The 91,322-nt window shown below is 46.1% G+C and carries 91 protein-coding genes, 1 tRNA gene, 2 rRNA genes and 7 pseudogenes (2 of these 101 cut by a window edge); 60 read left to right on the top strand and 41 right to left on the bottom strand.

The window, feature by feature from the left end; all coding sequences use genetic code 11:
* The 5 genes from FM037_RS28010 to FM037_RS27990 all read left to right on the top strand — a co-directional run.
* Window positions 1-2,748, top strand: a 23S ribosomal RNA gene (locus FM037_RS28010); it begins 155 nt to the left of the window's first position.
* A 203-nt stretch (window positions 2,749-2,951) separates the two neighbouring features.
* Window positions 2,952-3,067, top strand: a 5S ribosomal RNA gene (gene rrf, locus FM037_RS28005).
* 95 nt (window positions 3,068-3,162) lie between these two features.
* Window positions 3,163-3,239 (top strand) — tRNA-Asp (locus FM037_RS28000).
* A 646-nt stretch (window positions 3,240-3,885) separates the two neighbouring features.
* The gene (locus FM037_RS27995; RefSeq protein WP_144048700.1) at window positions 3,886-4,137 is read left to right on the top strand and encodes a YkgJ family cysteine cluster protein; all 252 of its coding nucleotides are present in this window, start codon (window positions 3,886-3,888) and stop codon (window positions 4,135-4,137) included.
* Between the two features lie 21 nt (window positions 4,138-4,158).
* The gene (locus FM037_RS27990; RefSeq protein ID WP_144048699.1) at window positions 4,159-4,617 is read left to right on the top strand and encodes an Rrf2 family transcriptional regulator; all 459 of its coding nucleotides are present in this window, start codon (window positions 4,159-4,161) and stop codon (window positions 4,615-4,617) included.
* A gap of 27 nt (window positions 4,618-4,644) precedes the next feature.
* Here the strand turns inward: FM037_RS27990 and FM037_RS27985 are convergent, their stop codons facing one another.
* The 4 genes and pseudogenes from FM037_RS27985 to gpmM all read right to left on the bottom strand — a co-directional run bounded on the left by FM037_RS27985 (window position 4,645) and on the right by gpmM (window position 9,401).
* The gene (locus tag FM037_RS27985) at window positions 4,645-5,415 is read right to left on the bottom strand and encodes a divergent polysaccharide deacetylase family protein (RefSeq protein ID WP_144048698.1); all 771 of its coding nucleotides are present in this window, start codon (window positions 5,413-5,415) and stop codon (window positions 4,645-4,647) included.
* A 45-nt stretch (window positions 5,416-5,460) separates the two neighbouring features.
* Window positions 5,461-6,680: pseudogene (locus FM037_RS27980) on the bottom strand (S41 family peptidase).
* A gap of 32 nt (window positions 6,681-6,712) precedes the next feature.
* Window positions 6,713-7,846 (bottom strand): murein hydrolase activator EnvC family protein, encoded by a 1,134-nt coding sequence (locus FM037_RS27975; protein ID WP_144048697.1) that lies wholly within the window; start codon window positions 7,844-7,846, stop codon window positions 6,713-6,715.
* 10 nt (window positions 7,847-7,856) lie between these two features.
* Complete coding sequence (gene gpmM / locus FM037_RS27970) at window positions 7,857-9,401, bottom strand: 2,3-bisphosphoglycerate-independent phosphoglycerate mutase (protein ID WP_144048696.1); 1,545 nt, start codon at window positions 9,399-9,401, stop codon at window positions 7,857-7,859.
* A 241-nt stretch (window positions 9,402-9,642) separates the two neighbouring features.
* On the opposite strand from gpmM, the gene FM037_RS27965 reads away from it, so the two are divergent.
* The 10 genes and pseudogenes from FM037_RS27965 (at window position 9,643) to FM037_RS27935 (ending at window position 16,872) form a co-directional block, all read left to right on the top strand.
* On the top strand, window positions 9,643-10,077 hold the full coding sequence (locus FM037_RS27965) for a rhodanese-like domain-containing protein (protein WP_144048695.1): 435 nt from the start codon (window positions 9,643-9,645) through the stop codon (window positions 10,075-10,077).
* Between the two features lie 106 nt (window positions 10,078-10,183).
* Window positions 10,184-10,672 carry a protein-export chaperone SecB gene (gene secB, locus FM037_RS27960; protein WP_144048694.1) on the top strand — a complete coding sequence of 163 codons (489 nt, stop codon included), beginning with the start codon at window positions 10,184-10,186 and terminating at the stop codon, window positions 10,670-10,672.
* A gap of 106 nt (window positions 10,673-10,778) precedes the next feature.
* On the top strand, window positions 10,779-11,798 hold the full coding sequence (gene gpsA, locus FM037_RS27955; protein WP_144048693.1) for an NAD(P)H-dependent glycerol-3-phosphate dehydrogenase: 1,020 nt from the start codon (window positions 10,779-10,781) through the stop codon (window positions 11,796-11,798).
* Window positions 11,799-11,974: 176 nt separating this feature from the next.
* Window positions 11,975-13,159, top strand: coding sequence for a BaiN/RdsA family NAD(P)/FAD-dependent oxidoreductase (locus FM037_RS27950; RefSeq protein WP_144048692.1), 1,185 nt, complete (start codon window positions 11,975-11,977; stop codon window positions 13,157-13,159).
* Window positions 13,160-13,279: 120 nt separating this feature from the next.
* The gene (locus tag FM037_RS27945) at window positions 13,280-13,792 is read left to right on the top strand and encodes an NlpC/P60 family protein (RefSeq protein ID WP_144049168.1); all 513 of its coding nucleotides are present in this window, start codon (window positions 13,280-13,282) and stop codon (window positions 13,790-13,792) included.
* Between the two features lie 127 nt (window positions 13,793-13,919).
* Complete coding sequence (gene mog, locus FM037_RS27940; RefSeq protein ID WP_144048691.1) at window positions 13,920-14,453, top strand: molybdopterin adenylyltransferase; 534 nt, start codon at window positions 13,920-13,922, stop codon at window positions 14,451-14,453.
* Between the two features lie 46 nt (window positions 14,454-14,499).
* Window positions 14,500-14,592 (top strand): annotated as a pseudogene (locus tag FM037_RS30565) (molybdopterin adenylyltransferase); the annotation flags it as partial.
* Window positions 14,593-14,637: 45 nt separating this feature from the next.
* Window positions 14,638-14,730: pseudogene (locus tag FM037_RS28935) on the top strand (molybdopterin adenylyltransferase); the annotation flags it as partial.
* A gap of 184 nt (window positions 14,731-14,914) precedes the next feature.
* Window positions 14,915-15,007, top strand: a pseudogene (locus FM037_RS28925) (molybdopterin adenylyltransferase); the annotation flags it as partial.
* Window positions 15,008-15,213: 206 nt separating this feature from the next.
* Window positions 15,214-16,872 (top strand): methyl-accepting chemotaxis protein, encoded by a 1,659-nt coding sequence (locus tag FM037_RS27935; RefSeq protein WP_144048690.1) that lies wholly within the window; start codon window positions 15,214-15,216, stop codon window positions 16,870-16,872.
* 34 nt (window positions 16,873-16,906) lie between these two features.
* Here the strand turns inward: FM037_RS27935 and FM037_RS27930 are convergent, their stop codons facing one another.
* Complete coding sequence (locus tag FM037_RS27930; RefSeq protein ID WP_144048689.1) at window positions 16,907-17,086, bottom strand: hypothetical protein; 180 nt, start codon at window positions 17,084-17,086, stop codon at window positions 16,907-16,909.
* Between the two features lie 250 nt (window positions 17,087-17,336).
* Between FM037_RS27930 and FM037_RS27925 the strand changes: the two genes are divergently transcribed.
* Window positions 17,337-18,350 carry a GlxA family transcriptional regulator gene (locus FM037_RS27925; RefSeq protein ID WP_144048688.1) on the top strand — a complete coding sequence of 338 codons (1,014 nt, stop codon included), beginning with the start codon at window positions 17,337-17,339 and terminating at the stop codon, window positions 18,348-18,350.
* A 64-nt stretch (window positions 18,351-18,414) separates the two neighbouring features.
* Here the strand turns inward: FM037_RS27925 and FM037_RS27920 are convergent, their stop codons facing one another.
* The 4 genes from FM037_RS27920 to FM037_RS27900 form a co-directional block, all read right to left on the bottom strand.
* Window positions 18,415-18,687 carry a phage shock protein B gene (locus tag FM037_RS27920; protein WP_229381031.1) on the bottom strand — a complete coding sequence of 91 codons (273 nt, stop codon included), beginning with the start codon at window positions 18,685-18,687 and terminating at the stop codon, window positions 18,415-18,417.
* Between the two features lie 288 nt (window positions 18,688-18,975).
* Window positions 18,976-20,136, bottom strand: coding sequence for an ABC transporter permease (locus FM037_RS27910; RefSeq protein ID WP_185977100.1), 1,161 nt, complete (start codon window positions 20,134-20,136; stop codon window positions 18,976-18,978).
* Between the two features lie 94 nt (window positions 20,137-20,230).
* Window positions 20,231-20,965: an ABC transporter ATP-binding protein gene (locus tag FM037_RS27905; RefSeq protein ID WP_144048685.1), complete on the bottom strand. Its 735-nt coding sequence runs from the start codon at window positions 20,963-20,965 to the stop codon at window positions 20,231-20,233.
* Window positions 20,958-22,577 carry an alpha/beta hydrolase gene (locus FM037_RS27900; protein WP_144048684.1) on the bottom strand — a complete coding sequence of 540 codons (1,620 nt, stop codon included), beginning with the start codon at window positions 22,575-22,577 and terminating at the stop codon, window positions 20,958-20,960. Before FM037_RS27900 ends, FM037_RS27905 begins: the two co-directional genes overlap by 8 nt.
* 87 nt (window positions 22,578-22,664) lie before the next feature.
* Here FM037_RS27900 and FM037_RS27895 point away from each other — a divergent pair, with 87 nt between their 5' ends.
* The 5 genes from FM037_RS27895 (at window position 22,665) to FM037_RS27875 (ending at window position 27,941) form a co-directional block, all read left to right on the top strand.
* Window positions 22,665-23,033 carry a GntR family transcriptional regulator gene (locus tag FM037_RS27895; RefSeq protein ID WP_144048683.1) on the top strand — a complete coding sequence of 123 codons (369 nt, stop codon included), beginning with the start codon at window positions 22,665-22,667 and terminating at the stop codon, window positions 23,031-23,033.
* Between the two features lie 43 nt (window positions 23,034-23,076).
* Window positions 23,077-23,934, top strand: coding sequence for an ABC transporter ATP-binding protein (locus FM037_RS27890; RefSeq protein WP_144048682.1), 858 nt, complete (start codon window positions 23,077-23,079; stop codon window positions 23,932-23,934).
* Entirely contained in the window at window positions 23,931-25,253 is a 1,323-nt protein-coding gene (locus FM037_RS27885; RefSeq protein ID WP_144048681.1) for a hypothetical protein, read from the top strand. Before FM037_RS27890 ends, FM037_RS27885 begins: the two co-directional genes overlap by 4 nt.
* Before the next feature lie 128 nt (window positions 25,254-25,381).
* Window positions 25,382-27,178, top strand: a complete 1,797-nt coding sequence (locus FM037_RS27880; RefSeq protein WP_144048680.1) for an AMP-dependent synthetase/ligase — start codon at window positions 25,382-25,384, stop codon at window positions 27,176-27,178.
* Window positions 27,179-27,536: 358 nt separating this feature from the next.
* On the top strand, window positions 27,537-27,941 hold the full coding sequence (locus FM037_RS27875) for an acyl-CoA thioesterase (RefSeq protein WP_144048679.1): 405 nt from the start codon (window positions 27,537-27,539) through the stop codon (window positions 27,939-27,941).
* 28 nt (window positions 27,942-27,969) lie between these two features.
* Here the strand turns inward: FM037_RS27875 and FM037_RS30510 are convergent.
* Both FM037_RS30510 and FM037_RS27865 read right to left on the bottom strand, forming a co-directional pair.
* A pseudogene (locus FM037_RS30510) lies at window positions 27,970-28,216 on the bottom strand (GNAT family N-acetyltransferase).
* 3 nt (window positions 28,217-28,219) lie between these two features.
* Entirely contained in the window at window positions 28,220-28,660 is a 441-nt protein-coding gene (locus FM037_RS27865; protein WP_144048677.1) for an acyl-CoA thioesterase, read from the bottom strand.
* A gap of 110 nt (window positions 28,661-28,770) precedes the next feature.
* Between FM037_RS27865 and FM037_RS27860 the strand changes: the two genes are divergently transcribed.
* Window positions 28,771-29,574 (top strand): DUF4344 domain-containing metallopeptidase, encoded by an 804-nt coding sequence (locus FM037_RS27860; RefSeq protein ID WP_144048676.1) that lies wholly within the window; start codon window positions 28,771-28,773, stop codon window positions 29,572-29,574.
* 77 nt (window positions 29,575-29,651) lie between these two features.
* Here the strand turns inward: FM037_RS27860 and mtnC are convergent, their stop codons facing one another.
* Window positions 29,652-30,329, bottom strand: a complete 678-nt coding sequence (mtnC, locus tag FM037_RS27855; RefSeq protein WP_144048675.1) for an acireductone synthase — start codon at window positions 30,327-30,329, stop codon at window positions 29,652-29,654.
* A 495-nt stretch (window positions 30,330-30,824) separates the two neighbouring features.
* Here mtnC and FM037_RS27850 point away from each other — a divergent pair, with 495 nt between their 5' ends.
* The gene (locus tag FM037_RS27850; protein WP_144048674.1) at window positions 30,825-31,376 is read left to right on the top strand and encodes a porin family protein; all 552 of its coding nucleotides are present in this window, start codon (window positions 30,825-30,827) and stop codon (window positions 31,374-31,376) included.
* A gap of 353 nt (window positions 31,377-31,729) precedes the next feature.
* Here FM037_RS27850 and FM037_RS27845 read toward each other — a convergent pair whose 3' ends face one another.
* The 8 genes from FM037_RS27845 to FM037_RS27820 form a co-directional block, all read right to left on the bottom strand.
* A complete protein-coding gene (locus tag FM037_RS27845) occupies window positions 31,730-32,068 on the bottom strand; it encodes a type I restriction endonuclease subunit M (RefSeq protein ID WP_144048673.1) in 339 nt (112 codons plus the stop codon).
* A 401-nt stretch (window positions 32,069-32,469) separates the two neighbouring features.
* Window positions 32,470-33,705 carry a type III PLP-dependent enzyme gene (locus FM037_RS27840; RefSeq protein ID WP_144048672.1) on the bottom strand — a complete coding sequence of 412 codons (1,236 nt, stop codon included), beginning with the start codon at window positions 33,703-33,705 and terminating at the stop codon, window positions 32,470-32,472.
* Between the two features lie 2 nt (window positions 33,706-33,707).
* Window positions 33,708-35,540: an IucA/IucC family protein gene (locus FM037_RS27835; protein WP_185976925.1), complete on the bottom strand. Its 1,833-nt coding sequence runs from the start codon at window positions 35,538-35,540 to the stop codon at window positions 33,708-33,710.
* On the bottom strand, window positions 35,518-36,597 hold the full coding sequence (locus FM037_RS27830) for an MFS transporter (protein ID WP_221937450.1): 1,080 nt from the start codon (window positions 36,595-36,597) through the stop codon (window positions 35,518-35,520). Before FM037_RS27830 ends, FM037_RS27835 begins: the two co-directional genes overlap by 23 nt.
* Before the next feature lie 5 nt (window positions 36,598-36,602).
* On the bottom strand, window positions 36,603-36,725 hold the full coding sequence (locus FM037_RS30060) for a hypothetical protein (protein ID WP_267874840.1): 123 nt from the start codon (window positions 36,723-36,725) through the stop codon (window positions 36,603-36,605).
* Window positions 36,716-37,498 (bottom strand): IucA/IucC family C-terminal-domain containing protein, encoded by a 783-nt coding sequence (locus FM037_RS28920; RefSeq protein ID WP_221937449.1) that lies wholly within the window; start codon window positions 37,496-37,498, stop codon window positions 36,716-36,718. Before FM037_RS28920 ends, FM037_RS30060 begins: the two co-directional genes overlap by 10 nt.
* 35 nt (window positions 37,499-37,533) lie before the next feature.
* Window positions 37,534-38,481, bottom strand: coding sequence for an IucA/IucC family protein (locus FM037_RS28915; protein WP_221937448.1), 948 nt, complete (start codon window positions 38,479-38,481; stop codon window positions 37,534-37,536).
* The gene (locus tag FM037_RS27820; protein ID WP_144048670.1) at window positions 38,481-39,668 is read right to left on the bottom strand and encodes an ATP-grasp domain-containing protein; all 1,188 of its coding nucleotides are present in this window, start codon (window positions 39,666-39,668) and stop codon (window positions 38,481-38,483) included. The genes FM037_RS28915 and FM037_RS27820 overlap by 1 nt, the downstream gene beginning before the upstream one ends.
* Before the next feature lie 331 nt (window positions 39,669-39,999).
* Between FM037_RS27820 and FM037_RS27815 the strand changes: the two genes are divergently transcribed.
* Window positions 40,000-40,770, top strand: coding sequence for an HpcH/HpaI aldolase family protein (locus FM037_RS27815; RefSeq protein ID WP_144048669.1), 771 nt, complete (start codon window positions 40,000-40,002; stop codon window positions 40,768-40,770).
* 16 nt (window positions 40,771-40,786) lie between these two features.
* Window positions 40,787-42,913, top strand: coding sequence for a TonB-dependent receptor family protein (locus FM037_RS27810; protein ID WP_144048668.1), 2,127 nt, complete (start codon window positions 40,787-40,789; stop codon window positions 42,911-42,913).
* 155 nt (window positions 42,914-43,068) lie between these two features.
* Here FM037_RS27810 and FM037_RS27805 read toward each other — a convergent pair whose 3' ends face one another.
* The gene (locus FM037_RS27805) at window positions 43,069-44,160 is read right to left on the bottom strand and encodes a hypothetical protein (protein WP_144048667.1); all 1,092 of its coding nucleotides are present in this window, start codon (window positions 44,158-44,160) and stop codon (window positions 43,069-43,071) included.
* Between the two features lie 470 nt (window positions 44,161-44,630).
* Window positions 44,631-45,011, bottom strand: coding sequence for a hypothetical protein (locus FM037_RS27800; RefSeq protein WP_144048666.1), 381 nt, complete (start codon window positions 45,009-45,011; stop codon window positions 44,631-44,633).
* A 116-nt stretch (window positions 45,012-45,127) separates the two neighbouring features.
* On the opposite strand from FM037_RS27800, the gene FM037_RS27795 reads away from it, so the two are divergent.
* Window positions 45,128-46,006, top strand: a complete 879-nt coding sequence (locus FM037_RS27795; RefSeq protein WP_144048665.1) for an AraC family transcriptional regulator — start codon at window positions 45,128-45,130, stop codon at window positions 46,004-46,006.
* Window positions 46,007-46,584: 578 nt separating this feature from the next.
* A complete protein-coding gene (locus FM037_RS27790) occupies window positions 46,585-47,190 on the top strand; it encodes a hypothetical protein (RefSeq protein ID WP_144048664.1) in 606 nt (201 codons plus the stop codon).
* A 501-nt stretch (window positions 47,191-47,691) separates the two neighbouring features.
* Here FM037_RS27790 and hutI read toward each other — a convergent pair.
* Window positions 47,692-48,917 (bottom strand): annotated as a pseudogene (gene hutI / locus FM037_RS27785) (imidazolonepropionase).
* A 194-nt stretch (window positions 48,918-49,111) separates the two neighbouring features.
* Here hutI and hutC point away from each other — a divergent pair.
* From hutC to hutH, 3 genes are all read left to right on the top strand, one after another.
* Window positions 49,112-49,813, top strand: coding sequence for a histidine utilization repressor (gene hutC, locus FM037_RS27780; protein WP_144048663.1), 702 nt, complete (start codon window positions 49,112-49,114; stop codon window positions 49,811-49,813).
* Between the two features lie 125 nt (window positions 49,814-49,938).
* Window positions 49,939-51,639 (top strand): urocanate hydratase, encoded by a 1,701-nt coding sequence (gene hutU, locus FM037_RS27775; RefSeq protein WP_144048662.1) that lies wholly within the window; start codon window positions 49,939-49,941, stop codon window positions 51,637-51,639.
* A 2-nt stretch (window positions 51,640-51,641) separates the two neighbouring features.
* On the top strand, window positions 51,642-53,174 hold the full coding sequence (gene hutH, locus FM037_RS27770) for a histidine ammonia-lyase (RefSeq protein ID WP_144048661.1): 1,533 nt from the start codon (window positions 51,642-51,644) through the stop codon (window positions 53,172-53,174).
* A gap of 149 nt (window positions 53,175-53,323) precedes the next feature.
* On the opposite strand, the gene FM037_RS27765 is transcribed toward hutH, so the two are convergent.
* Both FM037_RS27765 and FM037_RS27760 read right to left on the bottom strand, forming a co-directional pair.
* Window positions 53,324-53,977: a DUF3157 family protein gene (locus tag FM037_RS27765; protein ID WP_144048660.1), complete on the bottom strand. Its 654-nt coding sequence runs from the start codon at window positions 53,975-53,977 to the stop codon at window positions 53,324-53,326.
* Window positions 53,978-54,170: 193 nt separating this feature from the next.
* Window positions 54,171-54,707 carry a TonB-dependent receptor gene (locus FM037_RS27760; protein ID WP_144048659.1) on the bottom strand — a complete coding sequence of 179 codons (537 nt, stop codon included), beginning with the start codon at window positions 54,705-54,707 and terminating at the stop codon, window positions 54,171-54,173.
* 197 nt (window positions 54,708-54,904) lie between these two features.
* Here FM037_RS27760 and FM037_RS27755 point away from each other — a divergent pair, with 197 nt between their 5' ends.
* Window positions 54,905-56,170, top strand: a complete 1,266-nt coding sequence (locus FM037_RS27755) for a mechanosensitive ion channel family protein (protein ID WP_144048658.1) — start codon at window positions 54,905-54,907, stop codon at window positions 56,168-56,170.
* Between the two features lie 190 nt (window positions 56,171-56,360).
* On the opposite strand, the gene FM037_RS27750 is transcribed toward FM037_RS27755, so the two are convergent.
* Together FM037_RS27750 and FM037_RS27745 are read right to left on the bottom strand one after the other, a co-directional pair.
* Window positions 56,361-56,987: a LysE family translocator gene (locus tag FM037_RS27750; RefSeq protein WP_144048657.1), complete on the bottom strand. Its 627-nt coding sequence runs from the start codon at window positions 56,985-56,987 to the stop codon at window positions 56,361-56,363.
* Window positions 56,988-57,186: 199 nt separating this feature from the next.
* Entirely contained in the window at window positions 57,187-58,797 is a 1,611-nt protein-coding gene (locus FM037_RS27745) for a hypothetical protein (RefSeq protein ID WP_144048656.1), read from the bottom strand.
* Window positions 58,798-59,009: 212 nt separating this feature from the next.
* Here FM037_RS27745 and FM037_RS27740 point away from each other — a divergent pair, with 212 nt between their 5' ends.
* On the top strand, window positions 59,010-59,432 hold the full coding sequence (locus FM037_RS27740) for a CesT family type III secretion system chaperone (RefSeq protein ID WP_144048655.1): 423 nt from the start codon (window positions 59,010-59,012) through the stop codon (window positions 59,430-59,432).
* 89 nt (window positions 59,433-59,521) lie between these two features.
* On the opposite strand, the gene sctU is transcribed toward FM037_RS27740, so the two are convergent.
* From sctU to tpx, 10 genes are all read right to left on the bottom strand, one after another.
* Window positions 59,522-60,568 carry a type III secretion system export apparatus subunit SctU gene (gene sctU, locus FM037_RS27735; protein WP_144048654.1) on the bottom strand — a complete coding sequence of 349 codons (1,047 nt, stop codon included), beginning with the start codon at window positions 60,566-60,568 and terminating at the stop codon, window positions 59,522-59,524.
* Window positions 60,565-61,359, bottom strand: coding sequence for a type III secretion system export apparatus subunit SctT (gene sctT, locus FM037_RS27730; protein ID WP_144048653.1), 795 nt, complete (start codon window positions 61,357-61,359; stop codon window positions 60,565-60,567). Before sctT ends, sctU begins: the two co-directional genes overlap by 4 nt.
* Window positions 61,356-61,622 (bottom strand): type III secretion system export apparatus subunit SctS, encoded by a 267-nt coding sequence (gene sctS / locus FM037_RS27725; protein WP_077755412.1) that lies wholly within the window; start codon window positions 61,620-61,622, stop codon window positions 61,356-61,358. The genes sctT and sctS overlap by 4 nt, the downstream gene beginning before the upstream one ends.
* A gap of 8 nt (window positions 61,623-61,630) precedes the next feature.
* Window positions 61,631-62,281, bottom strand: a complete 651-nt coding sequence (gene sctR, locus FM037_RS27720; RefSeq protein ID WP_144048652.1) for a type III secretion system export apparatus subunit SctR — start codon at window positions 62,279-62,281, stop codon at window positions 61,631-61,633.
* A 2-nt stretch (window positions 62,282-62,283) separates the two neighbouring features.
* Window positions 62,284-63,240: a type III secretion system cytoplasmic ring protein SctQ gene (gene sctQ, locus FM037_RS27715; protein WP_144048651.1), complete on the bottom strand. Its 957-nt coding sequence runs from the start codon at window positions 63,238-63,240 to the stop codon at window positions 62,284-62,286.
* A complete protein-coding gene (locus FM037_RS27710; protein WP_144048650.1) occupies window positions 63,230-64,612 on the bottom strand; it encodes a type III secretion system needle length determinant in 1,383 nt (460 codons plus the stop codon). The genes sctQ and FM037_RS27710 overlap by 11 nt, the downstream gene beginning before the upstream one ends.
* On the bottom strand, window positions 64,606-65,079 hold the full coding sequence (gene sctO, locus FM037_RS27705) for a type III secretion system stalk subunit SctO (RefSeq protein ID WP_144048649.1): 474 nt from the start codon (window positions 65,077-65,079) through the stop codon (window positions 64,606-64,608). The genes FM037_RS27710 and sctO overlap by 7 nt, the downstream gene beginning before the upstream one ends.
* Window positions 65,076-66,422 (bottom strand): type III secretion system ATPase SctN, encoded by a 1,347-nt coding sequence (gene sctN / locus FM037_RS27700; RefSeq protein WP_144048648.1) that lies wholly within the window; start codon window positions 66,420-66,422, stop codon window positions 65,076-65,078. The genes sctO and sctN overlap by 4 nt, the downstream gene beginning before the upstream one ends.
* 224 nt (window positions 66,423-66,646) lie before the next feature.
* On the bottom strand, window positions 66,647-67,255 hold the full coding sequence (locus FM037_RS27695; RefSeq protein WP_144048647.1) for a peroxiredoxin: 609 nt from the start codon (window positions 67,253-67,255) through the stop codon (window positions 66,647-66,649).
* 3 nt (window positions 67,256-67,258) lie between these two features.
* Window positions 67,259-67,759, bottom strand: a complete 501-nt coding sequence (gene tpx, locus FM037_RS27690) for a thiol peroxidase (RefSeq protein ID WP_221937538.1) — start codon at window positions 67,757-67,759, stop codon at window positions 67,259-67,261.
* A gap of 500 nt (window positions 67,760-68,259) precedes the next feature.
* Between tpx and sctW the strand changes: the two genes are divergently transcribed.
* The 12 genes and pseudogenes from sctW (at window position 68,260) to sctB (ending at window position 77,193) form a co-directional block, all read left to right on the top strand.
* A complete protein-coding gene (sctW, locus tag FM037_RS27685; RefSeq protein WP_144048645.1) occupies window positions 68,260-69,132 on the top strand; it encodes a type III secretion system gatekeeper subunit SctW in 873 nt (290 codons plus the stop codon).
* 5 nt (window positions 69,133-69,137) lie between these two features.
* A pseudogene (locus tag FM037_RS30505) lies at window positions 69,138-69,415 on the top strand (TyeA family type III secretion system gatekeeper subunit).
* Window positions 69,402-69,773 carry a type III secretion chaperone SycN gene (gene sycN, locus FM037_RS27675; protein WP_144048644.1) on the top strand — a complete coding sequence of 124 codons (372 nt, stop codon included), beginning with the start codon at window positions 69,402-69,404 and terminating at the stop codon, window positions 69,771-69,773. Before FM037_RS30505 ends, sycN begins: the two are co-directional and overlap by 14 nt.
* Complete coding sequence (sctX, locus tag FM037_RS27670) at window positions 69,770-70,147, top strand: type III secretion apparatus assembly protein SctX (RefSeq protein ID WP_144048643.1); 378 nt, start codon at window positions 69,770-69,772, stop codon at window positions 70,145-70,147. The genes sycN and sctX overlap by 4 nt, the downstream gene beginning before the upstream one ends.
* Window position 70,148: 1 nt before the next feature.
* Complete coding sequence (gene sctY, locus FM037_RS27665; protein ID WP_144048642.1) at window positions 70,149-70,514, top strand: type III secretion apparatus assembly chaperone SctY; 366 nt, start codon at window positions 70,149-70,151, stop codon at window positions 70,512-70,514.
* On the top strand, window positions 70,511-72,625 hold the full coding sequence (gene sctV / locus FM037_RS27660; RefSeq protein WP_144048641.1) for a type III secretion system export apparatus subunit SctV: 2,115 nt from the start codon (window positions 70,511-70,513) through the stop codon (window positions 72,623-72,625). The genes sctY and sctV overlap by 4 nt, the downstream gene beginning before the upstream one ends.
* Window positions 72,622-73,035, top strand: a complete 414-nt coding sequence (locus FM037_RS27655) for a type III secretion system regulator LcrR (protein ID WP_144048640.1) — start codon at window positions 72,622-72,624, stop codon at window positions 73,033-73,035. The genes sctV and FM037_RS27655 overlap by 4 nt, the downstream gene beginning before the upstream one ends.
* Window positions 73,036-73,121: 86 nt before the next feature.
* Window positions 73,122-73,427 (top strand): type III secretion protein, encoded by a 306-nt coding sequence (locus tag FM037_RS27650; RefSeq protein WP_144048639.1) that lies wholly within the window; start codon window positions 73,122-73,124, stop codon window positions 73,425-73,427.
* Window positions 73,428-73,442: 15 nt separating this feature from the next.
* The gene (locus FM037_RS27645; protein WP_144048638.1) at window positions 73,443-74,396 is read left to right on the top strand and encodes a virulence-associated V antigen; all 954 of its coding nucleotides are present in this window, start codon (window positions 73,443-73,445) and stop codon (window positions 74,394-74,396) included.
* A gap of 8 nt (window positions 74,397-74,404) precedes the next feature.
* Entirely contained in the window at window positions 74,405-74,896 is a 492-nt protein-coding gene (locus tag FM037_RS27640) for a SycD/LcrH family type III secretion system chaperone (protein ID WP_185976924.1), read from the top strand.
* On the top strand, window positions 74,896-76,173 hold the full coding sequence (gene sctE / locus FM037_RS27635) for a type III secretion system translocon subunit SctE (protein ID WP_144048637.1): 1,278 nt from the start codon (window positions 74,896-74,898) through the stop codon (window positions 76,171-76,173). The genes FM037_RS27640 and sctE overlap by 1 nt, the downstream gene beginning before the upstream one ends.
* 9 nt (window positions 76,174-76,182) lie before the next feature.
* Complete coding sequence (sctB, locus tag FM037_RS27630; RefSeq protein WP_144048636.1) at window positions 76,183-77,193, top strand: type III secretion system translocon subunit SctB; 1,011 nt, start codon at window positions 76,183-76,185, stop codon at window positions 77,191-77,193.
* A gap of 98 nt (window positions 77,194-77,291) precedes the next feature.
* Here sctB and FM037_RS27625 read toward each other — a convergent pair whose 3' ends face one another.
* The gene (locus tag FM037_RS27625) at window positions 77,292-77,576 is read right to left on the bottom strand and encodes a hypothetical protein (protein ID WP_144048635.1); all 285 of its coding nucleotides are present in this window, start codon (window positions 77,574-77,576) and stop codon (window positions 77,292-77,294) included.
* Window positions 77,577-77,581: 5 nt separating this feature from the next.
* On the bottom strand, window positions 77,582-78,040 hold the full coding sequence (locus FM037_RS27620) for a type III secretion system chaperone (RefSeq protein ID WP_144048634.1): 459 nt from the start codon (window positions 78,038-78,040) through the stop codon (window positions 77,582-77,584).
* 209 nt (window positions 78,041-78,249) lie between these two features.
* Here FM037_RS27620 and FM037_RS27615 point away from each other — a divergent pair, with 209 nt between their 5' ends.
* Together FM037_RS27615 and FM037_RS27610 are read left to right on the top strand one after the other, a co-directional pair.
* Window positions 78,250-78,684, top strand: coding sequence for a YscW family type III secretion system pilotin (locus FM037_RS27615; RefSeq protein ID WP_152830829.1), 435 nt, complete (start codon window positions 78,250-78,252; stop codon window positions 78,682-78,684).
* Between the two features lie 100 nt (window positions 78,685-78,784).
* Window positions 78,785-79,225 carry a CesT family type III secretion system chaperone gene (locus FM037_RS27610; RefSeq protein ID WP_144048632.1) on the top strand — a complete coding sequence of 147 codons (441 nt, stop codon included), beginning with the start codon at window positions 78,785-78,787 and terminating at the stop codon, window positions 79,223-79,225.
* Window positions 79,226-79,290: 65 nt separating this feature from the next.
* On the opposite strand, the gene FM037_RS27605 is transcribed toward FM037_RS27610, so the two are convergent.
* Entirely contained in the window at window positions 79,291-80,841 is a 1,551-nt protein-coding gene (locus FM037_RS27605; RefSeq protein ID WP_144048631.1) for a putative adhesin, read from the bottom strand.
* Between the two features lie 985 nt (window positions 80,842-81,826).
* Here FM037_RS27605 and FM037_RS28905 point away from each other — a divergent pair.
* The 14 genes from FM037_RS28905 to FM037_RS27535 all read left to right on the top strand — a co-directional run bounded on the left by FM037_RS28905 (window position 81,827) and on the right by FM037_RS27535 (window position 91,151).
* Window positions 81,827-82,687 (top strand): helix-turn-helix transcriptional regulator, encoded by an 861-nt coding sequence (locus FM037_RS28905; RefSeq protein ID WP_144048630.1) that lies wholly within the window; start codon window positions 81,827-81,829, stop codon window positions 82,685-82,687.
* Between the two features lie 78 nt (window positions 82,688-82,765).
* Window positions 82,766-83,716 carry a T3SS regulon anti-activator ExsD domain-containing protein gene (locus tag FM037_RS27595; protein WP_144048629.1) on the top strand — a complete coding sequence of 317 codons (951 nt, stop codon included), beginning with the start codon at window positions 82,766-82,768 and terminating at the stop codon, window positions 83,714-83,716.
* On the top strand, window positions 83,713-84,153 hold the full coding sequence (locus tag FM037_RS27590) for a CesT family type III secretion system chaperone (protein ID WP_185976923.1): 441 nt from the start codon (window positions 83,713-83,715) through the stop codon (window positions 84,151-84,153). Before FM037_RS27595 ends, FM037_RS27590 begins: the two co-directional genes overlap by 4 nt.
* On the top strand, window positions 84,153-86,006 hold the full coding sequence (gene sctC / locus FM037_RS27585; protein WP_144048627.1) for a type III secretion system outer membrane ring subunit SctC: 1,854 nt from the start codon (window positions 84,153-84,155) through the stop codon (window positions 86,004-86,006). Before FM037_RS27590 ends, sctC begins: the two co-directional genes overlap by 1 nt.
* Complete coding sequence (locus tag FM037_RS29870) at window positions 86,007-86,363, top strand: FHA domain-containing protein (RefSeq protein WP_144048626.1); 357 nt, start codon at window positions 86,007-86,009, stop codon at window positions 86,361-86,363.
* Complete coding sequence (gene sctD, locus FM037_RS27575) at window positions 86,291-87,334, top strand: type III secretion system inner membrane ring subunit SctD (RefSeq protein ID WP_144048625.1); 1,044 nt, start codon at window positions 86,291-86,293, stop codon at window positions 87,332-87,334. Before FM037_RS29870 ends, sctD begins: the two co-directional genes overlap by 73 nt.
* Window positions 87,279-87,503, top strand: a complete 225-nt coding sequence (locus FM037_RS27570; protein ID WP_144048624.1) for an EscE/YscE/SsaE family type III secretion system needle protein co-chaperone — start codon at window positions 87,279-87,281, stop codon at window positions 87,501-87,503. Before sctD ends, FM037_RS27570 begins: the two co-directional genes overlap by 56 nt.
* Window positions 87,504-87,524: 21 nt before the next feature.
* Window positions 87,525-87,800 carry a type III secretion system needle filament subunit SctF gene (gene sctF / locus FM037_RS27565; protein WP_144048623.1) on the top strand — a complete coding sequence of 92 codons (276 nt, stop codon included), beginning with the start codon at window positions 87,525-87,527 and terminating at the stop codon, window positions 87,798-87,800.
* 10 nt (window positions 87,801-87,810) lie between these two features.
* Window positions 87,811-88,158: a YscG family type III secretion protein gene (locus FM037_RS27560; RefSeq protein ID WP_144048622.1), complete on the top strand. Its 348-nt coding sequence runs from the start codon at window positions 87,811-87,813 to the stop codon at window positions 88,156-88,158.
* Entirely contained in the window at window positions 88,158-88,769 is a 612-nt protein-coding gene (locus FM037_RS27555) for a YopR/YscH family type III secretion effector (RefSeq protein WP_144048621.1), read from the top strand. Before FM037_RS27560 ends, FM037_RS27555 begins: the two co-directional genes overlap by 1 nt.
* Before the next feature lie 9 nt (window positions 88,770-88,778).
* Window positions 88,779-89,123 (top strand): type III secretion system inner rod subunit SctI, encoded by a 345-nt coding sequence (gene sctI / locus FM037_RS27550; RefSeq protein ID WP_144048620.1) that lies wholly within the window; start codon window positions 88,779-88,781, stop codon window positions 89,121-89,123.
* A gap of 14 nt (window positions 89,124-89,137) precedes the next feature.
* Window positions 89,138-89,872: a type III secretion system inner membrane ring lipoprotein SctJ gene (gene sctJ / locus FM037_RS27545; RefSeq protein WP_322619563.1), complete on the top strand. Its 735-nt coding sequence runs from the start codon at window positions 89,138-89,140 to the stop codon at window positions 89,870-89,872.
* Window positions 89,873-89,874: 2 nt separating this feature from the next.
* Window positions 89,875-90,543 (top strand): SctK family type III secretion system sorting platform protein, encoded by a 669-nt coding sequence (locus FM037_RS27540; protein ID WP_144048618.1) that lies wholly within the window; start codon window positions 89,875-89,877, stop codon window positions 90,541-90,543.
* Window positions 90,522-91,151 (top strand): HrpE/YscL family type III secretion apparatus protein, encoded by a 630-nt coding sequence (locus tag FM037_RS27535; protein ID WP_144048617.1) that lies wholly within the window; start codon window positions 90,522-90,524, stop codon window positions 91,149-91,151. The genes FM037_RS27540 and FM037_RS27535 overlap by 22 nt, the downstream gene beginning before the upstream one ends.
* A 35-nt stretch (window positions 91,152-91,186) precedes the next feature.
* Here the strand turns inward: FM037_RS27535 and FM037_RS27530 are convergent, their stop codons facing one another.
* On the bottom strand, window positions 91,187-91,322 hold the 3' end of the coding sequence (locus tag FM037_RS27530) for a lysophospholipid acyltransferase family protein (protein ID WP_144049166.1). The gene runs 416 nt beyond the window's last position; only the last 136 of its 552 coding nucleotides appear in the window; the start codon falls outside the window, past its right edge; its stop codon occupies window positions 91,187-91,189.

Genomic DNA, 91,322 nt, shown 5'->3' with positions numbered 1-91,322 from the left:
TGAATACATAGTGTAGTGAGGCAAACCCGGGGAACTGAAACATCTAAGTACCCGGAGGAACAGAAATCAACCGAGATTCCCCTAGTAGCGGCGAGCGAACGGGGATTAGCCCTTAAGTCTATGGGTGTTAGTGGAATGAGTTGGAAAGCTCAGCGGCACAGGGTGATAGCCCCGTACATGAAAACTAACCATAGATGAAAACGAGTAGGACGGGACACGTGACATCTTGTCTGAACATGGGGGACCATCCTCCAAGGCTAAATACTCCTGACTGACCGATAGTGAACCAGTACCGTGAGGGAAAGGCGAAAAGAACCCCTGTGAGGGGAGTGAAATAGAACCTGAAACCGTATACGTACAAGCAGTGGGAGCGGTTCTTGAGACCGTGACTGCGTACCTTTTGTATAATGGGTCAGCGACTTACATTTTGTAGCGAGGTTAAGCGAATAGCGGAGCCGTAGGGAAACCGAGTGTTAACTGCGCGTTTAGTTGCAAGGTGTAGACCCGAAACCCGGTGATCTATCCATGGGCAGGTTGAAGGTTGAGTAACATCAACTGGAGGACCGAACCGACTTATGTTGAAAAATGAGCGGATGACTTGTGGATGGGGGTGAAAGGCCAATCAAACCGGGAGATATCTGGTTCTCCTCGAAAGCTATTTAGGTAGCGCCTCGAGCGAATACCATTGGGGGTAGAGCACTGTTAAGGCTAGGGGGTCATCCCGACTTACCAACCCTTTGCAAACTCCGAATACCAATGAGTACTACTCGGGAGACACACGGCGGGTGCTAACGTCCGTCGTGGAAAGGGAAACAACCCAGACCATCAGCTAAGGTCCCAAAGTTATTGCTAAGTGGGAAACGATGTGGGAAGGCTTAGACAGCTAGGAAGTTGGCTTAGAAGCAGCCATCTTTTAAAGAAAGCGTAATAGCTCACTAGTCGAGTCGGCCTGCGCGGAAGATTTAACGGGGCTAAGCAATACACCGAAGCTATGGGTACTAGTGCTTGCACTAGTGCGGTAGAGGAGCGTTCTGTAAGCCGTTGAAGGCGAAGGGGTAACCCACGCTGGAGGTATCAGAAGTGCGAATGCTGACATGAGTAACGATAAAGGGAGTGAAAAACTCCCTCGCCGAAAGACCAAGGTTTCCTGTCCAATGTTAATCAGGGCAGGGTAAGTCGACCCCTAAGGTGAGGCCGAAAGGCGTAATCGATGGGAAACAGGTTAATATTCCTGTACTTCTGCTAACTGCGATGGAGAGACGGAGAAGGCTAGACTAGCGCGGCGTTGGTTGTCCGCGTTTAAGGTTGTAGGTTGTATTCTTAGGCAAATCCGGGAATACGCATTAAATTGCAAGACTGAGGACTGATGACGAGACCCTAAGGGGTTGAAGTAGTTGATGCCATGCTTCCAGGAAAATCTTCTAAGCTTCAGGTTAGTAGGAATCGTACCCCAAACCGACACAGGTGGTTGGGTAGAGAATACCAAGGCGCTTGAGAGAACTCGGCTGAAGGAACTAGGCAAAATGGTACCGTAACTTCGGGAGAAGGTACGCTCCCGACGGTGATGAGACTTGCTCTCTAAGCTGTTGGGAGTCGCAGATACCAGGTGGCTGCAACTGTTTATCAAAAACACAGTACTGTGCAAACTCGCAAGAGGAAGTATACGGTATGACGCCTGCCCGGTGCCGGAAGGTTAATTGATTGGGTTATCTTCGGAGAAGCTCATGATCGAAGCCCCGGTAAACGGCGGCCGTAACTATAACGGTCCTAAGGTAGCGAAATTCCTTGTCGGGTAAGTTCCGACCTGCACGAATGGCGTAATGATGGCCACGCTGTCTCCAGCCGAGACTCAGTGAAGTTGAAATTGCGGTGAAGATGCCGTATACCCGCGGCTAGACGGAAAGACCCCGTGCACCTTTACTATAGCTTGGCACTGAACATTGAACCTACATGTGTAGGATAGGTGGGAGACTTTGAAGTTGGGACGCTAGTTCTGATGGAGTCAACCTTGAAATACCACCCTTGTAGTTTTGATGTTCTAACTCAGGCCCCTGAATCGGGGTTGAGGACAGTGCCTGGTGGGTAGTTTGACTGGGGCGGTCTCCTCCCAAAGAGTAACGGAGGAGCACGAAGGTTGGCTAAGTACGGTCGGACATCGTACGGTTAGTGCAATGGCATAAGCCAGCTTAACTGCGAGACATACACGTCGAGCAGGTACGAAAGTAGGTCATAGTGATCCGGTGGTTCTGTATGGAAGGGCCATCGCTCAACGGATAAAAGGTACGCCGGGGATAACAGGCTGATACCGCCCAAGAGTTCATATCGACGGCGGTGTTTGGCACCTCGATGTCGGCTCATCACATCCTGGGGCTGAAGTCGGTCCCAAGGGTATGGCTGTTCGCCATTTAAAGTGGTACGCGAGCTGGGTTCAGAACGTCGTGAGACAGTTCGGTCCCTATCTGCCGTGGGCGTTGGATGATTGAAGGAAGCTGCTCCTAGTACGAGAGGACCGGAGTGGACGAACCGCTGGTGTTCGGGTTGTTATGCCAATAGCATTGCCCGGTAGCTACGTTCGGAATCGATAACCGCTGAAAGCATCTAAGCGGGAAGCGAGTCCTAAGATGAGTCATCCCTAGGAATTTAATTCCTCTAAAGAGCCGTTCGAGACTAGGACGTTGATAGGCAGGGTGTGTAAGCGTTGTGAGGCGTTGAGCTAACCTGTACTAATGACTCGTGAGGCTTAACCATACAACCCAGATGGGTTTGTGTAGTTAGTGTGTGTGTTACTTCATAAGCACAAAAGAATACGAACTTGATTTAAGTTGGTCATAAAATGCTCCTGCATTTATGACATACAGTACATCCGTGTACTAAACCCAATTATTTATACAGCTTTCTAAATTCTTTTACCTTTAGCTTTTTTAAAAAGCTGAAAGTAATCGTCAAATTAGTCTGGAAACCATAGCATTGTGGCCCCACCTGAATCCATCTCGAACTCAGAAGTGAAACGCAATCGCGCCGATGGTAGTGTGGGGTCTCCCCATGTGAGAGTAGGTCATTTCCAGGCGCCTATTTAGCTTTATTGATTAAAGCGAGTCTCCTAGCCCTGACAAGCTAGCGACGATAAAAGAATTTAGCAGAATGCTTCGGCAATTTGCTAAAGGAGCGGTAGTTCAGTTGGTTAGAATACCGGCCTGTCACGCCGGGGGTCGCGGGTTCGAGTCCCGTCCGCTCCGCCAACATTACGATAAGCCCTAACAGCAATGTTAGGGCTTTTTCGTGTTTAATTTTTGAATGAAAATGACGAAAAAGTATTCAGCATTATGCGTAAGCACTTTGCTAAAGGAGCGGTCACTCTCGACCATCCATGGTCTACGTGACATTTGTGCATCTATGCACTTCGTAGTTCAGTTGTACCATTCTTGATTTAACAGAAGTGTTCCAGACATTGATTTGGCATACACTCCTTGAAAACATGGATGTTTGAATGCCGTAGTAATAGGATATTAAGGAGCGGCCCATGGAGATATTAGCCTCTTTATTAAGCAGAAAGCGGCCTGTCACGCCGGGGGCGCGGGTTCGTCTTTTAAAAAGTGCTAGTCCGCCCCAGCTTCGCGCTCGAAAGCTTGTACCTGACGTCACTCTCGTCCACCCATGTCCTTTGCGTCAATCTTCATGACATTTGTGCATCCATGCATTCCTATACCGATTGGTTTTCGATTTATTCTTTCTACCTATGAGCTGCTTTTGTTGTGAATCAAAGACGGGGAGGGGACAAAAAGAGTAAACTAGTTTAAATGAATTAGCTTTATTAGAAGATGCTGTGATCATAACGGCTGCTATGGTACTCAATAATAGGTATAATGTGTTGAAAGGAATGATTTTATGAATTGTCGGCTTGGATGTGGAGCTTGTTGTATTGCCCCATCGATCACTAGCCCCATTCCTGGGATGCCTGAAGGTAAACCAGCGGGTGAGCGGTGTATTCAACTATCCAATGATAATTTATGCATGATTTTTGGGATGAAAGAGCGCCCGGAAGTGTGCAGCTCCTTCTCTGCAACTATTGATGTTTGTGGTAGTACTAATTCTGAAGCTATTAGTTTGATCTCTTTTTTAGAGGCTCAAACCAGTTAGACTAACTTTGTAAGGTGCCTAATGCAGTTAACTCGTTATACAGACTTTGGTATTCGTACCTTAATGTATTTGGCTATTCAGCCTAACAGAGAGACGCTATTTCGAATCTCGGAGATCACTCAGGTCTTTGACTTGTCGCCTAACCATGTCTCTAAGATCGTGCACCACCTGGGTAAGCTAGGTTACTTAGAAACTATTCGAGGTAAGAGTGGTGGTTTTCGTTTAGGTAAGTCACCGAAAGAGATCAATATAGGTCAACTGGTGAGAGTTTTAGAAAATTCTCTGGCGCCTATCGATTGCAGTAAACCATACTGCCGCCTGACCCCTTCTTGCCAGTTAAGAGGTGTATTAGCCGAGGCTGTTACGGCTTATTTAACGGTCTTAGACCAATATTCTCTGTCGGATATCGTTAGCAATAATCATGAGTTGGTAAAGCTGCTTCCTGAATTGTCTATTCCTGTACTTGAACTTAGCTCCTAGAGTTAGCTTTTAGAGTGATATCAGTCGCTACTTCAACCTGATGGTAGCGTCTTTTCCTGTCTTCTCCTGTTTTTTACTTACTGCAATCCTATAAGGTAAAAGCTCCGAGGTTTTAACCAGGCTGATGCCTGCCTGCTGTAATCGCGGTAGATTTAGTTTCAAATATTCTATGGTTTCAGGATATGGGTGAGCTATGGCAACGACTTGGCCTTGCCTATGTGCTAAGGCGATAAGGCGTTCAAATTGTAGGTTCAAACCGGCTTGTGAGACGTCATTATCCAAGAATACCTGTCGCTTTAACTGAGGTATACCTAGTTTGTCGGCTGTACTTCCCGCCTTGGTGTAACGTGTGGTCATACTGTCGACGAAGTAGACTTGCTTCTGTTTTAAACTTTCCATCACCCACTGCATTGGCTCATCCAGCTGGGTCAATAAACTTCCCATATGATTGTTGGCGCCTTTAGCGAAAGGGATGCTCTCGAAAGCCTGGTTTATGGTCTGCTTAACATCTGTTTCACTCATGTCATTGGTTATTCCACCAGGACCAAGCTTCTTGCCATTGAGTGCCTGCATAGGCAGGTGTAGCATTACTTCGTAGCCTCTTTCGTGTGCAATATGAGCAACTGAACTGCCCAGAGGTGTGTGAGGAAGCACTGAGAGGGTAATGTTATCGGGTAAGGTCAGTACGGCTTCATCGGATTGACGATATCCAATATCGTCAATGATGATCGCAACTTGAGCGGCATTTCCATAGCTAGCTGGAAAAATTAAAGCAAAATAAAATATTAAAAAGCGCACTGTGTTAGGTATTTTCCATACCTTTTACACTAAGAGCAAAAGGCGTTAAGAATGAGTTTTTATCCATGTAATTGCTGAATCCAATATCAGATCAGTTTCAACATTATTATTTTCAATTTTATCATGGACATTGGTCTCGTCGATTATAGGCACAGTTTGCTCATTTGTGACAGTATCTAATTGAAGTTTTATATCTGGCTCAATCCCCTTACTATTAATGTCCCGGCCATTGGGGTGGTGTATTTGGCTATAGTCAGTTTTATTGCGTTCCCTTCCATTAATGTAGGAATTAGACTCTGTACGGTTCCCTTACCGAAGCTAGTCTCACCTATCAGCTTAGCTCTTTTATTATCCTGTAAGGCAGCGGCAAGCACCTCTGAAGCAGAAGCAGATCCCTTGTTGATTAACACCATAATAGGGACGTCGTGAAGCATAGTTTGGGGCGAGGCATAATAGTCTGAGTTTGCGTCGAAGAATCGTCCCTCGGTTGAGACTATTCTGCCTTTTTCGAGAAAGATGTCGGCAATTTTTATGGCTTGATCGAGTAAGCCTCCTGGATTATTCCTCAGATCTAAGATGAGTCCCTGTAATTTTAGCGGTTGCCACAGGGCTAATTGCTTAACCATCTCCTCGGTAGAATTGTCCTGAAAGCTGGCAAGTTTGATAAAGCCAATATTGCCATCCAGCAATTCGGCCGTGACCGAATGCACCGAGATGAGGCTCGGCACTAAGGTGACTTCATAGACAGTATCCATATTGGGGTGAGTGAGTGCGAGCACAATCGATTGATTATTCTGGCTATGGTTTTTGATTTCTTTAAGTAGGTCGTCTAATTTGCTGTAATCAACTTTATTATTATTGAGTCTAACTATTCGATCGCCTGCTCTTATGCCTGCACGCTCGGCAGGGGAGTCGGGGAAGGGGGTTATTATGGTTATCTTGTCATCTTCGGTCGCTATCTCTATGCCAAAACCAAAATATTCACCCTTGTTGGCATTTCTGATATTTGAGAATTCTTGTTTATCGAGAAAGTTGGAATAAGGATCCAACTTAGAAAAAATCCCTTCTATTGCTGCAGCAATAAGCTCATCTTGGCTTAATTCTGTTACGTAGTAAGTCTCAACTGTGTCGATAACGTCGAGTAGGAGCGGATAGTTGAGATTGTGATGATACTGTTCGGCGTTTTCTTGTCCTGATAGGGTAACGGATATCCCTAGCCCTACACCAATGAGAATACTACAAAGGTAGCGAATATATTTTGACATGGCAGCCCCTATATTTAAGGGCTAGATCTCTCCTAGCGTTTACAGTATCTCGCCGGATCGACCGCTTGCCCTTTATGCCTTACCTCAAAGTATAGGCCAGGCTCAGTCTGTCCACCCGACCGACCGACTAATGCGATAGATTCTCCTTTATTTACAGAGTCTCCGGGGTTTTTTAATAGGGTTTGGGCATGACCATACAGGCTCATATACCCCTTACCATGATCGACAACTAGCACCATACCGAAGCCGCGTAACCAGTCTGCATAAATGACCTTTCCCGCTGCGATAGCCGCTATTGTTTGACCTTCCGGAGCCGAGAGTGTGACCCCTTTCCATTTTACCTGACCCGATCTACGGCTGCCGAAGCCCGACTTGATACGCCCCTTGGTCGGCCATTTTAGCTTTCTGCTACTGGATAACCCTTCCATCTTAGGGTTACTTCTCATGGCCACGATGGCTTGCTCGACGACATGTTTGAGACTGGCTTCTTCTATCTGCATCTGCTCCAGTCTGGCGCCACTGCTATTGAGTGTTCTCTGCAGTTGTGTCAGGGTTTTTTGTCTTTGGCTCTGTTCCAGGTTGAGCTGTTTCGCCTGTTGTTGCTGGTTGAGAATGAGCTTATTAAGCTGAGTCTTCTGGGCTATCTGTTCAATTTGAATGTCATTGAGCTCTTCAATGGTCTGTTTCAACTCATTGATCGATGCCATGCGGGCATTATTCAAATATTGATAGTAGGCGAGTAGACGTTCGATACTTGCTGGGCTCTGCTGGTTGAGTAGCATCTTACTATAGTCGTGATTACCCGCTAAATAGGCACTGGCCAACTGATTGGCTAATGTTTCCTGCTGGGTTGTCTTCAGTGTATCTAACTTGTTTTGGCGTTTATCTAATTGAGCCAGTTTCTTATCTGTTTTAGAAAGTGAATTTTGGGTTTCATTGACTTTTCTAGCAGCTGAGGCGATCGCTTTTTCATCTTTCTTGAGCAATGAGATTAACTTTTCTCGCTGCTTAGCGGTGTCTTTTAGATCCGATGCTTGTTTGCTTATCTGTGATTGCAGTACTTTAAGATCGGATTGACGCTGCTGTAGGTCTGAGGCCTGCAGTGGCGTTGAAAGCATGATAAAGCCAGCAAAAATGCTGGCTTTACTGAAAAAACGAATATTCACGTGTCAGTGGTTACTCTTTGATTTTGATGATGGAACGCCCAGTCATCTCTGATGGCACTGTTTCTCCCATCAAGGTTAACATGGTTGGAGCAAGATCGCTCAGGCGACCGCCATCTTCGATAATCGCATCACGTCCAACGTAGATCAATGGCACTGGTTCGCAAGTGTGAGCCGTGTGTGCCTGGCCGGTCTTCTCATCGGTCATCTGCTCGGCATTACCGTGATCGGCTGTGATTAAACATTCTCCTCCCACCTTAGTCAGAGCTTCCACGACGCGGCCGATACTGGTATCGACTGCTTCACAGGCTTTAACCGCTGCCTCGAAGCTACCCGTATGGCCAACCATATCTCCGTTTGGATAGTTACAAATAATGACATCATAGTCAGTAGACTCTATGGCTGCGACTAATTTATCTGTGAGTTCTACAGAACTCATCTCAGGTTGTAGGTCATAGGTTGCCACCTTAGGAGATTGGATCAGAATTCTGTCTTCTCCCTTAAATGGTTCCTCTTTACCGCCGTTGAAGAAGAAAGTCACATGGGCATATTTCTCTGTCTCTGAGATACGCAGTTGTGTCTTATCCCGACTCTGCAAAGCTTCACCTAAGGTGTTGACGAGCTCTGTTGCCGGATAGGCTATTGCTGCCGGTATATTCGCGGCGTACTGAGTCAACATCAAGAAGTGTGCTTTTGTCGTCATCTTACGCTCGAACCCATCGAAATCAGAGTCGACGAAGCTGCGAGTGATTTGACGAGCACGATCGGCGCGGAAATTCATGAAAATCAGCGAATCGCTATCGGCAAGTTTAGCCAGATTACCTTGGCTGTCGGTAATCGCCGAGCTTGCGACAAATTCATCGCTCTCGTCACGTTCATAAGCCGCTTCCAGGGCATCTACAGCATTGGTGTATTGATGCAGAGACTCGCCTTGGGTGATCAAATCATAGGCAAGAGTCACACGATCCCAGCGATTATCACGGTCCATTGCATAATAGCGGCCTATCACTGAAGCAATACGGCCGGTGCCTAATCTAGTAAACAGATCATCAAAATGAGCCAAACTAGATTTTGCACTGCGTGGTGGAGTGTCGCGACCATCGAGGAAAGCGTGTAGATATACTTGCTTAGCACCTCGCTCGACTGCTAGGCGGCACATGGCCTCGATATGATTCTCATGGCTATGTACGCCGCCGGGAGACAGTAGCCCCATTATGTGTACAGCACCCTCTTTGGCGATTGCGCGATCTATGGCTTCGAGTAGTGCTGGGTTTTGCTGAAACTCACCGTCATCAATTGCCTTACCTATTCTGGTAAGTTCTTGATAAACAATGCGTCCTGAACCGATATTGATATGACCAACTTCGGAATTACCCATTTGACCATCGGGTAGTCCCACATCTAAGCCTGAAGCTGAGATTAGATTGTTAGGGTATTGAGCATTGAGTCGATCCAAAACCGGGGTCTTAGCATGGAAAACGGCATTTTTTTGCGTGTTTTCGCGGTAACCCCAGCCATCGAGGATCAGCAATGCCAAAGGGCGTTTGCGTGTCGTCATAGTGGTACCTTTTTAAGTTTGAAAGATAAAGTTGAAAATAGAAATTGGATAAATATTACTACGGAAGACCTGGTTGAAAAAGGAATTTACCTAGATTGATATAATCGAGTTTGCATCTATCTTATTAACGCTCTTTATCCACAGACTTTTCGTCCTTCAACAAGATGCTGCAATCTCCTATCGCGGTGGTATACTCTGTGCCCTAATTGTATTTTCAGCCCTAAGAAGTAGGCAGTTCACCATGCAAGAATATATCGAATTTTTGAAAGCTAACCCTATGCTCAGCTTAGCCTGGATAGGTCTTTTGATTGGTCTTATCGTCAGCGTTTTCAAATCCAGTATCTCTAAGGTCACTACGATCGATCACCAACAGGCTACGCTGCTTATCAATAAGCAAGATGCCAAAGTGATAGACGTAAGGGAAAAAGCGGAGTTTAAGAAGGGTCACATCGTCGATGCTTTGAATGTGCCTTTATCTGAAATTAAAAATAATCAACTTTCAGCCCTTGAAAAGTTTAAAGCAAGTCCCATTATAATGGTATGCAACGCAGGTATGGTGTCATCACAAGCCTCGCAGTTGATGGTTAAAGCAGGTTTCGAATCTGTACATAACCTCAAAGGCGGTATGGGTGAGTGGCAGTCAAGTAATCTGCCGGTAACGAAAAGTAAGAAATAACAATAACCCGGGATGGTGTCTGAGAGCGAGTTACAGGTCTCAAGTAACAAAAGCCCTTAAAATTGGCTTCAATTTTGAAGCCTAATAAATTGGATAGGTAAATATTATGGCTGAAGTAGCAAATAACGAACAACAAGATCCTCAATTCAATATCCAACGTGTATACACCAAGGATATCTCTTTCGAAACTCCAAACAGCCCGGCTGTTTTCCAGAAAGAGTGGAACCCTGAAGTTAAGCTAGATCTTGATACTCGTAGCGCTAAGCTAGCTGACAACGTTTTTGAAGTTGTCCTGTCTCTGACTGTTACCGCTAAAAACGGTGACGAAACTGCATTCCTTTGTGAAGTTCAGCAAGCTGGTATCTTCGCAATCAATGGTCTGACTGAGCAGCAACTTGCTCATTCACTAGGTGCATACTGTCCAAATATCCTATTCCCATATGCTCGTGAAGCAGTGGGTAGCCTGGTTTCTCGTGGTACTTTCCCACAGCTAAACCTAGCACCAGTTAACTTCGACGCGCTTTTCGCTCAGTACGTTAACCAGCGTCAAGCCGGTGCAGAAGACGCTGCTAAGACTGAAGAAGCAAGCGCATAATTAAAAACTGAACGTATCTGTTCAGCATTTTTCAGTCGCTGCTCAGATAGTGGCTGATTCATTCGAATATTAGACTCGAATGAATTGGCATTAAGCGAGTAGTTATATGAAAAACACTGCCGATATTACGGTATTAGGGGCGGGGTCTTATGGCACCGCCCTTGCTATTTCTTTAGCCAGTAATGGCCATCGAACTCTGCTGTGGGGTCATGACCCTGAGCATATCGAGAACCTCAAGCGTGACCGCGCTAATGAAGTATTTCTCCCGGGGATAACGCTTCCCGACCTGCTTGTTCCAGAAGCCGACTTGGCGACGGCGCTAGCCGCATCGAATAATATCTTAGTTGTGGTTCCCAGCCATGTTTTTGGCATGGTATTGGGCCAAGCTAAGCCTCTGCTGCGTGAAGATTCACGCATAGTCTGGGCGACAAAAGGGCTTGAGCCTGAGACCGGACGACTGTTGCAAGAGGTTGCCGGAGATGTGTTAGGCGATAAATATCCTTTAGCCGTGCTTTCCGGACCTACTTTTGCGAAAGAGTTAGCGGCGGGAATGCCGACCGCTATCTCCGTTGCCGGAACCCATGCTACTTTTACCCAAGATCTAGTCGAGCTATTACACAGCCCTAAACGGCTACGTGTTTATGCCAACGACGATTTTATCGGCCTGCAACTTGGCGGTGCGGTTAAAAATGTCATCGCCATCAGCGCTGGTATGTCGGATGGTATCGGCTTCGGTGCCAATGCCAGAACCGCATTAATCACCCGAGGCCTGGTTGAATTGTCTCGTTTAGGTGAGGCTATGGGGGCCCAAGCCAGTACTTTTATGGGCATGGCAGGCTTAGGCGATCTGGTACTTACCTGTACAGATAACCAATCTCGTAACCGTCGCTTCGGACTGGCTTTAGGCCGGGGGCAAGGTGTCGAGGAGGCTCAGGAAGAGATAGGTCAGGTGGTTGAAGGTTACCGTAATACCAAAGAAGTTTATGCTTTAGCTAAGCGACTTGGCGTAGAGATGCCGATCACTGAGCAAGTTTATCGGGTGCTCTATGAGGGCGGGACGCCTCGCGAGGCTGCCGTAACCTTGTTAGCCAGAGAGATAAAATCTGAGACCCAAGATAGCGAGTAATCAAGTATTAGGTTCATGCTTCTTCGTATGTTAAAGATAAAAAAGGGTGCTAAAATAGCACCCTTTTTGTGTCTGGAACACTTATGCCACAGCCCATGGACGGCTAGCTGAGGTATCTTGTGTCTGGCCAAAATTATTCCTGATTCAGTATTTGTATTTAAATTCGAGGCTATAAAGTGAAACATCATGACGTCATAATTATCGGAGCGGGTGCCGCAGGCCTGATGTGCGCCGCTACAGCGGGTTACCGTGGGCGTGATGTGTTGGTGCTGGATGCAGCAAAGCAGGCGGGGAAGAAGATCCTCATTAGCGGTGGTGGACGATGTAACTTCACGAACCAGAAAGTTGAGCCGAATAATTTCATCTGTGGCAATGGGCATTTTGTAAAGTCAGCCCTGGCAAGGTATCGCAGCAGCGACTTTATCGATCTTGTCGAGCGTCATGGTATCGAGTACCACGAGCGGGACCATGGTCAACTGTTCTGTAATGACTCGGCCAAAGAGATAGTCACCATGCTACTGACCGAGTGTGAGTGGGCCGGTGCTAAGGTTAAACTCCGCACCGAGATTGGCAAGATCACTCAAGCTGATTCTGGGAAATTTGAAATAGCGACCGACAAAGATGTCTATAGCTGTGATTCGTTAGTGGTAGCCACAGGCGGTCTCTCCATGCCTAAGCTAGGTGCTAGCCCATTGGGTTATCATCTTGCCGAGCAGTTTGGTTTAAAGGTGTTGCCTACCTATGCCGGTCTGGTGCCTTTTACCTGGCAACCCGAGCAGAAACTCAAATTTGAGCCACTGTCTGGCATTGCGGTACCCAGTACTATAACGGCAAAAGACGGGACTCAGTTCAGTGAAGCCTTGCTCTTTACTCATCGCGGCCTATCAGGCCCTGCCATTCTTCAGATATCAAATTTTTGGAAGCCTGGTGAGACCATCAAGATTAACTTGCTCCCAGGTATCGATGCCAGAGCCGCCATCGAGTTGGTGCTGGCGAACCATCCGAAGCAGAACCTGAGAAATACTCTGGGACATTGGTTACCTAAACGTCTGGTCGAGGCCCTGTTCGACGAAGCTCTGCTTAACAGGGCTATGAATCAGTTAGTCCATAAAGAGCTGGAACAGCTTGCTGTGGATCTCGAGTCCTGGGAAATAATGATGAATGGCACCGAGGGCTATCGCACCGCCGAAGTCACCTTAGGTGGCTTAGATACCGATGAGCTGTCGTCGAAAACCATGGAAACCAAATCAGTACCTGGGCTTTTCTTTATCGGTGAGGTGATGGATGTCAGCGGCTGGCTGGGAGGATTCAACTTCCAGTGGGCTTGGTCATCGGGTGTTGCCGCGGGTCAGGCGGTTTAATGTTGCCAGTGAAGGAGATATTGAGGAATCATACTGAGTTCACTTTCTGTTAATGTCTGCGGTGTTAACATGGCTTTAAGTTACTTCTCTTTGTTTTTCGATACTTTCTTTGAGGCACTGATGTTTAGACCCTTAGTTATCTTGCTTCTACTGTTTATGTCCGGGTGTTCGAGTCAGTTGCCGGAGCAGATTGAAACAGGCACTGCAACCAATGTTGCTGCGAATCAGGCTAAAACATCAGGCCTAGATGCTATTAAGACCAAACAACAGGTATTAGAGCTGAAGCTGATGGCATTTCATCGAGAGTGGAAAGGTACGCCTTACCGTTATGGTGGCATGAGTAAGCGGGGCGTGGATTGCTCTGCCTTCGTCTATCTGGCCTACAAGGATATTTTCGGTAGGAAGTTACCCCGAACCACGGCGGATCAGAAAAACCTTGGGCATAAAGTTGCTAAGGGAAATCTGAAAACCGGCGACCTGGTATTTTTCAAAACCGGTTGGTCGACTCGGCATGTGGGTATCTACCTGAGTGACTCTAAGTTTTTGCATGCATCGACGAGCCAAGGTGTGATGATATCCACCTTAAATAATAGCTATTGGAAGCGTAAGTATTGGCTGTCCAGAAGCTTGTAGCTCTCATTTTTGTCGATAAGCCAGATATAATGGCCGCAAATCATGTTAGTTTACATGCAACTAATATCTCCAGCTTCGGTGCCATCGATAGGGCTTGCCGAAGATAACACCACCAGTAGGACTTAAGATGACTAAAGCTAAAATCGGTATTGTAACTGTCAGTGATAGAGCTAGTGCAGGCGTCTATGAAGATCTCTCTGGTAAAGCGATTATCAAGGTATTGAACGAGTATCTGACTTCTGAGTGGGAGCCTGTCTATGAGGTGATTCCTGATGAGCAAGATGTGATTTCTGCGACACTTATCAAGATGGCCGATGAGCAGAACTGCAGTCTAATCGTTACTACTGGCGGCACTGGCCCAGCTAAACGCGACGTTACCCCTGAGGCGACGGAAGCCGTTTGTGATCGTATGATGCCTGGTTTCGGTGAACTCATGCGCGCCGAGTCACTTAAGTTTGTGCCGACCGCTATTCTTTCACGTCAAACAGCCGGACTTCGTGGTGATACCTTGATCGTTAACTTGCCAGGTAAGCCCAAGTCGATTCGTGAGTGTCTCGATGCCGTGTTCCCTGCAATTCCATATTGTATCGATCTAATGAACGGCCCATTCCTTGAGTGTGATGAATCTGTCATCAAGCCATTTCGTCCAAAGGCCAAGTAAGCATATCTTGAAAGTTAAGAGCGTCTCGATGCGCTCTCTATCTTCCCCGGCAATCCCTTATTGCATCGATCTAATGAACGGACCTTTCCTCGAGTGTGACGAGTCAGTTATCAAACCATTCCGTCCAAAGGCCAAGTAGCATATCTTGAAAGTTAAGAGCGTCTCGATGCGCTCTCTATCTTCCCCGGCAATTCCTTATTGCATCGATCTAATGAACGGCCCATTCCTTGAGTGTGATGAATCTGTCATCAAGCCATTTCGTCCAAAGGCCAAGTAAGCATATCTTGAAAGTTAAGAGCGTCTCGATGCGCTCTCTATCTTCCCCGGCAATCCCTTATTGCATCGATCTAATGAACGGACCTTTCCTCGAGTGTGACGAGTCAGTTATCAAACCATTCCGTCCAAAGGCCAAGTAGCATATCTTGAAAGTTAAGAGCGTCTCGATGCGCTCTCTATCTTCCCCGGCAATTCCTTATTGCATCGATCTAATGAACGGACCTTTCCTCGAGTGTGACGAGTCAGTTATCAAACCATTCCGCCCAAAGGCCAAGTAAGCTGATTTTTAAAAAAGTGACTAAGGCCCGGTAATTTCCAGGCTTTTTATTGTCTGCTTTACAGTTTCTCACAACTTTTTAGCGCTTTTGTATAATTTAGCATCCCCTGTTTCATCTCCACTGTTTTAATCTTATGGATCAAAGCATGACCTATACTTTATTAGGTCGAAATCATATCGATTCGAATAAATGTTGAGGAGAGAGGGATGGAATTTTTATCTTCATGGAGCATCAAACGTAAATTGATGGCTGTGATGTTAGTTTTTGGCTTAGCCGGGGTAACCATACTGGTCGATGTCATCATTAATACAAATTTTGTGGCAGATAAGTTTGAGGAATATGATCAAGCTGGTGTGAACAGTCAAAAGTACATCTTATCTATCAGCCGAGACATGAATTATGTTTCTCGTCTATCACGTAGCATCATGCTTGGAGATGATTTCGACAAAAATTACTCTCTGTTAGATACTCGAATTCGTGATATTTATAGCCATTTCGATAACCTCGAAGCTTCTCTAAGACTGGTCTCGGACAGAGATGCTAAGAATCGGCTTAATCAGTTGATGGCGAATTCTAAACAAGCCACAAAGGCATTCTTAGAAGATGGCCGCGCTCGCATGTTACAGCTTAAATCCGTTGATCGTAATCCGGATGTCTTACAGGAAGCCTGGAGTTCATATCGTACAGGGGCGAGTCCTTTCGCTAATAAGGCTAGAGCTAGTTTCAAAGAGCTAGTTAGAGCCGAGGAAAGTTCCAGACAGGAGATACAGCAGGCTGCAATCGCTTCCATGGCTGACATGAAACAGCAGCTGATCTTAATTACCATAGGTTCTTTTGTGCTTGGTGGTCTGCTGCTCTTCTTTGTTGCACGAGGTATTTTACATTCTGTAAGCACCTTGACCCGGTCCATAGATGACATAGAGAGAAATTCTGATCTGACCCGTCGCATCGAAATCAGTAGTAAGGATGAATTTGCAGCTCTTTCTAGAGCGTTTAATCTGATGCTAGATAAGTTTCAAGCTAGTATTAATAGCGTTTCCGATACTTCGAAGCAGTTGGCTGAGTCGGCACAAGGCATGGCGAAGGTTACCTCAGAAACTGCCGCTTCGGTCCAGAGTCAGAGACATGAGCTGGACATGGTTGCCACTGCGATGAATGAGATGACGGCAACGGTTGTCGAGGTGGCTAAGAATGCTAATGATGCCGCAGATGCCGCCAATCAGACTGATGACCAATCGAAAGAGGGCATGCAGGTCGTCAATAATACCGTGGATACTATTGTTGGTTTAGCTGCCGAGATAGAAAGTGCTGCCGAAGTGATACAAAACTTAGAGAAAGACAGTAATCAAATTGGCACTATTCTCGATGTTATCAAGGGGATTGCCGAGCAGACTAACTTGCTAGCGCTAAATGCGGCTATCGAAGCCGCTAGAGCGGGTGAGCAAGGAAGAGGATTCGCCGTGGTTGCCGATGAGGTCCGTACTTTAGCGAGTCGAACCCAAGAGTCTACCGAAGAGATTCAGGCGATGATCGAGAAGCTACAAGGTGGAGCTAAAACAGCAGTGAGTGTCATGTCGGATAGCCGAAAGTATGCCGATGAGAGTGTGAGTCATGCCAAATCTGCTGGTGAGGCCTTGCAGATGATCACGCAATCTATCGGTACCATTACCGAGATGAATACTCAGATTGCCACAGCAGCAGAAGAGCAATCTGCGGTATCGGAGGAGATCAACGCTAATATCGTTAATATCAATCATGCTGCCGAAGAAGCCGCCGAAGGTGCTAACTCGACATCCAGTGAGAGTGAACGTTTAGCCGAGATGGCGCAAGAGCTGCAACTGCTGGTTCAGCAGTTTAAAACCTAGTCTTCTCGTTACCTAGGGAAGCGTATTATTCGCCCTAGGTTCCCTTCTTAATGATCTGATAGGCGCTATACCCGGTAAACATTAGTAAGCTGGGTATCGCCACTAAGTGGGCAAAGATGTTGGGCTCGGTGCTAAAATGTAGCCAAAATAGTAATGCCCAACTTATTCCAAGATAACTCAGGCTCATCACCAGATGCTTATTCGATTTTGACATCATTTACTCCTATTAATCACTTCTATTCATTACTCGTGTTCAGCTAAGAACCTGCAACACTTTCTGGTCTTCAACTGAAGCTTTCATTGAAGTTCCCAGTGTCATCTCAGTATAAAAACTAGACAAAATCTTATAAAGTGTCATTATTGACAAAATAAGGGTTAAAAGTGACAATTTGTGTTTTGGTCATAGTCTTTGAATTATAGTCTTGTGGTCATAGCTTGATGATTGAACTTGAGGAGAGACTGAGATGAAGAAAATAATAATATTGGCTGCAGGGAATGTGGTTGCCGGTGGTATTGTCAGTTTTCTCGATGTGTTCAGTTTCTGCAATGTTTATTGGCGACGTATGAATCCAGATGCAAAAGAAGACCTGTTTCATTGTCATGTGGTTTCATATGATGGCCAGCCGGTGAATACCAATCAGCATATTCAAATCCCCGCCATAGGTCTGGATAAACCCGAAGATATTCTGCAAGCCGATGCGGTTATTCTTGCGTCTGCCTTTGTGACGAGCAGAGAGGAGTTTCAAGCTTATCTCAATGAGTTTGAACCTTTGTTCGAGCCCCTGAGGCTCTTCGCTGCCAGTGGAAAACCCGTGGCTGCTTATTGCTCCGGCACCTTGATGTTAGCCGCCTCAGGCGTGCTTAATGGTCGCACGGCCACGACGGTTTGGTGGTTAAAGGAGATGTTCGAGCGAAATTTTCCTGATGTGAATCTCTGTATGGATAAACTGGTCATCTCAGATGAGCATATTCATACCGCTGGCGCGACGACTTCGAATCTGAGTCTGGCACTTCACCTGATAGGAATTCTTGCCGGTGAACAAATTGCCCATCAGATGGCCAAGATATTACTGATAGACCCCAATCGAACCTCGCAACAGCCCTTCATGTCCATGGATCTATCCATTGGGGTTAATAATCACAAAGATGAGTTGGTGACTAAGATCCAAAATTGGATGCAGGCACAAATAGGGCAGAGTTTCTTGCTCGATGATATCGCTGATAAATTTGCTGTGGGTAAACGTACCATGATCAGGCGTTTCAAGAAGGCGCTCAATGAGACGCCTGCTAGTTACATGCAGCGTTTGCGTGTCGATGAGGCTAAGCGATTACTCGAAACCACCGAACTTGCCCTGGAGCAGATAGTAGATAGGGTTGGCTACGAAGATGTGAGTTCATTTAGAAAGCTGTTTATTCAGCTGACGAGTCTTAGCCCCAGAGCCTACAGGGAAAAGTTTAATACCCACAGCTGCTGTTAACTCAACTCATGCATGAGCAGCAATGTGGGTTGCTTTGAATATCGGAGTGTAGAGAGAGGTAAACTTATAGAGCATTAATCTCTCGTTTGAGATCATGGCTGCCATCTGTGACTATTTTCTCCAGAGTCTGCACCCTTTCTTCGAGATGACGATTTTGCTTGCGCAGCAGTGCTAGCTCATCTTGGTTAATATCTGACCTGTTCACCTTGCAAAGTCTTAAGTACTGCTTAAGGCCTTCGGTAAACGTCACGCTGGCGATAAATACGATCATAACAACCATGATAATCAGTTCTTTATCTATCTCTCTCCTTATGATGTAGCCCTGAGTGCGAGTCACTCTGGGCTTCTAGCTGTGTTATTGATATACCAATCGGTATAAAAGTGTGGTCACTCAGCGAGAGTTTAGCGCTTCGGAGGCAAGGCAACGAGTGAGGAACATATATTCTACGTTTAAGCTCGTTAACGCCGTATCGGAAGTGCTAAAACTCGCCTTTCAGGAGTGTTTTTGGCAGCCTACTTCTGTGTTGAATGAGCTCGAAAGGGATCACCATTCCCTCACTCATCCGCCTTGAATTATGCAGCCAAAAATAACTCTGAGTTGACCACTTTCTTATACCGATTGGTATTATAAACCGAAGATTATCTTCTCGCTCTTGAGTGATCTTTCCATGCTGAAGGTCAGGGCTAGGGCGATAACTAAGGTCACGACCGAGGACAGCACTAGCTGCAACATAGGGATTTCGCGTCCCTTGATGAAGGCGATCAGTGCCTGTTGCTGCCCGGAGACAGGGAGCCACTGCAAGGTATCAGGGGCTATGTTGTAGCTGGCGGCCATCGACAGCATCATGGGTACTATGAGTACTAAAGTCAGATAGGACTGAGCCTCTTTAAAGCTCTTGGCCATAAAGGAGACAAAGAGTTGCAGGCTTGCGGCCATCATGGCTATGGGTAGTCCAATCAATAGCATGAGCAAGATGAAGTCTGTGCTTATGTTGACCGTAAATCCAAGTTCATGCCAGGGGACATAGGCATAGGATATTTTGGAGATGATCAGGGTTAACAGCAGACCCAACATGGCGAACACAGTAACGGCAAACACCTTGGCTAGCACTATGCTACGGGTCGATACCGGATGACTGAGTAACAAGGCCAATGAATTTCGCTCTCGTTCACCGGCACTGGTATCTATGGCCAAGTTCATACCCGAGATAAACACCGCATAGATCATGGTCATGGTGGCGACACCTAAGATAACCCCGCCCTTGGAGTCCGGCGTGGCTTGATCTTCTATCTTCACCTTAATTGGCTGAACCACACGTGGATCTATGCCTCTGGCTATCAAGCGTAAGCTACCCATCTCGGCGCTATAGGTCTGCAGGTTACGCTCGAGACGACGAATAGAGTTTTGTAGCTTCTCGTTAGAGTTATCGGCTATCAGTATGACTTCGGCGCTGAGGCCTTTAGCCATCTGAGCGGCATAATCTTCGCTGATAACCAGACGGATATCTTTTACATCCAGCGGTTCACCTTCATCATCAGTACTGCGACTATCACCATGGGTGATCCCTTGGCTGGATAGGTACTTGATAAGATCCGGAGCGTTATCGGCATTCTCTATCTTGATGTTGAGATCTTTCGGACTCGACATCTGACCTATGAGTAGCATAAACATGCCACACATCAATAGAGGAGTACCAATAGCGTAATAGAGTCCGGCCATGACAGAGCGCTTGTCTCTGGCGGCATCGATAAGCTCCTTGCGAACCATGGTCATTATCTTGTTCATCATGCTGTGATTCCCTCATCTTTACCGATAAGTTGGCTTTGAAAACGCGCATCCTGCTTGGATGCTTTGAAGAGCATCATTTGTGAGGCCGTTATCATGCTGCTATTCCCTCATCTGTTCCAATAAGCTGGATAAACGCATCCTCCAGAGAATCCTTACCTGTCTGGCGACACAGCTCATCCGGGCTACCTATGGCAACGACTTTACCGTCCGCCATTACGATCACCTGATCACAGAGTGCGGCAACTTCCTGCATCACATGGCTAGAGAACAAGACACAGTGCCCATGCTCCTTGAGCTCTTTCAACAGATCTCTCAGTACTCGGGTACTCATCACATCTAAGCCCCGAGTAGGCTCGTCGAGTATGATGTTAGTTGGCTGGTGGACTATGGCCTGAGCTAGTGCTGTCTTCATGCGTTGGCCCTGGGAGAAACCTTTGCAGCGACGGTCGGCAATATCATCCATATGTAGTTGGCTGAGTACCTTAGCGGTGGCAGCTTTGGCTTCTACTCTCGATAAGCCATTGAGTTCGGCAAAATAACTCACATACTCTCTCGGGGTCAGTCTTTCATACAGTCCGAAAGGATCCGGGAACAGCCCCAACTGCTGTTTGGCTTCGATAGGAGATTTAGACACGTCAATGCCATCTATCTCGGCGATACCTTTGTCTGCCTGGAGTAGACCGAAAATGGTTCTCAGGCAGGTGGTCTTGCCCGCACCGTTAGGACCAAGCAGTCCGGTTATTTGGCCATCTTTGGCCTCGAAGCTCAGATCATCCAGTGCCTGAACCTCGCCGATACGCTTAGATAGATTAGATACTTTAATCATGGCTAGCTCCTTGGGCTATGGCTTGCTTTGGCTTTTGTACGGGCTCTTGTGTATGTTCCGGGGCGGGAATGGCCTCGACTGTACTGGCATTGAGGTAGAAGTTACGACTCACATCCTTGTTCAGGCATTCACCGTCTAAATCCTGCACGTTGCCAGTGTCGACTAGCTCTGCGATAAGGTCATTACCGCAAGATTGATGAGCGACTCCGTGGGTAGCATAAGGAGCAATAAAGTGCCTGGCATTAGTGAGTTTTTCCATGGCTAACTCCCCCCAACTCGGCGGTGTGGCCGGGTCTAACTCTCCCGATAACACTAAGGTGGGAATGTCGCTGCTAATGGGCGCAGAGAAGTCGGCATCTACGGCTGGCATATTCCAGATGGCACAGGATTGTTCGAATGTGGTCACCATCTCCCTGCCAAAATAGGTTTGGTTGGCGGCGTCTCGCTCGGCAGTTGTGAGGCGTTGCCAATCTTCGCCACAAATAACCGAGGCATGCATGCCCATGGCGATGCCTGTGCTATCGATAGTGAGAGAATACAGACCTAAGATAGGTTGGAAATTCTCTTTAGCGGCCTCACTGATTGCATGTGGGATAAGCGCGCGGACATTAGGCATATACAGGGCCATTCTGATGGCTCCCATAAATTTGGCCCGCGTCATGGTGAGTTGGGTTGCCTCGCCAGTTAACGGGTCTTGTACCTGGCTGACCATTGGTGCTATGGCTAGCTTGGCATCGACACTGGCTAAGTCTGCTTTGAGGTTGGGAAACTGAGCGCCGCAGAGTTTGTTGGTGTTGCAATCCTTGATTAACAAATCGAAGGCGCGGCTGATGGCATTGCCGATGGCGAGTACACTCTGTTGCATCGGGACTACGCCGTCTATGGTGACAGTCGATAGTGCTTCCGGGTAGTGACTTAGATACAGCTGTGCCATGCGAGTGCCGTAGGAGATGCCATATACATGCAGCTTCTTATAGCCGAGATGCTTGCGTACGGCTTCGAAATCATCCAGTGCATTCAGGCTACCGTATTGAGTGACATCGGCGTCGAGTTCATCCAGACAGGCTTGAGTCTCGGTGGCTACATCGAAATCTGCTTCGTTAATGGCCAGGGCATCTTCGAAGCCGTCTCCTTCGCAATTTAGGATATTGGAGCGTCCGGTGCCGCGCTGATCTATGAGTAAGATATCCCTACTCTGACGTATCTTTCTGAACATACGGCTGAAGCCTGCGGCGTTATCTATGGCAGATTGGCCCGGGCCGCCGGCGATGGCAAGAAAGGCTTCGGAATGATTATCGCTTTTTATCGCAGCCAGCACAGCATAGTGGATCTCTATCTGCTTTCCATCTGGCTTAGCGGGATTCTCCGGTACCGTGATAAAGCCGCAGTTAACTTGCTCAGACAGGCCATCCAGATAGCAGGTTTGCTCATTCTGGCTAGCTGGATCCTCAGTGTTATTCTCGCTGTTATCAGCATCTGCAGAGGCAAAGGCGGGAAGGTTGAGAATCATGCTGCTGATAACGAGTGTGCCGATCAGCGTCATTAATGGCTTGCCCTTTACACTATTTATGGCCTTTCTTGTCTCTGACCTGTCTCGCTTTCCATGAAACATACTGGCTATTCCTTTCTTGAAAATTACTCAATCTATGCTAAATTACGTATCGGTGTATCAATGTATTAATACAGTGTCTAAAGGCTAATGTTAGAACTAATAAATGTCAACCCCAGTAGTGGTGAGCCCATATATCGACAGTTGAGCGAACAGATTGTGCGTTTAATTGTGGGTGGCCAATTAGAAACAGAACAAGTGCTGCCTTCGGTGCGGAAGATGGCCGAGCACCTGTCGGTAAACCCCATGACAGTTTCCAGGGCTGTGCAGCAGCTGGTCGAGCAGGGATGGCTGGAGAGGCGCCGTGGCCAACCTACCAGAGTGGCTAAACGTGAACATAGCGAGACAACTTCGAGTGCCCAGCTGCTTAAGCCCGAGGTTGATGAGCTCGTGTCCCAGGCCAAACAATTAGGCATCAGTCGTGATGAGTTAATGGAACTCATCGATACTTGTTGGTAAAGCGGTAAAAGAATAAACAAAATAAGAACAAAGGATTGAACTGATGGATATGAACCAAGCGCCGATTCTTGAGTTTAACAAGGTCAGCAAATGTTTTTCTGCTAAAGACGAGGCCGATAAGACTGCGATTAATTGCCTCTCAATAAAATTGTTCCCCGGCATGGTAGTGGGTCTATTGGGGCAAAATGGTGCGGGAAAGTCGACCCTGATGCGCTGTGCGCTTGGGATCATAGAGCCAAGTTCGGGTGAGATCACCACCTTAGGTGAGCCGGTTAATCAACTTAGCTCAGAGGCTAAGGCGCAGATAGGTTATGTGCCACAACAACCCTTCGGCTATGAGGGCTTCAGTGTCTCCAGGGCATTGGAATTACATAGAAGCTTCTATCCCGCGTGGGATCGGCAGCTTGAGAATACCTGGCTTGAGCGTTTCAATCTCGATTCTAAGCAACAAGTTCAACGCATGTCTGTGGGTCAGCGTCAGTCTCTGGCCTTGATCATGGCCATGGCCTACCGACCTAGGCTACTTATTCTGGATGAGCCTGTTGCTAGCCTGGATCCCATAGCCAGACGCAAATTTATGTCTGATCTGTTCGAGCTGGCGCTTGAATCTGGCTCGGCCGTGCTGTTTTCATCCCACATCACCTCAGATCTGGAACGTGTCGCCAGTCATCTGGCACTCATGAGATCCGGCGAGCTGGTGTTGTTCAAGGAGATGGACAGTGTGCGCGAAGAGGTCAAGCTGCTTACGTTTGCAAATGGTGAAGAGATACCGGAAGGGCTAAACGTGCTCAACCAGCATGGCAACAAGGTGCTGGTGGATAATTTCTGCGCTGTGAAGTATCCAGATATATCGGCCCAATCACTGAATCTTGAACAGCTGTTTATGGAGCTGCACAGATGAGTCGCACTAACCCAGAGCTGATTCAGCCCAGGAGTGATAATGGCCCTTGGCTGAAATTATTGCAGTGTCGATTCGCAGGCGTGATCCGCTTCTGGTTCTACGATCTGGGTAGCGCCAGCTTTATGGGAGTCACATTACTGGGTTTATTGATGCTGGTGCCGATCATTGGATTCGAAAAATTCGAGATTCTTCCTCTTATTTTAGGCCTGGTACAGGTCTCTGTATCGGCGGCGGTGGCCTGGCAGCTGAATCGGTTAGCGGCGACAGAGTGGTCAATACTGATCCCTGAATATAGACGGAACATATTCTTTCAGTGCAGCTTCATGCTGCTGAGCTCATTTTCTATCGGCACCTTAGTCTGCTTACTGGTAGGGTTGGAGGCGGCATTTACCCAACTGCTGTTAGCGACGGGTTTAGGACTGATTTTTGTTTATCTATGCCAGATAAAGATGGCTGTCTATTATCTGTCTATCTTGCTCTATCTGTCTTTACTCTTCATTGACTCGATAGCCGAATCTCTTTCTCCTGTGATGATAGCGGCAGTGGTGCTCGCTAACCTGACTTTAGTCTGGGCTATATGGAAAAGAGCCTTGGTAAGTGGCTGGCATCCCGATGCCAGGACTATCTATCTCAACGCGCTGGAGATGGGAGGAATTTGGCTACCCAATGCTAAGTCTTACCCCTTGATCTTTAAGCTCGAAAAGCATCTTCATCCGGTTAATTTCTTCATGGGTCCCTTGCTGGCCCTGTTAATCATAGCCATGCCGATAATCACACTCATAGTTGCGGCGTTGGCTCAGCTGGTGGGCGTGGAGGTCCCGGCCCTGTTTATGTTGGTGCAGTTTAGCTGTGTGGCTTGCACTATGGTTCATTGGAGCCGTATTCAGCGTTGGCGAGCGGTAGAAACTCTGTTTATGCTGCCAGGCTTCAGTGGCAAGCAGGGAATGATAGATGCGTTTAATCGCTCTCAAATTAACTTGTTAATCTTGTTCACCCTGATCATGGCGGCTACCGCGGCTCTGGTTGCGTTATTCAATCCAGCCATCACTTTTGCTATCTGGTTCCACCTCGTCTTGAGCACCTTCTTCGGTTGTGGTTTTCTCTTGGGGGCTGGGAGTGCGTGTAAAACGGCACTACAGCTGTCCACAACTATGCTGATAATTATTGCGCATTCGGCTTGGATTTCGGGAAGTTTACGTGTGTTTGCCGAAGAAACCGACGTTTGGCTATGGTTTGCGGGAGATCTGGCTCTAGTTGGTATATCCATGCTAACTATATGGTGGGGAAGTAAAAAGTTGTGGAAAGGCGATCTGGTTTAAGGCCACAAATTTTACAAAACTGTGGCAGAACTAACAAAAGTTGAGCAATTGCTCTTATTTTTCTTGGGCCATTGACGTAAAATGTCCGGAAACAGGAACACCTGTACGCTTAAAAAGGCCCCAAATATATGTCACTCGAGCAGTATCATTTAACACGATTAATCAAGAAGCAGAGCCTGCAACTCGGCGATGCTATCGCGCTCGAAGGATACGAAATGGCGGCCCCATGGCATCAGGTGAGTTGGAGCGATTTCGGTAGCATCAGCTCCCAGGTAGCTCAAGCCTTGATTAATTTTGGCTTCGAGGCGCAAGATCGCGTGGCTATCCTTGCACAGAACAGCCCTCAGTGGACCTGTGCCGATATTGGTTGTCTCAAGACTCGCGCCGTAGTAGTGCCTATCTATCCGACTAGCACCTTCGAACAGGCGAGCTATATTATCGATGATGCCGAGGCGAAACTTATCTTCGCCGGCGATCAAGCTCATTACGAGATGGCCTGTAAACTGACTGACGTATGTGCCAGCTTGATACAGGTGGTGGTGTTCGATAAGAACGTCACCCTGCAAGACAATGCCAATCATCATTACTTCGACGACCTTATTGCCGACAGCTATCCGGCAAAGACACTCATCGAGTTGGATAAACGACTCGATGCGGCCAATTTGGATGACTTGCTTACCCTGATATACACCTCAGGTACCACTGGTGAGCCAAAAGGCGTGATGTTGGATCACCGTAATTTTGCCTCTATGGTGCGTCAGCACGATAGCTTCTTACCATTTACTCCCGGTGACGTGTCTCTGGCCTTCCTACCTTTGAGCCATGTGTTCGAACGTGGCTGGAGTTTCTACGTGCTTAGCCGTGGTGGTCATAACGTTTATCTGCAAAACCCCATGGCGGTCAAAGAAGCCATAGTCCAGGTACGCCCACACACGCTTTGTGTGGTACCAAGATTTTTAGAGAAGGTGTATAGCGCGGTACAGGATAAAGTCTCTAAGGCACCGAGTAGCCGTCAGAAGTTGTTCGCCTGGGCCATGAATGTGGGTCATCGTCAATCTGAGGTGGGTCAGGGCCGCGAGAAGGCATCACTGGCTTTGAGCCTGCAATGGAAACTGGCCGATAAATTGGTCTTTAGTAAGCTAAAACAGGTACTGGGCGGACGCCTCAAGTTTATGCCTGTTGGTGGTGCTGCGCTAGACCCTAATGTGAGTGCCTTCTTCCAGAGTATCGACGTACCTGTGTTGTGTGGCTACGGTATGACTGAAACGACTGCCACAGCTACCTGTAATACTCTGGCTAATCGCGTTCCCGGCTCTAACGGCAATGCCATCCCCGAAGTCGAGATCAAATTAGGTAAAGATAACGAGATCTTTGTTCGCGGCGATACCGTGATGCGCGGTTACTATAACCGTCCACAAGAAACCGCAGATACCTTCGAAGATGGCTGGTTGAAGACCGGCGATGCGGGTCGTATAGATGAGCATGGCAACCTGTTTATTACCGATCGTATTAAAGAGCTGATGAAAACCTCTAATGGTAAGTATATCGTGCCACAACGCGTCGAGGGTAAGGTCGGTTGTTGTCCTTTCATCGAGCAAGTTGCCATTGTTGCCGATGCTAAAAACTATGTCTCCGCCTTGATTGTCCCAGCCTTCGAAACACTCGAAATATGGGCGAAAGAGAAGGGGCTGCATTATGAGTCACCCATGGAGCTGTTACGTCACAGCCATGTTATCGAGCATTTCGATCAACGCCTCAAGACACTGCAGAGCGATCTGGCTGGTTTCGAGAAGATTAAGAAGTTTACTCTGCTACCGGAAGCTTTTTCGATGGAAGCGGGTCTTATTACACCGACCATGAAGCTACGTCGTAAGGTGATTTATCATAAGTATGCCCGTGAGATCAGTGCTATGTATGGTAAATAGATCTGCTTCGCATCTCTATGCATGTCACAGTGTGACGTTATCAAGCAATGATGACGTTATACCATTCCGAGTAAGTATCTGATCATTCAGCGGGAGTTCAAAGCACTGCAGGCAAGGCGAATGTTTGAAGCTAATAGTTATTCTATATCGAGAACATTCAACGTAGCATAAAGGGCTTTGAAACCCGCACTGCGTGAGGCTCTCAGTGTTTCCACTTCTGTGTTACATTGACTTAAAAGGGAATAACCATTTCCTCATCAATGTGTCTTGAATTGAAAAAACTGAGAGTCTCTGAACTGACCAGATACTTATATGGCATGGTATTAGAACAGCAAGAATAATAAGAGGATATTGAGATATGTCAGAGACCTTTTTTAGTTTAGCCATCCAGCCAAGATTTAATGAGACCGATGGTCTGGGCCATATCAATAACACTGTGCTTCCTGTGTGGTTTGAGGCTGCACGTGAGCCGGTATTCGAGATCTTCAATCCTAGCCTGGACCTAAGTCAGTGGAACCTGATAGTGGCGGGTTTTACCATTGCTTATACTTCGCCGACTAATTATGGTTCTACCGTATCGGTAAAAACTTGGATCAGCCGGGTGGGTAACTCTAGCTTCGAGGTGGCTCAGCAGAGCTGGCAAGAGGGGAAGATGACCTCAGAAGCTAAGACGACTCTGGTGCATTACGATTACGGTATAGATAAGAGTCAGCCGATTTCAGCCGAGGTTAAATCTCAGCTTGCAAAGCTAACTGGTGAATAGTTCGCTTTTGTTGATATTAAAGGGCTGACTATAAAAACTTCTGTACATACCAACAGCTAGCCTTAACCTCGAGGTTAGCTGCTTTTGCCCAGCTTAATCCATATCTAACCAATTTTTCGGCAAATCCTTGTCCACGCAGATTATCGGGCACAAAAGTGCTGGTGAAATCAACCTGGTCATCATTAATTGTTATAAACAAGTACGGCTTGCTCTGTGTCTGAATGGATGACAAACCTGTGCTCGTTTTTCAGATGTTTAACCACTGATTCGATCATTTATTACTCCGCTTTCACTTCTTTATAGGTTTTTAGGGCATCGAGTAGCTCTGGGGTCAGCGTCGCTTTTTTACCTGTCTTGAAGTTAAACATCACGACTTGCGAGCTACCTAAGGTGGTGACAGCTTCTTGAGCCTTGCTGAAAACCGTATAATTCATCATGAAGCGGTCGGCCTTGATATCGCTAATTTTCACGCTCACTAACAAGGTGTCGGGAAAGGTGACAGGGCGCTTATAGCGGGCATGATTATCACTCAGTACAGGGCCAACTTGGGTTATTTTCAGATCGCCGAGCAGGTTTATCTGGCTAAAGAAATCGATCCGCGCTGTCTCGAAATATTTGAAGTAGACCACATTATTTACGTGCTGTAGGGCATCCATCTCTCCCCAGGCTACGGTGATCTCTGTGTGGACTGGGTTTTGTGCGATAAACTGTTCTAGCATGCTGCCTCTCGTTATTCAAACGGTTGTTTAACTTGAGGGGCAGCATAGCAGCATGTCATAGTGGCAACAAGTTGAACAAACTATATAGATAGCATGAGGTTGACCTGTTTATGGGACTGAGAATTCGCCAAGCAAGTATCTTCGGTACGCTGGCAGTTACTGGACTAACGTTAGTCGTGCTAATGTTGTTGAGCATTAGTCTGGATGCAGTAGCCGTAACAGACCGCTATATTGCGGTGAAAAACGCAGAAGATAAGCAAGCCAAAAATCTGATTAAACCCATATCGAAACAGATGCTTGCCCTATTCGATGAGCAACTTCCCATGAAGCAAGCACTGACGATAATCTATGGCGCTGAAGACGGTCCTCTGTTTGACCCTGATAGCAGTCAGATACTTATTCCTTATGAGTTTGTGACAGAGGTTTATGCTCGTTTCCATCATGACAACTACCAAGAGACAGGTGTGAGCCCAGAAGATGCAACCCGCGACGTCTTGATGCATACTCTTGCCCATGAATATGGCCATGCTTATATCTTTAGCAATCAGGTGATAGTGCTCGGTAAGGAGGAGGATGCGGTTGATACCTTAGCGACGCTAATGCTCATTCACTCCTTCGATAATGGCGCTGATATTGCCTTGAGCGCAGCCGATCTGTTTTCGTTGGAAGATGAGGATATTAAAGAGCTTGATGATGATCATTTCTGGGATGAACATAGTTTAGATGCCCAGCGATATTTCAGTACCTTATGCCTGATATACGGCAGCAATCCCGAGAAATACGGCAAGGTTATTTCTAAAGCTCAGTTAGAAATTGAAAGAGATAGCTACTGTGAGGAGGAGTATTTCAGACAAACGGAAAACTGGGACAGGTTAAAAGAGCGTTACAGTGTTTTACCGAGCAAGGTGAAATAATACCAATCGGTATAAAGAGCAGACATAAAAAAGCACTCTATTTAGAGTGCTTTCTTATATAAAAATATGTTCGGTTGTTAGAATGTCAGTTCGGCGAAGCTGGTGATCTGCTTATGGCTGCCTGTACGCTGGTCATCTGAGCGAACCATCTGCATGGTACGCATACCCGCTTCTTCGGCCGCTTTAAGCTCTTCAACCACATCAGAAATATACAGGACTTGCTTAGGCGCTAAGCTGATGGTGTTGATGATGTTGCAATAAGCCTGTTTGAACAGCTTGTTACCGGTACGGGTATCGAAATGGCCATCAAACTTAGGGGTTAGGTCGCCGCCATCACTGTGAGCAAACAGTAGCTTCTGTGCTTCTGCAGAACCAGATGAGAAGCTGTAAATACGCATGTTTTGCTGTTTAATTCCATCGATAGCCTGGATAAAATCAGGGAAGATATGACCGGTGAATTCGCCCTTGGCATATCCTTGCTTCCAGATTAAGCCTTGTAATGTCTTAAGCGGCGTGGCTTTTCTGTCTTCGGCCACCCACTGCTGCAGGATCTCGGTAACACGCTCGAGTGAAGCATCTGGCTCTAGAGCGATATCTCTCACATCACAAATGCAGTTTTCTACTAAAACATTGTGTTCATTTTCTTTAAGAAAATCGGGTAGTACCTTGGCTGAATAAGGAAACAGCGTGTCCTTAATAAAGCTAAGATCGGTTGTTGTACCTGCTGTATCTACAACTATGGCTCTGATACCCATGATTACTCCACAATGTGCCCGGAATCGATGTTCCAGTAACTGATAACGTTATTTTCAATGTCGATCCTAAGCTGAAATCTCCGCTATTACTAGCCTAATCTGTGTTCAAAATGTATTAAATTTACCGAATATGCCACATAAATGCTCATATGAAGCTAGATAGTGATCTATAAGTTACCTTGACCTTTACCAAGGAGGATTGAACTGGGATTTGATTCGACATGGATTGGACAAGGATTAGTCAAAGCTAAAAATGGTGCTAGCTTGGCTGTTTATCAAAATCACAGGAGTGACAATAATGATAAAACAGCAGGTATTAGCTCTTCTTCTATTCCCTCCGAAAGCTAATCAGTATCCTTGTGTCGACTTCTGGAGAAGAAGTTTTGTTTTTATGTTTTTAAGACGTTAATATGCAAGCGTTTTTAAGGGTTATTATTGTTACCAAAATGCAGCGGGTGCATTTAATACAGTAAACAGACAAATATAGGGATAGCAATGAAACTCAACTCTCTGTTAACCGCAGGCATGTTACTGGCCGCGGCGACAACACCTGCTTTTGCCGCTAAAGATCTGGGTTTTTACCTGGGTGGTCAAGTTAATAACACGGCCATAGAAGATAATATCGGTGCGTTTGATGAGTCTGCTACTGGGTTCGGTGTTTATGGTGGTTATAACTTTAATGACAGCTTTGGCATTGAAGCGAGCATTTTTGCGACCGATAGTTTTGTCGATGAAATGGATTTTCGTATGGCGGCCATGACAATTTCGCCTGTGGTGCGACATGCTTTTACTGACAGTGTCACGGCTTATTTGAAGGCTGGACTGGTGGTCAATAGGACTTATAGCGACGATGACAATGTTGATGAGAGTTATCAAGGCACTGGTTGGTTGTTTGGTGCTGGTGTGGATGTGACGTTAACTCAGTCTTTGGCGCTGCGAGTGTTTTATGAGATCAGTGAAACAGACCCAGAATCCGACAAGCGTGATGATTACTTTGCCGATATTAGCCTTGTTCAATATGGAGTCGGTTTGCATTACCGATTCTAACGGCTTGGTATCCATGCCTCTCGCGTAGAGAAGTTATTATCATGGCTTTCGCCTTCTAACGGGAAGTCATCTAGTCTACAGATGGAAAATTTGAAATTGTCTGCTGTTAGTGAGGAGAGAAAGGCAAGAGCTGTCTAAGGTATAAGCTATTGAAGCTATATGTAGTGAATGCCGACTACTTTCCTCTTGGTCATCTGGGAGAGTAGGCGGCACAGCTCATTTCCATTCTTCATACACCCTATGGAATGAATAAAAGTAGAGAACGCTAGTTCTCTACGCATAAGCTCTCTACTTAAATTTCTCTAAGTAAAGCTCACCAAAAAATACTCTTTAAACGAGAGAAACCAAGGGATTCAGTAGTCATCCATGAGTAAGACAGTCGTTGTTTTTCTGTCTTTCTCTGTGATAATCCAAACCTGCTCTTTACCGTATGCATAGCTGGAGAAGATTCTGCCATCAGATTTAGTGGCTTCATCATTCCTTGCTTTACCCTCGGAGCATAGTTCTCCCCAGTCACGATTTTTATGTCTTTCTAGCAAAAGGGATACCCCTACACATTGAGGATTCGTTTCCATTGTTTCTCTCAAGAGTGTTCGCACAGTTTCCTTAATGACAATATTACCAAGCTCGAATGGAATGCTGTCAGAGGTGTTGATGTGCTCGCTTTGACTTAACTCTTTAGAGTGTTTCATTATATGTTCCTTTTATCTAAATTATTGCGCTTTTCTCGCCTGACGGTGCAAGCACTTGTCATACTTCTGAAGTGCAGGAAAGCCAAATGGATCCGACTTCATGCAAAGCAGGTTATGACGTAGAAAAGCTGAAGTAGATTCGCAAAGAACAAGCAAGATGCCAGCTAATAAAGGTATCCCTGATGTAATAAATGAACTAGATCAAAGTTTTAAGGTTATCAGGAAAGGATTAGAGCTAATTAGCTCGTGTAAACGTATTCTCTAAACTCGAAGATAGCCCCCCTAGATGATTTACATAAATACAGCTATGAGTACCATAATCTCACTAAGTACTCATAACGTCAGATGAAACCAGCTTAAACGATGAGCCAGCTTCATCGTTCAGACCACCTTCCCTCTAATTAATCGAGAAACACCATCTCTGGTGCGGCATGCATCAGGAAGTTCTGATGGGAAATATTCCAGGCATAGGCTCCGGCTTGAGTAAACACCAGATAATCGCCCAGATTTAGCTTGTCGATATATTGCTGTCTGGCTAACACATCTTTCGGAGTACAGAGTTGGCCCACCAGAGTCACATGCTGTGCTTTTATGCTGGGCTCAGGTATACAGAACTCTGACTTACCAGACTCTATTTCAGGAGCTGGATCAGCCTTTACTGACGATCTTGAGTGTACAAAGAAAGGGTGGTCATGACTCTGGGCCGCTGGAGTGCGGAAATGATGGGTACCGCCGTGCCCTATGGCGAACCATTCCCCATGACTCTGCTTGATGTCCAGCACTTGCATCACATAACAGCCGGCATTGGCAGTGACGAAACGGCCACACTCGAAGCGTATGCTAACTTGTGTCATGGATTCTTGCTCTATGAGGCTTGCCAGCTCGCTACAGAACTTGGGCCAATCGAATTTCTGCTGCGGATTCACATAATCTATGCCTATGCCGCCACCTACGTTCAACAGACTCAGATCAAGCTCATAATCCCGGCACCAGCTCTTGAATGTGCGGAAGTACAATTTCATCAAGGCAAGGTGGCGTTGGGGGTCTAACTGGTGTGACATCAGATGAAAATGAAATCCCAGTAACTCTATAAACGGTTGCTCGCGGATAATGGCGATAGCAGAGTCAAGCGCGTCAACATCCAGCCCGAATGGGGTGGGCTTGCCTCCCATGGTTAGTCGGGTCTGTTCTATGCCATCCAGGCCTATGTTCATTCGTAGCAAGATACGGCAGCGACGCTGTTTTTGTTTGCACAGACTGGCTATGCGGCTCAGCTCCAGTAGGCTTTCAACATGAATAGCCTCAATATCGATATCGATCGCATAAGACAAGTCGCTGATTAGTTTCCCCGGGCCGCCGAAGATAAGAGGCATCTGGGGCTGACATTTATGTAGCCAGTTGAGCTCTCCTCCGGAGGCGGCTTCGAAGCCATCTACCAGAGGTGCCAAGATCTTGAGGACCTTTTCTTCGGGATTAGCCTTGGCGGCATAATAAAACTCACAGTTTTTCGGTAGGGCCGAGACTATCTCCTTGGCGTGATCCCGTAGAGAGGCAAGATCATAGATGTAGGCGCATAGAGGTGTATGTTTATCTTGCTTAGCCGCGAGTTTATCGATTGCTTGGGTAATTCTATCCATGATTAAGACTGACCTAAATGAGAAAAGGGGCTGGGTACGCGGTTATAGCCTGAGTGTTTGTCGGCTTGTTTGAGCAAGCGGGTGGTTAGATTATTTTTCGACGGAATATCATCCCCCTCCAATAGGCCTTGTAGTTCGGCTTGCTCGCCCTCGACCAGCTGCCATTGGACTATGGTTTGTTTCAGGCTGTGCCACAGATCAAGCTCTAACTTCCTATCACCAGCGGCCAGATGGAAGATGGCTTCGCTGACATTATTGATCAGGGTGCAGTAGGCGATGCGGTTCCAGCCCTGCTCTCGACTGTAATAGACGGAGGAGATGGCGCTATCCGATAGATCTGTCAGGGCCTCCCTCGGCCAGAAATTTGGCAGCAGCTTGGTCCCTTCCAGATCCCGTAGCCAGACGAAGGCGGGTAGGCCATCACTGAAACCAACTAGAGTGTTTTGCAGATGCGGCTCGAAGGCGATACCTTGCTTGAAGAAGTAATAGAAGACTCCGGGTAACAGGGTGTCTAGATAAGCACTAAACCATAGGCTTGCCATCTGGTCGTAACCTAGCCCTTTTTGATTGGCTAAGCGTGTAACCAGACCCTGACAGATACTGTGTCCTTCGACATCCCAGGCGAATAATGCCCCCGCCATCTGAGGTTGGTATTTTTTCTCCAGCTCGCTGTCTATACCATCTCGGTATAGGATGCCGAAGCTCTCAGTCAAGGTGCGGATCTGTGTCTTGCTGGCTTCTTCTCCTAGGCTACTGAAATCCAGTGTGCTGGCAGCGGGCTCCGCCATTAGAGTGAATTTAGGGCAGTGGAAGTAGGCTTGCTGCTGCAGATCTATCAGCAGGCGGCTCAGGCCAATGGCACTCTCTAATTCATACCAGGCATTCTTGCGCACGCAATTGGTCAGTCGCACATGAATAGAGAACTTCAGGAAGCGATTTATTTCTGGGGCATATAAGGTGCGGACCGAAGAGGTGGGATAAACCTTGTGGCCCAGAGAGCCTAAAGGTAAGAGTAATCCTTGTTCAATGGCTTGCTGCACTAAGGGCTGGGTCATGATGGTCTTAACTTCCCAGGGGTGACAGGGGTACAGGCACTCTGCTGCCGAGTGGAGCTTGTCGATCATATCTAGAGGCATAGACTCACTACAATACAGCTGTTTGACCAGAGACTTATCGACCTTGAACCAGTAGAGAGGGAAGTTGGCGCCTATCTCTGGAGAGCAGGTCAACATGTCGTCGAATGCCACCCCATGACGGCTCTTAGGCGCCGGGTGCATCGCATGGCCCCAGAGCAGGCTCTGCTCGGACGCAATAAGACCGGAGCAAGAATCGATTGCTTGGGTCTGTGGTTTATAAGGGCCATGAGCTCTTTGAATAAAGGCTTGAGTGACATCGACGCTGTTGCTGATTTGCTCCAGCAGCTCATGATTAAACTCGCTATCTGTGACTATGGCCAAGTGTTTAAGCATGAATTTAGCCAAGGCATGGGAGTCGAGTGGCTGCCAGGATGAGCCAGTTTTCTTCAGGTAAGGCTGACTGATGAAACGGCAGCGTCCCAGTAAACTGATGCGATCGGCAACCAGAATTAACACCGAGTTGGATTCGGGGAAGATCAATCTCACCTTGCTATGGGCCGCTAATTTCCCCTGGGTAAATGCCATGGGACAATCAGGATTATTATCGTCCAGACAGACCTGGTTATGGGGTTGAGCGTATTCCCGAATATAACAATTTAACAGACAGGCAATGGCATTATCCTGGGCCATATGTCGATGAGCCTGAGCACAATACTTGTCAATAGTCGGGGAAACATTAGCTTTGTGTTGTACCAACATGATCTTGTACCTCATTGAAAAAGAACATCAGAACCAGCAGACCTAAGCCACAACTAAGGGCTGCAAGCAGGAAGGGCCAATGTAGAGAGCCCCATTGACTGGCATAGCTCGCGCCTACTCCAGCTAACACGCCGGCCCACTTGCCCCAGGCATCGAAACGGCCAAAACTCAAACCGGCCTGTCGTTGATTAATTCGCTGGCTGACAAATAGGTGCAGACCACTGAAGAGCAGCACCATGCCGAAGCCGAATAGGAGTCTCAGAGCGATAAGCCAGCTGCTTTCCATCAATAGGAACTGACCGAAACAAGCAAGACCTAGCAGGATGAAGCCTAGCTGTGTCTGCTGTTTAGCCGACCAGGTTAACTTTTTAGCCTGGAAGGCAAACAGGAGATAAACCAGATGGGGCAGGCTGTAATAGAAACCGCTTAGTGCATCGCTCTGGGTGCCTAACTGCTCGCTATAGAGTAAGAAGTAGGGGAAGGTGACGACCATGGCGAAACAGAATAGGAACTGGAGCCATAACAGGTGCGAGAAAGGTCGCCTCTCTTCCGTGTCCTGATTATCGACGACAGCATTGGCGGTCAGTTTCTCTGGCTTAACCGCAGGTTTATTGCAGCCATTAGCCTGAGCATCAATGATCTTAGTGTCGTCCGGCAGACGCCAGCACACCAGAAATGCCAACAAGGGCAGTAGGGCCAAAGCCCGGTAGATCATTAAGGGATCTTGTATATGGGTAAATAATCCTAAGGCTATGGGGGCGCACACTAGGGCTAAACGCGCCGAACTCTGAGTCAGATTCAGGCTATTGGCCAACTCCTTGTCTTTAAATAGACGGCTCAGGTAAGCGTTCGATGCCGCGAGCGTACCACCACTTATCCCTTGCAATATCAGTCCGGCGGCAAACCACCAGACCGAGTCGGCAAAGCCGGACAGGAGAAAGCCTGCAACCAGGCCGACTTGAGCTCGCAGCAGAGAGGTCTTCTTGCCAAATTTATCGGCAAACCGTCCCCACCAGGGAGCGGTCAATGCCGCACATATGGTGGGTAGGACAAACATGATACCTATAAGGTAACCCGAGCTACTTCCCCTAGACTCGCCAGCATTCTCGGCAGGAACAGGGGCATGCCTAAGGCGGTGAAGGCGGTTAAGAAGTGGCAGAACAGCACCACAGAGATCACTCGCATAGGAATCGCTCACTTAAGAAGTTAGGTGCCGTATGGCCATAGAATTTGTTGACGTCGCTGGCTCCCGAGTTGGCTTTGCTCAATAGGCTGCCGGAACTCAGCAGGTATTTTATCGGTAGATAGGTTTGTCCCAGCAGATAGTGACGGGCGTATTCAGTGTCGATACCATCTCTGTCTAAGGCATCGAGTTCGGCCATTATCAGCTGACGCAATTGACGGTACATGTTTTTTCGATCACCTAAGCCCTTGCCCGCCATAGCTTCTATGATGGCGGCGATATCGAGCTGCAAAGTGATAGTGGTAAACATCTGCGCCAGGGCCTCATCGTCTTCCACCAAAATTCTGAGATCGATCAGGCTAGCGACTCTTATCTCGGCCAGCTGTGGATCTTGGACGGCTTGCTGATAGCGCCAGGGCAGTAATCGCGCCGAATCGTTATCTTTCATCACCAGAGATAAGCCAGAATCTTGATAGGCAATCACGGCATTTTGCTGATTAGATTCCAGGGCTATGCCGTATTTGAGCCACAGGCGTAAGTGAACCTTGAGTAAGAGGCTCTGGTATTGGGTTAGCCAGGCCTGACAGTCACCTTCATAGTAGCTATCGGCCAGATGACTCAGGTACAGGCGTCCATCCGGCATCTCGCTAGCCAGGGCCGCCACGGCGACCAAGTGCTTGTCTTGCATGGATAATGGGTAGCTGCGGACGATATAGGCAAACTCTTTACGATCCCCGAAATGTCCTCCGTGCTGCTCATCGACATGTTCGAACAATGGGGTCAGTTGAGGATCGTTAGCGGCGAGCTCGGTCAGGGTTTGCTCGAACCAATGTCCGTCATAGATAGTGCTGGGTTTGATGGAACGAATATTCTTCGCCCCAGTGTCGCCATCATCAGCGGAACCTTGATGTGAATGCCAGGGAAATCGATCAGAGCCAAGGTGCGTACCGATAGAGTTGGCTGAACCGTAATGGCAGACTTGGGAGCGAGTATGACCCCGGGAGGTAAGTCCGGCAGACCTGCCAAGGTCAAAGGATGTAGGGGAAACAGATGGTGGCTCTGTGTGTCATTGATATCCAGCCCGACGTCGGCGAAACTAGGCCAGCAATCCGGAACCATGGAGGTCAGTGAAACCAGGCTCTTGTCTATCGCCAACCAGTTAAGTTCGAATCTGGGAGCGAATTCAGGTGCATAACGAGCGAGTGCGTCGGCATCGAAGCCCACCTTGGCCCGAGCGGTAGGATAATAAGGGTGATCCAGATAGGAAGCCAGTTGATCACCGAACAATAGCTGGTGGTGCCAATCGGTCATGGTTTCAAATTCGGCGCTCAAGCCCTCTTTTAGCTGCTGATATGCCTGGCGACAGAGGAGATCTTGCTCCGAAGCACAATCAGCCTCGTGAATATAGTGGCTGAAGAGCTCTCTCTCTTCCTGAGTCAAATTTGAGGACAGGGTCTCTAACCAATGCCGATATCCCTTCATATAGCTCAAGCTTGCTCCGGGAACCTCTTGGGCAAGCCAGGCCGGGGAAACGGCGCGCCAATCCTGCATATAATCGCTTGTAGCCAGAGGGATATAGAGGGTCTGAGTTCCAAGGTGACTCACCTCTAGCCAAGCTTGAGGCTGGGCCTCGGGCCAGATACCTTCGTTATGGGGAAGATGGCTTATCACTGAGCCTTGACCCATAAGGTCACACAGGTTTTCCCGCAGGCAAGTATCTATGATTCTCTGGCAAATATAGGATTGAGATGATGACATTAGTTCAGCTCCCAGAGTAACTCATGGCTGAATTCATCGGCCTTGGCTGACAACTCCTGTCTGTCAGGGCCGATCAGGGTTAATACCCCGAGGTAATCTTTGTTTGAATGGGTTAACTTGACGCTATCGCCTTTAGTTTTCATGGGCACAAAGCTGATATCTTGCTCACCATGCTGACACTCGAATGGCGCGGGACTGAGCTGCACCTGGCCGGATTTTCCGCTGGGGAAATAACGAATAATGGCTTCGGAACGACTAAGCTCCAAGGTTTCAAGGGGCTTACCCGAGTGCAGAGATAAGATGGTTTCGAACCAGTTGAAGGGCAAGAGCTTATCCAGTAAAAATTCACGGCCATCACCTATGCTGCGATAGTTGATCTCGACTAAGACAGGTCCCTGTTTGGTGAGGATAAATTCGCTGTGGCAGACGCCAAAATTAACACCAAATGCCGCTACCTGAGCTAAGGCTTGCTCGCGGTATTTAAGGCTGACCGGACCATTCCAGCTGGCCTGGGTCTCGACAAAGTGAGGCAGGGCAGACAAGTTAACATCGAAGCCGCCTATGGCCTGAATACGCTCGCCGTCACCTAAGGTTTCCAGGGTGAACAGGGGCCCTTCCAGATAAGCCTCTAATAAGATACAGGTATCAGTTTTATCCATGGCGGAGGAGTATTTTATCAAGGCATCCAGATCGTCACAGAACGCTACATTCAGGCTGGCTACTCCCTCTCTAGGCTTAGCGACCAGAGGAAATGGGAGGTTCTTGGGGAGGGGCTGACCCGTTAACCAGGTATGTGTCCACACATTGGGCTGATCTTGGTTGGTAAGCCGGGTTCGCATGGCCGCTTTATTTTTCGTTTGATAGCAGAGGTGCCAGTCTTTAGCCGGGCAGAAGAAATAATCGGCGACGATGGCGGTACTCGCCTGTAGGTGATCGCTATTTGAAAATACCACCTCGGGTGAGATGGCCAATGTGTGTAGCAGATCTATGATTGCCAGAGGATTAAACACGTCACATTCAATTATCTGGGTCGGACAGGCTTGCTTACCGGCGAAATATTGTTTGTGTGCTAATCCATGATCAGTGAGTAAAAAAACGTCATACCCCATATTCAAGGCGCTGGGTACGAACCCTTCCGTTACCGCTCGGTTTTCGACATGCGTGATCAAAACCAATTGTGGTTTCATACCTGTATCCCTTATCAACAAAAATAAAATACGCTGGCTCCCATAAGGGGAGCTAGAACTGCTGGAAAATGTGCAATAAGTGAGCGTTAAATGACCGCGATGGGATTAAAATCTAAATGAAAATCATTCGCAAATAAAGGTCATTTACGTTTGGATATAATTTGTTTCTGCGTTCTGTAAGAGATTAATAAGTCTCCTAAAAACACATCATGATGTAACACCATGATAACAGTAGGTAAAAAAACACAAAAAAAACACAAAAAAAGACTTGACCCATTAACTTAAATGATAACAATAATGATTATCATTTTGGGTTGTGGCAAGGAATAGCATGATCACAGTAAATTTATTGAAAACTAAGCTGGCCGAGGGGAAACCGATCTTTGGCATGCTCAACTCAGTATCTTCACCCATTATTTGCGAGATGTTGGCCTATGCTGGCTATGATTTTGTCATTCTTGATACCGAACATGTACTCATCTCTGATGACGCGATAGCGCATACGATCCGCGCTGCCGAAAGTGCCGGGATCCCCTTACTGGTCAGAGTGGCCGACGCCAATCCTGCATACATAGGAAAATTGCTCGATGCCGGCGCTCTGGGAATTGTGGTTTCTCGGGTGTCCAGCTTGGAAATCGCCAGGCAGGCCATTGATGCAGCGAAATATCCGCCCTTAGGCAACCGAGGTATTACAGGTGGTCGCAATACCGGTTTTGGCACTCTACCGCTGCAGGAATATATCGATATAGCCAACCGTGAAACCTTCGTTGGCCTGATGATCGAGGACACTCAAGGCATCGATGCCTTACCTGAAATTCTACAGCTGGATGGTGTCGATATGATATTCGAAGGGGCACTGGATCTTAGTCTGTCTATGGGGCGAGGCACCGAATTTAATCATCCGGCGGTACAGGACAATATTCATTTTATGGCGAGCTTGTGTCTGCAGCAAGCCGTGCCCTTCTGCGCGATCCCGCGCCTGCCGGGACAAAAGTCTGCCTGGCTAAAGTTGGGGATCACCGCCTTCCTCGTGGGTGAGGATAGGGGACTTATTTTCAAACAGCTGAAGCAGCAGCTGCAACATTTAAAACACGATGAATAACATCAAGGAATAAACCATGTTCATGCCAAACCAGGGATTAAAATTGACCGCGCTTTCCGTGGCCATAACCGCCAGTATTGCCTGTCCTTTCGCCTTTGCCGATCAAGATGCACCCGCCATGGAAGTGATGGAGGTCAAGGGCAGTGTGCTGGGGAATTCGGAACTCGCCGATCTGAAAACCTATGCCGGTAACCGCAGTATCATTACCCATGAAAAGATGGAACGCACCGCGGTGCGATCCATAGATACCGCATTACAGCAGATCCCGGGCATTAAGATTAAGGATGAGACTGGCACTGGCGTGTTACCTAATGTCTCGGTGCGTGGTTTAGACAGCAGCCGCAGTGGTTATGCCCAGTTCTTGATGGACGGCATTCCTATGACCTTAGCGCCTTACGGTCATACGGGTCAGTCGCTGTTTCCGGCAACCTTGTTCATGATTGATCGTATCGATGTGGCTCGTGGTGGTGCTTCGGTGCAATATGGTCCTAACAACGTAGGTGGGGTGATCAACTTGATCTCGAAACCTATCTCTACCGAGTGGGAGACGACGCTCAATGAGAAGGTGACCTTTTTCGGCAGCAGTAACAATCTCTACGACACAAACCTGAGTACAGGTGGTGCGGTGAACGATGATTTTTCCATGCGTTTAGACGCCAACTTCACCAAAGGTGAGTCATTCAGAGACCACTCAGACACAGATGTGAAGAACATCATGTTAAAAACCGTGTGGAACATAGATAGCAATAATAAGATCGACGCCAATTTCCAGTATTACGATGCGTTTTCTGAGCTACCGGGCGCCCTCAATACCCAGGCTTATGAGGACGATAGAACGCAATCTCTTCGACCTAACGACGAATTTAAGGCGGATACCAAACGTATCACGATTAAATATAACCACACACTTGCCGACTCGTCTCTGTACGATTACGGCGAACTTGAGCTGATCACCTTCGGTAACAAGAGCTCACGTAATTTTCAGTGGGATTTTTATGATCAGAACAAGGACACTGATGGCGATTTAGGTAACCATTGGGGTGACACAACACAAACAGCCACGGATTTGCGTAACTCGCCTCGGGAATTTACCGTCTTTGGTATCGAGCCTAAGGCCAGCATTTACATCGACGGCGACATCACTCAGCACATCATAGCCGGTGTTCGCTACGTCAACGAAGACATCAGCTATCAGCTCAATCAGATGGATAAGACGACCTTAGTTACCACCAGTCCGAGAGATTGGCATATGGATACCAATGCCATGGCTTATTACATCAGTAATGAACTGGGGTTCTTCGATGACAAACTGACCTTAACGCCGGGCATTCGCTTAGAAGATGTGCGTATGGAGTTCACTAATCTGGGACAGGGCTACAGCCAAGATAACCACGTCACCGAGTGGCTACCAGGTATCACCTTAGGCTATGAGTTTTCCGATTCATGGTTCGCCTATACCAACGCCCAACGTTCACTGCGGACACCACAGATATCTCAGTTGTGGCCTGAAGGGCAAACATTAGAGTCTGAACTGGCATGGAACTATGAAGCCGGCGTACGTTTTACGCCTACTGATACCAGTAGCCTGACGTTGGCCGCCTATCGCATCGATTTTGAGAATAAGGCCGAATATGACAAGGACATCAGCCTGTTCGTTAACATAGGCGAGACCCGCAACCAAGGCATAGAGCTGGAAGGCACCTATTCACCTGAGGCATTGCCTGATCTTAGCCTAACCGGTGCTTATAACTATTTGGATACGGAACAACTCGAGGGTGAGTTTGCCGGAAACCAGCTGCCTTATGTGTCTAAGCATCAGCTATCTGCCAGTGCCTTATACAGTTTTGATCAGGTGGATCTGGGCCTAATGGCCTACTACTACAGCAAGTCATTTTCAGATTTAGCTAACAGCGTCGAAGAGAATGAATCTGGTACGGCGGGAGAAGTGCCTGACTATATCGTGGTTAACTTCAACATAAGCACCGAGGTATTTAAGAAGAATGATCAGGGATTAAAAGTGGGCTTGTCGGTCAATAACCTGTTCGACAATGAATATTATTTCAGAGGGTTAGACGTCTCACCAGCGGGACGAGTACCAGCTCCTGGACGTTCACTTAGTCTAGATTTCACCTATCAGTTTTAGATAAGCCTCATCAACAAGTAATAGATAATCATGAAGTCATGGTTATCTATTACTTGTTAAGTTAGCAAGATGATTTATTTCGGTTTACCTTGTGGGTCAAGGGAACACAAAATGTGGGACAGAGACATAATTGACCATATTTCTCTTATTCTTGCTTACTCTGTAATAAAGCCAAAGAAGCGAAGCAACTCTGCGGTATCTTGTCTTACACTAAGTGTAACTGAGTAATCATCTAACTCATCTGGTCCCAAGTTAGCTTTAAAACCCAGAAGGAATGGTTTGTCTTCAACCAGTTGATATTGTGCCTGAATCACCCAGAGTCCAACATCAGTCATCGCGCCATAATTAGAAGTCCTGACGTAATAACTTCCAATTTTAGCTCGTGGTAGCGCATTCTGATTGAGAGCAACCCCCTCTTTGTACAAATTAAACTCCAGCCCTCCTCCGTAATATCTTGCGAGTTCATTTCCTTCTTGGGCTTCATCTAGACTACGAATACCAGTTAAGAAAGCGAAACTTAAAACTGAATCACCATTCTCAGTAGCCATAAAATGGCCTGGTGACCAGAGGAATTTTAAATAGCCATCTATTGTATCTGTAACGTCATTAAACTTAGTGTTTTCTTGATCTGGTTTATCTTCATTTACCGTTGGATTTTTTCCAAAAACAACTCCAACTTCAAAGTTTGTTACCGCATCATTCCATCCCCAGCTATTTTTCCAGCGGCCGTTTAACTTTAGGGAGCCTGTTATCCCTCCTTGATCAAAGCCTGTTCGATTTCCATTATCATCATAGCCATTTTGTTGCTTGTAACCTAGTTCGAAAGCACTGATCCATCTGTTATGTGTGTCACTGATTTGTTGATATTTGGGGCTGAGCAGTAAAAGTACCTCCCTATCTTGAGCTGATAGCTGATGATCATTATCTTTCATTTCGTGTATACATCTAGATAGTAAATTGGCTGCTAGTTTATCGTTTGAAAGTTTAGTCTCATCTATGCCATCAATGGATAATGTATTAGATGGAGCACAATTTACTTCAATTTTTTTTGTTGGATCTGCACTCTTTAAACAAGTATCTATAGTGATAGATTTATTAATCGTGCTGATGCTTGGTTTTAATTTCAGTAGGCTGTTGTAGCAAGCTTGAGTTTGAGTCGCGTTAGTTGTATCAAGGCTTTGCCCTGCCATGGCGAAAGGTGAGATTACAATAAATAGTAGTGGAGTTACTCTAGGTAGTTTCATCATTTATCCTTGTCTTTTATGACTATTATTAGTGTCAAGACAACTGAATTTAATCCACTTTGACAGTGCTAACATACATAGCAATGCCCTGTAATTAAAGGATAAGCTTACTTTTGTGCTTGTTATTTATCCATTAGTCTAATACAGATCGAACTTTCCCAATCGAAGGTATGAAGATGAGTATAAAAGTGTCGGGGTTAGTTGTTGCCAACCTTTGAGGTTGAGTCGAAGAGATAATTATCCTGTGAGAATGTGGCTGCGAGTTTCGATTACAGGGATATGGGTAACTTAGCATTGAGCCCAGATACAGTAGCAATAGTTTTTCTTTTCTTTACCATGTAGCAAACCCAGATAATGGAGAGCAAGGAAAGATCTCTTCCCGCTCCACGGTCTCTTCTTTCTGCAAGTTAACTTTGTTCATACTCACTATAAATAGGAACAGTCTGACAAGTTAATGCTTGGGGGGCCCGAGTTTAGATGCTTTGAATGGTATCTATGTCATACCAAGGAGTTGGGTTGATAGGGCAGCGAAAACGTACTCCCTCACCTGTAACTTCGACCACATCGGTTCTACGTGTCTGGCCCGGTTCCAGTGGAAACATATCCAAGGGTTCATGGGTGGTGAAGTTTTGCAGTTGGAATCCAACGAGTTTTCCAGCCTTGTTGGTAATAATAAATTGATACTTTCCCGGTTTTAATGATGCCAAGGTATCTCTGGCGGTGAAGTGTCCACCATGCTGCTCTAAGTGTATTTCTACCACACCATCGGCATTCTTTACCGGAGTTGCGGCGAATGCACTGGCACTGATTATCAGAGCCGTAAGGGCAATAAACTGTGTGAGTAATTTTTTCATCTCTCTTCCTTAATTGGTTTAGGTTGAATCAACCCATTTAGGATAGAAAAACGGCTTGAATTGCACTATGTCTGAGAGTCTGAGCATTATATCCATCAGTCTAAATAGAGGGGAATATGTCGATATTTAATGACTTACTGTCCAGGTTCCATCTCAACGCGACTATTTTTCATCGCTCCTTAGTGTGTAACCCCTGGAGTACGGATACCTCTGGCTCAGGTTTAGCTAGCTTCCATCTGATAAGTTCGGGTGAGGCCTTCTTGCATTGTGAACAGTATCAATCCGAGCGCTTATCGACTGGGGACCTGGTGATATTCCCCCATGATGCGTCGCATATTATAGATAGCAGTGAGCAAGCTAATTTTGAGCAGCAAGACACCGGCTTCGTCTCCTACCCAATGGATAGCAAAAGTGTCGATGGCACTGGGTTAATCTGCGGCTATTTCGATTTTTGCGAAGACAAACAGCATCCTCTTATTACTCAGCTACCTCAATGCATACTGTTAAAGAGGCAAGATCAATACGGAGCGCTCACCAGCATCTTAGATAGCCTGATAAACGAGGCAAAACTCGGGACTCAGGCTAGCGATGTCATATTGTCACGTCTCAGTGAACTGTTTTTTCTCACCCTGTTGAGAAGTTTGTTACTGGATACACAAACGGATCTTGGCCTGTTCCGTGCCCTGCAGGACCCTAAGATGGCCAGAGTGCTGCAGGCTATATTTGACCAACTTGCCAGTCCCTGGGATCTGGCTAGTTTGGCGAGTGTCGGCGGCTACTCACGAGCCAGCTTTGCCAGTCACTTCAAACAATATTTCGCCCAAGCACCTTTAGAGTACCTGTCTCACTTGAGGCTGACTCAAGCTAAGAAGCAGCTTATGTCGGGAGATACCGTACTTAAGGTCGCCCTAGACGTCGGCTATGGAAGCGATGTCTCCTTTGCAAAAGCATACAAAAGACACTTTGGCCACGGACCAGGAGCGAGTCGACCATAAGGGGAAGGTGCAGTGAGCTAAATTGCTCATGCTTAGGTTTTTTGTGCTGTAGCTTCTAAACTTTTCAGTTTGCTTGTGTATTTATTTCCAAACTTCGTTTGGATTAAAGTCGTGGAATTCCATTCCACACCAGGGCAAGGAGGACTGCTCGTCCTAGCCCTCCTTGCATCCACCCAAACGCCCCGGCGAAGTTGTGATCCTCAGTGCTTATGGATAAATAGCTAACACTTCCGATGGAGCATCCTGCCCCCGAAAGTTAGCCCGACATCCATGTCGGTCTCACACTATTTATTCCAACACCCATCGGCAACTTCCAACGGGGATTTATTGTACCTAGAGGATACTTTCAGTTGTCGTAATGAAACATCTCTAAAAAGGGTCGATTGAAGTTAAAAATAAATTTCCTTATGTGCGTTTATACTAAACTGAGCAAGATCAAACTTTGTTCATCTTTCGTTCTATAAATGGAATCTCTACCTTGTAGGTAACAATAAAATTGTTTAAGTTCAAAAAGATATTATGTATTAATCACCAAATATAGATTCGTTATCCATTACTATTAGTAGAGAAAATCAAACGTGAAAAAATTTTACTTCCTTATATTTGTGATCTTGTGCTCAGGTTGTGCCACCACGACGTGGACTTCTAAAGTTTCTATTGATGAATTTACAGATAATAAAACATGTAAAATTATCTATGGCAGTGATTTTGGAAAAGGGTTTAATAAAGGATTAGGAGGTATTCATTATTATCCTTTTATTGAAAAGGTAAACGATGAGGTAATTTTTGGTGTGCAAGGTGACTACAACATACCTGTTGGAGATGTTCAGATTCGAGTAGATCAGCATAAAGCCATTACAATTTCGTATACAGAAACACCCGTTTTTTACTCTGCTTCATCAGCTCAAACAGTTGATCTATCTTACTTAAAAAATATAGAGGGGATAGATCAACAAGCTATGCAAGAATCTATAAATGCCACAATGCTGAATGTTCAAAAAATTTCTAGTCCATTCACTGCAACATCAGGTGAAAAAGCTAATCTTATAATTCGACAAATGAAGCATGGATCTAAACTAAAAATGAGAGTTATTGGGTTTGGTACTAATTCCGTTCAATCTTCAAGTGGCGAATATGGTATAGATAAACAATTTATGATAGCTCTCTCTAAGTGTGGGATTTAGGGGGAAGGTATATCGCTCTAAGTGCATTTAGCGGGCACCTATAATGCTTGCAGAGTAAGAGCACTTATTAAGTGCTAATTTGTCAAATCGAAGAGAAAATGATCCAGTGTTGATGCGGCTACGAGTTTCGGTTTCAAGGATGAAACCGTAAAGCGGCCAGGGATGGCTTTACAGCGTCTCGTAGAAGTATCTGCATGTAAGCCCACGGCAGGTGATAGGTAACATTATGGGTTAATGTTTAAAATGAGCCTTCATGGAGTGATAGAAAATTCGCACATAAGTCGTTTATTCACATCTGACCCATAGGGATATGGGAAATATCATTATGATGTCGGGAACATCATTGACCATGTAAGCACGACATTCGCATATCTCTATGCAGCACCACCGCAGGTTATAAATTACAGCAAAGTTATGGGCACCATAAAACCACCAAGTACCCATATCGCCAGATGAAACCAACCCAAACGATGAATCAGCCTCATCGCTCAGGCTGCCATATTATTGGTGAACCAAGTGTCCTGCTTTCACTACTTCAAGGCAAGCCCCCGCCCCATATGTGTAGGACAGCTCTGCTGGAGTGGTAATATCCCATAAGCAGAAATCTGCCTGCATACCAGTTTCCAATACACCGACCTTATCCTCGATACCTAACGCCTTGGCGGCATTGCGCGTCATACCCGCAAGCGCTTCTTCTGGTGTTAAGCGCAGCAGGGTACAACCCATGTTGAGCATCAAGAGGCTGGAGCAAAGTGGTGATGACCCTGGGTTGTAGTCGCTGGCCAATACCATAGGCACCTTATGTTTACGTAGCAGCTCGATAGGTGGCATCTGAGTTTCGCGGAGGAAGTAGAATGCGCCGGGTAGTAAGGTGGCACAAGTGCCGCTTTTACTTAGGGCGATAACGCCATCTTCGTCCAGATACTCGATATGATCCACCGACTTAGCGCCTAGCTTAGCTGCCATGGCTGAGCCGCCTAAGTTAGACAGTTGCTCGGCGTGGAGCTTGATATCCAGGCCCGCTTTTTTAGCGGCGCTTAGCACTCGCTCAGTCTGTTCGACGCTGAAGGCGATATTTTCGCAGAAGACATCGGCGGCGTCGGCCAATCCTTCTTCGATGACCGCAGGTAACATCTCATTGATGACCAGATCAACATAGCCCTCAACATCATCTTTATATTCAGGGGGATGGCGTGTGCACCTAGGAAGGTGGTCTTCACATCTACATGATGATGCTTGCCAAGTTCACGGGCCACACGCAGTAATTTGAGTTCTGTTTCGGTATCCAGGCCATAGCCAGATTTTATTTCGACCGTGGTGACACCCTCTTTGGCGAGAGCGTTGAGGCGCTTGCGCCCTAGCTCGAATAGCTCGGCCTCACTGGCTTCCCGGCAAGCTTTAACTGTCGAGATGATACCGCCACCGCTGCGGGCGATCTCTTCATAGCTAGCACCTTGGAGTCGGAGCTCAAATTCGTTGGCTCGGCTACCGGCGAACACTAAATGAGTGTGGGCGTCGATAAGCCCCGGAGTTATCCAGCCGCCCTTGCCTCTGTAAACCGGCGTTGACAAAACATCAAACTCAGGCAGCTCGGAGCGTGGGCCAACCCAGGCGATCTTGCCCTCTTTTACTGCAATGGCTGCATCTGTTATCGCTCCGTAAGGCGCTGAAACAGAAGGAGACATGGTCGCTACGTTGACGTCAATCCAAACCTGATCCCAAGACATATTTTTTCCTCACTTTTGAAGTGTTGTTATTCTTGCAGAAATAAAGTTGTGATCCAACTTGTATTTACTTGTATATACAAGCTAGGATTATAGCGGTAATTTTCACCGTTTGAAAAGCGTTATTGATCGAAGACAAGTTCCTAGATTTTAGAACTTAGGTTCTAATATCGCAAAATTCAGATTTAAGGATAGGTATGGCGACGCCCAAGTTTGCAGAGATTAAACAGTATGTTTTAGCCCGCATCGAATCCGGTGAGTGGGAGGAGCATAGCCGTGTTCCTTCGGAAAACCAGATGGCTGAGCTGTTTGAGTGCAGTCGCATGACGGCGCGCCGTGCATTGACTGAACTCACCGACGATGGCGTACTCGAGCGCTCTCAGGGCTTAGGTACCTTTGTCGCCGAGCTCAAGTCCCAGTCCTCCATGATGGCAATTCGTAACATTGCCGATGAGATCAAAGACAGGGGCCATGGTTACAGCGTCAAGCAGCTTGAGCTCACCGAGATTGAAGCCATAGCGCCTATTGCTATTGCTTTGGGATTAGAGACTGGCAGTCCTGTCTACTACTCGGTATTAGTGCATTGCGAGCAGGGTATTCCCCTACAGCTTGAGGAGCGTTTCGTTAACCCTAAGCTGATTCCCGATTATCTGCTCCAGGACTTCTCTGTTCAGACACCCCATGAATATCTGTCCTTGGTGGCACCGCTCACCGAGGCGAGACATACGTTAGAGGCCGTGGTGGCCAATAAGCATAATCAACAACAGCTGCAGATTGAGGCGAGTGAACCTTGCTTACAGATTTTGCGTCGTACCTGGTCACGCAAAGGTGTGGTGAGTTACGCCAGATTAATTCATCCGGGTACTAGATTTAGATTAGGTGGTCATCTGACGTTTTAAAAATCGATCTGCTGCGCATTTCGATGGATACCGCTCCGCGGTGTAACAGCATTTTTTATTAAGTAAAAGCAAAAATATAACTAAAGCTACATAAGCAAAAAATAAATTGAATGAGGTTTTTCAAGATGGATAAGAGACACGACCCAAGCCGTCGCATAATCGCTCCCCACGGTAGTAAGCTAAGTTGTAAGAGCTGGATGACAGAAGCGCCTATGCGCATGTTGATGAACAACCTGCATCCGGATGTTGCCGAACGCCCGGAAGATCTGGTGGTCTACGGCGGTATCGGACGAGCAGCCCGTGATTGGCAGAGCTATGACAAGATCATCGAAGTATTACAGCGTTTGGAAGAGGACGAGACCCTGATGGTGCAGTCTGGCAAGCCTGTTGGCGTGTTCAAGACTCACAGCAATGCACCGCGCGTGATCATTGCTAACTCTAACCTGGTTCCGCACTGGGCAAACTGGGAACATTTCAACGAACTGGATAAGAAAGGCTTGGCGATGTACGGCCAGATGACGGCGGGTTCTTGGATCTATATCGGCTCTCAGGGCATCGTTCAGGGCACCTACGAGACGTTCGTCGCCATGGCTAAACAACACTTCGGCGGTTCATCGGCCGGTAAGTGGATCTTGACCGGTGGCCTAGGTGGTATGGGCGGTGCTCAACCGCTAGCCGGCACTATGGCAGGTTATTCGGTATTGACCTGTGAAGTCGACGAGACCCGTATCGATTTCCGTATGCGTACTAAATATGTCGATAAGAAAGCCACATCTCTCGATGAAGCGTTAGCCATGATCGATGCGGCTAATGCGAGCGGTAAGCCCGTCTCGGTTGGTCTTCTCGCTAATGCGGCGGATGTGTTCGCCGAGCTGGTGGAACGTGGGATTACCCCGGATGTGGTTACCGACCAAACTTCTGCACATGATCCATTAAACGGTTATTTGCCACAGGGCTGGACTCTGGAGCAAGCTGCCGATATGCGCAAGAAAGATGAAGCGGCTGTGGTTAAGGCGGCTAAGCAGTCTATGGCTGTTCAGGTTAGAGCCATGCTTGCTCTGCAGGCTGCTGGTGCAGCGACGACCGATTATGGCAACAACATACGTCAGATGGCATTTGAAGAAGGTGTTGAGAATGCATTCGACTTCCCGGGCTTCGTACCAGCCTATGTACGTCCTCTGTTCTGTGAAGGCATAGGTCCTTTCCGTTGGGTGGCACTCTCAGGCGATCCAGAAGACATCTATAAGACAGATGCCAAGGTGAAGGAGTTGATTCCGGATAACCCGCAACTGCATAACTGGTTAGATATGGCCCGCGAGCGTATCGCATTCCAGGGCCTGCCTGCGCGTATCTGTTGGGTTGGTCTGAAAGATCGTGCCCGTCTGGCGGTTGCCTTCAACGAGATGGTTAAGAGTGGTGAGCTGTCAGCTCCAATCGTTATCGGACGCGATCACTTAGATTCTGGCTCAGTAGCCAGCCCTAACCGTGAAACTGAATCTATGCTCGATGGCTCGGATGCGGTTTCCGATTGGCCCTTGATGAATGCGTTATTGAACACGGCAAGCGGTGCGACTTGGGTATCTCTGCATCACGGTGGTGGTGTGGGCATGGGCTTCAGCCAACACTCTGGTGTGGTTATTGTTGCCGACGGCAGTGATGATGCCGCCGTACGTCTTGAACGCGTATTATGGAATGATCCTGCGACTGGCGTTATGCGTCATGCTGACGCCGGATATGATCTCGCTAAGAATTGTGCAAAAGAGCAAGGCCTTGACCTGCCAATGCTAGACATTAGCTCGAAAAAAACAGCTGAAGAAGGTAAATAGAAATGAGCCATTTAGTATTAACCCCAGGAACCCTGACCCTTGCTCAAATTCGCGACATCAGTCGTGGCAAGGTCACCCTTGAGCTTGCACAGAGCGCCATTGCCGGTATCAATACCAGTTCAGGCATAGTGCAGAAGATCTTAGATGAAGATCGCACGGTTTACGGTATCAACACAGGTTTTGGCCTCTTGGCTAATACCAAAATTGCCGCCGAAGACCTGCAGTTACTGCAACGCTCTATCGTATTGTCACACGCCGCGGGTGTTGGCCAGTATATGCAGGACGCCACAGTGCGCCTGATGATGGTGCTTAAGATTAACTCTCTTAGTCGTGGCTTCTCTGGCATTCGCCTCGAGGTGATCAACTTCCTTATCGCATTGGTTAACGCCGAAGTTTACCCATGTGTACCTGAGAAAGGTTCTGTGGGTGCATCGGGTGATTTGGCGCCGCTATCACATATGAGTCTGTCGATACTCGGTGAAGGTGAGATGAGCCATAAAGGGGAGATCCTGACGGCTAAAGAAGGTCTGGAGATTGCTGGCCTCGAGCCAATCGAACTCGCCGCTAAAGAGGGCCTGGCCCTGCTTAATGGTACTCAGGCATCGACGGCTATGGCGCTGGAAGGCCTGTTCAATGCCGAAGACCTGTTCGCGGCAAGTTCAGTTATTGGTGCCATGAGCGTCGAAGCGGCTATGGGTAGCCGTAGTCCGTTCGATCCTCGTATTCATGCGGCTCGTGGCCAACAGGGCCAGATAGATTCTGCCGGTTTGTTCCGTCATCTGTTAGGTGAAGAGTCTGAGATCAGCTTAGATCACGCTAACTGTGAAAAAGTACAAGACCCTTACTCACTTCGTTGTCAGCCACAGGTGCTGGGTGCTTGTCTGACTCAAATTCGTCATGCGGCGGGTGTGCTTGAAGTCGAAGCGAACGGCGTGACAGATAACCCGTTAGTATTCCAGGATACGAGTGAGATTATTTCGGGTGGTAACTTCCACGCCGAACCTGTTGCCATGGCGGCAGATAATCTTGCGCTTGCCCTTGCCGAGCTAGGTTCTATCGCCGAGCGTCGTATCGCTCTGCTTATCGATCCTAACTTGTCTAAACTGCCTCCATTCTTAGTGGAAAATGGCGGGGTTAACTCGGGCTTTATGATTGCTCAGGTGACTGCAGCTGCATTGGCCTCAGAGAACAAAACCTATGCCCACCCTGCGTCGGTAGACAGCTTACCGACATCGGCGAACCAGGAAGATCACGTCTCTATGGCGACTTTCGCGGCGCGTCGTCTGCGTGATATGTCTGAGAACACACGTGGCGTACTCGCCATCGAATTACTGGCTTCGGCTCAGGGTCTGGATTTTCGTGCACCGTTACAGCCTAGTGCTGCAGTGGCTAAGGCGAAAGCAGAAATACGTGAACTGGTGACCTATTACGATAAGGACAGGTTCTTCGCCCCGGATATCGAAGCATCGATTGACCTGCTAATGACAGCTAGCTTTAACAGTTACTTACCAGCAGGTGTTTTACCAAGTTTCTAATTAAATTGGGTAAAATTTTATTTTCAGTTAGTTGCTTGATGCGAATTTTCATCGATTAACTGCAGATACCAAAAGGGCCTTAGAGCCCTTTTTCTTTTCATCTTCTCCTAGGAACTGCTTTTTCCTCGCACCTCGTTCCTTCATTGAGATCACATTCTCGAATTCATTTCGCCTATCTTGAGGCTGAGTAGTTGTTTAGTCCATTGGCTGGCATCTATGCCCTGGATCCAGAAGGTTCTGCTCTGGCGGTGCTCGCCTTTACGTAGGTAAGTATCAGGTGATCTGAATATGGCTTTCCAGACCTTGATCGTTTCTGTTTTAAGCTTCCTGCCTGAATCATCATATAAGGTGACATCCATCTCTACCATCACATAGTGCTCAGAGCTGGAACTGGTCAAGTCGAAGGTGAGGCCCAGGCGACCATCGTCGTCCCACTCGCTCTTGGCAAAGCTCACTTTTACGCCTGACTTGGCTGTCGATTTAAGTAATTCAGCCTGAGACATAGCGCTGGCAGTCATAGTCTGGCTGGCCGTTTGAGTGGCTTTGGTCTCTGATGTGCTAGCCATATTGATAGTGCTAGTTGTATTGACCGCAATACTTGTAATAGCAGTGGCAGCCAGGGTGCTTGTTGCTGGAAGGGTTTCGAGAATAACGTATTCCCAGGTGAAGTCGTCGTTAAGGCGGACCTTGGCGCCATTCTCTAAGGTGACTGTGGCTAGTGTCTCGGTAGCTGCTACAGCTAAGCCGGGGAATAGAAATACTAGCAGGGAGAGTGAGCTTAAGAGTCTTAGTCTTTTATGCATGAGAATGAACCTAATAAAGTAGATTGATCTAGTTTATACACATGTGAGCCAGTTTTATATGGGATAGGTCAATTCTCACGCTTTCTTACTGGAAAGTAAGGAATTTACAAAAGAGGGCATAATGAAATAATGGCTCAGAGAAAAGCCATTATTTCATACCCGTCGCAAGATGGGGGCTTGTGTCTATCGGGAGTTACATGGCCCAACCGACACTAATCACAGCCGACTCTGAAGCTGTGTCGTATCCAGTGCTGATCATCAGGCCGAAATCCATCATATATCTCAGGCCTATCTCTCCACCCCAAGTCGTGTCAGATTCTTCTATCCATATAGGTTCTCCGCCGACTATCTTAGGTGTCTTGCCATCTGTGTGGTGGCTCACATTAGTGTAAGCTGTCGCGCCACCATAGATGCTAAAATTGTTGGTGAGGCTGTAACTTAGTCCAAAACGCCACATGGTATCTTTGGTATAGCCTTCTGACGGTGATGTCAGGTTCATATCTTCTTTGCTGCTTTTAGCATAGCCAATATAGTATCCCCACTGAGCATAATTTCTGTCGTGGTGATAAGGTGATAGGGTGATACCGTACATATTATTCGCTGCAGGTATGTAATCGACGGTTATGCCTATCTTAGACTTAAACCCCGGGTTAAGATCTTCCGCAGGAATATTGGCGTGAGCCTGTATGCTGGCAGTTAAAAGAACCAGCATGATTAAATATTTTGTCATCTACATCATCCTATCTCTGACTTTAGGTGTCGATTGTTGTTAAACTTTGTACAGCAGTCAATCTAGGATGCTAAAATTTCTTATAAAAGAGACGTTTGTGTGTTTTTTGTTGAGTTTTATTTTCCGTAAATGTGGTTGTGTTGGCTGATTGCTAATAGAACTTTGGTAAATATCGGTACTTCTAAGGGAAGTGAATAGTGGATCAAGAAATCAGGTTTCAGATCACTCAGTTGTTATCTAACTGGGGGATTAATACTATGCCATCGGACGGTGTTTCTACTTCTGTGATGGTCATCGCCAGTCTGATTATCGCTATGCTGGCGTATCTGTTTGTTAAGCGTGGCGTAGTGCGGGCGATGAATATTGTCATAAAGAGGTCAAAAGTGAGTTGGGATGATATCTTCATGCGCCATAAGGTGCTGGAGAAGTTTGCTATCTTGATCCCAGCTCTGGTACTCAGTATTTTGATCCCATTGGCATTGACTCAGTATGCACTTATGAGCAGCATGATTCATCGCTTCTTGAGTGTGACTATACTGGTTCTCCTGATACGTGCCGTGTATAGCTCATTAGATGCCGCCAATGAAATCGCCGACGTTAATCTAGTGAGCCGCCGTCTTCCCATAAAGAGTTTCGTCCAACTGTTTAAGCTGTTCCTTTTCTTTGTCACCATTATAGTGTCTATTTCGATACTGGCCGACCAGTCTCCGGTCTACTTCCTCAGTGGCTTAGGTGTGATGACGGGTTTGGTCATGTTGGTGTTCAAAGACACGATTCTTGGTTTCGTCGCCGGGATTCAGCTGGCCGCTAACCGCATGGTCAGTCCGGGCGATTGGATCCAGATGGATAAGTATGGCGCCGATGGCTCGGTGGAAGAGGTCTCTTTGACTACGGTCAAGGTGCGAAACTGGGACAAGACCATTACCATGATCCCCGCCTATGCACTGGTTTCCGATGCCTTCAAGAACTGGCGCGGCATGTCTGAATCTGGTGGCCGCAGGATCAAGCGCTCAATACTCATAGATATTCACTCGATTCGCTTCCTCACCGAGGAGGAGAAAACGAGACTCGGTAAGATCTATCTATTGAAAAATTATTTGACGGGAAAAGGTCAGGAACTCAATGAGTTTAATGGTCATATTCAAGATGCGGATATGCCAGTAAATAGCCGTCAATTGACCAATATCGGCACTTTCAGGGCCTATCTAAAAGAGTTTGTGGCCAACCACGATAGAATACGCAAAGACATGACCTTGCTGGTTCGTCAGTTAGCCTCGACCAAAGAGGGGGTGCCCATCGAGATCTATATCTTCACTAATGACACTCGTTGGACGGTTTATGAGGATATTCAGGGAGACATCTTCGATCATGTACTTGCCATCTTGCCGGAATTTGGCCTACGAGCATTCCAGGCTCCGACGGGTTCGGATATTAGAAGTTTGAAAGAAGCTTCTAGCTCCTAGTGCCGAGCCGTCACTTGGTAGCTATGAATTGTAAGCTACAAGCTCGATGGTCACCTGGAGCACGGCTAACAAGATTGCCGGGATGACACCCTATTTTTACTAGGCTGATCATCTCGGTAATTCAGATCACTTTACTCGAAACTTTCTTGGCTTTGTCTTGAGCTTATAGCTTACAACTTTTTAGTTAAGTCTAGCTTTCCCTGGTAACTAATATCGCTGCGAGTGTGATAAACACCCCGCCACTGGTTCTGTCGAACCAATGTAGCTTATTACTGGTTCTGAGCGTTGGGGCCAGTACATTCGCCATGCTGGCGTAAATCATCACAAAGCTGAAATCTACCAGGGCCCAGGTTGCGGCTAATATTGCCAATTGAGGCCCTTGTGGCATGGATATATCGATAAACTGCGGAAACAGAGCCGCGAAGAAGAGCAGATCTTTAGGATTGCTTATTCCCACCATAAAGGCCTGTTTGAACATCTGCTTAGGCGTGCCCTTACTCTTGATATGTTGCAGATCCAGGCCTTGGCCACTGGCTTTGGTTAGCAGTAGCTTTATTCCCAGAAATATCAGATAGGCGGCGCCACAGTATTTTAATATGGTAAAGCCATACTCGGTTGCACTTAGCAGTGCACCAAGGCCTGCCGCAGAAGCCATCATCAAGATCAATGCCGAAGTCACACTACCGAAAGCAGTCGCTAGGCTGCGAGTCTTACCATAATGCATGCCATGACTCATGGACAGTACGGCCATGGTGCCCGGAGATATGGCGATCAGTAGCACGGCGAAGAAGTAGAGTAGCCAATTATCAAATATCATATTTTGTATAAAATGAGTCCGATTGTGGCGGAACTATAACGATCTCAATCTTAATTGGCAATGTGAGCCGTTAGTTATCTTTCGAAAGAGTAAAGAGTGGGAGGAGGACTATTTTTACATGCAGATAAAAAGGCACCGAACCTAAGGGGTGAGCTTAAGTTCGATGCAAAGGTTGATGAAACAATTACTTTTTAACTAGTTATTCTTCGAGTATCTGTTTGGTGATGCCGATTCTGGATAAGGCAGCTTGTTCCAATGGACTTAGTTGCGCGATGTTTGAGACGTTAGTAGGTTTGCCGAGAGGTTTATCTGAATCTGAAGCTGGATTCAGTTTCAAATTCAAAGAATCCATTAGCCCATCTATAACAGTACTGTACTTTAATGCCTCCGAGGTCATTACATCACTGATGTCAGCCTTTCCGACTTGAGCTGCTGAAAACTCCATAATGCCGCGCATTCTGTCGCCAAACTGCCCATCGAGTTGCTCATAAGCTTGCTGCATGTTACTGGTTGGCATCTGACTGAGCTGTTCAGCAATAAGCTGTTCATTAAATTTAGAGCGTAGTCCGGCGTCGAAAGAATTATCCTTATACTTATTTTCAGGGTTTGTATTGGTGGCCATAAACTGCTTGTGTTTATCCTCATGATGTTCAGACCAAGCTTGGTTCGATTCTTCTATGAAGGTTTGAACGCTGGTTAGAATATTACCGAAGTTAGGACGCGTGCTTGAAAGTTCATTGATGGTGGCCCCAAGATTGCCCGCGGCATTGAGTTCGCTGCTTTGAGGATTAGTGGATAATGCCAATTCTCTCAGGGTCTGAAGATCACCGAAGCTCACGGCACTATTTTTTAGCTGGTAGAAATTAACATCATTAGCGGCGATGGCGTCTTGTAGGTTGTTAATGGTGTCGCTGCTTATGTGCACTTGTTTGCTCGGTGCAACGCTCTTGGATAGGAAACTGATCGCATCGAGAGCCGTTTTACGGCCTAAGTCTTTCGCCGTACGTCCACCATCGATACCTAGGTCATTATCCGTTGCATATCTGCTGGCTGTACTCTCAAAGGGAATAGCTGTTTGAGGGCTTAAGGCTGCACTATCGACATTTGGATTGAGGAAATTACGTACATCTTCGGCTAATTCGGCTATGGATTTAGCCACATCGTTGAGCGCTTGAGCGGCGAGTTGTAAGTCATCTGCCGAGGCATGCTGTACAAACTTACTGGCGGTAGAGCCTGTCGTTGCCCATTGTTGGAAAGGAATGCCGGCGACATCTTGGCTGAATATCTGGCTAGCCTTGGCCTGATGTTCCGCCGAGCCTAATTTTTCTATGGATTTGAGTCCGGTGGCGACAGACCTCAGTGCACCGTTACCCGTGGCGAGTTCTGAGTGTTGCTCTTTTAGCTCACTGCCAGAGACTTGAGCTAATATATCGAGTTTAGCGGCCCCTAAAGCATCGACACCTAACTTTAGACCAATTTCAGCCATTTTTTTAGCAACTTGCTCTTGTGATAATGGTGCCTGAGGAGCCGCTGTACTTTGGGTCTTTTCGCTAGTACTTTTACTTGGAAGTCGGTTTTTGAAGAAGTTTTCAATTCTCTCCCCAAGATGAGAAAGGCTAGATAATAGCTTGTTTTTAAGACTACCAGTTTGCTGCTCTTCGCTGCGAGTAGCGAGTCGAACTGCATCAGAATCTGCAGATGCAGAGCCGACACTCTTGCCTTTTAGATCGCCAACCTCATTGGTTGCTGGGGTATCTTCTAGCTTCTTGTAACTGGTTAACGTGACTGAATTCACGGACGATAATGGCATACTAATTCCTAATAATAGATGAATGCGTTGAAGCTGAGGCCATTGTATGTAGGTCTGAAAACAGAAGATGTCAGCATGTGTCGTAGTTTTTTAGCTTTTGAAATCCAAGATTTTTTTGTTTTTAAAACCTACAAATTACGGACGTATAATGATAGTCGCCGCCCTCGAGATCGGGTCTACTGCTTTCTTTTTTTAGACTGTTGATTTGAACCATGAGCGAACAATATAAACAAGCAATCTCATCCCTGTATAAGGCTTTATCGTTAACCATGCCTGAGATCGAAAAAATCACTAGCTTACAGATAGGTGAGCAAGTCGCTCATATCACAGAGCACCCGGAGGGACAGTTATTGATGTTTAGTGATATAGGTGTGATCGACAATTTTAATCTTACGGAATTGCTAAAGCTCAACATGTTCAGCCAGTCTGTGTATAAGCCCGTTATTGGCTTAGATACCCACTCAAACAGTGCAGTTATCTGGAGCCGACAATCTCTGAGCAATGGCGCTTCAGAGCTTGTGTACCAGCAACTCGAGCAGTTAAGCCAAGCCAGCGACATAGCGATAGACAGTGTGAAGGAAGGGGCGGTAGTGATTACAGAGCCTAGTTTTGATGCTAACCGCTTTCGCGTTTAGCTGCTCGTCCTTGTAATGCCGTTATACTGCAGTGGCTAGGTCATCCCCCATGAACTCATCCTTAGGGCAGAAGCTTATACCGATTGGTATTACTGCTCTTGCTCTAAGGTCTGTAGCCATCTTAAGACCTCGGCAACGGGCTGAATCAGTTCCGTTGGAATGTATTGGTTAAGTTCGGCATCGGCGTGTAGCGCTCTGGCTAACGGTACCTTCTGAATAACTGGTATGCCTAACTCTTTGGCGTACTCAATCAAGTCCAGTGCCTGAGCACCTCTCTCTTTGAGTGTTAATACAGGTAAGGGCGTTTCGCCCTTATTGTAATAGATGCCGATGGCAATATGGGTCGGGTTGGTCACCAGAACACTGGAGCGTTTTACGTTGTCCCGGCCATTCGAGGCTTGCATCTCTTGATGCAGCTGGCGTCGTTTGCTCTTAATCTCAGGGCTACCCTCCATCTCCTTATATTCGCGTTTGACTTCATCCTTGGTCATCTTCAGCTGCTTAGTGTGCTGATAGCGCTCGAAGGCATAGTCGCCGATGGAGATGATAATAAGCCCTACGCCGGCGGTTAGAATAAGCTGCTTGAGTAGGGTGCCTACGATCAAAGGGATGCAAGATACCCCACAGAGCGGAATACGTAGAATATCTTGAATATTGCCTTGGATAACCAGCCAAATTATCAGGGTTAATAGACTCACTTTCAGAATCGACTTGAAAAACTCCACCAGACTTTTAATGGAAAAGATGCGTTTAGCGCCCTCTACCGGATTTATCTTTTTCAGTTCGGGCTTAATGGGTTCGGCGCTAAACAACAAGCCAAATTGAATCAGGTGTGAAACCACGGCTATGCAAGCACTTAACAGCGCGATGGGTATGATTAAATAGAGTAATTCTGTGATTAAAGCATCGGTAATATCGGTCAAGGCATTATCGAATGACTGATATCCATAGACTGCGGGTAACATAATGATGTTGGTGATATGTTCTAAGTAAAAGCCCGACATACTGACAAGGAAGGCGAATAAAATAAGTATGATAGCCGTAGAGACTATCTCTTTACTCTTAGCTACCTGGCCCTTGTTTCTGGCATCTCGTATTTTTTTCGCCGTGGGTTGTTCGGTTTTTTCGCCGCTCATCTGTCGACTCCGATAATGGGTCCTAACAGATAGGGAAAGTCTGCTAATTGGAGAATTTCTTTACTGAAAAATTGCATCAAGGTGACGACATATATGATGAGTAAGAAGCTCGCTATGCCACTCTTAATTGGCATGGAAAGGGCAAAAACGTTGAGCTGAGGCGCGAAGCGGCTAATCAAGGCCAGACCGAATTCAGCCATAAACATGGCTATCACAATGGGAGCTGCCATCAGCACACAGAGTGTTAGCATCTGTTCAAATTGACCGTAAAAAAAATCGACCCACTGCTCACCTATTTCCGGAAAAAATGTCATCACGGGCCAATGTTGGTAACTGTCAAAGATGGCCCCCATAAAAGCAATAAAACTGCCACTGACAAAGAAGAGGGTGATTAAGGTTTGGGTAAACAGGACTCCCGTCGGGGTGGACTGATGGCCTAACGCAGGGTTGAACGCGCTAGCCAATGTCGCCCCACGTTGGTTATCGATGAAGAAACCGGTTGCCTCTATGGCCCAGAAGGGGATAGCGGCGATGAAACTGATAAGTAATCCGAGTAAAATTTCTTTGGCTAATAACAGCACCAACATGATGCCGTCGACGCTGGATGGATGAGGTTGCTCCGCCACTACAGGGTAAAGGTATATTGCAAGGGAGCAGAGTACGCCATTACGAAGCAAGGCGCTGCCTAGCATCTGCTTGCTTAAGATGGGCAGCATGATGAAGCAGCCAAATAGCCTGGGCAGAGTCATGCTATAGACGAGAAAAAATTGCTGAAAGTCTTCTATTGTCATGGTATCAGAGGAATTTTAGCGAAGATCATATCGGCAAAATTATATAGCTCAGATCCCAGCCATGACGCCGTGGCAAACAAGGCAACGATGACGGCAATCAACTTGGCGACAAATCCTAATGTCTGTTCCTGGATTTGAGTCAGTGCCTGCACTAGAGAGACTAAGGTGCCCACGATTGCGGCCGCCAGGATAGGCGGCATAGATAGCATCATCACCAACATTAGTGTCTGTGAGGTAAAATGAATAACTTCAGAAACTTCCATTTTAGCTCCTAGCTATAACTCATGACTAAGCCATGGGTGAGTTGGGTCCAGCCATTGAGCAACACGAAGAGCAACAATTTAAAGGGCAAGGAGATGGTCATAGGCGATACCATCATCATCCCCATAGCCAGCAAGATATTAGATATGATCAAGTCGATGGCAATAAAGGGCAGGTAGATCAAGAAACCTATCTCGAAGGCCCGGGTTAGCTCACTGACGGTGAAAGCAGGCAGCAAGATAAACAGGCTATCTGGTTCGAGCCTATCCGAGTATTTTTTAGGCCATAATGTCTTGGTCGTTTCGACAAAGAAGTCCTGCTCTGCATCACGTATGTGTTTCTTCAAGAATTGTCTGTAGGTATCTAATCCTTCATTGGCAAAGCCTTCGAAGCTGTCGGTATTATCAATGCTGACATTGTGCTCCTTGATGTAATCGAAGGTTTCGAAGCCCACAGGTGCCATAATGTATATGGTTAATATGATGGCAAAGCCATACATGGCCATATTGGGAGGGATCTGTTGCACCCCTAAGGCATTTCGCAGTAAGGAAAAGACCACGGCAATCTTGATAAAAGAGGTGGCCATTACCGCGATAAAAGGCACCATAGCCATCAAGGCTAAGGTGATAATAAGGTTGAAAGTATCGGGTAATTCAAACATAACTAGCTGATTTCTTGGTTGGTTAGCTTGGTGATTCGCACACCTAAGTGTTCATTGATCTTGACCAGTTCCCCCGTCGCCAACACTTGACCATTGGCCTTGAGTTTGACGGCTTGATCTGCTGAATTAGCCAGTTCAAAGACAAAGTTCTCTTGTAACTGGCTCAGTTCGGCCACTGTGACTGTCTGTTCCCCAATCTCAAATGAGATATTGATGGGCAGGGATTGAATATCGGTTGCTTCTGAAGACATAGGTTTCTCAGTTTCTGGTGCAGTTATGGTGACTCGATTATCAATCAAGCCACAACGCCATATGGGTTGGTTGGCGATAATCAAAACGGCTTGATCATCTGTTAAATGGTTTGAATCAAAGAAAATAATATCGCCGTGTTCTAAAGACTTAGCCTGATCCAAGCTTAAGCTGGTGTGACCAATCCTTAAGGCTAATGGCAGCTGTATACTCGGGCCTATCACCGATTCTGCCGCTGGCAGTGCCGAGAGAATGAGCTTGAGATCATTCTCTATCCAGCACGTCAGGCCTGCGCCGTTACGGATAAAATTGATAAACCCGGTTTTAGTCTGGCTTGGGCTTAACTCCACGGATTTAAGTGCGGATAGCACCAGTTGCTGGCCAAACTCTTGGGTTAAGAATGCCTGATAAGGTGTTAGCGCAGCGGTGATAAACTCAAGTTGCAGCAGTTCCGGCAAGATTGCGAAAGGGGTGCTGATCAGTAGATCGGCAAGGCAGGCCTGGATCTGATCGGCTTGGATTAAACAGCTTATCTTGCTTGAGCCGATAAAAATTTCCAGCTCATAGCCATTCAGGCCGGGACGCTTTGCCAGTCCAGCTTCGATAGATAGCCCTTCATCGACGTCTAATTTATATTGCCGGCTATAGACTCGATTATTCAGCTCTAGTTCTTGTGCGCTTATGCTAGGAAGCGGCAGATTAAGCATCATTCTGCTCCTCTAACCAATCATGGATAATACGAGATTTCTGACTCGATTCCTGTTGTTGGCCCTGCTCCTGCTGTCCCCCATGGGCTTGTTGCTCATGAGTCGTGGTGATGACCCTAACCTGCTGATCAGTGTTCATTCTTTGCAATCTTTCCAGCAACTCGGGGCGCATATGCTGCAATAATTCAGCGTTTTGACTGCTATGAATTAAGGTGACAGTGAGCTGATTGTTTTTCAGGCTTATGGTAATTTCAGTTCCCTTGAGTTGCCCTTTATCTAACACTAGTTGGACTCGATCTTGAGTGGCAATATTGGGCACTAAGATCTGAATGCGCTCAACTAGCTGACTGACCAAGGTGTGCAGTTGTTGGTTTATAGGCTCGCTGGTTTTGATATTGGCCAAAATAATATTGCCTGGGACATTGTTTAACTGGCTGTTAGCTTGAGTTGGTATATGGACAGCTTCAATATCCTTGGGTGTTTCGGGTCTTTGCTTGCCGAGGGAATTTAACTTGGTATCACTCAATGCAGTATTGAACTCTTTAGCCGAAACCTTGGAATCAATAACTTGGGTTAATATCGGATTCACTAGCCCTTTTATGACTAATACTGGTTTATTCTTGTCATTGGGTAAGGGGGAAGATGATGTATTGAGCGTACGCAGGCTTTGCATATTAGGATTTTTATCGCTGGTGCCTAACTTATCCGGAATTGGCTTTAAATCCGATGCCGCAAGACTCGCTGGAATTTGACCCGATTCAGCAGCGAGGTGAGACTGCTTATTATCGATAGTCTGATTTACTGAACCCTTCAGTCGAGAGGTTTGACTGACGAGTGAAATATCAGTTTCTGAGTTCGTATTTATCTCAAGGATCTCACTCTGGAGTCCCTTTATTTGGGCTGTATGTTCGCCGAGTGAAACGTTAGTTTCTGAGTTAGTATTTTTCTCAACCGCCTCACTCTGCTCTTTCTGAGGCATCTCTAGTTGGGCTGATAGTTTGCCGGGTACAAGCTCTGTCTTCTGGTTTTCACGGGGCTCTTTCTCTTCAGCTGCAGATCTATCTTGCTTTGGATTCAGCCTCATTAACTGAGGAGCCAAAGCTGTAGCCTCGTGTTGACTCCCATGATCGCTAACCTGTATTTGAGAACCGGAACCTGCAGGCTTAGGGTTTTTATGCGGATTTAGGTATTGTGGTTTTGCCTGGTTCTGTTGAGCCTCCCTAACATTCCCGCCTGAATTAGCCTTGATTAAAGGGGCATTCATGACTTGCTCAAACTGGCTTATGGCATTATTTTTCGCGGCTTTTCGTGGCGCAGAAGTGCTTAGTTCAATATGACTATCGTTAGACTTTATAATCTCTTTTGGGGTTAACAAGGGAGTTCTCCTTTAGACATGATACGGCGATCTTCCTGTTCCATCTCTTCTTGATATTGAGCCCGGTACTCTCGCTCTATGTCATCTTGTTGCTTCAATAGTTTGAATTTTTCTGTGGCTTTATTGGCCAACAAAACGGTTTTCTGGCGCTGTTTTAATATGTCTTGTTCATTATCTCGACTCAGCTCAATTTCGGCGGCCTCTTGTCTCAGGCTGGCCTCTTTATCGTGTAAAATGGCGATATGCTGCTGTAACTGCTCCAACTCCTTCAGCTTCAGGCAAGACTCTTTAGCCTGAGAAAAAAGCTGTTCCTCTTCCTCTTTACGCCAGACCCGATAATCAATTGCTTCTTGGTTGGCTCTGTTTAAACGGCCATTAGCCTGTGTGAGTATCTGTTGCTGCTTTCGTAATGCATGTTCGGCGCGATCGGCCTTGATCTGCTTTATTTGAACTAGCTGTGAGATCATGACCGAGTCAACTGAGTCATTTGATTGATGGCATCATGAAGATCGCTAGGTTCTTCAGATCCTTGGCGTAAGAAGGCGTTGATGGCATCTTGCTGAGCAATGGCTTTATCGGCTAAAGGTTCCGAACCTGGCTGGTATTCACCAATTTTAAGCAGTAATTCTACTTCTTCGTATTTAGCCATTAACTCCCTTAATGCTCCTGCCGATGCCTTCTGCTCCGCGGTGATTATGTTATTCATCACCCGGCTGGTTGAGCGCAGGATATCTATCGCAGGATAATGGTTAGCAGCCGCAAGCTTGCGGGAGAGAATGATGTGTCCGTCTAAGATCGAGCGAGTCTCATCGGCAACGGGCTCCGTCATATCATCACCCTCAACGAGCACAGTATATAGGGCCGTGATCGAGCCTTTATCGGATTGACCCGAACGTTCCATCAACTTAGGTAGTTCGGCAAATACCGAAGGCGGATAACCTCGACGTGTCGGGGGTTCTCCGGATGCTAAGCCTATCTCTCTTTGGGCTCTGGCGAAACGAGTCACTGAGTCCATCAGGAGTAAGACGCTCTTGCCCTGATCGCGAAAATACTCGGCAATTGAGGTCGCAACGAACGCGGCTTTAGCGCGCTCCATGGCTGGCCTATCGGATGTGGCCACCACCAGTACAGAACGTTTAAGTCCCTCTTCACCGAGATCGGACTCGATGAACTCTCTGACTTCCCGGCCACGCTCACCGATAAGGGCCAGCACTATGACATCGACTTCGGCTGAGCGAATCATCTTGGCCAGCAAGGTACTTTTCCCGCCACCCGCACCGGCGAAAATACCTAAGCGCTGCCCCTCCCCGCAGGTGAGTAAGCCATCGATGGCCCTGACACCCAAAGAGATTGGTTTAGTTATCATCTTGCGACTCATTGGCGGCGGTGCTTCTCGATACACAGGGTAATACTGGGTCGACTCGTGCAGATGATTGCCAGAGAGTGGTCGCCCGAGTCCGTCCAACACCTGACCTAAGAGGTGTTCGCCAACGGAGACCTGATGTGTCTTGCCGGTTGGGCTCACTTCTGTGTTCGATGAGATCCCCTGCATATCACCAAATGGCGTCAACAAGGCGTGATGCTGTTGAAAACCAACAACTTCTGCTAACAAGGATAGGGATTGGTCTGGATTCTTAAGTTCACAAAGCTCACCCACGCGAACGCCTGGCACCACAGCTTTAATAATGGTGCCGGTAACTTGGGTTACTCTGCCACGAATTTGAATCAGCCTGCCTTTATCTGCGGCCAGCTTAATCGTTTCCGGGATGTAACTCAGATCAACTTTGAGTGAATTGGAGTCGGTATTCATATGCTGAGATCATAGGCAGGCTGGCCAAAAACATATATCAAATTTGGGCAGTAAGTTTGTAGAAAAACGTCTAAATGAGTGATGCAGAAGTGAAGGTAATGCTTTTTGCTTCAGTTGTTTTATGGCCTTTTAGCTGGTGTCCTTATATCGATTGGTCTGATCATTGTTTTATAAATAAGAGGCTTTACAGCCTCTTATTTATAAAGGTTAATTTTATTAGCTAGTTATAGGCTTTCGCGTGCAATTTTAACTGCAGCCTCTAGATCGGGGATGTTTGTAAGTTCAGGTACTCGCTGGATATGAATAATTATATTATCAGTATCTGTCACAATAATACTGCGAGTCAGCAGGCCAAGTTGTTGGATCTGAGAGCCTGTTTTTAGACCAAATTTATGTTCAGCAGAATCGGAAAGGTAGGTCACGTCCGATAGAGAGTGCTCTTTGATAAAGCGTTGCTGAGCAAATGGTGTATCAGCACTAATTGCATAGAATTCAATGTTTTTAAGTTCGTTAGTATGTGCTTTAACATACTTTGAAAGGTCAACTGCTTGTTGTACACACACTGGTGTGTCGACTGAAGTCAAAATGCTATAAACTTTTACAGTTTTATTTTTAGCACTGGTGTCGTAAGACTTAAGATCTGATGTCATTAGTTGGACTGATGGCATCAAGTCTCCGGGTTTTACAGCATTACCAATCAGGTCAAATTTGTTTGTTTTCTCAAGTGTTACAACTTGAGCCTGACCAAGATCGGCGCTTTCTTTTGTTATTTCAAACTGTGCTAAAGCGCTAGTTGAAAGAAAAAGAGATACTAATAAAGTGATTTTTTTCATTGCTTAGCCTAGTGCAGCAATAGCTGCCTCGTAGTTTGGTTCTTCAGTTATTTCAGACACTAGTTCACGATGTACAATCGTACCTTCCTCGTTAATAACCAAGATGGCACGTGTTGCTAGGCCTTTTAGTGCCCCTTCATTTAAATTCACACCGTAGTCTTCTGTGAATGATGGTGAGCGGAAGAAAGAGGCTGTTATTACCCCATCAATTCCCTCTGCTCCACAGAAGCGGCTAGTCGCAAAAGGCAGGTCTGCTGAAATACAAAGCACAGTCACATTATTCAAGCTTGAAGCTTTTTCGTTAAATGCACGAACGCTGTTTGCACAAACTGGGGTATCTATACTTGGGAAGATGTTCAACACAAGTTTTTGACCTTTTAAGCTATCTAGAGTCAGGTCATTAAGATCTGCAGCGCAAAGTGTAAAGTCTAACGCCGTTTGACCTGTTTGTGGGAAGGTGCCAGAAAGTGAAACTGGAGAGCCTTGGAAAGTTACCGTCATTATCTTCTCTTAGTAAGTGGTTAGTTTTGTTTAACAGGTGGGTTTAATAGGTGATAGGTCAGTATTTAACGTTAACCATCCTAGCCTGTATCGGACACTGCTGCTTGTATGTACAGTGCCAATTTTCTATATGTTGAGATCATAGCTAGGTATTTCAAAAGCATATATCAAATTTGGGCAGTAAGTTTGTAGAAAAACGTCTAAATGTGGGCTCAATACAATTTGTGTAATGGACTATAGCTGGGATTGAGAGAGGCGAAAATTTCGCCTTCTTTTTATTTGGTTTAAGCCTGCTAAGTTACAAATTTACGACTGGTGTTATTACCATCGGCCTTGGGGTTCACCTTTTGATTCCTATCCCATAAAAATACACCGGATGATGACGCAATAAATTTCTTGTTTAAGTTTAGGCTTTTTAACTACAAAATTACGACTGATTTTGGCATCGATTTTCTCTTCCATTTTTTACACTTATAACATCAATAATTCTCAGAGTTTATTCTATGCCAGGTATCAATACAGGCACGATAGCTGCCGATCTTACCCGCAATGTATTAGCACAGAATTCGGCTAATGGATCCCTTGGAACTGCAATCAGTTCGGGCAATTATCGCGGTGATATTGTTAAGTTGGTGCCCGATGCTAAATCTTTGCTTGATGCCGCAGAAGAACTAACATTTAAAGCTTCCGAGTATGTTGAGAAAGATATCAGTAAGCGAAAAATTCAGGACGATTACGGTACGGTTTCTGAGATTCACGCCCTCGTCGAGGAGTACCTGAAGAAGGTACCGGATCTCGAAAAACAGCAAAAACTAAAAGACTTTGTCAGTAATCTGAGCAAACAGAATGTGACTGTTGCTCATCAATTGCTGGCTTATTTAGGCAGTTATTCGGGGGATGCCAGCGAGCAATTTGTTGCCCTGAGTGAAGCAAAAAAGCAGTTAACCGGTAAACCTGAGGCTAAGGCTTTGTTGGTTTTGATAAATGCTAGCTTGGCTAATATGGCTAAGGAGCAGGGGCCGCAGATAAGAGCCGGTCTGAATGTTTATGACGCCGCATTAGCGCTTAGTTCAGATAAAGAGATTGGTGATCTGCAAGGCTTGCGAGACTTCTATCGTGATTCGGTGCTGGATTATTCGGGCTTAGGCGATGCCTTCGAGAAAGTGCTGACACGCTTTGGCGATAAAAAAATCACCGAAGCTATCGGCTTCCTACTCAAGGGCTTGGGCGCAGATCTTCAAGTACAAGGCTCATCCATTGATAAGAGTAAGTTACAGCAGATCATGAATGATATTAAAAAATTAAAAGTGATCAATGGTCTGCATGAACAAGTCGCTCTGCTCTTCGAGCGGGTCAAGATAGCGCCGGCGGCGTAGGCAGGATGGCTTACAAGATAACCGATTTTTTGACCGACCTTATCTATCTGGTAGAGCAGAGATGGGTGGGATCTGATCAAATTTGGGGTTTGGCAGATAAGGCTGGTTTGATTGATATTTCACAGAAAATTTCATTTTTTCGTGAATTAAAAAAGCTTATACGTTTGATCCCCAAGAGATTTTTGCCGATGAAGAGCAACGTCAAAATATGATTAATGCGGCACAACAAGCTCAAGACCGAGCCATTGAAGAGGAAGAGGATATGTTTGATGGATTGGATTAATAGTGCGGTCGATGAGTTCTGCCGTATATCCGGTGTGGTCTCTGATTTTTCTACATCGGCAATCGTGCAACTCTCTTTCGAGCAGAGGGGCTTATTGAATATTGAAGTGGTACAGGAGCATCTGGTGTTATTTCTGATCCGTGATCTCGAGTGGCATCATCGCAGCGAGGCGCAAGTTAAGGCTCTGCGTTTGTGCCATATCGGGCAAGGTTGGCCGTACCTGATAAGAAGCGGCATGTTAGGCCAAGAGTCTCTGGTTTTGTCGGCGAGTATTCCCGTAGAAGATGTGACCTTGCCAATGATAGAACAAGCATTTGGCTTGTTGAGCCGTTTACATGATGAGATTGAAGTGAGATGAGTAAGGTTACGGCTGCCCATATAGGCATAGAACACCTCAGCTTTCACTCGAGTGATGAGTTAGATAATCCATTTCCTGCACGCTTTAGCTTGCCACCCGATGGGGAAGCGATTCCGACTCATTTGGATAAGCTCTATGAGTTGTCACCGGGTGAGCGCACCTTAAAATCTCTATCTAATCCTAAAATCAGTGATATGAGTCTGCTGAGGCCGAAACAGTATCAAGATACGTTTAAGGAAATCACAGAGCAACTCGAGCGATTAGCCAGCCAGTTAAAATCTGATGATTTGCAAGATGCGCTAGCCCTAATGAAGCAGACTAAGCTAGATCAAGACTACCTGTCCCTTGCCTTTCACCTATTGCTGAGAGTGTGAAGTGTCGATATTAAATCAATCCCAGATAGAAGTCCTGCACCTGCATGGGTGTCTACAGATGCAATACCAACATCCTAACAAGGCTGTTGTCTTGCTTAAAGCGCTTGTCTTGTGTGCCCCAGAGTTTAAACCCGCCCAATATACCTTAGCGCTAGCGTGTCTGGAGGCAGAAGAATATGAATCTGCAATTAAATGGTGCCGGACATTACTCGCTGAAAGTAACGACTCAGACAAACCCGCCTTATTTCTTTGCCTGAGTCGCGCCTATTGGCGCTTAGATAAAGCAATAGAGGCGAGAGAAGCCTATGGCTTCTATATCGATATGAATGTGAATAGCCAAGCAGAACAATTAAGCGGTACTCAATGAACAATTTAATGAATGTGTTGAACAAAGTCGGTCAGCGCAAAGATATCATGTTGGCAGTTTTACTCCTCGGGGTCATCTTCATGATGATTCTCCCTCTGCCTACTGCACTCGTGGATGTCTTGATTGGTATCAATATCACCATTGCCGTTGTCTTGCTGATGTTGGCCATCTATATCAAGTCGCCTCTGGAGTTCTCGGCTTTTCCTGTGGTCCTGTTGATTACGACCATCTTCAGGCTATCGTTATCTATTACCACTACGAGACTGATTCTATTGCAAGCCGATGCGGGTCAGATTGTTTATACCTTCGGTAATTTCGTGGTCGGCGGCAATTTAATTGTGGGTCTGGTTATCTTCTTGATCATCACCATAGTGCAATTTCTGGTGATCACTAAGGGCTCTGAGCGTGTCGCCGAAGTGAGCGCTCGTTTCTCCCTCGATGCCATGCCAGGCAAGCAGATGAGTATCGATGGTGACATGCGCGCGGGTGTTATTGATGTCAATGAGGCCAGAGAGCGCCGTTCTGTGATCGAGAGAGAGAGTCAGATGTATGGCTCCATGGACGGTGCGATGAAGTTTGTTAAGGGAGATGCTATCGCAGGTTTAGTGATCATCTTCGTCAACATTCTTGGTGGTGTGACCATAGGTATCACCCAAAAGGGCATGTCAGCCGCCGAGGCATTGCAGTTATTTTCCGTATTGACCATAGGTGATGGACTTGTCTCTCAGATCCCCGCGTTGCTCATTGCCATCACGGCTGGCATGATAGTTACCCGTGTCGATAATGACAATGCATCGGATATGGGATCTGAGATTGGTGAGCAAGTCACTGCCCAACCCAGAGCCCTGATGATCGGTGGTGCCTTGTTAGTGCTATTTGCATTTATCCCCGGCTTTCCCACTATGACTTTTCTTATTCTAGCCTTGATCGTGGGTGGCGGCGGCGCTTTAATTAACTTTAATAATAAAAAACAACTGGTTAATCAATCTGATGATCTACCTGCTTTCTTAGCTAATGGTGCAGGTGCACCAGCGGCTAAGTCTAAAAATGCCCCAATGCAGAATAATGGCAATAAGTTAGGTAACAAGGAGGAGTTTGCCTTAACTGTGCCCTTGATGATCGACATAGATGCCAGCCTACAGTCCCATCTCGAGGCCATCTCGCTTAATGATGAACTCGTCAGGGTGAGAAGGGCCCTGTATCTGGATCTCGGCGTGCCATTTCCCGGTATTCACCTACGTTTTAACGCCAACCTAAGTAATCAAGAATATGTGATTCATCTGCAGGAAGTACCTGTAGCCAGAGGACGTATAGTCAAAGAGAAGTTACTGGTGACCGAAGGTTCGGAGCAGCTTGAACTATTGAATATAGATTACGACAGGGATGAAAATTTCCTGCCGAGTATCGATACTATCTGGGTCAAGGAAAGCAAGTTGGACACTTTAGATAAATCGCGTATCGGCTTCCTTACCCCAGATCGAATCTTAACTTATCATCTGTCTCACGTGCTTAAAGAGTACGCCGAAGATTTTGTCGGAATTCAGGAGGCGCGCTATCTGCTGGAAGAGATGGAGGCAAGTTATGGTGAGTTGGTCAAAGAAGCCCAACGTATGGTGCCACTGCAGAAGATGACAGAGATCCTGCAGCGACTGGTGTCGGAAGATATCTCCATCAGAAATTTGCGCACCATACTCGAGGCTATGGTGGAGTGGGGTCAGAAAGAGAAAGATGTGGTGCAATTGACCGAGTATATACGTACCAGTCTCAAGCGTTATATCTGCTACAAGTATTCCAATGGCCAGAATGTGTTGCCGGCATATTTACTCGATCAGCAACTGGAGGAAACCATACGTAACGGTGTGCGCCAGACCTCGGCTGGAAGCTACCTCGCCTTAGATCCGTCCGTCACCCAGGAGTTTCTCTCAAAAGTTAAGCAGACCGTGGGTGACTTAAGCAAGATGAACAATAAGCCTGTGATGGTGGTATCCATGGATATACGTCGTTATGTGCGTAAATTGATCGAAGCGGATTATTACGACTTGCCTGTGTTGTCATTCCAGGAGTTGACTCAGCAGATCAATATTCAGCCATTGGGTAGGGTAGGAATGTGAGTAAGCATCATGACAGCTTGAGCCAGTATTTTATCGACCTAGGTTATCGAATTGCCCCTTATTATTGGCAACAAACGGACATAGAGCTGGGAACGGCCATCGAGTTGGATCAAGCCCTACTGGTTTATCGTGTCGAGCCGGAACGTAAGCGAGTACTCATCGTCAAATTCAGCCGCAAAGATTCAAAAGTTGGCCTGAGTAGCCCCTTTAAACCTCTGTATATCTTGGCCGAGGCCGCCATCCAAGTGTTTGGTAAAGCGTACCGGTTGGAAGGAGAAGTGGATGTATTTCGTGGCAGTCGTCTCAGTAATAAGCGACTGGCACGCTATTACCAACACACGGGGGCTGAGCTGGACATGGAAACCGGACAATACTCCCTGCTGTTAGCGAATCTGAGGAATATTCATTGATACGGCTGTCGGGTGTTCACAAAGTGATAATTTTACGCCTCTGAGTTACAGCCTTAAAAAGATTCACATTTTACTATGGAGAACATATGGCAGAACCTGAACATAATGCATTTGTGGCTACAATCGCCGAGGCACAGAAGGCGATAGATAATGCAGATCAAAGAACTGAATTAGTGAGTGAGATGCTTGCAGGTTTAGGGGTTAGTCATCTCGCTGCCAGTGCCATTTTTGATAATCAGGCCATGGATCCTAAGCTGACTCAACAGGCCGAGAAAGACTTGCTCCATGAGGTGCATCGTCAGCGACGGGCCGCATTGGCAGCTAATCCCACATTGGGAGTCAAGGACAGCAAGAAACGTAGACCGACCATGATGCGTGGCATGATGATTTAACTAAGGAATGAAAGTATGGCAATAAGTCCTATAGCTACAACTCCAGCCGACATTGTTTCTCAGGTGATGGAGGCATCACAAGGTCAAAACTTAGAAGCGCTGAAAACTTTTGCTTCTAAGATACAAGAAAAGTTACAAGATGCAGATAATAATATCTGGTCAACGGCTGACGATAGTATCTTTACACCTAAATCAGGTACGGATCTTACTCCCGAGCAGCGACTGAGTGACTTTCAACGTTTCTGGAGCTTAGTGCTTAATCAGTTAGTTTCAACTGGCCAAGATCCTCAAGAATTGTTAAAAGCCGATGGCACAGGCACATTGTTTAACAGATTGAATACAGATTTAGAGGCCTTGTTTGCTAAAGTCCCCTCAGGTCAGACAATTGGTGCCTCAGATATGAAACATCTTGCCCTGTTATCTGTATTCTCTGAGCGATTAGACAGTCCCATTTTAGTGACATACCAAGATAGATTGTTTACCAACCAAGCCAAACGTGACGCCGCCCAGGAAGAGCTGAAAGGCTTGTCTAATGAGTTGAAAATTTATGGAACCATCCAGAGTAAGTTACACGCAGCTCTGGCTAATGGTTCGGAATACAAGTCAACCGATGCGCTAACTGCTAGTGATTTTGGCTTCGATAGTGATGCAGATTACAAGGCATCCGACGTCTATAAAAAGCTAAAAAGTATTACGAGTAACACTTCAGGTCCTATATCGAGTAAAGATTTTTTAACGGCGATAGGGATCACCGCTAAAGATAAATATTCGGGCGATGATTTAAAGGAGCAATTACCTAACTTAGGCACGTCTATCTCAGATAAATCTAAGCTGATCAACGATGATGTTAGCCTTAAGACTACTGAGCTGAATCAAATCTCATCTACCTACAACAGCACTGTCGAGGCGATAAATCGTTTCGTGCAGAAATACCACAGTGTGATGCAGGACATATTGCGTCAAATATAGGATCCGTTATGGCTGAACAAACACAAACACAAACACAAGATAACAATTACGAAGATGAGCTGCTCTCATTTCTGGAAGATGGCGGCACCATGGGGATGTTACGTAATATTCCCGATGATGCCATAGAGCAGATGTATGCCGTCGCCTTTAATTATTACGAGTCGGCTAAATATGATGAGTCCCATAAAATATTTCAGCTCTTATGTACTTTAGATCATTATCAGGTGCGATTCTTCATGGGGCTGGGAGCCTGCCGTCAGGAGATGAAGCAGTATGAGTTAGCCGTCGATGCTTACAGTTTTGCCACCTTGATTGATGTGAATGAACCTAGGGCCCCTTTTCATGCCGGAGAGTGTCACTTAGCTCTGGGCAATATGGAAGCGGCTGAGAGTGGGTTTTATACCGCCAGTCATTTAGCAAAGAAACAGCCAGCTTACTCCGAGCTGGCGCAGCGAGCCAGTGCAATGCTGGAGGAGATAACTAAACAAGGAGTTACATAATGAATCAGATCACGTTAACTAATCCGTTGGCCCAGAGTGCTACGCTCTTGGATACGGAGCAAGGGATCACCAATGCTAAGTTGGAGAAAAAGCAGGAGCAGGGAGTTACGGTAAGTAGAAATGCCGAGCAACAAGCTTCTGTAGGCACTAATAGGCCGGGGGTCATGCTGGAAAAACCTAACCCGCTTATGAATACCAGCTCCCTTACTAGCGCCGAGAAAACCTTCAATGAACTCAGCTCGTTGATGAATAGTAATCAGCCGGCCGTTAAGGAGTTATTGGATAAAACTGGTGATATGTTTGCCAAGTTTTTAACCTCTTCATTTCAAAATGGTGCGGGTCTACCTAAAGAGCTAGCTAAAGGTGCCGAATACGGTATCGGCAGTGCGTTTATTGCCCTGTCTGCATCTTCGGTGGAAGATTTTGAAATTGAGTTAGCCAAGACGACCACTGAGCTTGAAAGGGCGCAGAATAAGTTAAAAGCCGAAGAGATAAAACGAGTTAGATCTGAGAACGAAGCCCAGATGAAAGATAACCAAGCCAAGATAAAAGAATCTGAAGAAGCGGCTCAAGAAGCTAAAAAATCAGGTCTTTTTGGTAAGATTTTTGGTTATATCAGCGCTGCTTTGTCGATCATTATCGGTGCAGTCATGATAGCAACAGGCGTAGGCGCAGTAGCGGGTGCGGCCATGATTGCCGGAGGCGTATTTGGTATCGTCTCACAGGTATTACAAGAACCTGCTGTACAGAGTGCACTTAAAGATGCCGGCATCAATGTCGAAGCATTTCAGAAAGTGATGATGGCACTAGAGATTATTTCGGCTGTGGTGAGTACCGTGGCTTCGTTTGGCGGCGCAGCCGCAGGTAAAGCCGCTCAGCTTGCCGGAAAAGTAAGTACCAAAATAGCATCCGGACTGACAAAGGTCGCCGATAAGTTAGATGACCTTGCCAAGTTAGGCACTGCAATTAATAAATTTGGTACCGCTGCCACTAAGGTCAGAACCATATCTACGATTACCGAAGTCGGTGCCAATGTTGCTCAAGGTACGGCGGGTACGGTTAATACTGCTTTTCAGGCTAACGCCGTTGGCAAGCAGGCCGAGACTGAGGATAGTAGGGCCGAGGTATTGGCTATGCGGGCGGTCATAGATCGTCTCAAAGAGGAGATCAGCCGTATGAGTCAAGAGTTCCAGGAAGTCATGCAGATGATCATGCAGATGATTAATGCTAATGGTGACTCTATGAAAGAAATCTTAAGCCGTCCAGCGGCGGTATAGGAGTAAGTTATGAGTTTAGTAATACAAAGCGGTACGACGACCCTGACTTCTGTGAATGATGTCACGTCGATCAATCAGGTTAATTCAAATAAGACGACACAAGCTGCGGCAGAAGACTCTGAGTTACTCAGTATTAAACAAGGTAACCGAGTCGTACTCGAAGCACCTCGTTCAGCCTTAGATCCGACTCAGATAATCAAGCTGGATAAACTGTTGGATTTGGTTAATTCTGGTGATTTTAAGAAAAACATTGGCGATGCGGTCGACAAAGTACAGAAAGCGTTAAGTGAGTTTCTGAGCTCTGTGGGTGTGGGTGGTAAGAATGAGTCTACCAGCAAAGGCGCATTATCGGATATTTTCGAACTGATGATCTTATTGTTCCAATTGGCTAAAGATAACCGAGAACTCAATATTACTCAGCGGGATATCGCCACAACGGCATCTGTTGCATCGATAAAAGCCCAGGCGAGTGAGTTAAGAAGTGCGAAGGGAGCCCTGATTGCCATGGCTGTGGTCAGTGGTGTTCTAGCGGTCACCAGCGCCGTGATGGGCGCGTTATCGGCTAAGAAGAGCATCAATCAGCTCGGTGAGAGCGGTAAGGTTAACAGTCAACTTACACAACAGCAGAATTTTAAAGATACCCTGAAAGGCTTGCAAGATGACGGCAAGAATGTGTCCGGGGCTTTACGTGGCACTAAGTCTGAGATAAAGAAATTGGGTCAACAAAACTTTGAAATAGATACCTTGCTTAAGGCGCGAGATTCTCGTGGCCAAGCCCGTAATGCTGTTTTGCAAGGGGTGGGACAAGTATCGAATAATATCGGTAGTGTCTATCAAACTGAGGCTCAGGCGTCTCAGAAAGAGGAAGAGGCGGAGGGAACCTTAAGTCAGGCAGAGAAGCAGAAGGCGGATGACCGTATCGGCTACGATGATAACTTCTTAAAAGAGGTACGTGATATCTTACGTGCTATCGGTGATAGTTATAATCAGGCTTGGAAAGCGGCGTCGACCCCAGCCTAGCCATTTAGCGTAATACTAAAAAGTGGTGAATCAATTCACCACTTTTTTATCCACTTCTAAACATCTCACTCATTTTCAATTTTCTATATCAATCGATATTAGATCAGTTTTATCTGCCTATCTTTTAACGATTTTGCTGATATGTCATCCGTTACCGAGGTGAATAATCCATCGATTTTTTGCTGAGGAACTTGGGGGAATCTGTCGATAAGCAAGTGGCGTAACCTCTGAGCCGACTGTTGTTTCGAGACTAAGGGGCTAGCTTGAGAAATTAAGCCGATATGCTTATCTTTAAACAATACAGAAGAGGCCTGAGCTACTTCAGTTTGAGTCTGGGGTGTCTGGTAGATCACACCTTGTTTGTCACCGATATTATTAGCCATAATATCTATACCTTGATCCCACTGATATTAGTCAAATGATGGCGTTCAAATTCACCTTCAGGCTCTAAATCTTCGATATTCAAGAGTTCCGCCCACCTCTCTGCTTGTGCTACCTGTTCGGCCAATATCGTTTCAAATTGAGCGAAGTCGAGAGTCTCAACATCGATATGTTGGTAGAGGCAAAGCTGCTGTTCTTCCAGATTAAGTCCGAATACGAGTCTGTGCTCACTCCAGTGATAATTGAACGCAAGTAAAGAGCGTAAAATTGCATCGTCCAGGTTGGCACATTCGGTTATTTGGGCTTCAAAGATCAGTAGCTCTTTTTCAGCTTGATAGATGATGCGAACAACAAGCTTGTCATCGAATGAAAGGCTAACTGAATTATCTTTTAAAGCCAGATCGGTAAGACCTATGCTGTCACCAAAATTTTGTAAAATAGAATTAATTTTGAGCGATACATCCATAGTTAAGTCCTGTTAAGGCTGAACAATAATCGCTCCATTTTATCAATATGTAGGCCAAACAATTGTTGTAATTCGCTGTGATTTTTTAGCTGGTGGTCGCCATGTCTCTCACCAGCTATCGGCTTGTATACTTCGTGTTATTCTTTTAGAACGTAATTGGCATATAAAGTTTGTGAGCAGAAATTGAGATGGTTACAGCCGGGGGGATAGTGAAGTTTAGACAATTATCTATGGCGCTAATGGGGGTTAGTTTGCTAAGTGCCTGTGTCGATGTCAGTGTGACTCGAGTGCTGCAGCCTATCGCTACGACTAATCGAGTTGAAACGAACTCGGAGCAAGGGGCTAATGTGACTGGGTGGGTCTCATTCGAAAATTATGTCCCGGCTCACGCTTCTAAATTGACCGTTACCTTATATATGAAATATGAAGGGCAGAAATTGGTTGTCGCTAAACAGGTTTACCAGAATAGTCATCTGCCAGTGCGTTATTTTTTTGCCGTCGCACCGATTCAATCTGGTCAGGGACACATGTTGCTTGAGGCTAAGTTGGAGGTTAATGGCAGACTGAAGGGGGTTGCCAGTTCAGATTATTTTTATCACTTAGGCACAAGCAAGTTAGATTTAATCTTGAAACCATCCCATTGAATACCCAGAAAACTCATATAGAGCCTTCTCGATAACAGCCTTTGAGCTATTAAATTGTGAAATATTTGGCTTTATCTTTTCGTTATTATAGAGAAAAATTATGACTCTTGCTTTTAAAGCTAGTATCGAAAACCTTTCAAATCGATTAGATCTCGTATCTCAAGAGTTGGACAATAACCTCTTTAGCATAACTATTGACGAGCGCTGGCCAGTACATTTCAGTGATCTTAATGGAGAATATGTGGTGTTATTCACCTCACTTGGAAAGTTGTCAAATCCTCAAATTGCTATGAGATTGTTAGCCGATAACCTTTTTGATTCTAACCCAATTAGGCCAAGGGTTGGTTTAGATGATACTAGTCAGAACTTGCTGTTGTGGTCTCAAGTTGCCTATAGCGAATGCGATGAAACTACTTTATATCATGCATTAACGGTATTTATTGAGCGTGCCAATGTATTCGATAGCTGGTTAGGTGAAGCTATATTGGCAGAGGAAACGCCTTTACAGAATCAGGAAGTTTCTCAGTTTATCAGAGTGTAAAGCTATAAGGTTAAATGGGCAGCACCTTAGGTGAAGCCCATTTAATTTTGAGGGCGACTTTTAGCTTAGCCTGTGTAGTTGTTTCTGACGTTGAATTTCCCTGCATCATCATCTTTTGGTCGACAGAAGTGACAGATCAATTGATCTTGTACACTAGGACCACAGGTATCTTTTAGTGCCTGGATTACATCTGAGAAATGCACCCCTTTGGCTTCTCTATTCAACAATAAAAAATCGAATGATTCCACGCTTTCTCCTCGATTCATCTCACCAATGAATTGAGCTGCCTGCTCAGGTTGAGTGCCAATACCTCCACTGAGTTTATAATCTGTAGCCTGACGGCTGAAGGAAGCATAAATTTGTGAATCTTCTTTAAATTCAACATGGCCATCTTTAAGCTTCTCTGCAAAGCCCATGGTTCTGGACACTAAGGTGTTGTTGGTTGTAGATGCAAACTTTAGCTCCAGACCTTCGGGTTTTTGAAATGTTTTATGTTCGCCTCTTGCGCCGCCGTGTGAGGAGAAAAGAACACTGTGATTATCTCCTTGTTGACGATTTACACTGCCAAAAAGATAGGCTATCTCTTTTCCATCGATTGAGATTGGTTGAATGTTCACGCCATAGGTTTGTTCTAGCCTTGCTATTTCAGCCGGAGGTAAATTTGTTCTGTTGACCGTAATATTTTCACCTGTTGCAATACGCTCCTCGATCCCGTGTTGACTAAACTTTGCTTGTGCCTGATTTAAGTCAGATACGCGGAAAGTACCAGCATTGGGGATATGTACGCCGAAAGTCCCAGGTTTTGATTCACTCTTCCAAATTGCAGCCTGATTTGATGAAGAGTCTGGTTTTGAATTGAGAGTCGCGACTTCATTTCCCCATCTTCCCTTAACTTCATTGCCAAATTGGGTATGTTTAAACTCGGTTATTTTGGTTTGGGCTTCCTGTAATGAGTTTGACTTAGTGAAACCGACTCCAGGTAGATTGATTCCATAGGCTCCAGGTGTACTTGCACTAGGCCAGATGGCCAGTGAGTCTAATTTGACTGATGGTCTGGATGTTAGTGCAGTAATATCACTACCAACCTCCTTATCGATCAGTGTCTGTAGCTGCTGGTTTATTGTTTCGTTTTTATTAAGGTGTGACAGTGTTATTTTCGGCGATAATGGAGGTAAAGTATGCTGTTGGATTTGTGGTTTTGTGCCGCGATGAGGCACCGCTGGTGCCTCGCGTGGAGGTAGCTCTGGTGCTTGAGATTGATGACGAGCAGCAGCGTTTAATAATATCTGAGCGTCTCCTAAGCTAAGTTGTGCCCCTTTTAAGCCTTTAAAGATCACTTCACCAGAACGGTTTCCCTGACCTAAATCGAAATTTTTAACATTTTTTAGCAGTTGTGATACTTCTTGATTATTGAGGCTAGTGTTTTTCACGTGTCGCAGGACTTCTTTAGAAAAATTGGACTCAGATTGTGCGACTCCGTGTTGTACTGCTAGGCCGTTAAATCGGCCCTTGGGGGGGTGGTTAGCCTCTATACTCCCATTTTTATTTCTTGCAGATTGATCTATATCAATCTGCTGATTAACAAAAGTTTGGAGTGTATTGATATTTAATGGCATATGAGTAATCCCTTTAATTAACTTTACTCATGATATTTTCTAATGCTTTATCTGGCAGTCATTTTTAGTTTTAATTTTGTGATTTTTAGCCTTAAATACTCTGAACCTACTCGGAATCGTATTATCTAGTACCTTCGTGCATATTACTTTGCCTTCTAGTAATAAGCCTTCCTAGTCTTAGTTTTGTTTTTTATATCTCATTAAGCCCCCACAGTTCCATCGCCATACAAATGTATCAATATGTGTTCCCTATATTCACGTCGATGTAACATATTTTTTTGTTGTCGGTTTTCTATTCACTTATCTTGACTAATAATTGTTTTTGTCTTTGTTGGTGCTGGGTTTTTCTGTCGATTGTTTTTATTTTGGTGGTAATCATCGGCTTTGAATTCACTTGAATTAATCACTTTGTATGGGTTTGTGGGGTTTTTTAATATTTTTTTCTAGTTGGTTGTTCTTTAAGTGGTGCCAATCAAACTTTGGGTGGTTAAGCCTATTGAGTGGATTATGCTGCAGTTCTAACTTGCTTGCTTTTTAACATATCTAAAACTTAAAAGTTACCTCCTGATTGATAAATGAGCTTAGTTTTTATTTGGTAGGGTGAAATTTATTTGTTGTTAGCTCTTTCTTATTTGGTTGTTAATTACCGTGGGTGCATTTTGTCTTGTTTGTTGCTCTTGGTTAGCCTTGGGTAAATTTTTTTATCGAATGTTTTTTTACTTGTATCTAATGCTCTATTTTTAAACGAATTAAGTTAAATGTTAATTTTGATTGCGCTTAGCATGTGAAATATTGTCTTTTTTTTTATTAAATATAAGTCTAGAATGCTTCGCTTCGTATTTGAGTTGGTTAAATATCAACCTGCGATAAATATAAAAACAACAAGACTAAATACCTAAAATACACTCAACATCGATTGAGTAAACTTATTCTTCGTCCATGTTATGCATGCCGAAATAAAATACAGAAGCTGTAAGAAGGGGTTATGGGGAATCCAATCGAACTTGTTTCTCAATGTGACTTACAAATAAATACGAGTCTTGTGTGCGATTTTATTGCTTCTGGTGGTTCAGAAGTTAAGACGATTCAAGACGATGTTTTACTGTATGTCCAAGTGGGAGCAATTACTATTCAATCTGCAGATGAAACCTTGACCATTCAAGCTGGTGAAGCGGGTTTCATACGCAGAGGAGAATATCTGTTTGAATACTTTTCTGATACTAGTGCGGGAAAAGTTGAGACGATTTCTGTCTTTTTTAATACAGATTTTCTTAAATCATTCGTTCAGCGTCATGCTGAAACGCTCGCATCTTTTGTTGCCATGGGCCAACAATCGAGAGTTGTCGCTAAGTTGTCAATAAATGAGCTCGTGAAGCAGACTTTGGATGGTCTGTTTTCTGTGATCGAATTTAAGTTGCCAGGCATCTTGTATGAGCTAAAACTCGAGGAGTTGTTGTTATTAATTGTACATTCCAGCTCAGGTGGTGACTTGTGTCGTTTGCTACGCCAACAGGCTAACCGCTCTTCGGATCGTCTGCATGCGTTTATGGAGAAATACTACCTGAAAGAGTGGAAGTTGAGTGAGTATGCAAGAGAGTTTGGCGCTAGCCTGACTACGTTTAAAGAGTTATTCCATGAAGTTTTTGGAGTTTCCCCTCGAGCATGGATCACCGAGAGACGCTTGTTATATGCCTATAACCTCTTGTTGAGTAGTGAAACGCGTATCGTAGATATTGCAATCGAGGCCGGATTTTCCAGTCAGTCATATTTTACTCAGAGTTATCGTCGCCGCTTCGGGATCACCCCAAGTAAGGTACGTTCACAGTTGAGTTTGTCTTCAGGCTAAAATTTTCAGACGTTTTGTGTAAGTCTGAAAATGATAACGACGATAAAATTGGTCATGAATACTATCTGAGGATGTGTAATGACATGGGAATCGATGAATAAGTCAAAATTTAAAGGACGAAAGATTAGCCTTGTGGCGGGTGATACATCCGGCTCTAGGGCAAGTTTGTCTGTGGCCTCATCTGTTGTCAATGTAAGCCATAAGAAGTTGGTCGAGATTGGGGTGGTGAGTGAGCAGCAGTTACTCTTGCTAAAACGTATCATCGAGCGCCGTATTCTCGATTGTATCTTGGCCAGTGATTACATCAATGCCTGTGTCGATTTTGGTATATCTCTTACTAAGAGTGATTTAAAAATATTCCTGCAAATCAGTGCCGATATTTTTAGACACAGCCAGAAACGCCAGATGCACGAGCTCTTAGCCGAGATTAATGCAAGTTTGCTGCCCAAGTTTAATCTGGGGCATATCGAGATGTTAGCCAAGCTGGTATATCAATCTTTCGAGTCTTGGTTATTGAAGAAAAATGACAGCCATGATGAAGACTTGCTCGGTGAGTATCAGGCTCTAGTGATCTTGAAATCTCAACTAGAGACCAAAGTGAAGTTCTGGGATGGTTTAGTGGTTAATGATGTCAATAAAGCCTATTTAGAAGCTCATGTAAGCGAGGCCTGTAACGGGCTAAAGCAGTGTGAGTTGCAATTGTCACGACTCGAGCCCTCCATCCAAGCACTAAAAGTGTATAGACAGCAGGTTGTAGATGCCTTGCTTTTTTCTTTTAAGGAGCTGATTTCACAAGGAGTTAGCCCACAATCATTCTCCTCTTGCCTAGCCCGTATATCCTTGGGTTTACCTGAGCTAACTGGTGTGTTGAATATGATAAATGATCTGACTTTAGGTCATGAAACTGATCATGCCAGTTTAGGTGCTTGGCTGATAAACGCCAATTCGATGCCATCGAATACCCTTTTCGAAGTGAAGAGAACCAAGAGTTACCAGATCAGTCCCCTATGGAAGCAAGTAAGCCGATGAAGCTAGAAGAAACATTAAGCGCTCTACTGGCGGCCTTGAGTGATGACTTGAATCAAGCAATCTTCGTTGTGAATTCTGATGGACGCTATAGCCTGAGTTTCGACGATGTGTCAGTCGAATTTTATCTGAGTCATGGTTGGCTGATCATTGAGAGCGATCTTAAGTGTGATCTGTCCCAAGGTTTGAATTATCAACAGGAAAGTGCACTGGAAAAGGTCATGCAGCAGGCACTGGTTAATGTGAGATCCCATGCATCTGTGCTGGCAATCAATGAGATGAACCGCTTGACTCTGGTTCAGCGCGTCGAGGCTGAAGTCTTACCCAGTGCTTTTATCACTATGGTTAATCATCAGGTGGATATTGCCGAGAGATATCAAGAACTAATGCAGCAGCATACTTTAGCAAGTTCGGATCAGAATCGAGTGTGGTTACCTTAATGAAGTGGATTAACTCAGGTACTTACTCACGCGCCTTGTGGAGCATAGGCTTAAGCTTGCTGTCCATGACCGCTTTGGCACAGCCATTGGACTGGGTGGATCGCGATTTTAAATATTACGCTAATAATGATTCATTACGGGATGTCATCACTAACTTTGCGACTAATTATGGCGTCTCTGCTGCGGTAAGCGGGCAAGTCTCTGAGCAGATAAGTGGTCGATTCTCGCCGGATGATCCGGAAGCATTCTTGAATTATTTGGCTAGTTTGTACAACCTGACCTGGTATTACGATGGTGCCGTTTTATATGTTTATAAGGCAGTGGAAACTCAGTCTAAGTTGATTCAATTGAATCAAGTACCGGTTGAGGAGTTACGGGAAACTTTAGAGTCTACTGGAATTTGGGAAGAAAGATTTGGCTGGAGAGCGATAACCGGAAAAGGCAGTGTTTACCTTGCCGGGCCACCTAGATATGTGCAATTGGTGACTCAAGTTGCCGAAGTATTAGAGCTACATGAAAGCCAGCAAGTGGCTAAGAATGATGATTTCTATATCGAGATCATCCCTCTTAAATATGCCTCTGCTACCGACAGGAGCATCAGTTATCGCGACCAAGAGATCATAGTGCCCGGTGTTGCCACCATATTAGAAAATATCCTATCGGGCGTCGATGCCAACATAGTGAATCAAACTGAGGGGGAAGCCGATTTAGACGGAGAAACTCAGGTGAAGAGTCGTTTTCGTAACGGGGCTAAAGTGCAGGCCGAGCCAGGGCTTAACTCGATTATCGTTCGTGATTCCCGCTCAAGGCTACCGCTTTATCGTCGGCTGATCCAACAGTTGGATAAGCCTCAGCGTCAAATTGAAATTGGCTTGTCGATCATAGATATCAGTGTCAACGAACTCGAACAACTTGGGGTCGATTGGACCGTAGGCATCGAGGCCGGTGATAATCAAGTTATCGATATCAATACCACAGGCGATACTACTGGTGATATCACCCTAGGTAATGGCTTGGATTTTAGCTCAGTGTTGGATAAAACCAATCTTAACTACCTGCTGGCTCAAGTTAACCTACTACAGCAAGAGGGCAGCGGCCAGATCGTGTCCCGTCCGACTCTGCTGACACAGGAAAATGTCCAAGCAGTATTGAGTACCAGCGAGACCTTCTACATACAATTGATCGGTGAGAAGTCTCAGTCTCTTGAGAAAGTAACATCTGGAATGGTATTTAAGGTGATCCCCAGAATAGTGGGCGACAGAAATGCAGCCAGACCAGATATCAATTTGAGTCTGCAGATTGAAGATGGTTCTCAAATCCCCGATGGTGCAATCAACGGGGTGCCCTCGACCCGTAAAACAGAAATGAGCACCTTAGCTACGGTAAAGCAAGGTCAGAGCCTACTCATTGGTGGGGTATACCGTGACGAGATCACTCAGAGGTTACGTAAAGTTCCCTGGTTGGGCGATATTCCTTGGGTGGGTCAACTGTTTCGCTCGCAAGCTAATACTAAGAGAAGAACGGTACGCTTATTCATCGTAGAGCCCAGAATCATCACCCAAGGCCTGGGCAATAATATCGTGGTGGGTAATAACCAAGATTTACGCGGCCAGATGGTCGGGATCGAAGATATCTCAAATCTGAACCAAAGTTTCCGGTCCGCCTTGAGCTTTTATCGCTGTCAAACAACAGAGGAGGCAGTTCAACAGCAGCAGGGACTGCTCGGTGATGGAGTAAGTTCCCGCCGTCAGGACTGCAGATTGCCGACGGGTGAGATGGGGGCGAGAATCGTGCCTGGTGAGTGTGATGAATCAGATCTTAGCTGTTTTTTTCCAGCTGAAGAGGCGAACTAAATGACCCAATGGAAAATTAAACTGCTATCGGGAAGCCACGCTCAGGTTGAATTACCTCTCAGTGCCGGTGAATTCATTATCGGTAGTGATGAGTTGAATGCCGATATCGTGTTATCGGACAAGGATATTGATGCCAAACATGTGACTCTATCCGTTGCCGAGGCGATCACTTTAATCGAACTGCCTCAAGCCAGTCAGATCTTCATTAATGATGAGCAGAAACAAACTCATTCAAGCTTGATCTTGGCCCGGGGGACTCGGTCAGACTCGGTGCCCTATGTTTTGTGGTTGGTTGGCAGGAAGATGAATTGGGGCAAGCCTCAGTTCCTCAAGCAGGTGAGATTAAGCATCAGGTAGCTAATCAATCGGCAAGTTCATGGCGAAGATCTGTATTGATAGGGCTATTGCTTAGCCTGATCCCATGCACATTTTTGGTGATCCAGATGCAGGACTCTAATACCGATAAGAGTGCACAAATTACAGAGGCCGAGCCTATCGTCTTGGTTCGTAATGCATTGGAAACCTTACAGCTCAGTGATGTTCGAGTCGAGTGGAATGGCTTAGCCAATCAGGTGGAACTGGAAGGCTATGTTGAAACTAATCTTCAAAGAATTCAACTTCTTAATGAGATTGAATCTTTAGGCGTTAATTATCAGAGTCACCTGAGGGCGATGGATACCATACGTCGTGGGGTGAAGTTCATTTTGGGTAATCTAGGTTATCAGCAGGTACAGGTAAAAAATGGTGATTCGGCAGGCACGATTCTGCTGACTGGCTATATAGATGATGCCAGCCGTTGGAGTCAGGTCGAGAAGATTATCGAGAGTGACATACCGGGTTTGCTGGCATGGAAAGTAGAGTTGCAAAGAGCGGGTGCCTATCTGGATGAACTTAAAGAGATGCTGAGAGCCGTCAACTTGCTATCCAAGTTACAGCTGGTTAAAGCCGCAGATAGAATCGAGGCCAGAGGTGAGCTTAACGAAATGGAAAGTACCACCTTCTATAAGGTGGCTCGAGATTTCAGAGAGAAATTTGGTGATAAGCCCTACCTGGTACTCAAGTCGATTCCTAAGGTAAGCAAGGGGGCGAATATCGATTTTATCGTGCGGGCTGCAAATTTTGGCATCGTGCCCTATGTGGTGCTAGCGGATAACAATCGCTATACCCAAGGCACAAGGACACCGTCGGGCTATCTTATTATGAGGATCTCTGAATTTGGCATAGATATCGCCAAAGGAGATCAACAAATTACCATTAATTTTGGAGGCATAAATGACAGCGTCGCCAGTCAGTATGACGACATTGGAAGCGCGCTTGCGCGCCAATGATGCGGATAAAGAGATACAGAATATTCGACAAGATCTTCAGGATACATCTAACTGGACTAAGCGTCAGATGAACACTGGTTGTCGACCCGAAGAATATACACAACTAACTAAAGATTTAGAGGCGCTAAATGCCGCTAATCAAGTGTTAGACCAAATCCAATCCAAATGATGAGTAAATAAGGGGAATTTTATGGCTGGTGTAGGTGGAATAGGAGATGTAGGCACAGGAGGTCCAGGTAAACTGGATCTGAATGCGGTAGTGACTAGCATAGATGTGGCATTAACCTCGGCTAACGACAATGTTAAGGCTAAAATTGGCGGTGTCTCGGGTGATGGAGCCGATGATCCGGCCAAACTGGCCGAATTACAGCATGCGATCAACAGCTGGTCTGTGATGTACAACATACGCTCGACAGTCGTTAAGTCGATTAAAGATGTGATGATGAGCATTTTGCAAAAAGTGTAGAAGGTTTCCTATGAAGATTGAAACTAAGAAACTACTGGCCGAGTTAGCCATGATAGCAATCGGTCAGCATCAATACTCACAGGCCGAAAGCATAGCCGCATCTTTGTCTTCGGATAGTCAGTTCACTGAGATTGTTGCCAGTATACGTTCATTGAGTTTGATGAATCGTGGTCAATATCAGGCAGCACTTGATCTGCTTGAGCCTCTGGCTTCAGAGCATCAGGATTTGATCTGTTTTACCGTTCTGTGTGCCGATGAGTTGGGTTTAGCAACTAAGCTGGATTTTTGGTTGGTAAAGGCGGCTCAGTCTAGTTCGAAAAGCTTGCAGGCATTTGCAACTAGCTATCAGGCACCTTAGTGATTGAGCTTAATACAGGTCTGAGTCAAGTCCAGCATACTGCGGATGTCAGCACCCGAGCCGTGAACAGAGACGATCAGCTTAGGCTGGAGCAAGCCCTGTCTGAACCTGCCAAGGTGCAGGTAAAAAAAACAGCCAAGGCGGCCGATGTGAAAGTCGGCGTTAATCCTGAGATTGATGCCTTCTATAAGAGCATCTCTGCATTGGATAATCCATCGGGAACGCAGATTTCAGAAGCGTTGCAGCAGGCATTTGGTGATGATAAAGCCATGGCCGATAAGGCGCTTTGGTCTGCTTTAAATCAGGCTAAATCCGGGAATAAAGCGGTGTTGAGTGAGCGTCTACAAGAGCTGGTTAGTGTCGATTTCATTAGCCGCTTAAAGGCATCGCCTCCCACTTCTAGTGAGGATTTGAAAGCCGAGCTGAAGTCAGAGTTTCGTCTCAGCTCCCGTCGTGAGACCGCCCTTTGGCAAGCTTGGGCTGAGTTAAAAGGCGATCCAGAAAGTGCGCCCTTGGTCGATCTCATTCGAGGTGAATTAGGCCATCTGATTCAGTTTAATAACATGTTGCGCAACATGATGATTAACACGGTACGTCCAGACATATTTTAGGAGGCTTTTATGATTGAAGCTAATTTTACTCAGGTGCTAAATACCAGCATCGAGCAGTTACAAGATTCACAAATTGCCGATCATGGCGCGGTTGCCGAGTTTGAGCAGGCGATGCAATCGAATGTCGACAATGGTTTAGGCGAATCTGTGTTAGATCAGATCGTCGATATGAAGAAGCAGTTATCCGGAGCCACAGAAAGTTTACACACTGCCATGAGTTCAGGAATCGATGACCCTGCAGCCTTGATGGAAATTCAGTGGGCCTTGACCCGGATCACCATGCAAGAAGAGTTGATCGCTAAGACGGCGGGTAAGACGAGTCAAAATATCGAAACCTTGATGAAAGCGCAGTAAAGATGATAAAAAAAATGTTTAAAATTGTGCTGCTGAGCTGCATGATCATGTTGACGGCTTGTCAAACCGAACTCTACAACGGTTTATCCCAGAAAGAGGGTAATGAGATGTTAGCCATCTTATTAATCGCCGGGATAAGCACACACAAGTTACCCGATAGCGATGGTAAGGTGAAGCTGATGGTTGAGGAATCGCAGCTGTCTTTAGCGCTCGCTACCCTGAAGAGTCAAGGTTATCCTAAAGACAAGTTCGCCAGTCTGGAAGAGATATTTCCTGACGAGGGGCTAATTTCTTCTCCTCTGGAAGAGCGAGCTCGTCTAATGTTTGCCAAGTCTCAGGAGATCTCTTCGACTCTGTCTCAAATCGATGGCGTGATCACGGCCAGGGTCCATCTGGTTAAACCCGAAGAAGAGAGAAGGCGGGGGCGAAGCAAAGAGATAAACTCTTCGGCATCGGTATTCATTAAGCACGCCCCAGATATAGAGATAGAGTCCCTGGTGCCCCAGATAAAATTGTTGGTGAATAATAGTGTCGAGGGGCTCAATTATGATCGTATCAGTGTTGTCTTAGTTCCCGCACTCCAGAGTCGCTTGATATCCAGTCAGCAAAAATTGGTTAATATACTCTCTATTAAGATGACTGCATCGTCAGAGAACCGCTTCATAGGTTTTATCGTCTTCTTCATTATTATGTTAATCGGGACCAACCTGGCGACATATTTCTGGAGCCAGAAGCTGAGTGGTCGCTAGTGATGCAAGGGGAAGGGTCAGCTGATCTGGATTATGAAGCGTGCTTGCACCGATACCTGTTTCGGCCCTTAAGTTATATCGACGAAAGTTGGCTCGAGCATATTCCCCATGCCGGGCATATATCCCGCTTACCCGATTGGCGGAATAATCCAAGGTTAAATGAATGGATCTTGGGTGCCGTTGGGTTAGATCCTCTGCTTGTTGCAGAGTTCTCTCATCCCGTGCGTTTCATTGCCTTGCTGCCCACAGAGGAATTGAGGCTACTACTACACTATATTGGGATCAGTCTTCACCGCCAGTCGTGTAAACAAGTGGTGCTAAAATTACCCCGGAAGCAGCTGCTGGAGAGAATGAGTGTACCTGGCTATCAGTTTTGTATGAACCAGACTCAGTTTCTCCTATCAAATTGGCCCGATGAGTGGGCCAAGGCCTTGCCTGTATCTATGTCTGTCAACCATTTCGAAGCCTGTGGTATCACCTTCATCACCTCTTTATTGGATTCAAGTCAGCTTGATTCGATTAAAGGATTGAAGCTTAAGCTTCCCTATGAACTGAATCCATTTTTTACGTCGGCTGATGATGTCAAAATTGCAGATAGGGTGTTGGCATATCAACTAATTAAGAAAATATCTAAGCGAGTTATTCCACAATGCTTTCATTTGTTAAAGTAGATACAGACAACCTTAATTTAGTGCCGGGTCAGAAAATTCTAAAGTCAGCAGACTATATGCATTTTCTGGAGTCGGAGCATCTTATCCAAGCGGCACAAGCTAAGGCTGCACAGATCATTAAAGATGCCGAGTCCGTATATGAGCAAGAGAAGTTGCGTGGCTATGAAGATGGCCAGTTGCAGGCTAAGCAAGAGTGCGCCGAAGTCATAGTCGATACTGTCGCTCAGTGTAATCGATATTATATTTCATCGGAGAAGACCCTTACCCAGGCTGTCTTGTCTTGTGTGGAAAAAATCCTGCAAGGCTTCGATGATGTGGAGGTGACACTCACAGTCGTGAGAGAGGCATTGCAACTGGTGAGTAACCAGAAACAGGTGATATTGCACGTCAATCCTGAGCAGGTTGCTCAAGTCAAAGAGAGGGTGAGTGAAGTCTTATCGGCATTTCCTGAGGTGGGCTATGTGGATGTGGTCGCCGATGCTCGTCTGAAGAATGGCGGCTGTATATTGGAAACCGAGGTCGGTATCATAGATGCGAGTATAGATGTGCAGCTGCAAGTGCTGGAGAAGCAGATTTACAAACAATTCAAGCAGAGAGATTCAGATTAAGCTCTCAGCCCGTTCATATTGAAGGTCTGGCGGAATTAGCGAGTGAAATCCGGGATCACCTTAGGGTGACGACCTTTGATGGAGCGATAGAAGCCGATTATTTTATCCATGTCCTCTTGCATATCATCCGTGGTCGGTATCCCCTCAGGGATCATAACTGTCTTAGTGCCG

Source organism: Shewanella psychropiezotolerans, assembly GCF_007197555.1.
GTDB classification, from domain to species: Bacteria; Pseudomonadota; Gammaproteobacteria; order Enterobacterales; family Shewanellaceae; genus Shewanella; species Shewanella psychropiezotolerans.
The sequence above is the reverse complement of the archived record's forward strand: the minus strand, read 5'-3'. Positions and strand labels throughout refer to the sequence as shown.

Bases quoted from the DNA above. Each gene is read 5' to 3' on its own strand.
- FM037_RS27995 (WP_144048700.1), top strand. From the start codon at position 3,886: ATGAATTGTCGGCTTGGATGTGGAGCTTGTTGTATTGCCCCATCGATC.
- FM037_RS27990 (WP_144048699.1), top strand. From the start codon at position 4,159: ATGCAGTTAACTCGTTATACAGACTTTGGTATTCGTACCTTAATGTAT.
- gpmM (WP_144048696.1), bottom strand. From the start codon at position 9,401: ATGACGACACGCAAACGCCCTTTGGCATTGCTGATCCTCGATGGCTGG.
- FM037_RS27965 (WP_144048695.1), top strand. From the start codon at position 9,643: ATGCAAGAATATATCGAATTTTTGAAAGCTAACCCTATGCTCAGCTTA.
- secB (WP_144048694.1), top strand. From the start codon at position 10,184: ATGGCTGAAGTAGCAAATAACGAACAACAAGATCCTCAATTCAATATC.
- gpsA (WP_144048693.1), top strand. From the start codon at position 10,779: ATGAAAAACACTGCCGATATTACGGTATTAGGGGCGGGGTCTTATGGC.
- FM037_RS27945 (WP_144049168.1), top strand. From the start codon at position 13,280: ATGTTTAGACCCTTAGTTATCTTGCTTCTACTGTTTATGTCCGGGTGT.
- mog (WP_144048691.1), top strand. From the start codon at position 13,920: ATGACTAAAGCTAAAATCGGTATTGTAACTGTCAGTGATAGAGCTAGT.
- FM037_RS27935 (WP_144048690.1), top strand. From the start codon at position 15,214: ATGGAATTTTTATCTTCATGGAGCATCAAACGTAAATTGATGGCTGTG.
- FM037_RS27930 (WP_144048689.1), bottom strand. From the start codon at position 17,086: ATGTCAAAATCGAATAAGCATCTGGTGATGAGCCTGAGTTATCTTGGA.
- FM037_RS27925 (WP_144048688.1), top strand. From the start codon at position 17,337: ATGAAGAAAATAATAATATTGGCTGCAGGGAATGTGGTTGCCGGTGGT.
- FM037_RS27910 (WP_185977100.1), bottom strand. From the start codon at position 20,136: ATGAACAAGATAATGACCATGGTTCGCAAGGAGCTTATCGATGCCGCC.
- FM037_RS27905 (WP_144048685.1), bottom strand. From the start codon at position 20,965: ATGATTAAAGTATCTAATCTATCTAAGCGTATCGGCGAGGTTCAGGCA.
- FM037_RS27900 (WP_144048684.1), bottom strand. From the start codon at position 22,577: ATGTTTCATGGAAAGCGAGACAGGTCAGAGACAAGAAAGGCCATAAAT.
- FM037_RS27895 (WP_144048683.1), top strand. From the start codon at position 22,665: ATGTTAGAACTAATAAATGTCAACCCCAGTAGTGGTGAGCCCATATAT.
- FM037_RS27890 (WP_144048682.1), top strand. From the start codon at position 23,077: ATGGATATGAACCAAGCGCCGATTCTTGAGTTTAACAAGGTCAGCAAA.
- FM037_RS27885 (WP_144048681.1), top strand. From the start codon at position 23,931: ATGAGTCGCACTAACCCAGAGCTGATTCAGCCCAGGAGTGATAATGGC.
- FM037_RS27880 (WP_144048680.1), top strand. From the start codon at position 25,382: ATGTCACTCGAGCAGTATCATTTAACACGATTAATCAAGAAGCAGAGC.
- FM037_RS27875 (WP_144048679.1), top strand. From the start codon at position 27,537: ATGTCAGAGACCTTTTTTAGTTTAGCCATCCAGCCAAGATTTAATGAG.
- FM037_RS27865 (WP_144048677.1), bottom strand. From the start codon at position 28,660: ATGCTAGAACAGTTTATCGCACAAAACCCAGTCCACACAGAGATCACC.
- FM037_RS27860 (WP_144048676.1), top strand. From the start codon at position 28,771: ATGGGACTGAGAATTCGCCAAGCAAGTATCTTCGGTACGCTGGCAGTT.
- mtnC (WP_144048675.1), bottom strand. From the start codon at position 30,329: ATGGGTATCAGAGCCATAGTTGTAGATACAGCAGGTACAACAACCGAT.
- FM037_RS27850 (WP_144048674.1), top strand. From the start codon at position 30,825: ATGAAACTCAACTCTCTGTTAACCGCAGGCATGTTACTGGCCGCGGCG.
- FM037_RS27845 (WP_144048673.1), bottom strand. From the start codon at position 32,068: ATGAAACACTCTAAAGAGTTAAGTCAAAGCGAGCACATCAACACCTCT.
- FM037_RS27840 (WP_144048672.1), bottom strand. From the start codon at position 33,705: ATGGATAGAATTACCCAAGCAATCGATAAACTCGCGGCTAAGCAAGAT.
- FM037_RS27835 (WP_185976925.1), bottom strand. From the start codon at position 35,540: ATGTTGGTACAACACAAAGCTAATGTTTCCCCGACTATTGACAAGTAT.
- FM037_RS27830 (WP_221937450.1), bottom strand. From the start codon at position 36,597: ATGTTTGTCCTACCCACCATATGTGCGGCATTGACCGCTCCCTGGTGG.
- FM037_RS30060 (WP_267874840.1), bottom strand. From the start codon at position 36,725: ATGCGAGTGATCTCTGTGGTGCTGTTCTGCCACTTCTTAACCGCCTTC.
- FM037_RS28915 (WP_221937448.1), bottom strand. From the start codon at position 38,481: ATGTCATCATCTCAATCCTATATTTGCCAGAGAATCATAGATACTTGC.
- FM037_RS27820 (WP_144048670.1), bottom strand. From the start codon at position 39,668: ATGAAACCACAATTGGTTTTGATCACGCATGTCGAAAACCGAGCGGTA.
- FM037_RS27815 (WP_144048669.1), top strand. From the start codon at position 40,000: ATGATCACAGTAAATTTATTGAAAACTAAGCTGGCCGAGGGGAAACCG.
- FM037_RS27810 (WP_144048668.1), top strand. From the start codon at position 40,787: ATGTTCATGCCAAACCAGGGATTAAAATTGACCGCGCTTTCCGTGGCC.
- FM037_RS27805 (WP_144048667.1), bottom strand. From the start codon at position 44,160: ATGATGAAACTACCTAGAGTAACTCCACTACTATTTATTGTAATCTCA.
- FM037_RS27800 (WP_144048666.1), bottom strand. From the start codon at position 45,011: ATGAAAAAATTACTCACACAGTTTATTGCCCTTACGGCTCTGATAATC.
- FM037_RS27795 (WP_144048665.1), top strand. From the start codon at position 45,128: ATGTCGATATTTAATGACTTACTGTCCAGGTTCCATCTCAACGCGACT.
- hutC (WP_144048663.1), top strand. From the start codon at position 49,112: ATGGCGACGCCCAAGTTTGCAGAGATTAAACAGTATGTTTTAGCCCGC.
- hutU (WP_144048662.1), top strand. From the start codon at position 49,939: ATGGATAAGAGACACGACCCAAGCCGTCGCATAATCGCTCCCCACGGT.
- hutH (WP_144048661.1), top strand. From the start codon at position 51,642: ATGAGCCATTTAGTATTAACCCCAGGAACCCTGACCCTTGCTCAAATT.
- FM037_RS27765 (WP_144048660.1), bottom strand. From the start codon at position 53,977: ATGCATAAAAGACTAAGACTCTTAAGCTCACTCTCCCTGCTAGTATTT.
- FM037_RS27760 (WP_144048659.1), bottom strand. From the start codon at position 54,707: ATGACAAAATATTTAATCATGCTGGTTCTTTTAACTGCCAGCATACAG.
- FM037_RS27750 (WP_144048657.1), bottom strand. From the start codon at position 56,987: ATGATATTTGATAATTGGCTACTCTACTTCTTCGCCGTGCTACTGATC.
- FM037_RS27745 (WP_144048656.1), bottom strand. From the start codon at position 58,797: ATGCCATTATCGTCCGTGAATTCAGTCACGTTAACCAGTTACAAGAAG.
- FM037_RS27740 (WP_144048655.1), top strand. From the start codon at position 59,010: ATGAGCGAACAATATAAACAAGCAATCTCATCCCTGTATAAGGCTTTA.
- sctU (WP_144048654.1), bottom strand. From the start codon at position 60,568: ATGAGCGGCGAAAAAACCGAACAACCCACGGCGAAAAAAATACGAGAT.
- sctT (WP_144048653.1), bottom strand. From the start codon at position 61,359: ATGACAATAGAAGACTTTCAGCAATTTTTTCTCGTCTATAGCATGACT.
- sctS (WP_077755412.1), bottom strand. From the start codon at position 61,622: ATGGAAGTTTCTGAAGTTATTCATTTTACCTCACAGACACTAATGTTG.
- sctR (WP_144048652.1), bottom strand. From the start codon at position 62,281: ATGTTTGAATTACCCGATACTTTCAACCTTATTATCACCTTAGCCTTG.
- sctQ (WP_144048651.1), bottom strand. From the start codon at position 63,240: ATGATGCTTAATCTGCCGCTTCCTAGCATAAGCGCACAAGAACTAGAG.
- sctO (WP_144048649.1), bottom strand. From the start codon at position 65,079: ATGATCTCACAGCTAGTTCAAATAAAGCAGATCAAGGCCGATCGCGCC.
- sctN (WP_144048648.1), bottom strand. From the start codon at position 66,422: ATGAATACCGACTCCAATTCACTCAAAGTTGATCTGAGTTACATCCCG.
- FM037_RS27695 (WP_144048647.1), bottom strand. From the start codon at position 67,255: ATGAAAAAAATCACTTTATTAGTATCTCTTTTTCTTTCAACTAGCGCT.
- sctW (WP_144048645.1), top strand. From the start codon at position 68,260: ATGCCAGGTATCAATACAGGCACGATAGCTGCCGATCTTACCCGCAAT.
- sycN (WP_144048644.1), top strand. From the start codon at position 69,402: ATGGATTGGATTAATAGTGCGGTCGATGAGTTCTGCCGTATATCCGGT.
- sctX (WP_144048643.1), top strand. From the start codon at position 69,770: ATGAGTAAGGTTACGGCTGCCCATATAGGCATAGAACACCTCAGCTTT.
- sctV (WP_144048641.1), top strand. From the start codon at position 70,511: ATGAACAATTTAATGAATGTGTTGAACAAAGTCGGTCAGCGCAAAGAT.
- FM037_RS27650 (WP_144048639.1), top strand. From the start codon at position 73,122: ATGGCAGAACCTGAACATAATGCATTTGTGGCTACAATCGCCGAGGCA.
- FM037_RS27645 (WP_144048638.1), top strand. From the start codon at position 73,443: ATGGCAATAAGTCCTATAGCTACAACTCCAGCCGACATTGTTTCTCAG.
- FM037_RS27640 (WP_185976924.1), top strand. From the start codon at position 74,405: ATGGCTGAACAAACACAAACACAAACACAAGATAACAATTACGAAGAT.
- sctE (WP_144048637.1), top strand. From the start codon at position 74,896: ATGAATCAGATCACGTTAACTAATCCGTTGGCCCAGAGTGCTACGCTC.
- sctB (WP_144048636.1), top strand. From the start codon at position 76,183: ATGAGTTTAGTAATACAAAGCGGTACGACGACCCTGACTTCTGTGAAT.
- FM037_RS27625 (WP_144048635.1), bottom strand. From the start codon at position 77,576: ATGGCTAATAATATCGGTGACAAACAAGGTGTGATCTACCAGACACCC.
- FM037_RS27620 (WP_144048634.1), bottom strand. From the start codon at position 78,040: ATGGATGTATCGCTCAAAATTAATTCTATTTTACAAAATTTTGGTGAC.
- FM037_RS27610 (WP_144048632.1), top strand. From the start codon at position 78,785: ATGACTCTTGCTTTTAAAGCTAGTATCGAAAACCTTTCAAATCGATTA.
- FM037_RS27605 (WP_144048631.1), bottom strand. From the start codon at position 80,841: ATGCCATTAAATATCAATACACTCCAAACTTTTGTTAATCAGCAGATT.
- FM037_RS28905 (WP_144048630.1), top strand. From the start codon at position 81,827: ATGGGGAATCCAATCGAACTTGTTTCTCAATGTGACTTACAAATAAAT.
- FM037_RS27595 (WP_144048629.1), top strand. From the start codon at position 82,766: ATGACATGGGAATCGATGAATAAGTCAAAATTTAAAGGACGAAAGATT.
- FM037_RS27590 (WP_185976923.1), top strand. From the start codon at position 83,713: ATGAAGCTAGAAGAAACATTAAGCGCTCTACTGGCGGCCTTGAGTGAT.
- sctC (WP_144048627.1), top strand. From the start codon at position 84,153: ATGAAGTGGATTAACTCAGGTACTTACTCACGCGCCTTGTGGAGCATA.
- FM037_RS29870 (WP_144048626.1), top strand. From the start codon at position 86,007: ATGACCCAATGGAAAATTAAACTGCTATCGGGAAGCCACGCTCAGGTT.
- FM037_RS27570 (WP_144048624.1), top strand. From the start codon at position 87,279: ATGACAGCGTCGCCAGTCAGTATGACGACATTGGAAGCGCGCTTGCGC.
- sctF (WP_144048623.1), top strand. From the start codon at position 87,525: ATGGCTGGTGTAGGTGGAATAGGAGATGTAGGCACAGGAGGTCCAGGT.
- FM037_RS27560 (WP_144048622.1), top strand. From the start codon at position 87,811: ATGAAGATTGAAACTAAGAAACTACTGGCCGAGTTAGCCATGATAGCA.
- sctI (WP_144048620.1), top strand. From the start codon at position 88,779: ATGATTGAAGCTAATTTTACTCAGGTGCTAAATACCAGCATCGAGCAG.
- sctJ (WP_322619563.1), top strand. From the start codon at position 89,138: ATGTTTAAAATTGTGCTGCTGAGCTGCATGATCATGTTGACGGCTTGT.
- FM037_RS27540 (WP_144048618.1), top strand. From the start codon at position 89,875: ATGCAAGGGGAAGGGTCAGCTGATCTGGATTATGAAGCGTGCTTGCAC.
- FM037_RS27535 (WP_144048617.1), top strand. From the start codon at position 90,522: ATGCTTTCATTTGTTAAAGTAGATACAGACAACCTTAATTTAGTGCCG.